114 protein-coding genes and 1 other RNA gene (2 of these 115 only partly in view) are annotated in these 111340 nt (G+C 62.4%); 44 read left to right on the forward strand and 71 right to left on the reverse strand.

What is annotated here, in order from left to right:
- The 4 genes from hflX to trkA all read right to left on the reverse strand — a co-directional run.
- Window positions 1–1240: the 5' portion of a GTPase HflX gene (gene hflX, locus AB3N21_RS16985; RefSeq protein ID WP_367936337.1), read on the reverse strand. It extends 32 nt beyond the left edge of the window; the window shows 1240 of its 1272 coding nt (coding positions 1–1240); the start codon lies at window positions 1238–1240; its stop codon lies beyond the left edge, outside the window.
- On the reverse strand, window positions 1240–1479 hold the full coding sequence (gene hfq, locus AB3N21_RS16990; RefSeq protein WP_027260655.1) for an RNA chaperone Hfq: 240 nt from the start codon (window positions 1477–1479) through the stop codon (window positions 1240–1242). Before hfq ends, hflX begins: the two co-directional genes overlap by 1 nt.
- A gap of 134 nt (window positions 1480–1613) precedes the next feature.
- A complete protein-coding gene (locus tag AB3N21_RS16995) occupies window positions 1614–3152 on the reverse strand; it encodes a TrkH family potassium uptake protein (protein WP_367936338.1) in 1539 nt (512 codons plus the stop codon).
- Window positions 3152–4528, reverse strand: coding sequence for a Trk system potassium transporter TrkA (trkA, locus tag AB3N21_RS17000; protein ID WP_171176370.1), 1377 nt, complete (start codon window positions 4526–4528; stop codon window positions 3152–3154). The genes AB3N21_RS16995 and trkA overlap by 1 nt, the downstream gene beginning before the upstream one ends.
- 97 nt (window positions 4529–4625) lie before the next feature.
- Here trkA and AB3N21_RS17005 point away from each other — a divergent pair, with 97 nt between their 5' ends.
- A complete protein-coding gene (locus tag AB3N21_RS17005) occupies window positions 4626–5105 on the forward strand; it encodes a hypothetical protein (protein WP_367936339.1) in 480 nt (159 codons plus the stop codon).
- Between the two features lie 48 nt (window positions 5106–5153).
- Here the strand turns inward: AB3N21_RS17005 and AB3N21_RS17010 are convergent, their stop codons facing one another.
- From AB3N21_RS17010 to dusB, 7 genes are all read right to left on the reverse strand, one after another.
- Complete coding sequence (locus AB3N21_RS17010) at window positions 5154–6329, reverse strand: MFS transporter (RefSeq protein WP_367936340.1); 1176 nt, start codon at window positions 6327–6329, stop codon at window positions 5154–5156.
- A 43-nt stretch (window positions 6330–6372) separates the two neighbouring features.
- Window positions 6373–6939: a helix-turn-helix domain-containing protein gene (locus AB3N21_RS17015; RefSeq protein WP_367936341.1), complete on the reverse strand. Its 567-nt coding sequence runs from the start codon at window positions 6937–6939 to the stop codon at window positions 6373–6375.
- A gap of 94 nt (window positions 6940–7033) precedes the next feature.
- Window positions 7034–8443 carry a sigma-54-dependent transcriptional regulator gene (locus AB3N21_RS17020; protein WP_367936342.1) on the reverse strand — a complete coding sequence of 470 codons (1410 nt, stop codon included), beginning with the start codon at window positions 8441–8443 and terminating at the stop codon, window positions 7034–7036.
- Entirely contained in the window at window positions 8440–10695 is a 2256-nt protein-coding gene (locus tag AB3N21_RS17025; protein ID WP_367936459.1) for an ATP-binding protein, read from the reverse strand. The genes AB3N21_RS17020 and AB3N21_RS17025 overlap by 4 nt, the downstream gene beginning before the upstream one ends.
- Before the next feature lie 132 nt (window positions 10696–10827).
- A complete protein-coding gene (locus AB3N21_RS17030) occupies window positions 10828–12195 on the reverse strand; it encodes a response regulator (protein ID WP_367936343.1) in 1368 nt (455 codons plus the stop codon).
- Complete coding sequence (locus tag AB3N21_RS17035) at window positions 12195–13277, reverse strand: nitrogen regulation protein NR(II) (RefSeq protein WP_367936344.1); 1083 nt, start codon at window positions 13275–13277, stop codon at window positions 12195–12197. Before AB3N21_RS17035 ends, AB3N21_RS17030 begins: the two co-directional genes overlap by 1 nt.
- On the reverse strand, window positions 13274–14257 hold the full coding sequence (gene dusB, locus AB3N21_RS17040) for a tRNA dihydrouridine synthase DusB (protein ID WP_367936345.1): 984 nt from the start codon (window positions 14255–14257) through the stop codon (window positions 13274–13276). The genes AB3N21_RS17035 and dusB overlap by 4 nt, the downstream gene beginning before the upstream one ends.
- 186 nt (window positions 14258–14443) lie before the next feature.
- Here dusB and AB3N21_RS17045 point away from each other — a divergent pair, with 186 nt between their 5' ends.
- The 4 genes from AB3N21_RS17045 (at window position 14444) to AB3N21_RS17060 (ending at window position 17892) form a co-directional block, all read left to right on the forward strand.
- Window positions 14444–15577 (forward strand): bifunctional 2-C-methyl-D-erythritol 4-phosphate cytidylyltransferase/2-C-methyl-D-erythritol 2,4-cyclodiphosphate synthase, encoded by a 1134-nt coding sequence (locus AB3N21_RS17045; RefSeq protein ID WP_367936346.1) that lies wholly within the window; start codon window positions 14444–14446, stop codon window positions 15575–15577.
- Entirely contained in the window at window positions 15574–16071 is a 498-nt protein-coding gene (locus AB3N21_RS17050; RefSeq protein WP_367936347.1) for a phosphatidylglycerophosphatase A, read from the forward strand. Before AB3N21_RS17045 ends, AB3N21_RS17050 begins: the two co-directional genes overlap by 4 nt.
- Complete coding sequence (locus tag AB3N21_RS17055) at window positions 16068–16550, forward strand: CinA family protein (RefSeq protein ID WP_367936348.1); 483 nt, start codon at window positions 16068–16070, stop codon at window positions 16548–16550. The genes AB3N21_RS17050 and AB3N21_RS17055 overlap by 4 nt, the downstream gene beginning before the upstream one ends.
- 160 nt (window positions 16551–16710) lie before the next feature.
- Complete coding sequence (locus tag AB3N21_RS17060) at window positions 16711–17892, forward strand: ammonium transporter (RefSeq protein WP_367936349.1); 1182 nt, start codon at window positions 16711–16713, stop codon at window positions 17890–17892.
- A gap of 76 nt (window positions 17893–17968) precedes the next feature.
- On the opposite strand, the gene AB3N21_RS17065 is transcribed toward AB3N21_RS17060, so the two are convergent.
- From AB3N21_RS17065 to AB3N21_RS17075, 3 genes are read right to left on the reverse strand one after another with little or no spacing between them, the layout of a single operon-like run.
- Window positions 17969–19324, reverse strand: coding sequence for an MmgE/PrpD family protein (locus AB3N21_RS17065; RefSeq protein ID WP_367936350.1), 1356 nt, complete (start codon window positions 19322–19324; stop codon window positions 17969–17971).
- An 8-nt stretch (window positions 19325–19332) separates the two neighbouring features.
- Window positions 19333–20637, reverse strand: a complete 1305-nt coding sequence (locus tag AB3N21_RS17070) for an MmgE/PrpD family protein (RefSeq protein WP_367936351.1) — start codon at window positions 20635–20637, stop codon at window positions 19333–19335.
- Window positions 20638–20674: 37 nt separating this feature from the next.
- The gene (locus tag AB3N21_RS17075; RefSeq protein WP_367936352.1) at window positions 20675–21121 is read right to left on the reverse strand and encodes a type II toxin-antitoxin system RatA family toxin; all 447 of its coding nucleotides are present in this window, start codon (window positions 21119–21121) and stop codon (window positions 20675–20677) included.
- Window positions 21122–21193: 72 nt separating this feature from the next.
- On the opposite strand from AB3N21_RS17075, the gene hpt reads away from it, so the two are divergent.
- Window positions 21194–21739: a hypoxanthine phosphoribosyltransferase gene (hpt, locus tag AB3N21_RS17080; protein ID WP_367936353.1), complete on the forward strand. Its 546-nt coding sequence runs from the start codon at window positions 21194–21196 to the stop codon at window positions 21737–21739.
- A 7-nt stretch (window positions 21740–21746) separates the two neighbouring features.
- Here hpt and AB3N21_RS17085 read toward each other — a convergent pair whose 3' ends face one another.
- Window positions 21747–22589 carry a LysR family transcriptional regulator gene (locus tag AB3N21_RS17085; RefSeq protein ID WP_367936354.1) on the reverse strand — a complete coding sequence of 281 codons (843 nt, stop codon included), beginning with the start codon at window positions 22587–22589 and terminating at the stop codon, window positions 21747–21749.
- Between the two features lie 125 nt (window positions 22590–22714).
- Between AB3N21_RS17085 and AB3N21_RS17090 the strand changes: the two genes are divergently transcribed.
- Both AB3N21_RS17090 and AB3N21_RS17095 read left to right on the forward strand, forming a co-directional pair.
- Window positions 22715–23185 (forward strand): cytochrome c, encoded by a 471-nt coding sequence (locus AB3N21_RS17090; RefSeq protein WP_367936355.1) that lies wholly within the window; start codon window positions 22715–22717, stop codon window positions 23183–23185.
- Window positions 23186–23255: 70 nt separating this feature from the next.
- Window positions 23256–24155, forward strand: a complete 900-nt coding sequence (locus tag AB3N21_RS17095; RefSeq protein ID WP_367936356.1) for a c-type cytochrome — start codon at window positions 23256–23258, stop codon at window positions 24153–24155.
- Here the strand turns inward: AB3N21_RS17095 and AB3N21_RS17100 are convergent.
- Together AB3N21_RS17100 and lipA are read right to left on the reverse strand one after the other, a co-directional pair.
- Window positions 24141–25283 carry an amidohydrolase gene (locus tag AB3N21_RS17100; RefSeq protein ID WP_367936357.1) on the reverse strand — a complete coding sequence of 381 codons (1143 nt, stop codon included), beginning with the start codon at window positions 25281–25283 and terminating at the stop codon, window positions 24141–24143. The two genes, AB3N21_RS17095 and AB3N21_RS17100, sit on opposite strands and share 15 nt — an antisense overlap.
- Complete coding sequence (lipA, locus tag AB3N21_RS17105; RefSeq protein ID WP_367936358.1) at window positions 25280–26230, reverse strand: lipoyl synthase; 951 nt, start codon at window positions 26228–26230, stop codon at window positions 25280–25282. Before lipA ends, AB3N21_RS17100 begins: the two co-directional genes overlap by 4 nt.
- A gap of 267 nt (window positions 26231–26497) precedes the next feature.
- Here lipA and AB3N21_RS17110 point away from each other — a divergent pair, with 267 nt between their 5' ends.
- Together AB3N21_RS17110 and AB3N21_RS17115 are read left to right on the forward strand one after the other, a co-directional pair.
- Window positions 26498–27046, forward strand: coding sequence for a peroxiredoxin (locus AB3N21_RS17110; protein ID WP_367936359.1), 549 nt, complete (start codon window positions 26498–26500; stop codon window positions 27044–27046).
- 167 nt (window positions 27047–27213) lie between these two features.
- A complete protein-coding gene (locus AB3N21_RS17115; RefSeq protein WP_367936360.1) occupies window positions 27214–27849 on the forward strand; it encodes an aquaporin in 636 nt (211 codons plus the stop codon).
- 38 nt (window positions 27850–27887) lie between these two features.
- On the opposite strand, the gene AB3N21_RS17120 is transcribed toward AB3N21_RS17115, so the two are convergent.
- Together AB3N21_RS17120 and AB3N21_RS17125 are read right to left on the reverse strand one after the other, a co-directional pair.
- The gene (locus AB3N21_RS17120) at window positions 27888–28814 is read right to left on the reverse strand and encodes a LysR substrate-binding domain-containing protein (protein ID WP_367936361.1); all 927 of its coding nucleotides are present in this window, start codon (window positions 28812–28814) and stop codon (window positions 27888–27890) included.
- A 104-nt stretch (window positions 28815–28918) separates the two neighbouring features.
- Window positions 28919–30019 (reverse strand): DUF6456 domain-containing protein, encoded by a 1101-nt coding sequence (locus AB3N21_RS17125; RefSeq protein ID WP_367936362.1) that lies wholly within the window; start codon window positions 30017–30019, stop codon window positions 28919–28921.
- Between the two features lie 240 nt (window positions 30020–30259).
- On the opposite strand from AB3N21_RS17125, the gene AB3N21_RS17130 reads away from it, so the two are divergent.
- Complete coding sequence (locus AB3N21_RS17130) at window positions 30260–30559, forward strand: DUF6477 family protein (protein ID WP_367936363.1); 300 nt, start codon at window positions 30260–30262, stop codon at window positions 30557–30559.
- 103 nt (window positions 30560–30662) lie between these two features.
- Here AB3N21_RS17130 and AB3N21_RS17135 read toward each other — a convergent pair whose 3' ends face one another.
- Complete coding sequence (locus AB3N21_RS17135) at window positions 30663–32207, reverse strand: trimethylamine methyltransferase family protein (protein ID WP_367936364.1); 1545 nt, start codon at window positions 32205–32207, stop codon at window positions 30663–30665.
- Between the two features lie 181 nt (window positions 32208–32388).
- Between AB3N21_RS17135 and AB3N21_RS17140 the strand changes: the two genes are divergently transcribed.
- Window positions 32389–33069, forward strand: coding sequence for a DUF2270 domain-containing protein (locus tag AB3N21_RS17140; protein ID WP_367936460.1), 681 nt, complete (start codon window positions 32389–32391; stop codon window positions 33067–33069).
- Between the two features lie 7 nt (window positions 33070–33076).
- Here AB3N21_RS17140 and AB3N21_RS17145 read toward each other — a convergent pair whose 3' ends face one another.
- The gene (locus AB3N21_RS17145; RefSeq protein ID WP_367936365.1) at window positions 33077–33514 is read right to left on the reverse strand and encodes a GNAT family N-acetyltransferase; all 438 of its coding nucleotides are present in this window, start codon (window positions 33512–33514) and stop codon (window positions 33077–33079) included.
- A gap of 93 nt (window positions 33515–33607) precedes the next feature.
- Between AB3N21_RS17145 and guaA the strand changes: the two genes are divergently transcribed.
- From guaA to AB3N21_RS17195, 10 genes are all read left to right on the forward strand, one after another.
- Entirely contained in the window at window positions 33608–35167 is a 1560-nt protein-coding gene (gene guaA, locus AB3N21_RS17150) for a glutamine-hydrolyzing GMP synthase (RefSeq protein ID WP_367936366.1), read from the forward strand.
- 132 nt (window positions 35168–35299) lie between these two features.
- Window positions 35300–36208, forward strand: coding sequence for a DMT family transporter (locus tag AB3N21_RS17155; protein WP_367936367.1), 909 nt, complete (start codon window positions 35300–35302; stop codon window positions 36206–36208).
- 119 nt (window positions 36209–36327) lie between these two features.
- Window positions 36328–37476 carry an OmpP1/FadL family transporter gene (locus AB3N21_RS17160; protein ID WP_171176320.1) on the forward strand — a complete coding sequence of 383 codons (1149 nt, stop codon included), beginning with the start codon at window positions 36328–36330 and terminating at the stop codon, window positions 37474–37476.
- Window positions 37477–37685: 209 nt separating this feature from the next.
- The gene (locus AB3N21_RS17165; RefSeq protein ID WP_367936368.1) at window positions 37686–38585 is read left to right on the forward strand and encodes a DMT family transporter; all 900 of its coding nucleotides are present in this window, start codon (window positions 37686–37688) and stop codon (window positions 38583–38585) included.
- Window positions 38586–38636: 51 nt separating this feature from the next.
- Complete coding sequence (locus AB3N21_RS17170; RefSeq protein WP_367936369.1) at window positions 38637–39509, forward strand: ATPase; 873 nt, start codon at window positions 38637–38639, stop codon at window positions 39507–39509.
- 39 nt (window positions 39510–39548) lie between these two features.
- A complete protein-coding gene (gene metA, locus AB3N21_RS17175) occupies window positions 39549–40487 on the forward strand; it encodes a homoserine O-succinyltransferase (protein WP_367936370.1) in 939 nt (312 codons plus the stop codon).
- A gap of 9 nt (window positions 40488–40496) precedes the next feature.
- Window positions 40497–41444: an alpha/beta fold hydrolase gene (locus AB3N21_RS17180; protein ID WP_367936371.1), complete on the forward strand. Its 948-nt coding sequence runs from the start codon at window positions 40497–40499 to the stop codon at window positions 41442–41444.
- 49 nt (window positions 41445–41493) lie between these two features.
- Window positions 41494–42363: a polyphosphate kinase 2 gene (gene ppk2 / locus AB3N21_RS17185; RefSeq protein WP_367936372.1), complete on the forward strand. Its 870-nt coding sequence runs from the start codon at window positions 41494–41496 to the stop codon at window positions 42361–42363.
- Window positions 42356–42967: a TetR/AcrR family transcriptional regulator gene (locus AB3N21_RS17190; protein ID WP_367936373.1), complete on the forward strand. Its 612-nt coding sequence runs from the start codon at window positions 42356–42358 to the stop codon at window positions 42965–42967. Before ppk2 ends, AB3N21_RS17190 begins: the two co-directional genes overlap by 8 nt.
- 167 nt (window positions 42968–43134) lie before the next feature.
- Complete coding sequence (locus AB3N21_RS17195) at window positions 43135–43998, forward strand: glycosyltransferase (RefSeq protein ID WP_367936374.1); 864 nt, start codon at window positions 43135–43137, stop codon at window positions 43996–43998.
- Here the strand turns inward: AB3N21_RS17195 and AB3N21_RS17200 are convergent.
- The 4 genes from AB3N21_RS17200 to AB3N21_RS17215 all read right to left on the reverse strand — a co-directional run bounded on the left by AB3N21_RS17200 (window position 43977) and on the right by AB3N21_RS17215 (window position 47457).
- Complete coding sequence (locus AB3N21_RS17200) at window positions 43977–44795, reverse strand: glycosyltransferase family 25 protein (protein ID WP_367936375.1); 819 nt, start codon at window positions 44793–44795, stop codon at window positions 43977–43979. The two genes, AB3N21_RS17195 and AB3N21_RS17200, sit on opposite strands and share 22 nt — an antisense overlap.
- 139 nt (window positions 44796–44934) lie before the next feature.
- A complete protein-coding gene (rpsI, locus tag AB3N21_RS17205) occupies window positions 44935–45420 on the reverse strand; it encodes a 30S ribosomal protein S9 (RefSeq protein WP_010440030.1) in 486 nt (161 codons plus the stop codon).
- 6 nt (window positions 45421–45426) lie between these two features.
- Complete coding sequence (gene rplM / locus AB3N21_RS17210) at window positions 45427–45885, reverse strand: 50S ribosomal protein L13 (RefSeq protein ID WP_010440027.1); 459 nt, start codon at window positions 45883–45885, stop codon at window positions 45427–45429.
- 168 nt (window positions 45886–46053) lie between these two features.
- Window positions 46054–47457: a PLP-dependent aminotransferase family protein gene (locus AB3N21_RS17215; protein WP_367936376.1), complete on the reverse strand. Its 1404-nt coding sequence runs from the start codon at window positions 47455–47457 to the stop codon at window positions 46054–46056.
- 98 nt (window positions 47458–47555) lie between these two features.
- Between AB3N21_RS17215 and AB3N21_RS17220 the strand changes: the two genes are divergently transcribed.
- On the forward strand, window positions 47556–47783 hold the full coding sequence (locus tag AB3N21_RS17220) for a DUF1127 domain-containing protein (RefSeq protein WP_367936377.1): 228 nt from the start codon (window positions 47556–47558) through the stop codon (window positions 47781–47783).
- A gap of 63 nt (window positions 47784–47846) precedes the next feature.
- On the opposite strand, the gene AB3N21_RS17225 is transcribed toward AB3N21_RS17220, so the two are convergent.
- The gene (locus AB3N21_RS17225) at window positions 47847–48290 is read right to left on the reverse strand and encodes a PaaI family thioesterase (RefSeq protein ID WP_367936378.1); all 444 of its coding nucleotides are present in this window, start codon (window positions 48288–48290) and stop codon (window positions 47847–47849) included.
- A gap of 58 nt (window positions 48291–48348) precedes the next feature.
- Between AB3N21_RS17225 and AB3N21_RS17230 the strand changes: the two genes are divergently transcribed.
- The 4 genes from AB3N21_RS17230 (at window position 48349) to gluQRS (ending at window position 52234) form a co-directional block, all read left to right on the forward strand.
- Window positions 48349–49134, forward strand: coding sequence for an enoyl-CoA hydratase (locus AB3N21_RS17230; RefSeq protein WP_367936379.1), 786 nt, complete (start codon window positions 48349–48351; stop codon window positions 49132–49134).
- Between the two features lie 265 nt (window positions 49135–49399).
- A complete protein-coding gene (gene trmFO / locus AB3N21_RS17235) occupies window positions 49400–50740 on the forward strand; it encodes a methylenetetrahydrofolate--tRNA-(uracil(54)-C(5))-methyltransferase (FADH(2)-oxidizing) TrmFO (RefSeq protein WP_367936380.1) in 1341 nt (446 codons plus the stop codon).
- 37 nt (window positions 50741–50777) lie between these two features.
- Window positions 50778–51392: a class I SAM-dependent methyltransferase gene (locus tag AB3N21_RS17240; protein ID WP_171176288.1), complete on the forward strand. Its 615-nt coding sequence runs from the start codon at window positions 50778–50780 to the stop codon at window positions 51390–51392.
- The gene (gene gluQRS / locus AB3N21_RS17245; RefSeq protein ID WP_367936381.1) at window positions 51389–52234 is read left to right on the forward strand and encodes a tRNA glutamyl-Q(34) synthetase GluQRS; all 846 of its coding nucleotides are present in this window, start codon (window positions 51389–51391) and stop codon (window positions 52232–52234) included. The genes AB3N21_RS17240 and gluQRS overlap by 4 nt, the downstream gene beginning before the upstream one ends.
- Before the next feature lie 57 nt (window positions 52235–52291).
- On the opposite strand, the gene hisI is transcribed toward gluQRS, so the two are convergent.
- Entirely contained in the window at window positions 52292–52663 is a 372-nt protein-coding gene (gene hisI, locus AB3N21_RS17250; protein ID WP_367936382.1) for a phosphoribosyl-AMP cyclohydrolase, read from the reverse strand.
- 67 nt (window positions 52664–52730) lie between these two features.
- On the opposite strand from hisI, the gene AB3N21_RS17255 reads away from it, so the two are divergent.
- Complete coding sequence (locus tag AB3N21_RS17255; RefSeq protein WP_367936383.1) at window positions 52731–53183, forward strand: iron-sulfur cluster assembly scaffold protein; 453 nt, start codon at window positions 52731–52733, stop codon at window positions 53181–53183.
- Window positions 53184–53389: 206 nt separating this feature from the next.
- Here AB3N21_RS17255 and AB3N21_RS17260 read toward each other — a convergent pair whose 3' ends face one another.
- The 5 genes from AB3N21_RS17260 to AB3N21_RS17280 all read right to left on the reverse strand — a co-directional run bounded on the left by AB3N21_RS17260 (window position 53390) and on the right by AB3N21_RS17280 (window position 59563).
- Window positions 53390–53512 (reverse strand): hypothetical protein, encoded by a 123-nt coding sequence (locus AB3N21_RS17260; RefSeq protein WP_256415868.1) that lies wholly within the window; start codon window positions 53510–53512, stop codon window positions 53390–53392.
- A 497-nt stretch (window positions 53513–54009) separates the two neighbouring features.
- Complete coding sequence (gene recG, locus AB3N21_RS17265; protein ID WP_367936384.1) at window positions 54010–56100, reverse strand: ATP-dependent DNA helicase RecG; 2091 nt, start codon at window positions 56098–56100, stop codon at window positions 54010–54012.
- Entirely contained in the window at window positions 56097–58349 is a 2253-nt protein-coding gene (ligA, locus tag AB3N21_RS17270) for an NAD-dependent DNA ligase LigA (protein ID WP_367936385.1), read from the reverse strand. Before ligA ends, recG begins: the two co-directional genes overlap by 4 nt.
- Window positions 58350–58469: 120 nt before the next feature.
- Complete coding sequence (gene ctrA, locus AB3N21_RS17275; RefSeq protein WP_171176270.1) at window positions 58470–59186, reverse strand: response regulator transcription factor CtrA; 717 nt, start codon at window positions 59184–59186, stop codon at window positions 58470–58472.
- Between the two features lie 98 nt (window positions 59187–59284).
- Window positions 59285–59563, reverse strand: a complete 279-nt coding sequence (locus AB3N21_RS17280) for a DUF1153 domain-containing protein (protein WP_367936461.1) — start codon at window positions 59561–59563, stop codon at window positions 59285–59287.
- Between the two features lie 133 nt (window positions 59564–59696).
- On the opposite strand from AB3N21_RS17280, the gene mnmA reads away from it, so the two are divergent.
- Entirely contained in the window at window positions 59697–60842 is a 1146-nt protein-coding gene (gene mnmA / locus AB3N21_RS17285) for a tRNA 2-thiouridine(34) synthase MnmA (protein WP_367936386.1), read from the forward strand.
- 69 nt (window positions 60843–60911) lie between these two features.
- Here the strand turns inward: mnmA and AB3N21_RS17290 are convergent, their stop codons facing one another.
- From AB3N21_RS17290 to AB3N21_RS17370, 17 genes are all read right to left on the reverse strand, one after another.
- Window positions 60912–61499, reverse strand: coding sequence for a hypothetical protein (locus AB3N21_RS17290; RefSeq protein WP_367936387.1), 588 nt, complete (start codon window positions 61497–61499; stop codon window positions 60912–60914).
- 1 nt (window position 61500) lies between these two features.
- Window positions 61501–62658 (reverse strand): lipid-A-disaccharide synthase, encoded by a 1158-nt coding sequence (lpxB, locus tag AB3N21_RS17295; protein WP_367936388.1) that lies wholly within the window; start codon window positions 62656–62658, stop codon window positions 61501–61503.
- Window positions 62658–63452, reverse strand: coding sequence for an LpxI family protein (locus AB3N21_RS17300; protein WP_367936389.1), 795 nt, complete (start codon window positions 63450–63452; stop codon window positions 62658–62660). Before AB3N21_RS17300 ends, lpxB begins: the two co-directional genes overlap by 1 nt.
- Window positions 63453–63456: 4 nt before the next feature.
- The gene (gene lpxA / locus AB3N21_RS17305; RefSeq protein ID WP_367936390.1) at window positions 63457–64242 is read right to left on the reverse strand and encodes an acyl-ACP--UDP-N-acetylglucosamine O-acyltransferase; all 786 of its coding nucleotides are present in this window, start codon (window positions 64240–64242) and stop codon (window positions 63457–63459) included.
- Entirely contained in the window at window positions 64239–64712 is a 474-nt protein-coding gene (fabZ, locus tag AB3N21_RS17310) for a 3-hydroxyacyl-ACP dehydratase FabZ (protein WP_367936391.1), read from the reverse strand. Before fabZ ends, lpxA begins: the two co-directional genes overlap by 4 nt.
- A gap of 71 nt (window positions 64713–64783) precedes the next feature.
- Window positions 64784–65371, reverse strand: coding sequence for an OmpH family outer membrane protein (locus tag AB3N21_RS17315; RefSeq protein ID WP_367936392.1), 588 nt, complete (start codon window positions 65369–65371; stop codon window positions 64784–64786).
- A 6-nt stretch (window positions 65372–65377) separates the two neighbouring features.
- A complete protein-coding gene (gene bamA, locus AB3N21_RS17320; protein WP_367936393.1) occupies window positions 65378–67738 on the reverse strand; it encodes an outer membrane protein assembly factor BamA in 2361 nt (786 codons plus the stop codon).
- 373 nt (window positions 67739–68111) lie between these two features.
- Window positions 68112–69464 carry an RIP metalloprotease RseP gene (gene rseP / locus AB3N21_RS17325; RefSeq protein ID WP_367936394.1) on the reverse strand — a complete coding sequence of 451 codons (1353 nt, stop codon included), beginning with the start codon at window positions 69462–69464 and terminating at the stop codon, window positions 68112–68114.
- 4 nt (window positions 69465–69468) lie between these two features.
- A complete protein-coding gene (dxr, locus tag AB3N21_RS17330) occupies window positions 69469–70641 on the reverse strand; it encodes a 1-deoxy-D-xylulose-5-phosphate reductoisomerase (protein ID WP_367936395.1) in 1173 nt (390 codons plus the stop codon).
- A complete protein-coding gene (locus AB3N21_RS17335; RefSeq protein WP_367936396.1) occupies window positions 70641–71423 on the reverse strand; it encodes a phosphatidate cytidylyltransferase in 783 nt (260 codons plus the stop codon). The genes dxr and AB3N21_RS17335 overlap by 1 nt, the downstream gene beginning before the upstream one ends.
- Entirely contained in the window at window positions 71420–72151 is a 732-nt protein-coding gene (locus tag AB3N21_RS17340; protein ID WP_171176249.1) for an isoprenyl transferase, read from the reverse strand. The genes AB3N21_RS17335 and AB3N21_RS17340 overlap by 4 nt, the downstream gene beginning before the upstream one ends.
- A gap of 9 nt (window positions 72152–72160) precedes the next feature.
- On the reverse strand, window positions 72161–72727 hold the full coding sequence (gene frr, locus AB3N21_RS17345; RefSeq protein WP_367936397.1) for a ribosome recycling factor: 567 nt from the start codon (window positions 72725–72727) through the stop codon (window positions 72161–72163).
- 177 nt (window positions 72728–72904) lie between these two features.
- Entirely contained in the window at window positions 72905–73900 is a 996-nt protein-coding gene (acuI, locus tag AB3N21_RS17350) for an acryloyl-CoA reductase (RefSeq protein WP_367936398.1), read from the reverse strand.
- Between the two features lie 87 nt (window positions 73901–73987).
- Window positions 73988–75091, reverse strand: a complete 1104-nt coding sequence (locus AB3N21_RS17355; RefSeq protein WP_367936399.1) for a dimethylsulfoniopropionate demethylase — start codon at window positions 75089–75091, stop codon at window positions 73988–73990.
- 1 nt (window position 75092) lies between these two features.
- Entirely contained in the window at window positions 75093–75599 is a 507-nt protein-coding gene (locus AB3N21_RS17360; RefSeq protein ID WP_367936400.1) for a DinB family protein, read from the reverse strand.
- The gene (locus AB3N21_RS17365) at window positions 75599–76285 is read right to left on the reverse strand and encodes a DUF1326 domain-containing protein (protein ID WP_367936401.1); all 687 of its coding nucleotides are present in this window, start codon (window positions 76283–76285) and stop codon (window positions 75599–75601) included. Before AB3N21_RS17365 ends, AB3N21_RS17360 begins: the two co-directional genes overlap by 1 nt.
- A 14-nt stretch (window positions 76286–76299) precedes the next feature.
- On the reverse strand, window positions 76300–77061 hold the full coding sequence (locus tag AB3N21_RS17370; RefSeq protein WP_367936402.1) for a DUF2182 domain-containing protein: 762 nt from the start codon (window positions 77059–77061) through the stop codon (window positions 76300–76302).
- 87 nt (window positions 77062–77148) lie between these two features.
- Between AB3N21_RS17370 and AB3N21_RS17375 the strand changes: the two genes are divergently transcribed.
- The 8 genes from AB3N21_RS17375 to AB3N21_RS17410 all read left to right on the forward strand — a co-directional run bounded on the left by AB3N21_RS17375 (window position 77149) and on the right by AB3N21_RS17410 (window position 82659).
- The gene (locus AB3N21_RS17375) at window positions 77149–77886 is read left to right on the forward strand and encodes a FadR/GntR family transcriptional regulator (RefSeq protein WP_367936403.1); all 738 of its coding nucleotides are present in this window, start codon (window positions 77149–77151) and stop codon (window positions 77884–77886) included.
- A gap of 59 nt (window positions 77887–77945) precedes the next feature.
- The gene (locus tag AB3N21_RS17380) at window positions 77946–78593 is read left to right on the forward strand and encodes a TenA family protein (RefSeq protein WP_367936404.1); all 648 of its coding nucleotides are present in this window, start codon (window positions 77946–77948) and stop codon (window positions 78591–78593) included.
- Between the two features lie 46 nt (window positions 78594–78639).
- Window positions 78640–79002, forward strand: coding sequence for a DUF4345 family protein (locus AB3N21_RS17385; RefSeq protein ID WP_367936405.1), 363 nt, complete (start codon window positions 78640–78642; stop codon window positions 79000–79002).
- Window positions 79003–79037: 35 nt separating this feature from the next.
- Window positions 79038–79384, forward strand: a transfer-messenger RNA (tmRNA) gene (gene ssrA, locus AB3N21_RS17390).
- A gap of 99 nt (window positions 79385–79483) precedes the next feature.
- Window positions 79484–79915, forward strand: coding sequence for an ester cyclase (locus tag AB3N21_RS17395; RefSeq protein ID WP_367936406.1), 432 nt, complete (start codon window positions 79484–79486; stop codon window positions 79913–79915).
- A gap of 139 nt (window positions 79916–80054) precedes the next feature.
- On the forward strand, window positions 80055–80870 hold the full coding sequence (locus AB3N21_RS17400; RefSeq protein ID WP_367936407.1) for a chromate resistance protein ChrB domain-containing protein: 816 nt from the start codon (window positions 80055–80057) through the stop codon (window positions 80868–80870).
- Window positions 80867–82114, forward strand: a complete 1248-nt coding sequence (chrA, locus tag AB3N21_RS17405) for a chromate efflux transporter (RefSeq protein WP_367936408.1) — start codon at window positions 80867–80869, stop codon at window positions 82112–82114. The genes AB3N21_RS17400 and chrA overlap by 4 nt, the downstream gene beginning before the upstream one ends.
- 77 nt (window positions 82115–82191) lie before the next feature.
- Entirely contained in the window at window positions 82192–82659 is a 468-nt protein-coding gene (locus AB3N21_RS17410; RefSeq protein ID WP_367936409.1) for an SspB family protein, read from the forward strand.
- 144 nt (window positions 82660–82803) lie between these two features.
- Here AB3N21_RS17410 and AB3N21_RS17415 read toward each other — a convergent pair whose 3' ends face one another.
- Window positions 82804–83361 carry a hypothetical protein gene (locus AB3N21_RS17415; RefSeq protein ID WP_367936410.1) on the reverse strand — a complete coding sequence of 186 codons (558 nt, stop codon included), beginning with the start codon at window positions 83359–83361 and terminating at the stop codon, window positions 82804–82806.
- A gap of 208 nt (window positions 83362–83569) precedes the next feature.
- Here AB3N21_RS17415 and fumC point away from each other — a divergent pair, with 208 nt between their 5' ends.
- The 4 genes from fumC to AB3N21_RS17435 are packed head-to-tail and all read left to right on the forward strand — an operon-like array spanning window position 83570 to window position 86039.
- Window positions 83570–84964 (forward strand): class II fumarate hydratase, encoded by a 1395-nt coding sequence (gene fumC / locus AB3N21_RS17420; protein WP_367936411.1) that lies wholly within the window; start codon window positions 83570–83572, stop codon window positions 84962–84964.
- A complete protein-coding gene (locus tag AB3N21_RS17425) occupies window positions 84964–85152 on the forward strand; it encodes a DUF4169 family protein (RefSeq protein WP_367936412.1) in 189 nt (62 codons plus the stop codon). Before fumC ends, AB3N21_RS17425 begins: the two co-directional genes overlap by 1 nt.
- Window positions 85149–85370, forward strand: coding sequence for a ribbon-helix-helix domain-containing protein (locus tag AB3N21_RS17430; protein WP_367936413.1), 222 nt, complete (start codon window positions 85149–85151; stop codon window positions 85368–85370). The genes AB3N21_RS17425 and AB3N21_RS17430 overlap by 4 nt, the downstream gene beginning before the upstream one ends.
- 60 nt (window positions 85371–85430) lie before the next feature.
- Window positions 85431–86039 (forward strand): DNA-3-methyladenine glycosylase I, encoded by a 609-nt coding sequence (locus AB3N21_RS17435; protein WP_367936414.1) that lies wholly within the window; start codon window positions 85431–85433, stop codon window positions 86037–86039.
- A 134-nt stretch (window positions 86040–86173) separates the two neighbouring features.
- Here the strand turns inward: AB3N21_RS17435 and AB3N21_RS17440 are convergent, their stop codons facing one another.
- The 4 genes from AB3N21_RS17440 to AB3N21_RS17455 form a co-directional block, all read right to left on the reverse strand.
- On the reverse strand, window positions 86174–87061 hold the full coding sequence (locus AB3N21_RS17440) for a fructose bisphosphate aldolase (protein ID WP_367936415.1): 888 nt from the start codon (window positions 87059–87061) through the stop codon (window positions 86174–86176).
- Between the two features lie 71 nt (window positions 87062–87132).
- The gene (locus AB3N21_RS17445; protein ID WP_367936416.1) at window positions 87133–88482 is read right to left on the reverse strand and encodes a cytochrome P450; all 1350 of its coding nucleotides are present in this window, start codon (window positions 88480–88482) and stop codon (window positions 87133–87135) included.
- Window positions 88479–89720 carry a hypothetical protein gene (locus AB3N21_RS17450; protein ID WP_367936417.1) on the reverse strand — a complete coding sequence of 414 codons (1242 nt, stop codon included), beginning with the start codon at window positions 89718–89720 and terminating at the stop codon, window positions 88479–88481. Before AB3N21_RS17450 ends, AB3N21_RS17445 begins: the two co-directional genes overlap by 4 nt.
- A gap of 130 nt (window positions 89721–89850) precedes the next feature.
- On the reverse strand, window positions 89851–90603 hold the full coding sequence (locus AB3N21_RS17455; RefSeq protein ID WP_367936418.1) for a cytochrome c biogenesis CcdA family protein: 753 nt from the start codon (window positions 90601–90603) through the stop codon (window positions 89851–89853).
- Window positions 90604–90719: 116 nt separating this feature from the next.
- Between AB3N21_RS17455 and AB3N21_RS17460 the strand changes: the two genes are divergently transcribed.
- Window positions 90720–90953, forward strand: a complete 234-nt coding sequence (locus AB3N21_RS17460; RefSeq protein ID WP_171180208.1) for a sulfurtransferase TusA family protein — start codon at window positions 90720–90722, stop codon at window positions 90951–90953.
- Window positions 90954–90993: 40 nt separating this feature from the next.
- On the opposite strand, the gene AB3N21_RS17465 is transcribed toward AB3N21_RS17460, so the two are convergent.
- From AB3N21_RS17465 to purC, 6 genes are all read right to left on the reverse strand, one after another.
- A complete protein-coding gene (locus AB3N21_RS17465; RefSeq protein WP_367936419.1) occupies window positions 90994–93792 on the reverse strand; it encodes an Rne/Rng family ribonuclease in 2799 nt (932 codons plus the stop codon).
- Between the two features lie 553 nt (window positions 93793–94345).
- Entirely contained in the window at window positions 94346–95680 is a 1335-nt protein-coding gene (locus tag AB3N21_RS17470; RefSeq protein ID WP_171180212.1) for a sigma-54 dependent transcriptional regulator, read from the reverse strand.
- Between the two features lie 15 nt (window positions 95681–95695).
- Window positions 95696–97474: an ATP-binding protein gene (locus AB3N21_RS17475; protein WP_367936420.1), complete on the reverse strand. Its 1779-nt coding sequence runs from the start codon at window positions 97472–97474 to the stop codon at window positions 95696–95698.
- Window positions 97475–97510: 36 nt separating this feature from the next.
- Window positions 97511–98179, reverse strand: coding sequence for a phosphoribosylformylglycinamidine synthase subunit PurQ (purQ, locus tag AB3N21_RS17480; RefSeq protein WP_367936421.1), 669 nt, complete (start codon window positions 98177–98179; stop codon window positions 97511–97513).
- Window positions 98180–98232: 53 nt separating this feature from the next.
- Complete coding sequence (gene purS / locus AB3N21_RS17485; RefSeq protein ID WP_170430345.1) at window positions 98233–98463, reverse strand: phosphoribosylformylglycinamidine synthase subunit PurS; 231 nt, start codon at window positions 98461–98463, stop codon at window positions 98233–98235.
- A 92-nt stretch (window positions 98464–98555) separates the two neighbouring features.
- A complete protein-coding gene (gene purC, locus AB3N21_RS17490; protein WP_171180222.1) occupies window positions 98556–99311 on the reverse strand; it encodes a phosphoribosylaminoimidazolesuccinocarboxamide synthase in 756 nt (251 codons plus the stop codon).
- 187 nt (window positions 99312–99498) lie between these two features.
- On the opposite strand from purC, the gene AB3N21_RS17495 reads away from it, so the two are divergent.
- Window positions 99499–99819 (forward strand): DUF1476 domain-containing protein, encoded by a 321-nt coding sequence (locus AB3N21_RS17495; RefSeq protein WP_171180224.1) that lies wholly within the window; start codon window positions 99499–99501, stop codon window positions 99817–99819.
- A gap of 124 nt (window positions 99820–99943) precedes the next feature.
- Window positions 99944–100960 (forward strand): betaine--homocysteine S-methyltransferase, encoded by a 1017-nt coding sequence (gene bmt, locus AB3N21_RS17500; protein ID WP_367936422.1) that lies wholly within the window; start codon window positions 99944–99946, stop codon window positions 100958–100960.
- A 108-nt stretch (window positions 100961–101068) separates the two neighbouring features.
- On the opposite strand, the gene AB3N21_RS17505 is transcribed toward bmt, so the two are convergent.
- From AB3N21_RS17505 to AB3N21_RS17555, 11 genes are all read right to left on the reverse strand, one after another.
- Entirely contained in the window at window positions 101069–102628 is a 1560-nt protein-coding gene (locus AB3N21_RS17505; protein WP_367936423.1) for a trypsin-like peptidase domain-containing protein, read from the reverse strand.
- A gap of 42 nt (window positions 102629–102670) precedes the next feature.
- Window positions 102671–103447, reverse strand: coding sequence for an enoyl-CoA hydratase-related protein (locus AB3N21_RS17510; RefSeq protein WP_367936424.1), 777 nt, complete (start codon window positions 103445–103447; stop codon window positions 102671–102673).
- 76 nt (window positions 103448–103523) lie between these two features.
- Window positions 103524–103979: a cytochrome c-type biogenesis protein CcmH gene (locus AB3N21_RS17515; protein WP_367936425.1), complete on the reverse strand. Its 456-nt coding sequence runs from the start codon at window positions 103977–103979 to the stop codon at window positions 103524–103526.
- Complete coding sequence (locus AB3N21_RS17520) at window positions 103976–105940, reverse strand: heme lyase CcmF/NrfE family subunit (RefSeq protein WP_367936426.1); 1965 nt, start codon at window positions 105938–105940, stop codon at window positions 103976–103978. The genes AB3N21_RS17515 and AB3N21_RS17520 overlap by 4 nt, the downstream gene beginning before the upstream one ends.
- Before the next feature lie 76 nt (window positions 105941–106016).
- Entirely contained in the window at window positions 106017–106595 is a 579-nt protein-coding gene (locus AB3N21_RS17525) for a holin family protein (RefSeq protein ID WP_367936427.1), read from the reverse strand.
- Complete coding sequence (locus AB3N21_RS17530; RefSeq protein WP_367936428.1) at window positions 106586–107197, reverse strand: holin-associated N-acetylmuramidase; 612 nt, start codon at window positions 107195–107197, stop codon at window positions 106586–106588. Before AB3N21_RS17530 ends, AB3N21_RS17525 begins: the two co-directional genes overlap by 10 nt.
- 139 nt (window positions 107198–107336) lie before the next feature.
- Window positions 107337–107783, reverse strand: coding sequence for a cytochrome c maturation protein CcmE (gene ccmE / locus AB3N21_RS17535; protein WP_367936429.1), 447 nt, complete (start codon window positions 107781–107783; stop codon window positions 107337–107339).
- A 7-nt stretch (window positions 107784–107790) separates the two neighbouring features.
- Window positions 107791–108819, reverse strand: a complete 1029-nt coding sequence (gene argC, locus AB3N21_RS17540) for an N-acetyl-gamma-glutamyl-phosphate reductase (RefSeq protein ID WP_367936430.1) — start codon at window positions 108817–108819, stop codon at window positions 107791–107793.
- Between the two features lie 93 nt (window positions 108820–108912).
- Window positions 108913–109722 (reverse strand): glutamate racemase, encoded by an 810-nt coding sequence (locus AB3N21_RS17545; protein WP_367936431.1) that lies wholly within the window; start codon window positions 109720–109722, stop codon window positions 108913–108915.
- A gap of 8 nt (window positions 109723–109730) precedes the next feature.
- A complete protein-coding gene (locus tag AB3N21_RS17550; RefSeq protein ID WP_367936432.1) occupies window positions 109731–110609 on the reverse strand; it encodes a lysophospholipid acyltransferase family protein in 879 nt (292 codons plus the stop codon).
- 78 nt (window positions 110610–110687) lie between these two features.
- Window positions 110688–111340: the 3' end of an indolepyruvate ferredoxin oxidoreductase family protein gene (locus AB3N21_RS17555; protein ID WP_367936433.1), read on the reverse strand. 2767 nt of this gene lie beyond the right edge of the window; only the last 653 of its 3420 coding nucleotides appear in the window; its start codon lies beyond the right edge, outside the window; it ends in the stop codon at window positions 110688–110690.

Raw genomic sequence — 111340 nt, forward strand, 5'->3', positions numbered from 1 at the left:
CGGTCCACAGAACGGTGATTTCGAACCCTTGCTCGGTCTGCTCTTCGCTCTTCACAACATCCTGACGGAACAGCCACGCGCGGCGGCGGCCGTCGGAAAACCCGAGTTGCAGCACGCTTTGGTGCCGCACGCCCTGCAATTTCTCGGCAATCGCCGCCAATAGCGCGTCCAGCCCCTCGCCCGTCACGGCCGAAATCGCATGAATCGCTGGATCGCGCCCGGCGCGGGCGTCGATGGCGGCGCGTTCGTCGCCATCGAGTTGGTCGATCTTGTTCCAGACCTCTAGCCGGGCGCGATCCTCATCGACCCCCAGCGAAGTGAGGATCGTCTCAACATCTTGCGCCTGTGCCTCTGTTTCCTCGTGGCTGATATCACGCACATGTACGATCAGATCAGCGTCCAGAACCTCTTCCAGCGTGGCGCGAAACGCGGCCACCAGTTCGGTCGGCAGGCTTGAGATGAAACCCACCGTGTCCGACAGGATCACCTCGGGCCCGTCCGGCAGCTCCACCCGCCGCATGGTCGGATCGAGCGTAGCAAAGAGCATGTCCTTGGCCATCACCTCGGCTCCGGTCAGTCGGTTGAACAGGGTCGATTTCCCAGTATTCGTATAGCCCACCAGCGCCACGATCGGATAAGGCACCTTTGCACGCGCCTTGCGGTGCAGCTCGCGCGTCTTGATCACCTTCTGCAACTGACGGCGCAGGCGGACGAGTTGGTCGTCGATGGCGCGGCGGTCGGCCTCGATCTGGGTTTCGCCCGGACCACCAACAAACCCCAAGCCACCGCGCTGACGCTCAAGGTGGGTCCAGGCGCGCACCAGCCTGGTGCGTTGATAGCTCAGCGCGGCCATCTCGACCTGCAGCACGCCTTCGCGGGTCCGGGCGCGGTCCGAGAAGATCTCGAGGATCAACCCGGTTCGGTCTAGGATCTTGACCTTCCACGCCTTTTCCAGATTGCGCTGCTGCACCGGGGTCACCGGCCCGTCGATCAGCACCAGTTCGACATCGGCTTCGCGGAACCGCGCGCCCAATTCCTCGATCTTGCCGCTGCCGAACAAAAGCCCCGGCTGCGCCCGTTGCAGGCGCACAATTTCTGACCCGACCACATCCAGATCGGGCAACGCCGCCGCCAGTGCCACGGCTTCTTCGAGCGCCGGTCCGGGAACGCGGCGCTCGTCATCTGATTTTATCTCGGGATGCAGCACCCAGGCCCGGGTGCGCACCCTGTCATGTTCCATCAAGTGGCGTCTTCGCCCTCATATAGGCTGATCGGCTGAGCCGGCATGATGGTCGAGATCGCGTGCTTGTACACCAGCTGCGACTGTCCGTCGCGGCGCAGGAGCACACAGAAATTGTCGAACCAGGTGATCACACCTTGCAACTTCACGCCGTTGATCAGGAAAATCGTTACCGGAACCTTAGTCTTCCGTACATGATTCAGGAACGCGTCCTGAAGATTCTGTCTGTCCGAAGCCATATTGTTATAATCTCGCCGTTGTTCTTGCTACGCGCTGCGGACCAACGCGCTCCCTCCGGTGGAGTATGGAGTGGCGCGAACGGATATGCCAGACGAAAAAAGCGTTACGCTGACGCTACGTTAACCAGAGTGGGTCAACCGCGCCACAGGGTCGGAGTTATCAGCGCGATGATGGCAAGCGTTTCCAGCCGACCGATCACCATCGCGGCGCAAAGCACCGCCTTTGCTCCGCCATCCAGATCGGTCAGGCGGATAGAAAGATCGGTTGCACTGTCAATGAGCGGACCGGTGGTGGTGAGCGTCGCGATGCTGAGAACCAGCGCCTGTTCAAAGCCCGAGCCAAGCGCGGCGAGGGTCACGCTGATGGCGGCCAGCGACAGCGCAAAGAGCATGAAGAACACCCAGGCAATGAACGCCCCATCACGCTGGATGCGGCGGTTGCCAACGCCCTGACCGCTGATCGACGAGGGGTGGATCAGCCGCTCCATCTCGCGCAGGCCATTGAGATAGAGTGCAAAGACCCGCAACAGCTTGACCCCCCCGGCCGTGGTCGCCACACCGCCGCCAATCACCGCCAGCCCCATCAGGATAAGACCCGGCGTGCCCAGTCCCGACCACTGTCGTGCCTCGCCCCAATTGGCGCTTTCGAACCCGGTGGTGGTCAGAAAGGACAGGACCGTGAAGATGCCGCCCCAAAGCGAGCGCAACCCCTGTTCAGCCGTCACATCCGAGCCGACATCCAGCGCCGCGCCCCAGTTGCGTAAAAGCAGCATCAGCGGCAGGGCGAAGACGATCATCAGGCCGATGCGAAACTCGGGGTCCCGGTCGAGCCGCGCATAGCCGCTGGTGACCGTGTCCGAGGAAAAGGTCAGGCGCGATAGGGCAAAGAACAGGAACAGGAACAGGATCGCCTCGCCGGTGACCCCGGCGGTCGAACCCTCCATTCCTCCCACCGGTGAGATGCCCGAGGTCGCCATCACCGACATCGCGTGGCAGATCGCCGTCAGCCCCTGCTCACCCGCCATCAGCAAGAGTATCCAGATCACCCCGGTCAGCGCTGCATAGATCGGGGCCAGCGTGCGGGTAATGCGCAAAAGCCGTCCGCGCGGGTCGGCCTTTTCGCTCTGCGCGGCGCCCGAGACCGCCCGGCCCGGCTCGCCCTTCGCGGTCACTTCGAACCCGCCCAGCGACAGCGGCGCCAGAATCGCCGAGGCCGCAATCCACATCAGCAGACCGCCCATCCAGCCCACCTGCGCGCGCCACAGATGCAGCGGTGCCGACAGGCGCTCGGGGTCCGGGAACATGTCGGCCCCGGTGGTGGTGATGGCGCTGACCATATCGAAATAGGCGTTGAGAAAACTGGTGGTTCCCAGCGCATCATGAAACGGGATCGCCAGAAAGGCCGGCAAAACCGAATAGGCCGCCATCAGCGCCGCCAGCTGCCCCAGGGTGCCGCGTTTCGGAAACCGGTTCTGCATCGCCAGCGCGATCATGGTGACGATGGTCAGCCCGACGATGCCGGAGTAGAAGAACGACCGCGAGGTCGCATGATCGTCCAGCGCCAGCGCATAGCCGGCAGGCACCCACATGACGATGGACGCGATCCCCCAGAGCAGCAGAAACAGCGGCAGGCGCCGCAACGGTCCGATCTGCTGTCCAGCCTGCCGCGCCATCAGAAAAAGTCGATCGAAACCTGCATGAGCCGCTCGACCTCGGGCACGTCATCGGCCATGGCAAAGATCGCCACCACGTCCTTTTCCTCGATCCGCAGGCTGCCTGTGGGGCGCAGCACTTCATCGCCCTTGCGGACGGCGCCGACAAGAACGCCTTCGGGAAAATCGATGTCGCGCAGCTTCTGCCCGGCCATGGGCGAGGTCGACAACACCTCGGCCTCGATCACCTCGGCCTCGGCATCGCCGATTGAGTAGACCTGCCGCACCCGCCCGTGCCGGATATGGCGCAGGATCGAGCTGACGGTGGTGGCGCGCGGGTTGATGTAGGCGTCGATGCCCAACGGCCCCATCAGCGGCACCATGGTTGGATCGTTGATCAGGGCAATGGCCAGCGGGCAGCCCTCGGACTTGGCGCGCACGGCGGCCAGCATGTTGGTCTTGTCGTCATCGGTCACCGCCAGCATCGCATCCGCCCGGTCGATCCCGGCCTCGTTCAGCAGCGACGAATCCAGCCCGTCGCCATTCAATACGATGGTCCGCTCAAGCGCCTCGGCAGCCCGCTCAGCACAGCGCCGGTCCCGTTCGATGATCTTGGCGCGAATACGCCCTTCTCGCTCTTCCAGCGTCTTTGCGACCTCAAGCCCCACATTACCGCCGCCCACGACGACCACGCGGTCCTGCTTTTTCTGGGTTTTGCCGAAGACCTCCATCGTGCGGTCCACATCCTCGACATTGGCAAAGACATAGCATTCGTCGCCGACAAACAGCTGATCCCCCGGCTCGGGCGCAAACAGCGTCCCCTCGCGCCGGACTCCCACCACGATGGAGCTGAGGGTCGAGAACAGATCGGTGAGCTGCCGCAGGGGCGTGTTCACGATCGGGCAATCCTCCTGCACGCGGATACCCAGCAGCTGCGCCCGGCCTTCCATGAACACTTCGGTGTCAAAGGCGGCAGGCGCCGACAGGCGGCGCATGGCGGCGGCGGCAACCTCGCGCTCGGGGCTGATCACTACGTCGATGGGCAGGTGGTCGCGGCGGTAGAGGTCGGAATGGATCGCTTCGAGATAGGATTTCGCGCGCAGCCGCGCAATCTTGCGCTGGATTGAGAACACCGAATGCGCCATCTGGCAGGTGACCATGTTCACCTCGTCCGAATGGGTGGCGGCAATGATCATATCCGCGTCGTTTGCACCGGCCCGCTCCAGCACATCCGGATAGCTGGCAAAACCCGCGATCCCCTGCACGTCCAGCGTCTCGGTCGCGCGCCGGACCAGGTCCGGATTGTTGTCGACCACCGTCACATCGTTCAACTCACCCGACAGGTGCCGCGCGATCTGCCAGCCCACCTGCCCGGCGCCGCAAATGATGACCTTCATGCCTCTGGCCTTTCTGCCCTGAGGGTTTTGAATGACAGATGCCCCCCAGTCGGTCAATTCAATTGTCAACCGGACACCGCTGGGGCAAGCTGGCAGAATGAAAACCGCATTAGGAATGAGTGCCTTGGCGTTCTGCCTGTCCGCCTGCGCGCCCCTCTCGATCTACTATCGCGAGGGAGAGTCGGTATCGCGGATGCAAACCGAAACCACTCAATGTCAGGTGAAGGCGCTGAAGGATGCGCCGGTGGCCACTCAGATACGTCAGAGCCCGCCGATTTATTATCCCCCGCGCACTTACTGCCACGGACCCGGTCAGTGTTACACGAGACCCGGTTGGTGGGAACCGGGCCGAGTTTATTCGGTCGACGCAAACGCCGGGTTGCGAAAGCGGGTCGAGGCACAGTGCATGGCCCAAAAGGGCTTTCGCCCGGTCAGCCTGCCGCCCTGCCGTCAGAACGTGAAATCACAGGTCACGGCCCAACGCACCACCCGGCTGCCAGCGCTTGCAGGCAATTCGTGTTTCGTCAAATTCGATGATGGGTCGTTTCAGATCATCACACCGACACAGGCTGGCTAGGAGTTTGCGAATAGGGGCATCCAAAGGTTCTGAGGCCACTTTTGACCGCTACGACGCGATTTCGAGCCTCCGCCTGCGCCCCAACCAAACATGCGCTGCAATGGCAGCGAGATAGACCAAAACCACGAAGCCAAACATTCCGGCCTCGCCAGTGCGCCACAATACCGCCAGCAGGATCGGTGTTCCAAGAAGATTGCCAGTGTTGCCCATCTGGGCCATCGCGCCATAGCTCAGCGCCTGCGCCTCGGGCGTGAGGTTAAGCTCGGGAACCGCAGCAAAACTTCCCCCCTGCACCAGTCCCAAAGCCGAGAAAAGCGCGACACACACAAAGGGTAACGGCATGCCCAACAGGAGTAATCCGATCGTCACTATGCTCAAGCCAAATCCGAGGCTAACAACGGTGATACCTGCGGTGACACTCAACAACAGCGGCACGGCAAGCCACGATACAATGATGCCCGCCAAAGGCATGATGCCCGCGATGAGGCCGCGTATGTCCTCGGGCAGCCTGTCCGGCAGGATCGCCAGCAATGAGACAAAAGTCAGCGTGTAAAACAGCCACCCAATGGGCGGGGTCGCAATGAACGGAGATCTATAGGTCTGGCGATGTACGTCGATGAACACGTCCAGACCGAACACGCGCGCGGCCGGGGTTTCGAAATGGATGTTGAGGCGGCATGCGGCCAGCGCGCCTGCAATCAGCAACATCAAGACGCCATGGAGCGTAAAATAGGCCGGCAATCCCAGCACCCTGATGAGGGGCAGTCCGAACCAGGCGTTCAGGGCGAACGCTACGCCAAAGAACGTGCTCCAGAGCACCATCGCCATGTTGCGGCCCCTGCCCCGAGTGATCTGAGACATCAGGGTCGGAGCGGCCACGACGATGGCGAGATGTGACAGGCCTTCGATCACGCGGCTCACCAGCATCATGGGAAAACCGGGAATGGTCGCCTGCCAGAGGGAAATGCCCCCTCCAAGAACAAGACCAGTCAGCAGAAGCCTCATCGGCCCCACCCGGCTTGCAATCGCGCCCGAGAGGGTTCCCAAAATCGCGCCGGTCAGACTGATGATCGACAGCAGCCAACCAAGCGCATCCGCATTACCGGGGTAAAGCCGCCCAACTTCGGCAAACGGAACGGCGATCTTCGCGAACTGGGTTGCGGCGCCGAGACCGGCGAACCAAAGCAGCAAGACCAGGAAAACGGTGCGAAGGGGTTGAGACATAGGCCCAGACTAGCGGGGCAGAGCTGGCTCAAGAACGCATAAATTATGCGCCGACCCGGGTGCCGCTGACCAGTCGCACAGGTGTGCCATCCGCAAGGTACAGGCGTTCCCAGATGATCTCACCCGCGCTGATGCGAATTCGGTCATGGACCGCCTCGGAGGTGAGGAATGATTTGGGCCTGGGCATTTGCTGATCCCACCACCCCTCATCCTGCAGTTCCGCCTCGGCTTGACGGATTTCGTCCGTTGCGAATTGCCAGAGGGACACACCGAGCAATGCATTTTGGCTTGTCTTCCAATCCCTTGCGCGGCTGGCTGAGTAAGCAAGGCAGATATGGCTGGCCTCCTCGACCAGATGAATACATTCAGTGGAGTTCACAACCAGCCTCTTGAGCGCGGAATCGTTTGGACCAACAGGGGCAAGGGTCTTGAAAACCGATCTCTGAAGATCGGGGGCGGGCCTTTGAACGCCGTTTTCCCATCTGGAGACCGTTGTCTGATCGACACTCAATAGATCGGCCAAAGCCGACTGTTTGAGGCCGACGGACCGGCGCAACCGCCTAAGCCGTTTGCCAAACGCCGGATAGCCATGAACCTGTTTCAGTTCCATGCCGGAACTCTATCACATCGCAATGAGAACATGCACGCTAGCCTGCCGTTCACGGCATGCCTAGCAGGTCATTTCAGCGAAGCGTCACAAGGCGCTACTCTGCCGGTTCCGGCTCGTCTACATGCGCCACCCGGGCACCCGACTTGTTCGAGGTCACAACCCCCAGCGATTTTAGCTTGCGGTGCAGCGCGCTGCGCTCCATGCCGACAAAGCTGGCGGTCCGGCTGATATTGCCGCCGAAGCGATTGATCTGGGTGAGAAGGTATTCCCGCTCGAACGCCTCACGCGCCTCGCGCAAGGGCAACGTCGCCAGCGCCCCGGACAGAACCACCCGGCCCTCCTCCTCGGCCTTGTCCTCGTCACTGGGCAGTTCCTTCGCCTCGATGGGACCCGCGCTGTCGCCCAGGATCAGCACCCGCTCGACGAGGTTCTTGAGTTGGCGCACATTGCCCGGCCAGACCATGGTCTGCATCAGCGCCACCGCCTCATCGCTCAACTCACGCACCGGCAGGCCCTGACTTTCGTTGCACATCCCGATGAAATGCTGGGCCAGCACCGGAATGTCCTCGCGCCGCTCCTCCAACGAAGGTACCGCGATCGGCACCACGTTCAGCCGGTGATAGAGCTCCTCGCGGAAGCGGTCCGCCTGAATCTCGGCCTCGAGATCCTTGTTGGTGGATGAAATCACCCGCAGATCGACTCGCACCTTGTCGGACCCGCCGACCCGCTGGAACTGCTGATCGACCAGCACGCGCAGGATCTTGGACTGGGTGCCCAGCGGCATATCCGCGACCTCGTCGAAATAGATCACGCCGCCATGGGCTTCTTCCAGCAGACCGGATTCGATGCCGCGTTCCGGCGTCTCACGACCAAACAGCACCTCTTCCATCCGCTCCGGCTCCATGCCTGCGCAGTTCACGGTGACAAAGGGGCCGTTGGCGCGGTTCGAATGGGCATGGATATAGCGAGCGGCAATCTCCTTGCCGGAACCGGCGGGCCCGCGCAGCATCACCCGACCGTTCGACTTGGTGACCTTGTCAAGCTGGCCCAGCATTGACCGGAACGCAGCCGATTTGCCGATCATGTCTGAACAACTTACCTCGCGCCGTTTAAGCGCAGCGTTCTCGCGGCGCAGGCGCGAGGTTTCCATGGCGCGGCGGATCACCACCATAAGCTGGTCGATGTTGAAGGGTTTTTCGATGAAGTCGTAAGCGCCCTGTTTGATCGCAGCCACCGCGATCTCGATATTGCCGTGGCCGGAAATGATCACCACCGGCACATCCGGGTTGTCGCGCTTGACGGCCTTGAGGATGTCGATGCCGTCCATCCGGCTGTCCTTGAGCCAGATGTCGAGGATCAGCAGCCCCGGCGGCTCGGAATTGATCTCGGCCATGCAATCGTCGGAATTGCCCGCCAGCCGGGTGGAATAGCCTTCATCCTCCAGAATATCGGAAACCAGTTCGCGAATATCGCGTTCGTCATCTACGATCAGAATGTCACTCATGATTGGCCTGCTTTCACTTTGGTTGTAATCGCCTGCTTTGGCGGCGCTTCCGCAGGGGCGGTTTCAGCCCCCGGCAAACGGATCACGGCCATCGCGCCGAAATGGTCCTGTCCGTCGAATATCGGTGCATCCTCAAGCGCGAGGGTGCCGCCATGTTCCTCGATGATCTTCTTGACGATGGGCAGGCCAAGGCCGGTGCCCTCGTCGCGGGTTGTGACATATGGCTCAAACAGCCGTGCCCGGTCTTCGGGCAGGCCGATGCCATTGTCGGCAATGGTGATGCGGGTGCCGTTGGCCTCATGTGACAGCCGGACGTAAATCTGTGGTGAGAGATTGTCGGGTGCGCCTTTTTTCTTCAGCGTCTCAATGGCTTCGCCCGCGTTCTTGATCAAGTTGGTAAGCGCCTGGCTCAGCATCGTGGCGTCTACATCAGCCAGCGCCGGATCATCGGGCAACTCCGCCTCGATCCGCACATCGGGCTGACCGGACTGCTGCAACAGCACCGCCTCTCGTACCAGTTCGACAATGTCTTCCTGACGCCGCTCCGGCTCGGGCATGCGGGCGAATTTCGAGAACTCGTCTACGATCCGCCGCAGGTCGTTGGTCTGGCGCACGATCACGTCGGTCATCGATTCCAGGCTGTCGCAGTCAGCCTCGTCCAACTTGCGAGAGAACTTGCGCTTGATCCTTTCGGCGCTGAGTTGAATCGGGGTGAGCGGGTTCTTGATCTCATGCGCGATGCGGCGGGCCACGTCGCCCCAAGCCGCCATCCGCTGGGCGCTGACCAGATCGGTGACATCGTCAAAGGCCACCACATAGCCCTCAAGCCCGCCATCTTCGCCTCGCCGCGTGGCCATGCGCACCAGCAGGTTTTCAAGCTGACCCTTGCGGGTGACCTTGAGCGCGCCCTGCACGGTTTCCTGCGCACCATCCTTGAGTTCCTTGAAGAGGGGCTGGAACTCGGGCACGGCGATGGCCAGCGCCAGGTTGTGCTGCTCCTCTCCGGTCCAGCCCAGCAGACGTTGTGCCGAGCGGTTGACGAAGGTCACCCGCCCCTCGGGGTCCAGCCCCACAACACCCGAGGTTACCGAACTCAGCACCGAATCGAACAGTCTGCGGCGACGCTCAATGTGCCGGGTGTTCACCAGCAGAGCGTCGCGCTGCCCTTTGAGCTGCCTAGTCATTTGGTTGAAGTAGCGGCCCAGCATGGCGATCTCGTCATCGCTGTCCTCTTCCACCACCTGCACGCTCAGATCACCACCGCCGACGCGCTGCGCCGCAGTGGTCAGACGGCCCACGGGGCGCGACAGCCGTTCGGCAAACCACATGCCCAGCGATACCGCTGCCAGGATCATGATCACCGCAAAGCCCAGGTAAAGCAGACCAAACTCGAACAGGACCCGGCCCCGCTCGCTTTCCAATTGCTGGTAGAATCGCGCGGTTTCCTTGGTGTCGTCGAGCAGGTTCAGGATGTTGCCGTCCACCTCGCGGCTGACATACAGATAACGGTCCAGATAGGCCTGCAGCGGCACGATGGCGCGGAACTCGTTGTTGCTCCAGTCCTCGATGATCAGCAGGCCCTTATCTTCGGCCTCGGCAATCTGTTCGATCTCCGGCTGTTCGAAGTCGAATAGGTACGAGCGATCGCCCCGCGCGCGGATCTCGCCGGTGCCGTCGATCACGTAGGCCTCGCGCAGACCACGCTGGATCTGCGCCTGTCCCTGTGCCAGAATCTCCCGCAGTTCCGCGTCGGTGACGTAGAAATTCAGCGACCGGGCCTTGTCGAGGAACCGCCCCAGAACGGTGGCATCCTGCCCAAGCCCCTGCCGGTGTTCGCGTTCATAAGCCTCGGCCGCCGAAAGGGACGAGCCCACCACCTGCCGCACCCGGTCCGAGAACCAGCCTTCAAGCCCGATGTTCACCGTCAGGCCAGCGAAGATCGCCACCGTGACGGTCGGGACCAGAGCGAGGAAGGTAAATACGCCGATCAGGCGCAAATGCAGGCGAGAACCCGCTGATTTGGCCCGCCTCGCTGCAATCAAGCGGCCCATTTGGGCCAGCACCAAAGCGGCAAGCACCAGCACATAAACGAGGTCGGCCAGCAATACGAGGCGAAGGGTCGGAGCCGAAGTGCCCAGATCGAAAGGACCAATGACAAGATAGGTGGCCAGCGCCAGAACAGGCCCCAGAAGAACCAGTCCCAAAGTCCCGATATTACGGGCTTTTCGGGTTTTGCGCCACCGGCTGACCATCGCGATCGGCCCGTGCTGTGACCGGGTTGCCACTTGCTGCCCTCATTCTGATGTGCCGCCGAAGCGACTTACCGCCATATGTCGTGGTCCTTGCCGGGATGGCACCCGGATGCCACGGTTTGTGTGGCGATATTACATCAGTTTTCGGCGGCGTGTCACCTGAATATCGAGATCGGTGATTTTTTTACGCAGCGTATTCCGGTTGATCCCCAGCAAATCGGCACATTTCGCCTGATTACCACCGGTCGCATCGAGCGCGATTTCGATCAGCGGCGCCTCGACCTCGCGCAGGATGCGCTGATATAGGCCCGGTGGGGGCAGCATGTTGCCGTGCAGGTCGAAATAGCGCCGCAAATGCCGTTCGACCGAGGCCGAAAGCTTTTCGGTATCTCCCCCGCCCAAAACCGGCTCCACCTCTGGCTGGCTGCCCAGCACGGTCTCAACCTCGGCCCGGGTGATCTCATCTGCGCGGCTGGTCAGGCCGAGGCGACGCACCGCGTTTTCCAACTGCCGCACATTGCCGGGCCAGGAATAGCGGCGAATGAGTTCGACCGCCTCGGCGCTCAGCCATCGCTTCGGCGCCCCGTCATGCTCGGCCCGTGCAAGAAAGTGATCGGCCAGCAGCGGGATGTCGTCCACCCGTTCCCGCAGCGCGGGCACCTGGACCACGGCGCCGCAAAGACGGTAGTAAAGGTCCTGCCGCACCTTCCCTTTTTCCATCGCCGCCGCCAGATCGGTCTGGCTGGTGGCCATGAAGCGGGGCACGTGATCGCCCGGCGCGTCCATCATCCGCACGATGCGCGCCTGAATCTCATCCTCGACATTGGCGATCTCATCGATCAGCAGCGTGCCACCCCGGACCCGGGCCAGCACCCGAACCGGTCCCTCAAGATCCTGCAAATCCGCCGCCGTCACCGTGACGAAGGGCAAGGTGCGCCGGTCCGAGAAATCGTGGATAGCCCGCGCGATTAGCGACTTGCCAGTACCGCTTTCGCCCGAGATCATCACCGGCAGATCGGTGTTCATCACCCGCGCCACAAGCCGGTAAAGCGCCTGCATCGCTGGTGTGCGCCCCACCAGCGGCAACTCGTCGGGCCGCTCGCCGCCGTCGGCGCGGGGATCGGAAGGCGCGCGGCGTTTTTGTTCCAGCGCCCGCGCGGTGCGCTTCATCAGATCCGGCAGATCGAAGGGTTTGGGTAGGTAATCATAGGCCTCGGCCTCGGCGGCCTGAATGGCGGTCATGATGGTGTTCTGGGCAGAAATCACGATCACCGGTAGGCCGGGCCGGTCCTCGGCGATCTTGGGCAGCATTTCCAGCCCGTTGCCGTCGGGCATGACCACGTCCGAGATCACCACGTCCCCCTTGCCCTCGCCCACCCAGCGCATCAGCGTGGTCAGCGAACTGGTGGCATGCACTTTGCAACCCGCCCGCGTCAGCGCCTGCGTCAGCACGGTGCGGATCGTACGGTCATCATCAGCAACCAGAACTGTGCCATCCATCAGGAGGTCTCCTCTTGTTCATAATCGCGCGGCACCCGCCGCAGCGACAGGCGGAACACGGTGCGGCCCGGCACCGAGTCCACCGAAATCCAACCGTCATGGTCCGAGACGATCTTGCTGACCAGCGCCAGCCCCAGCCCGGTGCCGTTCTCCCGCCCCGAAACGAACGGGTCGAAGATGTCGGCGCTGATCTCTTCGGGCAGGCCGGGGCCGTCGTCGATGATCTCGACCTGCAGCGGCAGCGAATGCCCCGACCCGTCACTGCGGCGCAGGCGGAAGGAATGTTCGAAATAGGTGCGCAGGCGGATGGTGCCGCCATCGGCCTGCGCCGCCTCGGACGCATTGCGGAGCAGATTCAACACCACCTGCAACAGCTGGTCCGGATCGCCAAAGGCGAGCGGCAGCGACGGGTCATAATCCTCGATGATCGTCATATGCGCGCCAAAGCCCAACAGCGCCGAGCGCCGGGCGCGGTCCAGCACATCGTGGATATTGACCGGCCTGAAGTCGGGTAGTGACAGGTTTCCGAACTGCTCAACCTGTTCCAGCAACTTCACGATCCGGCGGCTTTCCTCGACGATAAGGTCCGTGAGTTCAATATCTTGTGGCGCGATATTCATACTCAGAAGCTGCGCCGCCCCGGTGATGCCCGCCAGCGGATTCTTGATCTCATGCGCCAGCATCTCTGCCATGCCGATAGCCGACTGCGCCGCCGATTTCACCGTGTGGCTCTGGGTCATCCGCCCGGCCAGTTCACGCGGCGAAATGATCATGATCATCGACCCGGGCTGTCCAAGCAAGGGCGCGATCTGCAACGCGCATTGCAGCGGTGCGCGCTGGCCCGAGCCCACATCCACATCGTTGACAAACAGCGGCGTGCCGTTGCTGCGCGCGCGGTCGAACGCCTCTTCAATAGGCGCATCGGCGGCGATCTGGTCCCAGACCGGATGGCCCAGCACCGCCTTGCGCGAGACGTTCAGAAACCCCTCGCCTGCCGAGTTCACATCCGCGATCCGGTCCTGCGGGTCGATGATGAAGGCAGGAACCGGCAGCGACGCCCATATGGCCTGATCCGGGGTCATGCGGCCTGTTCTTTTCTTGGTGTCAGCGCATCCGCCAGCAGACGGATGACCTCCGCCGGATCGCGTGAGGTCAGAACGGCGCGCCGCAGCGGCCCGGGCGTGTCCGCCGCGTCCATGTACCAGCCCAGATGCTTGCGGGCGACGCGCAGGCCCAGATCGGTGCCGTAAAAACCAAGCATGGACTGATAATGCGCGATCACCATGTCGATCAGCGCTTGCCCCTCGGGGATTTCAGGCGCGGGCGCGCCGTGCAGCGCATGCGCGATTTCGGCCAGCAACCAAGGCCGCCCCTGCGCGCCACGCCCGACCATCACGCCATCCGCACCGGAGTGCTCCAGCGCCGTGCGTGCCGTGTCCAGACTGACGATATCGCCATTCGCAATGACAGGGACGCCAACAGAGTCCTTCACAGCCCGGATCGCCTGCCAATCGGCGCGACCCTTGTAGAACTGGCAGCGGGTGCGCCCGTGGATGGTAACCATCTGCACCCCCGCCCCTTCGGCCCGGCGCGCCACGTCGGCAGCATTGAGCAGCGTGTCGTCCCAGCCCAGACGGGTCTTAAGCGTCACCGGCACATCGACCGCAGCAACCACCGCCTCAATCAGTTTCAGCGCGTGATCCGGGGTCTTGAGCAACGCCGAGCCGGAATAGCCATTGGTCACCTTCTTGGCCGGGCAGCCCATGTTGATGTCGATGATCTGCGCGCCGCGGTCGGCGACCTGACGGGCGGCCTCGGCCATCCAGTGCGCTTCACGCCCGGCGAGTTGCACGGCGGTGTTTTCCACATCCGCCGACAGCTCGGCCCGCTCGCGCACGCCGGGCTTGGCCTGCACCATCTCCTGACTGGCCACCATCTCGCTCACCACCAGCCCGGCGCCGAAGCGCGTCACCAGATCGCGGAACGGGCGGTCGGTGATTCCAGCCATGGGGGCCAGAACCACGGGCGGGGTCAGCGTTTTATCTCCGAGACGCAGGGTCACGTCTGCCTAATCCTTGTGCAATTGCCTCTTTCCTAGCGAGAGGCCCGGATTTGCACAATGAAACGTGGCGTTTCAAGGGGACATCCATAAGTATTTGCCTATTTTTTAGGCAGGCACTTACGGGTGATTGCCTCCGATTGCGCCAGACCATAAACATCGGGCGCAGCAATCCGGAGTTTCGCCTTCATGACCACAGCCGCCATCATCGTCGCCGCCGGGCGTGGCTTGCGCGCCGGGGGTGGTGTGCCGAAACAATGGCGCCCGCTGGCCGGGCGACGGGTGGCGGACTGGACGTTGGAGCGGTTCCATGCGGCACAGATCGACCATATCGTGCTGGTGCTGAGTGGGGAGGACCGCGCGGCGTGGGCGGAGTTCGAAACCTCGGGCCTGATCCTTGCCGAAGGCGGCGCGGATCGCGCAACTTCGGTTCGCAATGGATTGAAGGCGCTGGGTAATCTTGGCATCGACAAGGTTCTGATCCATGACGTCGCGCGCCCATGTGTCAGCGCCCAGATCATCGCGGATGTGCTGGCCGCGCTGGACGACCACCAAGCTGCCGCACCGGGTCTGGCGGTTACGGACGCGCTCTGGTCTGGGGAAGACGGCAAGGTCACCGGCACCAGCGACCGAAGTGGCCTCTATGCGGCGCAGACGCCGCAGGGGTTTCTCTATGACGCCATAGTGGCCGCCCATGCCGCCAATCCCGGCGCCGCAGCCGATGACGTCGAGGTGGCACGGGCAGCCGGGATCGACGTGGCCATCGTGCCTGGAGATGCAGACAATCTGAAGATAACACGACCCGAGGATTTCGACCGGGCCGAAAGAATATTGGGGACAGCAATGGATATCAGGCTGGGCAACGGTTATGACGTGCACCGGTTCGGTCCGGGCGACTACGTTATTTTATGCGGCGTGTCAGTGCCTTACGAGCGGGGACTACAGGGCCATTCCGACGCGGATGTGGGCATGCACGCAGTGACCGACGCGATCTATGGCGCGCTGGCGCAGGGCGATATCGGCCAGCACTTCCCGCCTTCGGACCCGCAATGGAAAGGGGCCGCCAGCGAGATCTTCCTGCGCCACGCAGTCGATCTGGCCGCTGAGATGGGATACCGCATCTCGAACATCGACTGCACGCTGGTCTGCGAATATCCCAAGATCGGCCCCCACACGGCCGCCATGCGGCAGGAGATGGCGCGGATCATGGGATTGAATGCGGATCAGGTCTCGGTCAAGGCCACCACCTCCGAGAAACTTGGCTTTACCGGTCGCGGTGAAGGCATCGCTGCGCTCGCCACCGCCTGTCTGGTGCACGCATGAGGGCCGCACAGCTGATCGGCACCGTCTGCGGCGTGGGCTATCTGCGCCCTGGCCCCGGAACATGGGGCTCAGCGGCGGCGCTGCCGCTGGCCTGGGGGCTGCACGTGCTGGGCGGGTTTCCCCTGCTGGCATTGGCGACATTGGCCGTGTTTTTGGGCGGGCTCTGGGCCACAAAGGTCATGACTGCCGGGCAAGAGGATCACGACCCTTCGGAGATCGTCATCGACGAGGTTGCCGGGCAGTTCATCGCGATCTGGGCGGTCTCCTACCCCGCCTGGGTGTATGGGATCGAGGTCACAGCTCTCTGGCCCGGCTGGGTGGCAGGGTTCGTGCTGTTCCGGCTGTTCGACATCTTCAAACCCGGTCCTGTCGGCTGGGCCGACCGGCGCGGCGACGCGCTGGGTGTGATGCTGGACGACGTGATCGCCGGAGTGTTCGCCGCTGTTGGCGTCCTGATCCTGGCCGGGATTTCGCACGGGGTACTGGGCCTATGACCGTCACCGAGTTGCTGGACCGCGCCAAGGCGCTGAACGTGATGGTGGCCACTGCCGAAAGCTGCACCGGTGGCATGGTTGCCGCCGCGCTGACCAACATTCCCGGCAGCTCGGCGGTGGTGGATCGGGGCTTTGTCACCTATACCAACGCCGCCAAAGAGCAGATGCTGGGCGTGCGGGCCGAGACGCTGGCGGCGGTTGGTGCCGTGTCGGAAGAGGTGGCAAAAGAAATGGCCGAGGGCGCGCTGCGGCACTCCGGCTCGCAGCTTGCGGTCTCGATCACCGGCATCGCGGGGCCGGGTGGGTCGGAGTTAAAGCCCGAGGGGCGGGTGTGTTTCGGCCTGGCCGGAGACGGCCTGATCACGCTTACCGAAACCGTCGAATTCGGCGCCCTTGGCCGCGACAAGGTGCGGCTGGCCGCCCGGGATCACGCACTTGACCTGCTCGCCACCGGGCTTTTGCGCATCGGTCAGAAATAAGGCGCCTGCCGCGTCAACCCGCCCAATAATTCAGCACTGAACAAAAAGCGTCAAAAACAGGCGTGTTTGAGGCAGGTTGCCTCTTTTTTCCTCATGCCACATCGGTTCAACCGCTCTCACACAAGGGGATTGCATCAGAAAACCGAAAGGAGAGCGGCCCATGAACGGAGCCGATACAGCCTGGATCATCGTGGCCACAGCCCTGGTCCTATTCATGACCCTTCCGGGTCTTGCCCTGTTCTATGGCGGGCTCGTGCGCGCCCGAAATGTACTCAGCGTGTTCATGCATTGCTTTGCGATCGCCTGTCTGATGAGCATCCTGTGGCTGGTCGCAGGGTATTCGATTGCCTTCGGCAGCGGCGGCTCGGGCGTCTGGGGCGGGCTCGACAAGCTGTTCCTGAACGGGGTCACAGCAGACAGCCTGTCGGGCACCCTGCCCGAGATCCTGTTCTTTGCCTTCCAGATGACATTCGCCATCATCACCCCTGCCCTGATCGTCGGCGCATACGTGGAACGCGTGGGCTTCGGCTTTGTCCTGACCTTCTCAGGCCTCTGGATGCTGATCTGCTATGCACCGGTAGTGCACTGGATCTGGGGCGGCGGCTTTCTGGCCGATGGCGGCATCTTTGGCGAGACCGGAGTGAAGGACTTCGCCGGCGGCATCGTGGTGCATGAGACCGCAGGTCTGGCGGCCCTGATCGTCGCGATCTTCCTTGGTCCCCGCCGCAACCGCACCACCCCGCCGCATAACCCCGGCTTCGTGATGATCGGTGCGGCGATGCTGTGGGTCGGTTGGTTCGGCTTCAACGGCGGCTCGCAGCTGGCGGCCGATGGCGGTGCCGCGATGGCGCTGACGGTGACTCATATCTCGGCCGCCACCGCTTCGCTCAGCTGGGCGCTGTGGGAGAAGGTCAAATATGGCAAGGCCTCACTGGTGGGTCTGGTAACCGGCACGATTGCGGGTCTGGCCTCGATCACTCCGGCGAGCGGTTTTGTCGGTCCGGTGCAGGCTCTGATCATCGGCGGAGTGGCGGGCATCCTGTGTCAGGAGGCGGTGAATGTGGTGCGCAACGTCGCCAAGATCGACGACACGCTGGACGTCTTCGCCGTGCATGGTGTTGGCGGTGTCTTCGGCACGCTTATGATCGCCCTCTTCGGCCTGGGCAGCTGGGCCGCGCAGGCAGGCGGACTGATCATCGTGGGTGTCTTTACGGCAGTTGTCACGATTGTGTTGGTCAAGGTGGTTGCGCTTGTCACGCCGCTGCGGGTAGATGCCGAGACCGAGACAAACGGGCTCGACCTCTCCACCCATGGCGAGCGGGCCTATGACATGAGCAGCTGAGCCCACCTTGGCCTGCTCTGCCGCCCGCAAGGGCAACCCGAAAGCGGACCTCTTGGGAGGTCCGCTTTCATCTTTTTCAGGCGGTCCGATTTGCCGGATCGGTGCACAATGTCAGCAGGCGGGACAGGTCCGGGGCGGACAGGCTGTCGAAACTGGCGGACAGCGCCTCAATTTCATCCGCGCGCGTCTGCCCGATCACCGGGTCGGCCAGCATGTGGAACTTGTCTGAGATCTGCGCATCGCTCAGCGGCATGTCGGCATCGCCGCGCGGGGTGCGGGGCGCATCCTCGATCCGGCGACCATCTTTCAGAACCAGCGTCACCTGCGCCCAGCGTTTGTCGGTGCTGATACGGGTCATCTCGGCATCGTCAATCAGTGTCGTTGCGCGACTGAGACGCAGGATGTCCGGATCGCGCAGCGCCGCGTCGGTCAGTTCCTCAACGCCCACCTGCCCCCGCACGATCATCGCCGCCACCGGGAAGGCGATGGCATATGCGAACTCGTCCTGCGTCTGCGGCTCTTGCCCAGCCAGCCGGGTGGCGTAGTGAAAGGTGCGGATCTCGACGCTTGCGACCTGTTCGTAATGCAGCCCGTTATCGCGCATCATGTCGTGGACGGCATCCAGCGACGGATGTGCCCAGCGGCAGCAGGGATAGGCCTTGTAATGTGTGTGATCGACAAGCCGCCAGCCCCCGCCCAGATCGGCCCAGAATTCGGCGCTCTCTTCCCCCTCGCAGGTCAGCGCCGGGGCGCCGGTGAACCCCTCCATCGACAGATAAGCCGCGGTCACGCCCGACGGCGCGCCCCAGCCCACACCGTCGCGTACCATCGACGGGTGGTCGATGCAGCGCATCATCTGGCTGCGGGGGCCGTGATACTCGCCGATGCCCGCCGCCTGCCGGATCAGCTCCGCATCGCCGCCCAGCAGCTTGGCTCCGGCAGCGGCGACGCCAATTGCGGTCCACGCACCTGAGGTGTGATAGTCGGCACAGGTGGCGTGCTGGGCTAGCCCGGCGCGATACGCGACCTCGTAGCCCGTAGCCAGAACCTCGGCAAAACGCTCGCCGTCCAGAGGTTGCTCGGAGGCTTGCGCCATCGAGATCAGGGCCGGAAACAGCGCCGAGCCGCCGTGCCCCTTGCAGGGCGTAGTGCCGTCATGGGCGTCGATGCTGTCCACCGTGAAGGCCCCGGCCATCGCCGCGCCCACCGGGCTGACCGGGCGCCCGTCCATCAGAATGCGCGCTGTGCCCGCCCCTCCGGCGCCGAAAATCATCGGCGCGGTGCGGCGCACGATGGCCGACAAAGGCGTGGTCGAGCCCACCGCCGCCACGCCCATCGTGTCGGTGAAGCTGCGTCGCAGGGTCCAAAGCACCGCCTCTGGCAGATCCTCGTACCGAAGCTCTGCCGCGAACTTGTCGAATGGAACTGTCACCTGCGCCCTCACTCTTCCCCGGTGTGCAACCGCGCCGCAAAATCCGCCGCCTGCCCGCCGGTGCGGAGCATGGACCAGACCTCTTCCGCCAACTGATGCCCGATCAGCTTGGCGGCCTTGGCCCGGACCCGTTCCTCACGCGTGCTGAGCGACATGGGCGCCTGCAGGTCATGATCGGCCTCGCGGCGGGCCCCGTCGCGCCTGAGCAACGACAAATGAGCCTGCGTTTCCGACAGGCTGTCATCCGCCTCGACCGAGATCCGGTTTCGCAGGGATTTCAGGCGCGGATCGGCGCAGATCGCGCCCGTATAGCTGTCGAGCCGCGCGGTATCGTGCCCCAGCGCCTGCATTGCCAACACAGTGCGATAGGAGAATTTGGCGCCCAAGCCGGTCTCGGGTGCCAATTGATTGCACACGCTCATCCAACGCGGGTGGGTTCTGACCTTGAGTTCGGCCACCTCAGGTTCGGCAATGTCCAGCGACCGCGCGGCTTCAAGCGCCGCATGTAGGCCATGGCAGCAGGCGTGGAACTTGTGACTGACTCTTTCCAACAGCCACTCCTCACCCAGCCCGTCCAGGGCCGCAGCCGCATCCTGCGCGCCGTGATGCGTCGCGCCAAAGCCGAACGGCCCCTCCAGCGCGTCCGGATTGGCCACGAAGCCGCGCTGGACCAGTTGCACTGCCTCGACCCCGGCAGCGGCGGCGATGCCGGCGTTGTAGGGCTTGCCCATGGTGCCGAACTGCGCCTTGAGCCCTGCCGCGCGGGTCGCGGTCAGTCCCAATGCCATGCGCATCTGATCCGTGCTCAAACCCGCCAGCCGCCCCGCTGCCGCCGCCGCGCCAAAAGCACCTGCGGTGGCGGTCTGATGAAACCCCGTCTGATAGTGTCCCCGCCCAAGCCAGAGGCCGACACGGATCGACAGCTCCATCCCCGCCAGCGCGGCCTCGAGCAGATCAACCAAAGGGTGTTGATGCCACTCGGCCATCGCCAAAGCCGACGGTAACACCGCCACCGAAGGATGACCGATATGGGCGAAATGGGTGTCATCATAGTCAAGCGCGTGCGACACCGTGCCGTTGACCAACGCCGCCGCCCGCAAGGGCCCCGCACCATGGCCAAAGAGGTGCGCCTGGCCTTGGCCACCCTCCTCCAGCACCATGTCCCGCAGGATGCGCGCCACCGGTTCCTGCGCGCCCGCGCGACCGACGGCGAGCCAGTCGAGCGCCGAGAGAGAGGCGACGATACGCACCTGTTCGGTGGTGGATAGCGGGCCGGTGGCGAAGGCCGCCAATACGGATGTCAGATCGGTCATGGGCGCAGTCTAGCGCCGGATCGGAGCGGGTAAAGCCTCAGCCGTAGAGCTCGGCGGCGCGCGCCTCGAAGGCGCGCACGATGCGGTGCATGGCATCGTTGAACACGACCCCGATGATGCCTTGCAGGACCGCGTTCTTGAACTCGAAGTCCACATGGAAGGACACGTTGCAGCCGCCATCCGGCGCCTCTTCGAATAGCCAGTCAGACTTCATGTATTTGAACGGACCATCGAGATATTCGGTGTCGATCTTCTTGTCGGCAGGAAACAGCGTCACCCGGCTGCCGAAGCGCTCGCGGAAAACCTTGAACGAGATCACCAGATCGGCCTCGAGCACCTGCGCCTCGCCCACCGCATAGCTCTGCCGCAGCCGCGCCGCGGCGCACCACGGCAGGAATTTCGGATACTGCGCCACATCCGCGACCAGATCGTACATCTGCTGCGCGGTGTAAGGGAGGTGACGGGTTTCCGAATGGATGGGCATGGCGGCCTGTATTACCGGGTGACAATGGCGCGTCATGTCGTATGTTGCGCGCGAAAGATCAAGGGGGCAGCGATGAGCGACCGCGCATATGTGATAGATACGATGATCTCGGCCAAGGCCATCGCGGCCCGGATCGAGGAGTTGTGTCGCGAAATCACAGGCGAATTTGAAGGCACCGATAAGCTGGTCGTGGTGGGGCTCTTGCGCGGTAGTTTCGTCTTTATCGCCGATCTGGTGCGCGAGTTGGATCTGCCCATCGAAGTGGATTTCCTCGAGGCCTCTTCTTACGGTGACTCGATGGAAAGCAGCCGGGAAGTCCGCATTCTCAAGGACTTGCGCGGCGCAATTGAAGGTCGCGACGTGCTGGTGGTCGAAGATATCGTGGACACCGGCCATACCCTGAACCATGTCACCAAGCTGCTGCAGAGCCGCAAACCCAAGCGGCTGAAATCCATCGCGCTTTTGGATAAACCCAGCCGCCGCGAGGTGGATTTCCGGTCCGACTGGATCGGGTTTGAGATCCCGGACGAGTTCGTCGTGGGCTATGGCATCGATTACGCGCAACGCAACCGCAACCTGCCCTATATCGGCAAGGTCCGGTTCGTGGACGGCGAGTGAGCGGCAGCTAGATCTGGCCGGCCAACAGGTCCTCGGATCGCGAAAGTGCATCGTACAGCAAGCGCCGCACTCGGTGAAGCCGCGGTACGGTTGCCAATTCCTCATGACAGGCCACCCAGAGTGGGACCATCAGATCATCCGGCTGATCGCTCTGGACCAGACGCAGGCGCGGGTCGCTCTGCGCGATGAAACAGGGCAGTACCGCCTTTCCGATCCCCTTGGCCGCCAGTTCGCGATGCACCAGAAAGCTGTCGGCCGAGACCGTCATCCCCTGTTTGCCCACATTCCGCTCCAGCCAGAAATTCGGGCGCGACCGGCGCAGCGTCCCGTCCAGACCCAGCCAGCCCGCCGGCTCGGAACCGATAGCGCAATAGGTTGCAAAACGCATGTTGACCGGGGTTTCCCCGGTCAGCGCTTCCGGGAGTTCCAGCGCCGGACGCAGGGTAATTTCGGCCTCGAGCCGGGCGAGGTCGAGATGCGCGTTCGAGGCGATCAGCGACAGTTTGAGATCGGGCGCCTGATGCCTTAGATCAAGCAGAATGTCCGGCAGCAGACACTGACACAGGGTGTCGGTCGACGTGATCCGGACCCGCCCGGACAACGGCGCCTCAAGCCCGCGCGCCAGTTGCTCGACCGAGGCCATCGCATGCCCCACCTCATGCATCGCCGCAATCAGGCGGAGCCGGTCGGGCCGCACCGCATATCCTTGCGGTGAGCGTTGAAAAACCTGCGTACCCACACGCTTTTCGAACGCGGCGATGCGGCGCAGAACCGTAGCGTGATTGACACCCAATCTCCGGGCGGCCCCCGCCACGCTTTGCGCATCGACCACGGCAAGCACGAATTGCAAATCATCCCAGTTCGACCTGTGCAAATTCTAAGACCCCTATCGCAAAGATGCAGACTGTTCCCGCATATTATCACAGCTACACTGATTTTGCCGGGTGATGTTCAGACAATGGAAAGGTCGATGTGATGAAACACAAAACACTTCTTTCAGCCGCCGTAATCTGTGCGATAGGCGGGTTGGCTTTGGCGGATAGCCATTCCGAGGGCGAATTTGCCAAACAAATCAAGGCGCGTCAGGCACAGATGACGATCTATTCCTACAACCTCGGCATTCTGGGCGGCATGGCCAAAGGAGAGGCCGAGTATGACAGCGAAGCGGCTGCCCTGGCGGCAAACAACCTTGCGGTAGCCACGACGATCTGGATGCCGTCCACCTGGCCACAAGGGTCGGACAATGCGGCCACGAAAGGGACACGCGCCTTGCCAGCGATCTGGGAGAAGTTTGAAGACGTGGGCGCCAAGTCTCAGAATTTAGCCACTGCGGTGGCAAAGCTGCAAGAGTCAGCTGGGACCGATCTGGATTCACTCAAAGCCGCCATTGGCCCGGTTGGCGAGGCTTGCGGAGCCTGTCACAAACCGTACCGCGCCGAGAAGTGAGCGCCGCGCCAAACCGAGCTATCAGCGATCGGGATCCCGCTACCGGGTTGCGGCAAGCGGAGTGAGTTGAATGCGGCGTCTTGCACAGGTTGCAGTGGCTGTGGCGCTGATCGCATTGTTGGCGGGCTGGTTTTTAACCCGCCCCCAGGCCGCTGACCTGACCGGCCTCGACGCATTGAGCGGCGATGCCGATCAAGGGGCGTGGGTGTTTGACGCGGCAGGTTGCGCGTCATGCCATTCCGCCCCCGAAGCGCAAGGCGATGCGCTGCGCGTTCTGTCTGGGGGGCGTGGCTTTCCAAGCCCGTTCGGCACGTTCTACGCCCCCAATATCTCGCCTTCACCCGATCATGGCATCGGAGGCTGGACCGTTGCAGATCTGGCCAACGCCATGCTGGCCGGGATTTCTCCCGACGGTGCACACTATTACCCGGCCTTCCCCTATATCTCGTACTCAAATGCCAGATTGCAGGACATTGCTGACCTGCACGCTTTCATGATGACGCTGCCGGTATCGGAACAACCGAACCGGAGCCACGATGTCGGGTTTCCGTTTTCGATCCGCCGCGGCCTCGGGCTGTGGAAGGTATTGAATGCCGGAAAGAGATGGGTGATCGAACAACCCGAAGACGATCAGATCGAGCGGGGACGGTATCTGGTCGAGGCGCTGGGGCATTGCGCCGAATGCCACACGCCGCGCGATGCTCTGGGCGGGCTGGATCGGAATCGCTGGATGCAGGGCGGTCCTGTGCCCGTCGGCAAAGGGAGTTTTCCGCCCTTGGTTCCGTCGCAACTAAAGTGGAGTGCCGAAGATATCGCTTACTACCTCGAAACCGGCTTCACGCCTGATTTCGACAGTGCCGGAGGTGCCATGGTCGAGGTCATCCAGAACACTTCGCGCCTGCCACCCGAGGATCGGGCCGCTATCGCCGCTTATCTCAAGGCTCTGCCGGACGGGTCAGCCAACGAGTGACCGCACGGCGGACAGGAAGATCCCGGTTCCCACGGGGATCACGTCGTCGGGAAAATCGTAGTCCGGGTTGTGCAGTTGTGGGTGGTCCTCTCCGGCGCCCAGCCAGAACATCGCCGCTTTCGCGCCCTTGCCAAACTGGCCGAAATCCTCGGAAAAGCGTTGGGGCAGATCGGTGCGGTGCAACGGTGCGGCTGCCTCGGTGGCAGCGTGAGCCAGGATGTTGACGGCGTCCTCATGGTTGGTGCAGGCCTCGAACACATCGTCATAGGTGATCTCGACCTCCAGCCTTTCGTCCTCGGCCACCTCACGCACCAGCGCCTCGGCATCGTTCACAAGCTGCGCCATGCGGGCATCCGACACGGTGCGCAGGGTTACCCACAACTCCCCGCGACCGGGGGCAATGCCAAACGTGGCCTCACCCAGCTCGGCATGGGTCAGCGTGGTCAAAGCATAGTCGGCGTCCAATGCCCGGCCCTGCCCCAGCCCGGTCAGAGCTGGCATCAGCCGGGCCATGGCCGCCGCCGGGGACAGCCCGTCCTGTGGGGCCGCGGCGTGCGAGGTCTTGCCTGCCAACCGCACCCGCATCCCGCGCGAGGCGCAATTGGCAGGGCCATTGCACAGCTCGACCGCGCCACGCGCCAGCCCCGGCAGGTTGTGCAGAGAAAAGACATAATCCGGTGCGATCCGCGCAAATGCCGGGTCGGCGCGATAGGCGGGCCCGCCCTTGCCGGTTTCCTCGGCCGGTTGAAAGATCAGCACCACCCGGCCCCGCTTCGGGCGCTCTGCTGCCAGCGCCTCGGCCACACCCAGAACCATGGTCATGTGACCGTCATGGCCACAGAGATGCCCCTTACCAAGAACTTGCGAGGCATAAGCCGCACCCGTCAGTTCCTCGATGGGCAGCGCATCCAGCTCGCAGCGAATACCAACGGTCGGCCCTTCGACGCCGCTGTCATAAATCGCGGCCACCCCGTGACCGCCGATGCCGGTCAGAACCTCATCCGCCTGATAGTCTTGCAACAAACCCGCGACACGCGCCGCCGTCTGTACCTCTTCCCCGGATATCTCGGGATGCTGGTGAAGCTCATGCCGCAGCGCGGTCAGCCGCGCCAGGGTTTCAGGCGTCATGCCAGCCCGAGTTTCTTCTGCCGTGCCGCGCGCAGCCGGGCGAAATCATCACCCGCATGGTAGGACGACCGCGTCAGCGGCGTCGCTGAAACCATCAGGAAACCCTTGCCATAGGCCGCCTTTTCGTAAGACGCGAACTCCTCTGGCGTCACGAACCGGTCCACCCGGTGATGCTTTGGCGTCGGTTGCAGATACTGGCCGATGGTCAGGAAATCCACATCCGCCGCGCGCATGTCATCCATCACCTGCCGGACCTGCTGTTCCTCTTCGCCCAAGCCAACCATGATGCCGGATTTGGTGAAAATAGTCGGGTCCATCTCCTTCACCCGCTGCAGCAAGCGCAGCGAGTGGAAATAGCGCGCACCGGGCCGCACCTCGGGGTAGAGCCCCGGTACGGTTTCCAGATTGTGGTTGAACACGTCCGGCTTGGCCTGAACCACCACTTCCAGCACGTCCGCGTCGCATTTCAGAAAATCCGGCGTCAGGATCTCGATCGTGGTCTTGGGTGAGCGGTGGCGGACGGCGCGGATGGTCTGAGCGAAATGCTCGGCCCCGCCATCGGCCAGATCGTCGCGGTCAACCGATGTGATCACCACATGGTTCAACCCCAGTTTCTCCACCGCGTGAGCAACTCGGCCCGGCTCGAACGCGTCCAGCGTGTCAGGTTTGCCGGTGGCGATGTTGCAAAAGGTGCAGCCTCGGGTACAGATCTCGCCCATGATCATCATCGTGGCGTGACCCTGGCTCCAGCACTCGCCCACATTTGGGCATCCGGCCTCTTCACAGACAGTGACCAGATTGTTGTCACGCATGATCTTATGAGTTTCGGCATAGCCCTTGCCGCCGGGCGCCTTGACACGGATCCAGCTTGGCTTTTTCGGCTGCGCATTGTCGGGGCGATGCGCCTTTTCCGGATGTCGTTGCTCGGGGATTTTCAGGTCACGCACGGGGGCTATTTCCCTTGATTTGGGTCAGCATTGGTTCCCGATAACATAACGCGGGGCGAATAGTAACGCCAGCGACGCATGGCCGCTATGCGCGGATGTTGTGCTGGTGCAGAAACTTCTGGCAGGATACCGCCATTTAAGCACGTCATATATATGATTTGAAGCCGTAATTCGCCTGCATGCGCGCGCAGAATTTCAGGCGTTGAAGCGAGATTAGAATCGTTTTAACTCTCGCAGCAATAACATCCGATTCACAGGAGCTTTAAGATGAAAGCAGGCGCAAAACTGCCCGACGTGACCTTCCACACCCGGGTGCGGGACGAGGCGGTCGAAGGCCCCAACCCCTTCCGTTGGGAAGACAAGACCACCGCCGATTACTTTGCCGGCAAGCGCGTGGTCCTGTTCTCGTTGCCCGGCGCCTTCACCCCCACCTGCTCGACCTATCAGTTGCCGGGTTTCGAGAAAGGCTTCGAAGATTTCAAGGCGCAGGGCATCGACGCGATCTACTGCCTGTCGGTGAACGACAGCTTCGTGATGAACAAATGGGCCGAGGCGCAGCAGCTGGAAAACGTCAAGGTCATCCCCGATGGCTCGGGCGAGTTCACCCGCAAGATGGGCATGCTGGTCGACAAGGACAATCTGGGTTTCGGCATGCGCTCGTGGCGCTACGCAGCCATCGTCAATGATGGCGTAGTCGAGGCATGGTTCGAAGAGCCGGGTCTTGCCGACAACCACCCCGAGGATCCCTATGGCGTCTCCTCGCCCGAGACCGTGCTGAAGTATCTGGTCGAGGCAAAGGCAGAAGTCGCGGCCTGATCCTGCTTCGATTCAATCCAGAAAACCCGCGGTGTCTCCGCGGGTTTTTTTGTGTCTCGGGCAAAGCACTTTGACGCCCCGTGACGTCACTTCCGCATCATTCCCCTGTTTTTTTATCGCTTCCTAACGCAGCAATTCCGGCACAAACGCAGCTTTAAGGAGCAGACATGAAGAAGAATATCGCAGAGGTCATCGGCACATTCACCCTGGTCTTCATGGCCTTTTCGACGATCCTGTTCATGAAACCCGAGGTTGGGTTGATTGGGATCAGCCTGTCTTTCGGTCTGGCCGTGGTGGCCATGGCCTATGGGGTCGGTCCCATTTCAGGCGCACACCTGAACCCGGCGGTCAGTCTGGGTGTCTTCCTTGCGGGGCGCATGAGCGCGGGTGAGATGCTTGGCTATTGGATCAGTCAGGTGATCGGCGGCGTTCTCGCCTCGCTCGTCTTGATTGCGATGACGGCGGACCCGGCCGGCGCGGCAACAGCGGTCGGCCCCTGGGGCGTTACGGCGGCGCTGATTTTTGAGGTTGTGGCGACCTTCATCTTCGTCACCGTGATCCTCGGCGCTACACAGGAAGGGCACGCAACCCCGGTTGCGGGCCTTGCCATCGGGCTGACCCTGACGATGATCCATCTGGCGGGCATCACGGTGACCGGCGTTTCGGTCAACCCGGCCCGGGCCATCGCCAGCAACATCTTTGACGCAGGCGCGGCCTCACAATTGTGGCTCTACATCATTGCGCCGCTGATCGGCGGTGGATTGGCCGGAGTGCTGCACAAATCCGGCCTGACCTCCGCCTGACACTCCGGGTTCTGCGGGCTCTCGGTGAGCCTGCAGAATCACGCCGCACGGGTGGCGGTAACGATGTCCTGACCCACTTCGCGGATCACCTGCGCGAGATCGGTGAACCAACCCTCGTCCCGCGTCGCCTCCCGCCGGATCAAGCCAACGGTACGCGCCGGTTCCGGCTCGGAAAACCGCAGCAACTTTAGGTCGGGGATCATCGTGCATTCCGAGCGCAGCGCCAGTTCGGGCATCAGCGTCAGGCCAAAGCCCTCGGCCACCAACCGCGTCAACGTGCCCAGCGACGAAGCCCCCATGTTGATGCCGCTGCTGTGCCGATCCTGCCCGCAGACCTCAAGCGCCTGATCGGTCAGGCAATGGCCATCCTCAAGCAGCATCAGATGCGCCCGACCCAGATCGGTGGGCCTTAGAACATCCGGCCCCGAGGACAGCCGCGCCAGCCGGGTTTCCGATCCGGCCAGCAGGAACCGGTCCTGAAACAGCGGCTCTTCGACAAAGCCGCTGCCACCGCTGGGCAATGCCAGCACGGCGACATCAATCTCCCCTGCCCGGAGCGAAGCCAGCAACCGTTCGGTCCGCGCCTCGCGCACCTGCACACGCAGCGACAGATCGCGCGCGCGCAGCGCCGCCAGCACTCCCGGCAGTAGATACGGCGCCATGGTTGGGATCAGGCCCAGCGACAAAGAGCGGTACCCACGGCTCTGATCCCGCGCCAGCCGATCCAGCCGATCCGCCGCAGACAGAACGTCATGCGCCAGTGCGAGAACGTCACGACCCAACGGCGTCAGCACCACGTCGCGCGCCTGCCGCTCGACCAATGGCCCACCCATCAGATCTTCCAGCGCGCGGATCTGCACCGACAGCGCCGGCTGCGAAACATGACAGACCTGCGCGGCCCGCCCGAAATTCCGCTGCTCGGCCAGCGCCTTGAAGTAGTGAAGTTGCCTGAGAGTGAAATTCATAACCCCTACTTATCAAAGACAGGAGAAACCGCAACCAACCCTTATCTCCCCAGCTTCCGCTTGCTCCAAATATCCCCGCCAGAGGCAGACGCGGCAGGCGTCCATCACCCGATCATTCGATCCCGATCCGCCGCCTCGTCGTAATGCCGTTTGAGCCGCTGCAAGGCGATCCGCAAGACAATCTTGCCCGACCGCGCCGACCATCCCATGCGCTTTTCCGCCAGTTCCAACCCCTCCAGGTAGCAACAGCACCGTAGGGCCACGTCGCTCAGCCCCGGCCCCAAATCGGCCAATGCCCCCGCCACCCGATTGCGCGCATCCGATGGACCCTCGCCCACACGCGCGTCCGGAGCGAAACCGCCGCGCCCGCCGCCGGTCAGGAACCGGTCCCAGTTCTGCGTCACATGCGGACCCATCTGCGCCAGTTCGAAATCCTCGCGCAGCCGTTCGCCCGCGCGCACCAGCGCCTCGTCCAGAAACGGTTTGCCATCCCGGTCCCGGCGCCGCGCCAAGGCGATCAGCGGGCTCTCCGCTGCGTTGTAGCGCACCCGGCGCGGACGCTCGCCCGGACCAGCCTCGACCGTTTTCTCCGCCATCGCCCGATGTTGGGCGGCAAACGGAGTCTGCGCCTCGGCAAACCCCCGGTCATTGTCGGCACGCGCCCGGTTTTCGGCTTCGGCCAGCAGACGGCTGAAGGCACTGCGCCCGGCAGCAGTGATGTGATAGCGGCTGATCCGCCCCGGCTTGTCACAGGAAATCCAGTCCTTTAGCGCCAGCGCCTGTGCGATGTCGCAGTCCACAACCGCCGTGCGGGTGCTGCCGCCCGGGCCGCCGTCGCGTACCACCACCGCCTTGTCCATATCCTCGGCCACCGCCAGCACCGCACCGCTTTCGCAAAGCCGCCGCAACACACGCAAGGCCTCACCATCGAAACCATCGGCATCGGACACATCTTCGGTCAAAGTCGAGGGCTGGGCCTCGATCGGCGGAAAATGCGCCTCAGCCAGGGATTGCAGGGCCGCGTCCACCAGCGGATCGTCGCGCCGCATCTCGATCCGCCGGATCTGGCGCAGGATGGTGGAGGCGTGACAGCCCGCCCCCCGTGCCAGATCCCGGATCGACCGTCCGGCCTCGGTATGGGCCAGATAGCGCTGCGCGCCTTCGGGAACCCATGCCGGTACGGTGTAAGCGATGCTGTTTTCCATGGTTTTACGCCCTCATCGACAATGAAACTACCTAATTTGCTCAGCGGATATTTCGTTAACCAAACTCTACCTAGAGTTGATGGTGTTACTTGTTGGTTAAAGCTCACTGGCGTGAAGCAGAATTGATTCAAAAAGATAAACAGTCGTGAAACCATCGCACGGTTGCATTTGATCGCAAGCAACACCCGTAAAAGTTGTGGGATGAATAGGGCAACGCAAAACCCGCCATGAGGACACACCATGCAAGACCTGATGACCATGCTTTCGACCCTGCGCCGCCCGCGACTGCTGATCCGGGCCGCCCGGTTCGGCGCGCAGGATTACAATCGCGACAGACACTTGCAACGTCTGCTGGGATACGGCTCGCTCCCGCGATCCGGGGCTGCGCTGATGCGTCTGATGGAAATGGAGCGGGGCGTGGATGAGCAGCGGCGCAACGACGACGCCGGGTATTCGCTGGTCCTGCATCTAGATCTGCTGATCGCGATGGTGGGTGAGGCGCAATTGTATCAGTCCAGCCGCGCCCCACAGGGTCAGTGATTGCAGGGATTCGCGAAACACCTGAATCGCCTGACGCAGCCTGAAATCAAAGATTCCAACGCGTCAGGCGATGCTGGAGGTATCACTGTTTCCGCAAAGCGCCTTACATGAACGCGTCGGGCATCGATGCCTTTTTCTCGGCCACATATGCCGCCAGCGCCGCCGCAACATCCGGGTCCATTCCGGGTTGCTGATAGTTGGCCAGCAGAGTCTCAACCCGCGCCGAGGCAAGTGTCCGCGTATCGCGGGCGCCTTCCTCTTCCCAGGTCTCGAACGGCTTGTAGTCCAGCAGCTCGGTCTTCCAGAAAGCATCCTTGAAATTGGCCTGGGTGTGCGCGCAGCCCAGATAGTGGCCGCCGGGGCCAACCTCGCGGATCGCATCCATCGCCTGCGCATTGTCGTCATAGGCCACGCCCCGGGCCAGCCCGTGCAGCACGCCCAGCTGGTCGGCGTCCATGACGAATTTCTCGAAATCCGCCACCAAACCGCCTTCGAGCCAGCCGCAGGAATGCAGCATGAAGTTCACGCCTGCCATCAGCCCCATGTTCAGCGAGTTCGCGGTTTCATACGCCGCCTGCGCATCGGGCAGTTTCGAGCCGCAAAACGACCCCGCCGAACGATACGGCACGCCCAGACGGCGGGCCAGCTGACCGGCGCCATAAGTGATGTGCGCGGCCTCGGGTGTGCCAAAGGTCGGCGCGCCCGAGTTCATGTCGATCGAGGTCACGAAGGCACCAAAGATCACCGGCGCGCAGGGGCGGACGAGCTGGCTGTAGGCGATGCCGGCCAGAACCTCGGCCAGAACCTGCGTCAGCGTGCCCGCGACCGAAACCGGCGCCATCGCGCCGCCGACGATGAAGGGCGATACGATGCAGGCCTGGTTGTTCTTCGCATAGACCTCCAGTGCGCCCATCATCACGTCGTCGAAAGTCATCGGCGAGTTGATGTTGGTGAGCGAGGTCATCACCGTGTTTTCCTGAACGAACTCCTTGCCGAACAGGATCTCGCACATCTCGACCGAATCTTGCGCACGGGATGGATCGGTGACCGAGCCCATGAAGGGTTTGTCCGACAGAGTCATATGTGCCATCAACATGTCGAGGTGACGCTTGTTCACCGGCACGTCCGTCGGCTCGCACACGGTACCGCCCGAATGGTGCAGCCATTTGGACATGTAGGCGAGTTTCACGAATTTGTTGAAATCGTCCATGGTCGCATAGCGGCGGCCACCTTGCGCATCACGCACGAAGGGCGGGCCGTAGACCGGGGCCAGAACCAGATTGCGCCCACCGATCACCACCGATTTCTCGGGGTTGCGGGCGTGCTGGGTGAACTGACTGGGCGCGGTCGAACACAGTTTGCGGGCCAGACCGCGCGGGATGCGCACACGCTCGCCGTCGATATCGGCCCCGGCCTCGCGCCAGCGCTCCAAGGCCGCCGGGTTGTCGACGAAGTTGACGCCAACCTCTTCCAGTATGGTTTCCGCATTGGCCTCAATGATTTCGAGCGCCTCGTCGTTCAGGATCTCGAAATTGGGGATGTTGCGTTCGATGTATTTCGCGGTCTCGATGCGGACCGCGGTGCGCTCGGCCCGCCGGGCGGCGCCGCCGCCTCCACGTCCTCTGCGCCGGGTGGTTGCCTCTGCCATGAGATGATCCCCTGGATAAGATGGTTCTGCTTTGCCGATCTAGTTACAGGACTCTGCCCGCCAGCCGAACATGGATTACGGCGCCTGAGGGGGAAAAGCGACATGGGTGACGCATCGCTTATGTTTTGACCCCGCTTGGGCGCCCGGGCATGATGGGCGGACCGACAAGGAGACCAAGACAATCCCGCAGTCCGAGACCGAACGCAAGACGCTCAACGCCGCCGAAATCGGTGCAGTGGCCCATCTTTATCGCGGCGAGGTCTATCGCAGCACCATCTGGCGCACCCGGCTGGACACCACCACCAACTGGGCCGTTGCGACCCTGGGCGTGGCATTGTCGATCTCCTTCGCCACGCCCGACGCCTCACCCCTGCCGTTGGTGCTGGTTGGCGTACTAATCATCCTGTTCTTGATGCTTGAGGCGCGGCGCTATCGCTATTTCAACGTCTGGCGCGCCCGGGCCCGGTGGCTCGAGACGCATTTCTACGCCCCGCTTCTCTATGACGGCGATCTGCATATGGAGGAGAACTGGCAGAAGGTGCTGGCCAAGGATTACCTGCGCCCGCGCTATCACGTGGGTTTTCTGATCGCCATCGGCCGTCGCATCCGCCGCAACTACTTGTGGATATTGCTGATCCAGTCGCTTGCCTTTGCGGGCAAACTTGCGGTTCACCCCACCGCGGTCGAAAGCCTCGGACAAGCCATCGACCGCGCCGATGTAGGCCCCCTACCCGGAGAGGTGATAATCGGCATCGGGATCGTCTATGTCGTTTCGTGGACATCCATCGCGATCTGGAGCTACCGCGTCGACCAGCGCCGCTCGGCGCAGCGCGGCACTGAAAGCTCTCACTCGATGGGCTGAGCCGCAGTCATAGCGCCTTCATCATCGACACCGTGTTGCCCGAGGTTTCGGTCTCGCGCCAGCCCAGATGCGTGTACATCGCCCGCGTGCCCTCCATCAGCCGATGGGTGCGTAATTCCATCTGCGTGCAGCCTGATGCCCGCGCTTCTTCCTCGGCCCGCGCCATCAACCGGCCCGCGATCCCCTGCCCTTGAGCATCCGGCGATACGGCGAGGTTGACGATCTTCATCGCATCCCCCCGCCTGATGAACACGATCACCCCAGCCAGCCCGATATCGGCCTCGGCCAGAACAACACGGCTCACCTCAATCTCTTCCTCAATCCCGGCGGTCACATCCGGCAGATCGGGAATGCTTTCACGCGCCTCGGCGTAAGCCGCGGCGATGCAAGTGGTGATCGCCTCGGCATCTGCCTGCTCGGCCTCTCTGAATTGAACGGTACCCATGGATTTTTCAAACTCCCCATATCTGACCGCAGCATAACCGAAATCGGCCTCATAACGCTTGCACATAGTAGCCGCGCGACCTAAGAGCCAGTCATGAGCCAGACATCCCATGACCGCCTTCTGATCATCGACTTCGGCAGCCAGGTGACGCAACTGATCGCCCGCCGTCTGCGTGAGCTGAACGTCTATTGCGAAATCCACCCCTACCAGAACGTCACCATGAACTTCGTGCGGGAAATGGCGCCGAAAGCCGTGATTTTCTCAGGCGGTCCGGACAGCGTGACGCGTGAGGGCTCGCCCCGCGCCCCGCAGGAGATTTTCGACTATGGCGTGCCGATTCTCGGAATTTGCTACGGCCAGCAGGTGATGATGCACCAGCTTGGGGGCCATGTGGAAAGCGGCCATGGCACCGCCGAGTTTGGCCGGGCCTACGTGACGCCCAAAAGCGACCTCGATATCCTCGAGGGCTGGTTCGCGGACGGCGATGAACAGGTCTGGATGAGCCACGGTGACCACGTGAGCAAGATCGCCCCCGGCTTCGAAGTCTACGGCACGTCGCCCAACGCACCCTTTGCGATCACCGCAGATGCAAGCCGCCATTTCTACGCAGTGCAGTTCCACCCGGAGGTGCACCACACCCCCAAAGGCGCAAGGCTCTACGAGAATTTCGTGCGGCTGGCGGGCTTTACCGGCGACTGGACCATGGGGGCCTATCGCGATGAGATGATCCGCAAGATCCGCGAACAGGTCGGCGACAAGAAGGTGATCTGCGGCCTGTCGGGCGGCGTCGACAGCTCGGTCGCCGCGATCCTGATCCACGAGGCGATCGGCGACCAGTTGACCTGTGTCTTTGTCGATCATGGCCTCTTGCGTAAGAACGAGGCGCAGGAAGTCGTCGCGATGTTCCGGGACAACTACAATATTCAGTTGATCCACGCGGATGAAAGCGAGCTGTTTCTGGGCGAACTGGACGGCCAGTCCGACCCCGAGACCAAGCGCAAGATCATCGGCAAACTGTTCATCGACGTGTTCCAGAAACACGCCGATACCATCGAAGGGGCCGAGTTTCTGGCCCAAGGCACACTCTATCCAGATGTGATCGAATCGGTCTCGTTCTCGGGCGGCCCCTCGGTCACCATCAAATCGCACCACAATGTGGGCGGCCTGCCCGAAAAGATGGGCCTGAAACTTGTCGAACCGCTGCGCGAACTGTTCAAGGATGAGGTCCGCGCGCTGGGTCGTGAACTCGGCCTGCCACAGAGCTTTATCGGCCGCCACCCCTTCCCCGGCCCCGGCCTCGCGATCCGCTGCCCCGGTGAGATTACCCGCGAAAAGCTCGACATCCTGCGCGAGGCCGATGCGATCTATATCGACCAAATCCGCAAGCACGGGCTGTACGACGAAATCTGGCAGGCCTTTGTTGCCATTCTGCCCGTCCGCACCGTGGGCGTAATGGGCGACGGACGGACTTATGACTATGCCTGCGCCATGCGGGCAGTGACCTCGGTCGATGGCATGACCGCCGATTATTACCCGTTCACCCACGAATTCCTTGGCGAGACCGCCACGCGGATCATCAATGAGGTCAAGGGCATCAACCGATGCACCTATGACATCACCTCGAAACCTCCGGGAACCATTGAGTGGGAGTAGGGTCCGCCTGATTCGCCAAGCGGGATGAAGCCGGGTCCTCGCGGCCCGGTTTTTCTGTATCGGATACATCCTCTGCACCTTACACCTTGACCTTGCAGCATTTCCCGGGCCTCGTTCCCGCGGGAGTTCGCGATGCAACAGGACAAGGTTCAGATCGGCAGGGCCGCGCTGTGGATGACAGGCGCGATTGCGTCCTTTTCCTCGATGGCGATCGCGGGGCGAGAGCTGAGCGCGGTTCACGACACGTTCGAGATCATGATGTACCGCAGTTTCGTGGGTATCTTGATCGTCTCGCTGGTTCTGACCGCCACCAACAAATGGGCGCAGGTCTCAACCCGCAACCTTGGCCTGCACGCGTTGCGGAATGCGGTGCATTTCACAGGTCAGAACCTGTGGTTCTACGCCGTCACTGCCATTCCGCTGGCGCAAGTCTTTGCGCTGGAATTCACCCAGCCGCTCTGGGTGATCGTGTTGTCCCCCCTGCTTTTGGGAGAGCGGATGACCCCGGTTCGGGTGATAGCCGCAATCATCGGTTTCATCGGTATTCTGATCGTGGCTCGCCCCGGCACCACCCCGATCAGCCTGGGTGTTGCGACCGCCGCCGCGTCGGCCATTTTCTTCGCACTTACAACGATTTCCACCAAGAGGCTCACGCAAACCGCAAGCATCGGCTGCATCATGTTCTGGCTGACGGTGATGCAGGCGGTTCTCGGGCTTGTGGCCTCGGGATTTGATGGTCAGATCACCTTACCGAGTATGCAGACGGCCCCCTATCTGATCCTTGTCGGGTTGGCGGGGCTTCTGGCGCATTTCTGCATCACAAATGCGCTGGCTATTGCTCCCGCAACGGTTGTGGTCCCAATCGACTTTGTGCGCCTGCCCACCATCGCGGTTCTGGGGATGCTGATCTATCACGAACCACTTGATCTTTGGGTTTTCGTCGGCGCTTTCGTGATTCTTGCCGGAAATTACCTGAATATTTACACTGAGACCGTACGAATCTTGCCTGAACGCAACACTTCACCGACTCAACCCATGTGACGTCTGGTCACGGCTTGATTACTGACGCGGCCCTCCGCACAGTTCTTGGCATCAAAACGCACCCGGCGACGCACAACAGGACCAAGAAAGTTGCCGCAACAACTATAGGGAGGGATTACATGCGTTTTCTTACAGGCGGAGTATCAGCGCTTGCACTCAGCGCGACTGCCGCGGCCGCGGGCGGTCTGGACCGGACCGGTCAGCCGATCGGCATCATCTTTGAAGAGGGCAACTATGCCGAGTTTTCCATCGGCCACGCGAATCCGGATGTGACCGGCACAGACCTGACAACTCTCAACCCGGCTGGCACACCCTCGGGCAACATCGCGCAGTCCTTCAATCAGGTTGCCGCCGGTGTGAAATATCAGTTCAACGAGCAGCTGTCCTTCTCGGTCATCTACGACCAGCCGTGGGGATCGGATGTCAGCTATCCGGCAGCCGACGCAGATTTCACGACCCCTGGTTCGGTTCTGCTTGGCGGGACCGAAGCGTTCGCCGATTCTGACACGATAACCGGCATCCTGCGCTATGCATTCAATGAAAACTGGAGTGTCCACGGTGGCCTCCGTTATCAGCAGATCGATGGTCGAATCCGGCTGAGCGGCGCCGCGTATGGTCCCTTCAGCGGCTATGAGATCAATGTTGATCGCGACGGTGGCGTTGGATGGCTGATCGGTGGTGCCTATGAAATCCCGGATATCGCTCTGCGGGTCGCGCTGACATATCAGTCCGAAATCGATCACAATTTCGCCTCGACCGAGACCCTGACCAGCGCGCCTGGCTTTGCACTTCAGGGCAGCAAGGAAACCACGACACCGCAGTCGGTCAATCTGGATTTCCAGACCGGCATTGCACAGGACACCCTGCTGTTCGGCAGCATCCGCTGGGCAGATCACAGCGTCACCAGCCTTGAAACGACCCCGATTGGCGCGCTGCCGAGTGTCGAACTTATCGATATCGAGGACACGGTGACCTTCAATCTCGGCGTCGGGCGGCGGTTCAACGAAAATTGGTCAGGCTCGATCAGCTTCGGTTATGAAGACCCCAGCAGCGACGATCTGGTCTCTCCGCTGTCGCCGACCAACGGCTTCAAAAGCGTGTCTTTGGGTCTGCAATACACCCAGGGCAACATGAAAGTTTCGGGTGGCGTGCGGTACACCGATCTGGGCGATGCCTTTGCCGAAACCGGCACACCGGACGTTGCGCGGGCCGAATTCACCGACAACGACGCTGTCAGCTTCGGGTTGAGAGTCGGGTTCTACTTCTGATCCAACACCCGCAATCACAAGATAACACCCCGCGCTTGCCGCGGGGTGTTTTCGTTTCAACACTTCGCAAATGGCTTCGCACAGTCAGAATCGCCCAATGCTTTGAAAGCTTTGGCGTCAGGCACCTTTAGGCGATTCAGGTAACTTGCAAAGTGCAATAGCGCAAGATTCGGATCGCCATCCTTTACCCAACCAGCTAGCCCAACATCATGAATACACAAAAATCACTGTCCCCACGCGCGTGGGCCGAATTGATCCTGCTGGGCACCATCTGGGGCGCCTCCTTTCTGGCGATCCGGGTAGCATTGGACGAAGTTCCGGTGATCACATCGGTATTGCACCGTACCTTCTGGGCCATGCTATTGCTGTGGCTTGTGGTTTTCGCCGCCCGCCTCCCCGTGCCCCGCGAGCCGCGCATCTGGGGCGCGTTTCTGGTAATGGGATTGCTCAACAACGCCATTCCCTTCGGTCTGATGGCCTGGGGCCAGCTCTATATCGAGACCGGGCTGACCTCGATCCTGAATGCCGCCACCGCGATCTTCGGGGTGATCGTGGCGGCAATAGTCTTTCCAGACGAGCGACTGACGCCGCGCCGTGCCATCGGTGTTGGGCTCGGTTTCTTCGGCGTGGCAACCGCCATCGGGCTCAGCAACTTTGTCAGCTTCGATCTGCGCAGCATCGCGCAACTGGCCATTCTGGGCGGCACTGTTTCTTACGCTCTGGCCGGCGCCTGGGCGCGCCTCAAACTGTCGCATCTGCCGCCACAGGTGGCAGCGGCGGGTATGCTGACCGGGTCAACCCTCATCGCGTTACCGCTGGCCCTGCTGATCGACGGGGCGCCATCCCTCGACCTGCAGCCCGAGACCTGGATTGCCATAGCTTATTATTCGCTGATCGCCACCGCCGGTGCCTATCTGCTCTATTACCGGGTGCTGGCCATGGCGGGCAGCGGCAACCTGATGCTGGTTACCCTGCTGATCCCGCCCGTGGCGATCCTGCTGGGCGCATGGGTCCGGGATGAAGCGCTAAGCCCGAACGCATTCGCGGGTTTCGCCCTTCTGGCCCTTGGCCTGATGATCCTGAACGGAACGGGGCGCCGCCGCGATTGACCCCGCCTGCCCCGCCCATTAGCAAGGGCAAAAACAGGATGACGGTGGGACATGATCTACGGCTCGGCAAGCGACTGGCGCAACGCGGCACGCAAAAAGGTGCTGTTCTTTGGCATGTCAGGGCTGGGCAAGACCTATTTGTCGAACACCCTGCGCGATTCCGGCGATTGGTTTCACTATTCGATCGATTACCGCATCGGCACCCGCTACATGGGCGAATACATTACCGACAACGCGAAGGCCGAGGCGATGAAAGTGCCGTTTCTGCGCGACCTGCTGATGTCGGATTCGATCTATATCGGCTCGAACATTTCGTTCGATAACCTCACGCCGGTAGCCGCGTATCTGGGCAAACCGGGCAACCCGGCGCTGGGTGGGCTTGAGATCGAGGAATACCGCCGCCGGCAGGAGCAGTTCCGCATGGCCGAGATTCACGCCCTGCTTGACACCGATTACTTCATCGACCGCGCACAGCGGCTTTATGGCTATCCACATTTCATCTGCGACACCGGCGGCTCAATCTGCGAGTGGGTCGATCCCGAAGATGTCAAGGACCCGCTGCTGAGCGAGTTGTCAAAACAGACGCTGATGATCTGGATCAAGGGCGATGCGGCCCATACCGAGGAACTGGTGCGCCGCTTCGACCGAGCGCCGAAACCGATGTCCTATCAGCCCGAATTCCTGACCCGCGTCTGGGATGCGTACCTGTCCGAACAGGGCTGCTCGGGCGATCAGGTCGACCCCAACGCCTTCATCCGCTGGACCTACGCCCAGGCGCTGGCCCACCGCCAGCCGCGGTATGAAGCGATGGCGCGGAACTGGGGGCTCACCATCACCGCCGACGAGATCGGCGTGGTGCGCGATACCAACGATTTCGATGAGTTGATCGAGCGCACCCTTGAGGCCCGCGCCAACCGCCCCTAGTTTCCTGATTTCATTCACAACGATAAACAGTCCAAGCCGATGCCCATCAAGATCCCCGCCGACCTGCCCGCCTATGACGTCCTCACCCGCGAGGGCGTCATGGTCATGTCTGAAGATCAGGCCGCCCGGCAGGACATCCGCCCGCTGCGCATCGGGCTGCTCAATCTGATGCCCAAGAAGATCCAGACCGAGAACCAGTTCGCGCGTCTGATCGGGGCCACGCCGCTGCAGATCGAGCTGAACCTCATCCGCATGTCCGAGCATCGCACCAAAAACACAGCCGCCGAGCACATGGCCGAGTTTTACCGCCCCTTTCAGGAGGTCAAGGACGAGAAGTTCGACGGCCTGATCATCACCGGCGCCCCGATCGAGCATCTGGAGTTCGGTGACGTCACTTATTGGGACGAGATCAGTGAGGTTTTCGACTGGACCCAGACCAACGTGCATTCCACCTTCGGGGTCTGCTGGGGTGGGATGGCGATGATCAACCATTTCCACGGGGTGAAGAAACACATGCTGGATGCCAAGGCGTTCGGCTGTTTCCGGCATCAGAACCTCGCCGCGGCCTCGCCATTTTTGCGCGGGTTTTCGGACGATTGCGTGATCCCCGTCAGCCGCTGGACCGAGATGAAGCAAAACGAGATCAACGCCGCCCCCGGCCTGCGCACCCTGCTGGGCAGTGACGAGGTCGGCCCCTGTCTGGTCGAGGATCGAGGCCATCGCGCGCTCTATATCTTCAACCACTTCGAATATGACAGCGACACGCTGAAACAGGAGTATGACCGGGACGTGGCCAACGGAACACCGATCAACGTGCCGATGAACTACTATCCTGATGATGATCCGTCACAACCGCCGCAGAACCGCTGGCGCAGCCACGCGCATCTGCTTTACGGCAACTGGATCAGTGAAATCTACGAAACGACCCCCTACGACATCAGCCGGATCGGGGTGGACGTGACCGACCTGCGGGCTTGAGGACGGGTGATGCGCATTGCCATCATCCTTCTGATTTTGGTGGCCCTGTTCTGGGGCGTTGTCCTGTGGCGGGCGGCCCGGCATGAGGCGCGGGCCGAGGCCGCATTTCCGCCGGTCGGGCAGCTTCTGGATGTGGACGGGACGCAGGTTCATGCGCTCGTCATCGGCAGCGGCCCGGATGTAGTGCTGATCCATGGGTCCAACGGCAATACGCGCGACATGACCTTTGCGCTGGCACCGGCACTGGCCGACCGGTACCGCGTCATCATCTTCGACCGGCCTGGCCTTGGGTTTTCCGACAGTTTCGACCCGGACGGAGAAAGTATCCGCGAGCAGGCTGACCTGCTGAAACGCGCAGCCGATCAATTGGGGGCCTCTGCACCCATTCTGGTCGGTCATAGCTACGGGGGTGCCGTTGCGCTGGCCTGGGCCGTGCACCATCCTGACAGCTTGTCGGCTCTGGTTCCGGTCTCAGCAGCCTCAAACCCCTGGACCACCCCGTTGGACCCGCTCTATCGCGTGACGTCGCATCCGTTGGGCTCGGCAATTGCAGTGCCGCTGATCACCGCGTTTGTCCCGGACACATATGTCACCCAGGCCCTCGGCCCGGTGTTCGAACCGCAGACGGTGCCCGAAGGGTACTCCGCCCATTTTGGCTCCGGCCTGACCCTCCGACGCGGCTCGCTCCGCGCAAATGCGCTCCAGCGCCGGAACCTGCTGGATGAGATCAAGGCGCTGCAACCACGCTATGGCGAGATCAAAGTACCCACCGAAATCCTGCACGGCACCGCCGACGACACCGTCAACGCAGACCTGCACTCGGTCAATCTGTCACGTCAAATCCCCGGCGCGGCGCTGACGTTGCTCGACGGGATCGGACATATGCCACAGCACGTCGCCGCACCCGATGTCGCGGCCGCAATCGACCGCGCAGCCGCGCGGGCGGGTTTGCGTTAATCCAATTAACATTACATAGTAAGACACCGGATTCATTGAGAGGCACCGGATGGCAAAGCCAAAAAAGGGCGCAATCGCCACCTACCATGACGACAAGGCCCCTGACGAGATTCGCAAGGCCATCGCCAAAGCCGGCAAGGATGAAATCCTGTCCTCTTCCTATCCTTATCCCGAGCAGATGCGGCGCAAGGATTACGAGAAAGAAATGAAGGCGCTGCAGATCGAGTTGGTCAAGATGCTGGCCTGGGTCAAAGCCTCGGGCCAACGCGTCGCGGTCGTGTTCGAAGGGCGCGATGCCGCCGGCAAGGGCGGCACCATCAAACGGTTCCGCGAAAACCTCAACCCCCGTGGCGCGCGGGTGGTGGCGCTGGCCAAGCCCTCGGAAGCGGAGCGCAGCCAGTGGTATTTCCAGCGGTATGTGCAGCATCTGCCATCAGCGGGCGAAATCGTGTTCTTCGACCGAAGCTGGTACAATCGCGGCGTGGTCGAGCATGTGTTCGGCTTCTGCGACGATGATCAGCGCGAGCGGTTCTTCCGTCAGGTGCAGCCTCTGGAACAGGGTCTGGTCAATGACGGCATCCACCTTTTCAAGTTATGGCTGAACGTGGGACGTGCCGAGCAATTGCGCCGGTTTCTGGCGCGTGAGAACGATCCGCTCAAACAGTGGAAGCTCAGCCCCATCGACATCAAGGGCCTTGAGAAATGGAACGATTACACGGCCGCTATTTCGGAAACCCTGACCCGGACCCATTCCGAAAGCTGCCCCTGGACCATCGTGCGCTCGGACGACAAGAAACGCGCGCGTCTTGCGGCGATCCGCACGGTGCTGAGCGGGCTTGACTATGACGGTAAGGATAAGGACGCGCTGGACAAGATCGACCACAGCATTTGCGGAGGCCCCGAGATCTGGGATGCCTAAACGCGGCTATCATCACGGCAATCTACGGCAGGCTCTCATCGACGCCGCCCTGCGGCTGATCGAGGAAAAGGGCCCGACCGGCTTTACCCTGTCCGAGGCGGCAAAACAGGCAGGTGTGACCCCCGCCGCGGTCTATCGCCATTTTCACGGCCGCGAAGACCTGATTGCCGAAGCCGCCCGGCAGGGCTTCGAGATGTTCGCGGACCTGATGCAATTCGCCCATGACAAGGGCCAACCCTCGGCGCTCGCAGCATTCGAGGCGACCGGCCGCGCCTATCTGGCCTTTGCCCGCAAGCATCCCGGCCATTATATCGCGATGTTCGAAAGCGGAATTTCGGTCAACCGCACGCCCGAGCTTGCCGCCGCCGCAAATCGGGCCAAGGGTGTGCTTGAAAAAGCCGCTGCCGCGCTCAGCGAGCACATCCCGCCGGACAAACGCCCCCCCGCCTCGATGTTCAGCGCGCATATCTGGGCGATGAGCCACGGCGTGGTCGAGCTTTTCGCCCGCAACACCGGCGCCGCCTCGCCTTTCCCGCCCGAGGACCTGCTCGAGTCCGGTATCGGCATATACCTGCGCGGGCTGGGTTTGATCGAGCCGGACTAACGCCTCAGAGTCGGGGTGGCATTTCAAGGTCTGGTCTCCACCTTCGGTCTTGGTTAGAGGATGCAAAGCAGACGATCGCCCACGCGCCCGCGTCAAAAACATCCGATTGGCGGAGTTCCTCATTGACCTTGCCCCATTCACCTTTCGAGGCAAACAAAGACAAACCGGTGATCTCTATCATCACCGCCACGTACAATCTGATCGAAGCCGGACGCCGCGAGAGCTTTTTGCGGGCTGTGAAATGCGTTCAGGATCAGACTGGCGATACATTCGAACATGTCATTCAGGATGGCGCCTCAACGGACGGCACCGCGTCCCTGATTGCTTCGGCAACGGAGGGTGCACGCAACACTCATGTTTTCAGCCAGCCGGACCGCAACCTGTTTGAAGGCATGAACAATGGCGCCAAAAACGCGCGCGGTGAATACTTGTTGTTTCTCAATTCGGACGATTCACTTGCCGCGCCCGATGTGTTGGAACGCGCCGCGACCATCTTGGCAGATCAAAACCCTGATTTCGCCTATGGCACGTTGGTTCACGAGGATTACCGGGGACAGCGCAAGGAAATCACCAAAACCAATCTCAACGCGATCCTGCAGCGCATGCCGTTCGGGCACAACTCGTTGTTCCTGCGCCGGTCGCTGTTCCTGGAACTCGGCGGTCATGACATGGCGTTCCCGATTTCGGGCGATTACGACATGATGCTGAAAATGCTGACAAGGAAATCCGTGCACGGCCTGAAACTGGACTTTCCGATTTCGCTTTACTGGAGCCGGGGTGTCTCCGCCGAGATCGACAAAGTGTCCCAAGACCACGGAAACATCTGGGCGCAGTTCTTTGCTGAAGTTGCTCCATCAGTCCGCTACACGCCGGAAGAATACAGCAAGTTCTACCTTCGCGGCCACCTGCCCGCGCGTCTGCTGCTGGCTGTTCTGAAGTCGCCCGAGGCCTCGCCAACGCTGCGCTCGGCCGCAAGGCATTCCTTACTCAAGACCGTAAAAAGAGGCCTTCAACCCTGGCGCAAGTTCTGATCACTACGATCGGCGCTCGGAGCTTTTATGTCCGCAAGACTGATCGTCTGCGCCGAAAGAAATCGCCTGTGCACTGACAGCCGCAACTCGCGCAGCGCGCGTTTCAGTTCCTTTTTCAACCGATACAGGGCGGGCCCCTTGTCCTTGGACCGGCGATCATCGGCCTCGCGCACGCTGACCAGCTTTCCCTGCGCCTTCCAGGCCGCCATCAGATCCGCGTCGTGGATGACCTGTCCTGCCACCGGTGGATCGAGTTGGTAGATCTGCAGCCCGCGCTCTGGTGAAAAAACAAAATCGTCCAGATGGTCGCAAAACGACTGCGACTGCGCCAGCAGCTGCAGGCAGGCCTGCCGCGACACCAGATAACACCCTGCATCACCCATTTCCTGAAGGATGCGGCGCAGGTGGACCGAAGAATCTACCCTGCAGAGAGGCCCCATGGTTCGATGCTGGATGAACGTGCAGAGCCGCACAAGATCGAACGGAACATCCCCCTCGACAAGCGAAGCAATCTTTGACGCGAAATCCGGTGCGAAGACCAGATCATCCTCCATGACAATGGCAAAGGGTTCTCCGCTTTCGATGATCTTTTCCCAAGCCTGGCGGTGGCTGAGAAAGACGGCGACCTCCAACGGGCGCAGATGCCAACGGCTATGGCGGTACCGATGCGGTTGATACTGGGCGACCTGCGCCAGATCGAGCTGGGCCGCCGCCACTGCCGGAACACGGCAGAATTCCAGACCGGTAATCCGGGACTGCTCCTGCATATGTTCCAACCGGTCAGTATCCCGGTCCATATTGATGTAAAAGGCTCGCACTCTACCCATTTCCACCCGTCTACCGGCGGCTATGTCCGCACAGCGGAGATTTACCCATTCGCAAAAGAAAGGCCACGAGAAACCTCGTGGCCCAACTTTGGATTGTGTCCAGAGCGATTTAGCGCTTCGAGAACTGGAACGAACGGCGGGCTTTGCGCTTACCGTATTTCTTACGTTCCACAACGCGGCTGTCGCGGGTCAGGAAGCCAGCGGCTTTCAGCGCGCCACGCAGGTTGGGATCATAGAGTTGCAGCGCTTTCGAGATGCCGTGCTTGACCGCACCGGCCTGACCGGTCAGGCCACCGCCCTTGACGGTTGCAACAACGTCGAATTCACCTTCGACACCAGCAACCTGGAACGGCTGGCGCAGGATCAGCTGCAAAACGGGACGTGCAAAATACTTGTCCTGATCTTTGCCGTTCACGGTGACCTTGCCAGAACCCGGCTTGATCCAAACGCGCGCAACAGCGTCTTTACGCTTGCCGGTGGCGTAGGAACGACCCAGTTCGTCACGTACGGGTTCACGCACGATGACTTCTTCGGCCACGGTTTCAACGCCTGCGACGGCGCTCAGCTCTTCGAGAGTATTGATCTGATCAGCCATCGGTCATTAGCTCCGGGTGTTTTTCTTGTTCATGGATGCAACATCCAGAACTTCGGGCGCTTGCGCCTCATGGGGATGCTCGGCACCGGCGTATACGCGCAGGTTGGTCATCTGCTGGCGCGCCAGACGGTTACCCGGCAACATGCGCTTGACCGCCTGGGTCACGACGCGCTCGGGGTGTGCACCCTCGAGGATCTGCTGCTTGGTGCGCGACTTGATGCCGCCCGGGTGACCAGTGTGCCAGTAGAAGTTCTCTTCGCGCTTCTTGCCGGTCATCTGGATTTTGTCAGCGTTGATCACGATGACGTTGTCGCCCATGTCCATGTTCGGGGTGAACGACGCTTTGTGCTTGCCACGCAGGCGCATGGCGACGATCGAAGCAAGACGGCCCAGAACAACGCCTTCTGCGTCGATCAGGATCCATTTCTTGTCGATGTCTGCAGGTGTTGCAGAAAAGGTTTTCATGGCAGGATAGTCCTGTTTGATGTGAAAGACCGACCCAATCGGGCCGGTCCGAATTCGATGGATGGGTTTTATGGGGGAGTTGCGCGCAGGTCAAGCGCACTAAATCTGTTTTACATAAGCAATTTCAATGCCTTATAAAATAGGTATTATTTTACCCCACAAAACCGCTTACACACTGATCTGTTCCGGCGGGTTGTCCAGCAATGCGCGCAGCCGCTGCATCGCCGCCTCGAAGTCCGACAGCGGCACATGGCCATTCATGGCGATGCGCACCGCGTTGGGCGCGCGGCCGTCGCGCAGAGCAAACTCATCGGCCGAGCGCACCTGCACGCCTTCGCGTTCCGCCGCCCGGCTGAAGGCCGAGGCGCGCCAGCCCGAGGGCAGCCGCAGCCAGACAAAGGGGATCTCGGAATCCCAGACCAGATCGAACCCGCCCAGCACATTGACCGTCACCCGCACATAATCCGCCATGCGCTTGCGTACCGCGCCTGCCAGGTCCTTGGCACGCGGGTCGCTGAGCACCAGTTGCACCAGCGCCGCCAGCGGTTGCGCCAGACCGAAATACCCATATTCCGCGGCGCGCCGCAGATCCGCCCCCCGCCCCACGGGCGGCAGTGCAAAGCCGACGCGCAGTGCTGGGGTCAAGGTCTTTGAGATCGACGACACATGCCAGCCCCGGTCTGGCGCCAGCGCTCGGAAGCTGGGTGCACGAGCGTCGCCCATGCGATAACAGTCGTCCTCGATGATCTGCAGATCGTGTTTCTTCGCCACCTCGACGATTTCCTTGCGGCGCTCCAGCGGCATGTGGCAGCCGGTGGGGTTCTGCACTTCGGGCGAGACGCAGATGGCCTGCGCACGGGTCTGACGCAGGACATGTTCGAGCGCCTCGGCGCTGAGGCCCCATTTGTCCATCTTGACCCCCACCACCTCGGCGCGCATCAACTCGCCAGCCCGACGGAACCCGGCGTAGGACAGATCCTCGACCAGAACCACGGGCTTTGGCCCCCTTAGGATCGCCTGAAACACCACGCACAACCCATTCTGGCCGCCATGGGTCAGCACCACATCGTCCGGGTCCAATTTCCCCAGCGGCAGGTCCGAGAGCCAGTCCACCACCGCCTGCCGCACCGGCAGATAGGCATCGCGGGTCGGGTAGTTGAGAAACAGCCACGGATCGGCCTGCGCCACCTTCTGCAGGCATTCGCGGATCAGCGCCACCTGCCCCACATCCGCCAGCCGAGGGCTGAACAGGCTGACATGGTTCGGATCCCGGGCCTCCAGCAGGTGCAACTGGCGCGACCAGACATCATCGAGGATCGGAGATTTGGGCGGCGCCACGAAGGTGCCCCGCCCCACCTCGGCCTGCAACAGCCCCTCATCCGTCAGGATCGTATAGGCCCGCGCCACGGTGCCGGGGGTGATGCCCAGCCGATAGGCCAGTTCGCGCACAGGTGGCAGCTTGGCACCGACCTCCAGGCTCTTGTTTTCAACTGCGGTCCGGATCGTGTCGGCAACCACCTTGTATTTCGGACCCTTCGCTTGGGGCAGTTCCTCGGGCCAAATTGTACCCATTACAATCTTTCCTTTGATTTCGACACAATTCGGAATGTATCAAACACTTGTATCAGGACGATACGAATTGTGTCAATACAATTGAAAGGAATCCAGTCATGACACGCGCGATGCCTGCCCGCTCCCTTATGCTGCTGAACGCCAGCCCCCGGCTGCCGCTGATCGCGGCATTGGCGGTACGCTTCGCAGCCACCGTCACGACATGGGAGCAACGCCGCAGAACCCGGGTCAACCTGAGCCGCCTTGACGATCATTTGCTTGCGGATGTCGGCCTGACCCGAGGCCAGGCCCGCCACGAGGCGCGCCGCCGGTTCTGGCAGCTTTAAGAGCAATCCCCAGTCCCTTTCATAGGGACCTCTTCCTGGGCCGGGGTCTGACCCCGGCCTTTTTTACCCGGCCGCCGCTGCGGCCGAGCCCGCAGGTGGAATCGAATAGGTCATCGTGGCGCGGGCCACCGGCTTGTCCGAGCCCTCCGAGAACATCAGTATATCGCCCACGGCCAGCGACTTGCCCAGCTTGAGCAACCGGCACTGCGCCACCATCTGCGCCGATCCGTCCGGCTTGCGTATGAAATCCATCGAACAGCTTGTGGTCACCGCCAGCGCCTGACGGCCCAAACGGGCCAGCACCATGGCATAGACGCAGACATCGGCCAGCGCGAACATCGACGGCCCCGAGATGGTGCCGCCCGGACGCAGATGCCGTTCGGCGGTCAGCAGGCGCATGGTCACGCTGTCCTCGGTCAGCTCATCGATGGCAAAATCCTCGCGCACCTGCGGGAACACTGTCGCCATGTACTCCGCCAGTTCCTCCTTACCCATCGCCAGCGCCATGCTTTCCCTCCTCGCCGCTTGCCCCTAGAGTTGCCCCGAGTCTCGCGGGGAGGGCAAGATGGCAATTCTGGAACGTCACGACACGGGCGCAGTAGCCCATCTGCAGATGAACGCGCCCGAGCGGCTGAATGCGCTCAGCGACGAGATGCTTGCGGCGCTGCAGGCGGAATTTGATGCGCTGAAGGACGACCGCTCGGTCCGTGCAGTGATCCTGTCAGGGGCGGGCAAGGCGTTCTGCGCGGGTCATGATCTGAAACAGATGACCGCCGGGCGCCAGGCCGAGGATGGTGGCAAGGCCTATTTTCAGGACCTCTTCGACCGCTGCGCGCGGATGATGATGTCGATCCAATCGCTGCCGCAACCAGTGATCGCGCAAGTCCACGGTATCGCCACCGCCGCCGGGTGCCAGTTGGTCGCCTCCTGCGATCTGGCGGTGGCTGCCGAGGGCACACGGTTCGGGGTCAACGGAGTGAATATCGGCCTCTTCTGCTCGACTCCCATGGTGGCGCTCAGCCGCAACATCCCGCGCAAACATGCGTTCGAGATGCTGACCACCGGCCAGTTCTTTCCCGCCACACGCGCCGAAGAACTAGGGCTGGTGAACCGGATCGTGACGCCCGAGGCGCTGGAGGCCGAAACCCGGGCGCTTGCCGACACGCTTGCCGCCAAGCTGGGCGCGGCGGTGAAGATCGGCAAACAGGCCTTTTACCAACAGATGCAGATGCCGCTGGATCAGGCCTATTCCTATACCCGGGACGTAATGGTCGAAAATATGCTGTACCGCGACACCGAAGAGGGAATTGCCGCATTTATTGAGAAAAGAGACCCGGATTGGCGCCAGTAACGCAATTGTTTCAACATAATTCCGAGATTGTGTTCATTTAGCGCTTTTCAAAACGGCAACACTGTGGCAAGGATTTGGCAAGGCTTATGCCGTTTACTTACTTTTGGGTCGCCGTGGGCGGAAGGTCCCTCCTGACCGGTCTCTCTCACCGGTATAGACATCCCCGCAGCGGCGACCCCAAGATTTCCACACATACGACCGCCTTCCGGCAGCACATCACGCTTGGGCGTTGCGCATGGTCCACCCCTGCCTTAAGTGGCTGCTCATGACCGAGACATTGCATATCGTTGGCGGCGGCATGGCCGGCTCCGAAGCCGCCTGGCAGGCCGCCGAAATGGGCGTGGACGTGGTGATCCACGAGATGCGTCCCAAGGTGGGAACCTTCGCACACCAGACCGGCAATCTGGGTGAGATGGTGTGCTCGAACTCCTTCCGCTCGGATGATGACGAGCAGAACGCGGTTGGCCTGCTGCATTGGGAGATGCGGGCGGCAAACGGCCTGATCATGACCACCGCCGATGCCCACCGCCTGCCCGCAGGTGGCGCGCTGGCCGTGGACCGCGAGCCCTTTGCCGAAACCGTCACAGCCAAACTGCGCGCCCATCCGCGCGTGAGCGTTACAGGCGAAGAGGTCACCGACCTGCCCGCTGACGGCCACTGGATCTTTGCCACCGGCCCCCTGACCTCGCCTGCGCTGGGTGACGCGATCCGCACCGAAACCGGCGCCGAATCGCTGGCCTTTTTCGACGCCATCGCCCCCATCGTCTACGCCGACACGATCGACATGAGCCAGGCCTGGATGCAGTCGCGCTACGACAAGGGCGAGACCGAGGAAGAGCGCACCGCCTATCTCAACTGCCCGATGAACCGCGATCAATACGAGGCCTTCATCGACGCGCTGCTCGCCGCCGACAAGACCGAGTTCCGCGAGGGCGAGACCGCCGGCTATTTCGACGGCTGCCTGCCCATCGAGGTAATGGCCGAACGTGGCCGCGAAACCCTGCGCCATGGGCCGATGAAACCGGTGGGCCTGACCAACCCGCACAAACCGCAGGAAAAGGCCCATGCGGTGGTGCAACTGCGCCGCGACAACGCGCTGGGAACGCTGTTCAACATCGTGGGCTTTCAGACCAAGATGAAATATGGCGCGCAGACAGAGGTATTTCGCATGATCCCGGGGTTGGAGAATGCCGGATTTGCCCGTCTGGGCGGCATTCACCGCAACACCTTCATCAACTCGCCCACCTTGCTGGACGCACAGATGCGGCTGAAATCGCGGCCTCATATCCGTTTTGCCGGGCAGATCACCGGTGTCGAGGGCTATGTGGAAAGCTCCGCCATGGGCCTGCTGGCGGGCCGCATGGCCGCCGCCGAAATCCTCGGGCGGCCCTTGCCGGAGGTACCGCAGGACAGCGCCATGGGCGCACTGATCCACCACATCACCGGCGGCGCCGAGGCCAAAACCTTCCAGCCGATGAACGTCAATTTTGGCCTGTTCCGCCCGGTTGAGGGGCTGAAAGGCGGGCGCCGGGGCCGCAAGGATCGCTACAAGGCCTATACCGACCGCGCCAAGGCGGCCTGGACCGACTGGCTCGCGCATTCCTGACTGGACGAGGCTGCGGCCCCGCGCCTAACATGGGGATATGAGCGAGAAATTCCTGAAAGACACCTACAGCCTCGACAGCCCCGAAGAGACCAAGGCCCATTACGAGAAATGGGCCGCCTCCTATGACGATGAGGTGGGTGAACACGGCTATGCCACCCCGGGCCGGGTGGCCGAGGCGCTCTGGTCGAAACTGCCCGAACCACAGACCCCCATTCTAGACTATGGCTGCGGCACCGGCCTGTCCGGCCTCGCCCTGCGCCGGGCCGGGTTTGAGGTGATTGACGGCGTCGATCCCACGCCTCAGATGCTCGAAGGCGCCCGCGCCAAGGGGGTCTACCGCAACCTCTCCAGCTTCGAGATCACCGATCCCGACCCGCTGGAACAGGGCGCCTACAAGGCAATCACTGCCATCGGCGTCATTGGCGTCGGCGCTGCCCCACCGCAGACCTTCGACCTGCTGATGAAGGCGCTACCCAAGGGCGGATTGCTGGCGTTCTCCTTCAACGATCACGCGCTGGCCGACCCGTCCTATTCGGGCCGCCTGAACGATTGGCTGGACATGGGAGCGGCGCGTCTTCTCTTCAAAGAGTACGGCCCACATCTGCCCGGTATGGACTTGAAATCTGACGTTTATATCGTTGAGAAAATGTGACTTTCACCACTCGCTTTGCGCCATCCCCAACCGGTCCTCTGCATCTCGGCCACGCCTATTCGGCGCTGCTGGCCCATGACATGGCACGTGCGGTGGGCGGGACCTTCCTGCTGCGCATCGAGGATGTCGACCAGTCTCGCGCCCGCCCTCAATGGGAGACGCAGATCTACGACGATCTCCGCTGGCTGGGCCTCGACTGGCCCGAACCGGTGCTGCGCCAATCCGACCGGCTGCCGCGTTATGTACAAACACTGGAACGGCTCCGGACCATGGGCCTCGTCTATCCCTGCCGGTGCAACCGCGCCGATATCGAGGCCGCCGCCGGAGCCCCGCAGGAAGGCGTTCCGCAATTCGGCCCCGACGGCCGCATCTATTCCGGCACCTGCCGCAATCGCCCCCTGTCCGAGGCAGGCGCAACGGACGTCCTCCGCCTCGACATGGCCAAGGCGCTGGCGGCCCTGCCCCCGCGCAGCTTCACCGAAACCGGCCCCACGCGCACAGGCGCCCACCGTCTCGACCCCGACGCCTTGATCCACGCGGTCGGTGACATCATCCTCGTGCGCCGCAACATGGGTAGTTCCTACCACCTGTCCGTCGTGGTCGACGATGCCGACCAGCAGATCACCCAGGTGATCCGCGGCGCCGACCTGTTCGACGCCACCCAGATCCACGTTTTGCTGCAAGCCCTGCTGGACCTACCCACCCCCACCTATCACCACCACCGCCTGATCCGCGACGAAGCGGGCAAACGTCTGGCCAAACGCGACGACGCCCGCGCTATCGCAAAATATCGTCAAGACGGCGCCACGCCCCAGGACATCCGCACCATGGTCGGGCTCTGACTCCACTTCATCTTTTCAAAAATACTCTCGCCGAAGGCATGGCCCGGCACGGGCCATTCACCCCTCGGGTGTCATCAGCTCGACCTCGCCCCCATCGCGCACCGCCGTATAAAAACAGCTCCGCCGGTTGGTGTGACAGGCCGGCCCGATCTGCCGCACCAGAACCAGCAGGCAATCCCGGTCGCAGTCGAAGCGGAAATCCACCAGCTCCTGCACATGGCCCGAGCTTTCGCCCTTGACCCAGAACGCCTGCCGCGAGCGCGACCAATAGGTCACCCGCCCCGTCTCCAGCGTCCGCGCCACAGCTTCGGCATTCATCCAGGCCATCATCAGCACCTCGCCCGAACCCTCGTCCTGGGCAATCGCCGGGATCAGCCCGGCCGCGTTATAGGTCAGCGATGACGGGTTGAAAGTCGTGTTTGAAGACATGGGTAAAAACCTTTTGCATCCCCGGGTTCGCCCACTATGTATGGGGAACAGTCAACGAGGGAAAGCCATGTCCGGCGAGACCGATCTGATCAAACTCTATTCCGCCCGCATCCTGGCGCTGGCGGCGGATATCCCGCATCTCGACCGGCTCGAAGTCCCTCATGCCACGGTCAAGAAACGCTCGCCGCTTTGCGGCTCGACCGTCACGGTGGACGTGAAGGTGGCGGATGGCCGGATCACCGATTTCGGTCAGGACGTGAAAGCCTGCGCTCTGGGTCAGGCGTCGGCCTCAGTCGTGGGCGATGCCATCATCGGCGCGAACCGGGCCCAAGTGGAAACCGCGCGCGATCAGCTCAAGGCGATGCTGAAACAGGACGGCCCCGCGCCCGAGGCCCCGTTCGACGAGCTTGAGGTGCTGATCCCCGCCCGTGACTACAAGAACCGCCACGCCTCGATCATGCTGGCGCTTGAGGCCACTGCCGAGGCGATGGAGCAGGCCGAACAGGCCGACTGCGCCTGATCCTCACACCGTCTTCCAATTAAAAAGCCGCCGCACCTCCCGGGCGGAGAGGGCGGCGGCAGGCATTGCGGGTCTCGTGTGGGCTCCGGATCACCACGCAGGGCCGAGGCACGGCTCTTCAAGGGCATGGGACAGGCAGGTCACCCTTACATCAGATGGGGACGGTAGATGCGGGTTCACCGGCACGAGATCGCAGGCAGATTCGGTCAGAACCCTCCGGGCAAGTGCAGTGCGACCATCAGCATCACCGCCAGCGACGCCGCCCCCGCAGCATCCTGCAGCAGCGTGGTCTGAGAACGGCTCAGCGCGGTCTTGATCTGAGTCAGCATGTCACTCCTCCGGGTCAGGTCTTTAAGCCTTTGTTGACCTTTTGTTCTCATTTTTGAGTGAGTCTGTAAAGAACTTTTTAAGAACATTTGTGAACTTACGGAGACTTCAATTGCCAACCCCTTGAAATCCAACGCAACTTTTCGAGGCACGTTTGGCAAGACGTACCGAGATCCGGAAGGAGCTGATTTTCGACCCCGACCACTTCTCAAGCACAGAGCGGAGTCCGAACGCGGGTGGGCACTCCCGCCCTCAATGGTCTGCGGTTGATTGTGCCGTCATAGCAGACATCAATGCAGGTCACAGATGTCCACATACGCCCGCCAATGGGGCCGGTGTCGCCAACGGCGCCCGCACCAATGGCGCGACAACGGCACCCGCTGCCCGGCGACACTACGTGCCTTTATTCCGGGCTGGTACTCGACGGTCATCTCAGTTCTCAATGAGCTTTTTTTGATCAGCGGCTGGAAGAATTTGGCTGCCCGCCTAGGCCACAGGCTCACCCCACAGAAATCAGCCGAATCGCCTGATCCTGTTTCATCAACCACAGAAGAACACGCGCCGCCTGGCCTCTCTCCGAGGTCAGTTCCGGGTCCGCCGCCAGAAGCGCGCGGGCATCCGATTGCGCCACCGCCATCAACCCGGCCTGCCGCTCCAGATCGGCGATTCGGAATTTCGGCAGGCCCGACTGCGCCGTGCCGATCAGATCGCCTGCGCCGCGCATTTCAAGATCGGTTTCGGAGATGCGAAACCCATCTTCGGTCTCGCGCAGCACCTCCAGCCTGCGGCGCGCGCCCTCGCTGAGCGGTGGCTGATACATCAGCAGACAGGTGGATTCGGCCTCGCCCCGCCCTACCCGGCCGCGTAGCTGATGCAATTGCGCCAGCCCAAAGATCTCGGCCCGTTCGATCACCATGATCGTAGCGTTGGGCACATTCAACCCAACCTCGATCACTGTGGTCGCGACTAGCACCTTGGTCTCGCCTGCCTGAAACGCTGCCATCGCCGCGTCCTTTTCGGGCGGCGGCATCTGGCCATGAACCAGCCCAACGACCCCCTCGCCCAATACCGCGCGCAGGCGTTTGAACCGCTCTTCGGCCGCGGTCAGATTGCTGACTTCGGATTCGTCCACCAGCGGGCAGACCCAATAACACTGCCGCCCTTCGTCAATCGCCGCGCGCAGATGTGCAACCACGTCGTCCATCCGCTGCGTGCCAATCACCGCCGTCTTGATCGGCTTGCGCCCGGGCGGCTTCTCATCCAGCACCGACACGTCCATATCGCCATATTGCGCCAGCGCCAGACTGCGGGGGATCGGCGTGGCGGTCATCACCAGCACGTCCGCGCCCATGCCTTTTTCCGCCAGTTCCATCCGCTGGCGCACACCGAACCGATGCTGTTCATCGACAATGGCCAGACGCAGATCGCGGAACTCCACATCACTTTGAAACACAGCATGGGTGCCGACCAGCACCTGAATATCGCCGCGCTTCAGTGCCTCTAGCTTGGCGCGGCGCTCGGCGCCCTTGTCGCGGCCTGTCAGAATCTCCAGCACAACGCCCGCGTCCTCGGCCAGTGGACGCAGCCCCTCCAGATGCTGGCGTGCGAGGATTTCCGTCGGTGCCATCATCACGCCCTGCCCGCCCGCCTCGACCGCGACCAGCAGCGCCATGAATGCCACCAGTGTCTTGCCCGCGCCCACATCGCCCTGCAACAGCCGGTTCATCCGGCTTTCCGAGGCCATGTCCGAGGCTATTTCCTCGATCGCCCGGGTCTGCGCGGCGGTGGGCCGGTACGGAAGACTGGCCAGCACCTTCGACTGCAAGGCCCCGGTGCCGACGCTCACCACCCCGCGCGCCTTGCGCTCGCGCCGCCGGGCCAGCGCCAGTGTCAACTGATGCGCGAACAGTTCGTCATAGGCCAGCCGTGCTCGCGCCGGAGCGATCGGCAGCATGTCATCCAACCCGCGCGGAGCATGGGCTGCGTGAACCGCCGCAGACCAAGCGGGCCAGTTTTCCTTGGTCAGTTGCGCCGGATCGATCCACTCCGCCAACTCCGGCGCCCGAGCCAGCGCACTTTGCGCCGCCTTGTAGGCTGTCTTTAGCGTCACGCCCTGCGTCAGGTGGTAAACCGGCTCGAATTCAGGGATATCGCCCGCCTCCTCTACCGGCAGCATATGGTCGGGATGCACCATGTTGGCCATGCCGTCGAACAGTTCCATCTTGCCCGACACCACCCGGCGCGCGCCCTCGGGCAGCACCCGTTTCAGGTAGTCCCCGCGCGCGTGAAAGAACACAAGCTGAAAGTCGGTCTGTGCATCCTCGACGAAGACCCGATACGCCCCGCCCTTGTTGCGTGGCGGGCGGTGGGCGCCCACCGTCACCTCGACCGTCAGTGTGGCAGGCAGATCGGCGCCCCGTATCGTGTCGCGGCGGCGGCGGTCGACCACCGCGTAGGGCAGTGAGAACAGAACGTCCCGGGGCGATTCGATATCGAGCTGCGCCAATAGCTGCGCAGTCTTTGGCCCCACGCCCTCAAGCGTCTCAAGTCCCGCAAACAGCGGGAAAAGCTGTTCGGGCCGCCCGCTCATGCGTCCCCGATCAGGGCCAGCCAGCTATCTTCGTCCAGCGTCTCGATCCCCAACTCGGCGGCCTTCTTGGCCTTCGAGCCCGCGCCGGGCCCGGCCACCAGCAGATCGGTTTTCTTGCTGACCGAGCCCGAGACCTTGGCCCCCAGCGCCTCGGCCCGCGCTTTGGCCTCGGCCCGGGTCATCTTTTCCAGCGTGCCGGTAAAGACCACCGTCTTGCCCGCAACCGGGCTTTCCGCTGCCGGAGCCTCGGGCGGTACGATGATCAGATGCGCGCGTAGGGCGTCGAACGCGGCGCGTTCCTCGGCATTGGCAAAGGCGTCCGACAGGGACAGGCCCAGCGTCGCGCCGATGCCGTCGATGCCGGTCAGGTCGGCCCATGCGCTGCTAGCCATTTCCGGCACATCGCAGGCGGCCGTGGCGGCATCGCGCGCCTCCTTGATTTTCGCGCGCCGCCCTTCGCCTGCCGCCGCCATCCGCTCGGCCTCTTCCGCCTCGTCGGCGGCGCGATGTGCCAGCGCTGCCGGGCGAGCCGCGTCGACGGCATTGGCCATGGCGTCCCAGTCGCGGTAGTGCAGCGCAAGGTCCCGCGCGCCCACCTCGCCCACGTGGCGAATGCCGAGGGCAAAGATCAGCCGTGCCAGTGGGATCGTCCGCTTTTCCTCGATGGCGGCAAACAGATTGCTGGTCGAAGTGTCGCCCCACCCGTCTCGGTTCTTCAGCTTGGCCAGGTTCTGCGCATCGCGTTCCCGCAAGGTGAAGATGTCTGCCGGAGTGTTGATCGGCAGAACCTCATCGGCATGAAACATCTCGATCTGCTTTGCCCCCAGCCCTTCGATGTCGAACGCCTTGCGTGAGACGAAATGCTTCAGCTTTTCAACCGCCTGCGCCGGGCAGATCAGACCACCGGTACACCGGCGCACGGCGTCGCCCTCTTCCCGGATCGCGGCACTATCGCACTCGGGGCATCGCGCGGGAAAAGCGTAAGGTGCAGCATCTTCGGGCCGCTTCGACAGGTCCACATCGGCCACTTTCGGGATCACATCACCAGCGCGATAAACCTGCACCCAATCGCCCACGCGGATATCCTTGCCGCCCCGGATCTCGCCGCCCTTGGCATCCCGACCGGCGATATAATCCTCGTTGTGCAGCGTGGCATTCGAGACCACGACCCCGCCAACCGTCACCGGCGCCAGCCGCGCCACGGGGCTAAGGGCACCGGTGCGGCCCACTTGAATGTCGATCGCCTCCAGCCGGGTCCAAGCCAACTCCGCGGGGAATTTGTGGGCAACTGCCCAACGCGGCGTGGTCGAGCGGAACCCGAGGCGGCCCTGCAATGTCAGGTCATCGACCTTGTAGACCACGCCGTCGATATCATAGCCCAGCGTGGCGCGTTGCGCCTCGATATCGCGATAGTGGGCGATCATCTCTTGTGGCGAGGCGCAACGAAGGGTGAGCGGGTTGGTCTGGAAACCGAACGCCTGCAGCCGTTCGATGGCCGCCATCTGCGTCTCGGCCAGTGGCGCTGAAACCTGGCCCCAGGAATACGCAAAAAAGCGCAGCGGGCGGGCGCGGGTTATTTCCGAATCGAGCTGCCGCAAGGACCCCGCCGCCGCGTTACGCGGATTGGCGAACAACTTGCCACCGGTCTCGGCCTGCCTTGCGTTCAGCGCTTCAAAATCCGCGTGGGACATATAGACCTCGCCGCGCACCTCCAGCACCTCTGGCGCACCTTCGATCTTCTGCGGGATGTCGGCGATGGTACGGGCATTGGCGGTGACATTCTCACCCACCTCGCCATCGCCCCGCGTAGCCGCTTGCGCCAGCGCACCGTTTTCATAGCGCAGCGACAGGGACAACCCATCAATCTTGGGCTCGGCCGTATAGGCCAGAGGGGCCGCATCCGGAAGACCCAGGTATTTGCGAATCGAGCGGTCGAAATCCGCCACATCCTCATCGTCAAAGGCATTCCCAAGAGACAGCATGCGAACGGTGTGGGTGACCTTGGCAAACCCCTCAGCCGGACGCGCGCCGACCTGTTCTGACGGGCTGTCGGCGCGCTTCAGATCGGGAAATTGTGCCTCGATCTCGGCATTGCGACGCTTGAGCGCGTCGTAGTCTGCATCGGAAATCTCGGGCGCATCAGCCGCGTGATAGGCCTCATTGGCGCGCAGCAAGGCCGCGGCCAGACGCTCCAATTCCGCGCGCGCCTGCGCCTCGGTCAATGCATCGACGGCAATCAGATCGTTCATGGCCCCGCCCTAAAGCTCAAAGTTCGGCATCAGTGATAGGGCGAGGCCATGTGCAGGTCCAGATGTCGTTTTCGCGAGTGGTGGCTCCGCCCTGGACCCATGGCGGCTGAAAATTCTGGGTCAGGCCCCGACGGCCATGCGAGATTCCGCCATAGAGCCGGGCTGTGGATCACGCAGCACATAGCCGCGGCCCCAAACCGTCTCGATATAGTTTTCTCCGCCCGTGGCGTTGCTGAGCTTTTTGCGAAGCTTGCAGATAAACACGTCAATGATCTTGAGTTCCGGCTCGTCCATGCCGCCGTAAAGATGGTTGAGGAACATCTCTTTCGTCAGGGTCGTCCCTTTGCGTAGGCTCAGCAGTTCAAGCATCTGGTACTCCTTGCCGGTCAGATGCACGGGCTGGCCTTCGACATCGACGGTCTTGGCGTCCAGATTGACCGCAACGCGGCCGGTATGGATCACGGATTGCGAATGCCCCTTCGAGCGGCGGATGATCGCGTGAATGCGCGCCACCAGCTCCTCCCGATGGAACGGCTTGGTCAGATAATCGTCGGCGCCAAAGCCAAACCCCTTGATCTTGTTCTCGGTATCGTCCGCCCCCGACAGGATCAGGATCGGCGTCTCGACCCGCGACATCCGCAGCTGGCGCAGAACTTCATGCCCGTTCATGTCCGGCAGGTTCAGATCCAGCAGGATCAGGTCGTAGTCATACAGCTTTGCCAGGTCGATCCCTTCCTCGCCCAAATCGGTCGCGTAGACGTTCAGGTTGGCATGGGTCAGCATCAGTTCGATGCTCTTGGACGTGGTTGGATCATCCTCGACAAGTAGTATGCGCATATTAATTCTCCGCCTCAGGAATAGTTTCGATTTCGAATTGAGCCTGAACAATAATAGTTAATCCGACGTTACCGATAATTGGTTTATGGAGTATCAACCTAAAGTTGTCGATATTTTTTTATTGCAGTCACCTTTAACGCGTCTTCACCGTGTTCGGCGACGGCGGATACCCAACTATTGAACTCTTCTTCGCTTAAGCCATATCTCTCTTTCGCCTCGGACAATGAAAGCAGGCCGTAGAGAACACCACGCACCACGGTGACCTTTCGAGATGCAACCCAGCGTTGTGTATTCTCAGGCGGCAAATCAGCACGTGTCAGGATCGATCCATCCGGCAGGGTTACCGATCGGGGGCCTTCAACCTTGCGCAAAAACATCATTTGTCCCTTCTCTCGTGGCAAAGCGACTCTGTCCCAGCCTACTTAATGGCAGATGAAACCGCCCCTTGAGAGTGTCTAGGATTTTCCTATATTCTGCCGGTCTTCCTTAACCCTGATCGGAACCGCTGCCATGGCCCTTGATGCCGACACCCCGCTGAACTCGCTTGGCTTTGCCAAGCGGCCCGCCGAAACGCGGGTTGTCGTTGCCATGTCGGGCGGCGTCGACAGCTCGGTCGTGGCCGCCTATCTGGCCGATCAGGGATATGACGTGGTTGGCGTGACGCTGCAGCTTTACGACCATGGTGCGGCGCTGGCCAAAAAGGGCGCCTGCTGCGCCGGGATCGACATTCACGACGCCCGCCGCGTGGCCGAGGAACGCGGCTTTCCCCACTACGTTCTGGACTATGAGAACATCTTCAAGGATGCGGTGATCGACGAGTTCGCCGACAGCTATCTGGCGGGCGCCACGCCGGTGCCCTGTATCCGCTGCAACGAACGGGTGAAATTCAAGGACCTGCTGGAAACCGCCAAGGATCTTGAGGCCGACTGCATGGCGACCGGCCATTACATCCAGCGCAAAATGGGGCCAAACGGGGCGGAACTGCACTGTGCCGAGGACGCCAACCGCGACCAGTCCTATTTCCTGTTCTCGACCACGCCAGAGCAGCTCGACTACCTGCGCTTTCCGCTGGGCCATCTGCCGTCGAAGGACGCCACCCGCGAGATGGCGGCGCAGTATGGGCTCGCGGTGGCCGATAAGCCCGACAGTCAGGACATCTGTTTCGTGCCCAACGGCAACTATGCCAGCGTGATCGAAAAGCTGCGCCCCGGCGCTGCCGAACCCGGCGAGATCGTGCATGCCGATGGCCGGGTGCTGGGCACGCATCATGGCGTCATCCACTATACGATCGGCCAGCGCCGCGGTCTGGGTATCGGCGGTCTCAGCGAGCCGCTCTACGTGGTGAAACTCGACGTGGACGCCAAACAGGTCGTGGTCGGACCCAAGGAGTTGCTGGCCACCCGCACCGTGCCGGTGCGTGAGGTCAACTGGCTGGGGGACGAACCCTTCACCAGCCGCGACGAATGGCACCTGTCGGTCAAGGTTCGCTCGACACGCCCCCCGCGTGATGCAATCCTAAGGCCCCTGTCCAAGACCGCCGCCGAGGTGGACCTGCTGACGCCCGAGGAAGGCATCTCACCCGGACAGGCTTGCGTGTTCTACGAAACCGGCGGCAGCCGCATCTATGGCGGTGGCTGGATCTGGCGCGGATACTGAGGCGCGGACCCAGCCACCCGTCGCCCCCTCTCCCCTCGGGGGAGAGGGCCGGGGTGAGGGGGAAAGCGCTCACGGCACCATGTCGGTACCGGAATCGCTCAGAATGTAAAACCCGACCAGCAACATCACAAACGGACCCAGCTTTTCCAGGCGCCGGGTCCATCCCTCTACCGGTCCCGCCGCCCGCGATCCAACAACCAAAGCCAATACCCCCAAACCTAGCACGGCCAGCGCCGCGCCGATCACCCCGGCGATCCGGTAACTCGGCAGTGAATCCGCCAGCAGCGGCGCCATGACCACGAAACTGTCCATTGACAGGCTCAGGAACAGAAGCGTCGTCACCAACAGCGAAGCGCCCGAGGACAGTGAGGCCCCCTTCCCGGCCCCACCGCCGGAAAACTGTCGCCAGAGCCCGACAAGCCCCAATCCTAGCGGAATCACCCCCAGATAGCCGGTCCAGCCGGGCACGGTGCCGCTCATCCCCAAGGCCACAGCCATAGCACCCGCCAGCACGATGCCCTGTGCGACCACGTAACCTGCCACCGCCTTGGCCGCGCCCAGCACCAGAATCAGCGCGATAAGGGCGGCCAGATTGTCGAGATTGGTCAACACCTGCGCCAGCGCCGCAGAAAGCGCAAAGATCGCGTGGTCGGGCATCCTACCCCGGCATCCGGTCCAGAACCGCCCGCGCGGCGCGCAGGCCCGGTGCCTCCCCACCCCGGCCCAGACGCTCCATGGTCAGCCGCATCGCCTCGGCCTGCGCCTGCGGGTCGGCCTGTACCTCGGCCAGCCGGGCGGCGATCCGGTCCGGCTGGCAGACAGGCCCGAGACATTCCGGCACCGCGCGGGTGTCACTGACCAGATTGACCAGCGTCACGGTGTCGAGCTTCACCATCCGTTCGGCGATCTTCTGGGTCAGCCAGCTGACCTTGTAGGCAATCACCATCGGCGTCGCCTGTGCCGCCAGTTCCAGCGACACGGTGCCCGAGGCCGCCAGTGCCAGATCGGCGGCGGCAAAGGCGGCGCGCTTGTGGCTTGCGGCCTCATCCGCACTCATACCGCGCGGATCGACCACCACCGGATCACCCGGCCAGTCGCGCACATGCTCCAGCACCTGCTCCGCCACATGCGCCACGGAGGGCACCACCACCCGCATATCCGAATGCGCGGCTAGATGCAGGCGAAGCGCCTCCCCAAAGACCGGCGCCAAACGATCTACCTCCCCCCGGCGCGAACCCGGCAGCGCCAGCAACACGGGCGCTTCGCCCAGCCCATGCGCCTGCCGGACGCCAGCGATCTCGGCCTCCGTCGCGACCGGTTCGCTCACCACCGGATGGCCGACGAAATCGCACTCCATCCCGGCGCGTTCCATGTAAGGCGGCTCGAACGGCAGCAGCGCCAGCACGTGGTCGATGACCTTGGCCATCTTGTCCGCCCGCCCCGGACGCCAGGCCCAGACGCTGGGGGCCACGTAATGCACGGTGCGAATGTTGCTTTCGGCCTTGACCAGCTTGGCCACGCGCAGGCTGAAGTCCGGGCTGTCGATGGTAATCATCACATCCGGCTTCGTCTCCAGCACCGCCTGAGCGGTCTCGGCAATACGGCGCTTGAGGTGGAAATACTTTGGCAAGACCTCGACCAGTCCCATGACGCTGAGTTCGGCCATCGGAAAGCGGCTTACCAGCCCCTGCGCCTGCATCAGCGGGCCGCCGATGCCGTCGAACTCCACATCGGGAACGAGGGTTTTCAGCCCCTCCATCAGTGCCCCGCCCAGCCGATCGCCCGACGGCTCACCGGCCAGCAAGAACACCCGCATCAGACCGCCCGCTCACGCACCAGAAGGAACAGGCCGAGACGGTCGCATTCCTCAATGACCCGGTCCCGCTCCAATACGATAACGCCGCCTTTTTCGATGACGATACCCGACAGCCCCGCTGCAACGGCACTGGTCACTGTGTCCGGGCCAATGGCCGGCAGATCGGCGCGACGATCCTGATCCGGTTTCGGCGCTTTGAACAGCACCCCGCCACCGGCATCGGGTCGCCGGGTCAGCGATTGCAGCATCCAGGCAGTGCCATAGATCCCTTCGATGGCCAGCGCCTGCCCGCGCGAGATCACGCAGGCCTGGCCGACATCGGCAGCACTCATCGCACGCACGATGCCTGCTCCACGGTCGGCATCGGCCAGATCCGCGTCAGAGGGCTGCGCCTCGGTCAGACAGCCCAGCGGCGGCAGAATATCCGGCGCCAGCTCATGCGCGGCGTGGACTGTCAGCCCGGCCTCTTCGAAGATACCGATCACCGCGCGCAGGGCGCCGTCATCGCCCGACAGGATCGCTTGTTGCAGAATCGGCACCAATGGCATCGTGGCCGCATCTATCCGTCCCGGGTCGATGGCCGGACGCCCCACGGCACCGGCCATGCAGATCCCGGAGATCCCGCGCTTCTTCAGATCGGCAATGAACCCACCCAGTTGTTCCAGCGGAAAGGTACGGTCCACGCTCAGGTTGTCCGGCTCGAACCCCTCCATCGCACAGACCAGCGGGCGTTCGGGCAGCCGCGCCACTAGTTCGTCGGGCAATGCCCCGGTTCCGGCGATCAGGGCAAGCATGACGTCATTTCCCCGGTGTCAGGAACGACCGGTCGGTTTCGCCGGTGACGAAATCGACGATCTGGCGCACATATTCGCTCTCGGCATCCTCACCCAGCCGCTTCGCACGCTCCATGAACGTACCTTCGCCCGAGGACAGCTCGCGAAACGCCGCCCGCAGCGCCGAGATATCGGCCCGCGACGCACCGCGACGCTTGAGACCCACCAGGTTCAGCCCGTCCAACTCGCCGCGCGGCGCCTGTACGAGGCCGTACGGAATCACATCCTTGGCCACCATGGTCAGCGCGCCGATGATGGCACCCCGACCGACGCGCACCCACTGGTGCAGGCCCGAGATGCCACCCACGATCACGTCGTCCTCGATGATGCAGTGCCCAGCGGCACCGGCATGGTTGACCATGATCACCCGGTCACCGATCTGTACGTCGTGGGCCACATGACACCCCGCCATCAGCAGGCAGTCGTCGCCGATCCGGGTGACGCCGCCACCGCCCTCGGTGCCCGTGTTGACGGTCACATGCTCGCGGATACGGTTGCGCTTGCCGATTTCCAGCCGCGTGTCCTCGCCGCCGAATTTCAGGTCCTGCGGAATTTCACCGATCACCGAGAAATTGAAAATTACGGTGTCGTCGCCAACCGATGTGTCACCCGTCACGACCACATGCGACTTCAGCTCAACCCGGTCGCCCAGACGAACACGCGCCCCAACATAACAGAACGGACCGATGACACAGCCCTCACCGATCTGCGCCCCTTCTTCGATGATTGCGCTGGGGTGAACTTGGCTCATGTCGTCTTTTCCATGTCCCAATCCACATAGGCCGAGAACTCCGCCTCGGCGGCCACTTCGCCTTCTACCGTAGCACGGCCGCTGAACTTGAAGATCTTGCCGCCCTTCTTGCCCCGAACTGTCTCAACATGCATCTGCAGCACATCGCCGGGGATTACCTTGCGGCGGAATTTGCACTTGTCGATGTTCATGAAATAGATCAGTAACTCGCTGTCGATGACATCCATGCCGACGCCCAGCATGACGCCGGCGGTCTGCGCCATCGCCTCGACGATGGTGACGCCCGGCATGATCGGGGTTCCGGGGAAATGGCCTTGGAAATGCGGCTCATTCATGGTCACGTTCTTGATGCCGACCGCCGATTGATAGCCGTTGATGTCGACCACCTTGTCGACCAGCAGAAACGGATAGCGGTGCGGCAGGATCCGCTGGATCAGCTGAATGTCGGCACTCTTGGTTTCCGAGGTCATCGTGCAGTTTTCCCGTTCTGGATGATGTTTCGTGGTGGATTAACAATCCCGCCCCGTCAGGGCAAGCATGGCTATTCCGTATCGCGGTTTTCCAGGCCCTTCCCATCGCCGATGGCAGCATCGATACGGGAAATGGCAAGATCCGTGATATCGGTCGCGTTGGCGCTGAAAAACACGTTTGAGCGTTCCAGAATGACGCCAGCGCCGGTTTCCTGCATCAGCCGGGCCAGCACCGGCTGAACCATTTCGAGAAACGCGCCGCGCGCCTCGTCCGTGCGGGCGGCCAGCGCATCCAGCTTTGCCTTCTGGCTCTCGCGGTGGGACTGCACCTTGGCGTCGAAGGCATCGGCCAGCGCGCGAAACGCAGCGGGTTCCATCTCGGCGCGGCGCGCAGTCAACTCGCGTTCTTCTTTGCTCAGTTGGGTGATGATACGTTCGTTTTCGGCGGCCAACACCGCGCCATCGGCCTCAATCTCGTCTATTACACGGCGGCCAAAGGCGGATTCGGAAAACAGCCTATCGCTAGAGATAGTCAGGATCGCCCGCTGCGGTACGCCCAGTTGCTGCGACAGCGCTTGCAGCGGCGCAAGCAGCGCCAGAATCACACACAGGGCCCGAAAGGGGCCCTGTGCGAACAGAAGGCATAATGCAGAGTTCATCCGGTATCAGAACCTGGCCTGAATCGTCAGGTCAAAGTTCTGCTCCTGGTCGAACTCCTCTTTCTTGAGCGCCTTGGAGAAGTTGAAACGCAGGGGACCAAAACCGGTGGTCCAGAGCAGCGAAAATCCGATGACATGGCGCAGTGAGCCATCTTCGCCAAGGATAGTCCCTCCCGCGGTGTTTACGTTCGACAGATCGTAGAGATTACCCACATCGTAGAACAGGCCACCGCGCAACCCTAATTCTTCGGGCAGGCCCAAAGGGAACTCTGCCTCTAACCGCGCAACATAGTAGTAGTTGCCTCCTATCGCGTCGTCCCGACCGCCCGAGCGGTCACGCGGACCGATGCCCGCCGGTTCGAACCCTCGGAACGTGTTCGGCCCCAACACAAAGCGGTCGATGGTGCGGCTGAAATCATTGCCGGTCCAGGACAGAGCACCCAGTTCCAATGACGCGCGCAGCGTCACTTCTTCGTTCCAGACACGGGTCTGCGCAATTGAACGCGCAGTCGTCTTGATGAACTCGTTGTCGCCACCAAGCCCGGCCGCATCCACTCCGATCTCAAACAGCACACCCGCATTAGGGTTTAGGCCGCTGCGGCGGCTGTCGAACGTGTAGGACAGGCCCAGTGAACTGGTCGAGCGCTTACCCTGTGCGATCTCGGAAGAAATGACGGCACCACTGGTGCTGTTGTCCCGCGCCTCCATCTCGCTGTCTTCCCAATTGTAACGCAGTTGGATCGAAGACTGCTCGCCAATGGCGTAGGTCAACGACGGGCTGAAGAACGCGCGCTTAACATCATAGGTAGCAAAGCTCGAATTCTGGTTCGACAGGCCCAGATCCAGGTCAAAGCGCAGGTCGCGCCCCAGCAGGTGCGGCTCCCCGAAAGACAGCACATATTGCTCGGAATCCTGCGCAGTCGACAGTGTCAGACCAAGACTCTGACCGCGTCCCAGAAAGTTCCTTTCCTGAAGCCCGATGGCGATACCGAACCCGTCCGAGACCGAGTAGCTGCCGCCAAGGCTGAGCGAGCCGGTGGGCTGCTCCTCGACATCTACATCGACGATGACCTGGCTGGGAGAAGACCCCTCGCGGGTTTGCACATCAGCGGTCGAGAAGAAGCCCAATGCGCGGATGCGTTCCGCGCTTTGGCGGATTTCGCGCGGGTTGAAAGGATCGCCTTCCACCGTCGTGAACTGGCGTCGGATCACCTGGTCCAATGTGGTGGTGTTGCCCTCGATGTCGATCCGCTCGACAAAGATGCGTGGTCCTTTTACCAGGGCGAATTCGACATCCAGCGTCAAATCCCGGTCATTTCGGGTGACCCGCGGCTCGACCCGCAGAAAATCGATGCCCTGCTTGATACCCAGCCGCTCCTGACGGGCGATCGAGTTCTCGACAAGCGAGGGCGAATACACCACGCCCCGCTTGATTTTGAGCGCTTCCTGGAACGGAGCCGGATCGACTCCGGGAATTTCACTGACGGTAGTGATATTTCCAAACGAGAATTGCTGCCCTTCAGTCACGTCCATGACCAGAAAGAACGCATCTCGCTCACGGGTAAATTCCACATTGGCACTGTTGACGCGAAAGTCGATATATCCACGGGACAGGTAAAAGTCGCGCAGCACCTGCTTGTCGAACTCGATCCGGTCGGCAATGAACGTGTCAGAACGCACGAAAGCGCGCAGGAGGCCGGCTTGCTTGGTGTCCAGAATACGGCGCAAGCGACGGTCGGAATAAACTCGGTTGCCGACGAAACTGATCCGTTCGATTTCAATAGTATCGCCCTCGGCGATCTCGAATATCAGATCCACGCGATTGTCGTTGCGCCGAATGATGCGAGGCACCACGGTGGCTGCCACACGCCCCTGCGCAGAGTAGATCTCGGCAATCAGATTGGCGTCTTTTTCAGCCTGCTCAGGTGTGAAGACCCGCCGCGACTCCGAACCGATAGCATCCTGCAGCACGTCGTCCTTGACCCGGCGGTTTCCTTCGAAGCTGATCCGGCTGATCGTCGGATACTCAGTCACCGAGATCACCAGCGTTCCGCCGCGCGGCGTCAGTTCGACTGTCTCAAAAACACCACTGTCAAGCAGGCGCTGGTAAGCGTCGTTTAGTTGTCCGGCAGTCACTTGTTGGCCGCGCACGATTCCCGTCCGCGCAATGATTGTTGAGCTTTCGATCCGCTGGTTGCCCTCGACCTGCACCGAGTTGAAAGTGTAGGTCTGCGCCTGTGCCGCAGCGGGGACAATCAGGAATACCGTTGCAAAGAAAAGGAAAAAAATTGCCGCCGCGCGCCACAAAATATGGCCATGCAAGGTGTTTCCACCGCAGGATGTGCCCGCGCCTCTCCTGTCAGTCATTTTATTTTCTACCCAGATTTTCAACAGACTTACTAGGCTGAGTAGCGGGATTACAGGAGCTTGTCAAAAGCACAAAACGCAGCACGGCCCCTAGGGCCGTGCGCGTTCAAACAGGAGGGATCAGTGGGAATCAGAAGCCGAAAACATAAGTCCATGCGGCCAGGGCCAGAGCGATGGTTCCCACACTCAATAGACGGTCCCAGTTCAACCGCAGAATAAGGCTCAGGCCGGAATAAGAATGTTGCAAGGTTTGCAGCATGTTATACTCGTTCGTAGGTCCAATTCACACATTCATGATTAAGGCAAATTTACCCATCGATTGTGGCAAGACTTTGGCGGGATCTTGGCAACTCCCTGTGGGAATTGCCAAATTTCAGCAGAAAAGATCGTTACTGAGCGAGAAGATCATCAGCGAGAGAATCAAGGTGATCCCCACCGCCATCAGCACCTTCAGGGCTCCGTCGCTCGGCGGTTTCCCGGTGACCGCCTCGTACGCGTAAAACACCAGGTGCCCCCCATCCAGCGCCGGAATCGGAAACAGGTTGAGCATGCCGACGGCCGTTGACAGCACGGCAATGAACCAGATGAAATTCTGCGCCCCCTGACTGGCCATTGCACCTGAGGTCTCGGCAATGCCGATAGGCCCCGAAATATTGCAGGTGCTGATCGCACCGGTGATCATGTGCCAGATGCCCGACAGCGACCCTTCGATGATCCGCAGGGTTTGCGCCGCACCTCCGGACAGCGCAGTGCCCAGCCCGGTGCGTTCGGTCGCGGGGTCCAGCGCCATGCCGCCAACGATGCCGATGCGCCAATGGGTCACGAACCCGCCCTCAGCGCGCGGCTCATCCGTGCGGCGCGGTGCCAGCGCGAAATCGAGGGTCTGTCCGTCGCGCCAGACCTCCAGCAAGAGGGCACGCCCGTCCGAGGACTCCACCTTGTCCTTGAGTTGCGCGAAGGCATAGATCGGCTCTTCGTCGATCGAGGTGATCACGTCGCCCGGGGCAAGCTGGATGTCCATCGCGGCGCTACGCGGGGCAACCTGCTGGATCAGCGGCGGAAACAGCCAAGGACCCTGCACCTGCATCTCTTGCCCATCGCGCAACACGGTAAAGTCGAGCACCGGTTGCTCGGGCAGCGCGCGTACGAAATCGGACCAGTTCGAACCCTCATCGAAATCCGGTGTGACAACGCCCTCAATGGCGAGGATCTGATCGCCTTCTCGCAGTTCCTGCACGTCGCCCGGCAACGGATGCAGCTTGCCGACGGTCAGCGGATCGCGCGCCTCGCCTTCGACCATGAAGATCATGGCAAAGACCAGAATCGACAGGACGAAATTGAACACCGGCCCCGCCGCCACCGTCGCCGTCCGCGCCCAGAGCGGCGCGCCGTGCATGGTCCGGCGCAGGGCCTTGGGGTCGACTTCTTCGATCTCGGCCATGGCGTCCTCGTCCTTGCCGGAGGCCGCATTGGCATCGCCCAGAAACTTGACATAGCCGCCAAAGGGCAGCGCCGCGACCTGCCAACGAGTGCCGTACTTGTCCACGCGGCTCCACATCACCGGGCCGAAACCCAGCGAAAAGACCTCGGCATGAATGCCCGACCAGCGGCCCACGATGTAGTGGCCGTATTCATGCACGGCCACGATCACTGACAACGCCACCACGAAGGCCAGAATCGTATAGATGAGGCCGCCAAATTGAGGGATCAGAGAAACGATATCCAAATTTTTATCCTGCTCGCTTGATCATGGCTTCATCCGCCCACTTACGTGCCAGATGGTCCGTTTCCGACACGTTATCAAGGGTCATCGTGGCATCAAGAAGGCCGGAAGCGCCTTCAAACCGGTCGAGGACCGTTTCCACGATAGCCACCATATCCAGGAATCCGGCCTTGCGCGCGATGAAGAGGTCCAGCGCTCGCTCCTTGGCGGCGTTGAAAACCGCTCCAGCAAGACCGCCCCGCGCCATCACCTGACGCGCCAGCATGAGCGCCGGGTAGCGTGCCTCGTCCGGGGCGCGGAAATGCAGCTGTCCGAGCTGGGCCAAGTCCAGCCGCTCGACCGGCAGATCGCGGCGGTCGGGCCAGTGCAGCGCGTAACCGATGGCGTGGCGCATATCGGGCGCGCCCAGATGCGCCATCAACGCCCCGTCGCGGAATCCCACCAGCGCATGCACCATGGATTCGGGATGCACCAGCACCTCGATCTGCTCTGGCGAGACGCCGAAATATTCCCGAGTTTCAATGACCTCCAGCGCCTTGTTGAACATGGATGCGCTGTCGATGGTGATCCGCTGACCCATGTTCCAGTTGGGATGGCACGAGGCTTGTTCGACCGTCGCGTTGGCCAGATCCTCCAGCGGCCAGTCGCGAAAAGCACCGCCACTGGCGGTGATGACGATGCGCTCGACCGCCGCGATCTCTTCACCGACCAATGCCTGAAACACAGCCGAATGCTCACTGTCGACCGGTAGCAGCCGCGCTCCATGGGCCTCAGCGGTTTCAAGCACCAGCCTGCCCGCACAGACTAGCGTCTCCTTATTGGCCAGCGCCAGTGTCGCCCCTTGTTCCAGAGCCTCGAGCCCCGGGGCCAGCCCGGCAGCACCGACAATGGCCGACATGACCCAGTCGGCGGGACGCGATGCCGCCTCGGTCAGGGCCGCCTGCCCCGCCGCCACCTCGACCCCCGATCCGTCCAGCGCCGCGCGCAGCTCATCCAGCCGGTCCTCATAGGCGGTGACGGCCAGATCGGCCCCCAACCGCCGCGCATCCACCGCCAGTTGCGCGATATTCGCACCGCCGGTCAGTGCCACCACGTCATAGGCATCGGGATCGCGGGCAATCAGGTCGATCGTGTTCTGACCGATCGACCCGGTCGCGCCAAAAATCGAGACTTTGCGCATCACATCTCTCCGGGCGCGTAGATCAGTCCCGCGATCAGGACAAAGACCGCCGCCCCCATCATGCCGTCGAACCGGTCCAGAAATCCGCCATGGCCCGGGATCAGGTTCGAACTGTCCTTGACGCCCAGCTTGCGCTTGACCGCGCTCTCGGCGATGTCACCCGCCTGGCTGGCCATCGAGGCCAAGACCGATACTACCACGAACGGCACGCCGAATCCGGCCTGTATCGCAAATGCCGCGCCCACCAGCGCCGCAGCCACCCAGCCGCCCGCAGTACCGGCCCAAGTCTTCTTGGGACTGACCCGAGGCCAAAACTTGGGCCCGCCGATGGCTTTGCCGGCAAAATACCCTGCCACATCCGTCGCCACCACCACCGAGATCAACCACAGCATCCAGCCGAACCCCATGGTCTCACGGATCGCGATAAAACCCAGCCCCGCCGCAGCGATCCAGAGCGCAAAAACGCCGTAAAGCACTCTGTGGCGGCTGACTTGACCCGCGCCGACCAGCGCCGGGGCCACCAGGATCGGCAACCGGAAGACCGGCGGCACGTGAAAGCTCAGCAGCACGGCGCACCCGGTCACCAGACCAAGCTGGACGGCAACACCCCGGAGGGAAGGGTCGATCATCCGTACCAGTTCCCAGATCATCAGGGCACAGGCGATGGCGATGAAGGTTTCGAACCACAGCCCGCCAAGCCAGACCTCGACCGCGCCGATGGCAATCAGCACGACAGCCGAGAGCATCCGCGCTGCAAGATCCGACCAACGGCCTTCGCTCATGCCTTGACCGCTCCGAACCGCCGGTCACGCGCGCCGAAATTCTTGCACAGCCGCTCCAGTTCAGCAGCGGTGAAGTCGGGCCAGAGCGTGTCGATGAACTCGTACTCCGCATAGGCCGACTGCCACAGCAAAAAGTTCGAGATTCGCGCCTCGCCGCTGGTGCGGATCACCAGATCCGGATCCGGCAGAACCCGGGTGTCGAGGTATTTCGGCAGCGTTTCCTCATCGACATCTTCCGGCTTGAGCTTGCCCTCGGCCACGTCGCGCGCCAGCCGCTTTGTGGCCCGCGCCACCTCGTCCCGGGCGCCATAATTCAGCGCGATGGTCAGGTTGACGCCGATGTTGTCCTTGGTCTGGTCTTCCAACGTGTCCATCAGCGAGACCAGCTTGTGATCCAGCCGCACCCGATCGCCAATGAAACGCACCCGGACACCCTTGGCGTGCAAGGCGCGGGTTTCCTTGGCGATATAGCGGCGGAACAGGCTCATCAACCCGGCCACCTCGACCTGAGTGCGTTTCCAGTTCTCGGTCGAAAAGGCGAATATTGTCAGATATTTGACCCCTAGGTCCGGGCAGGCCTCGACCACTTCGCGGACGCGCCTGGCCCCGGCATGATGGCCGAACAGGCGCGGCCGCCCGCGGGCCTGCGCCCAACGGCCATTGCCATCCATGATGATGGCGACATGACGCGGGCCGACGGGCGGTTCCGTATTGGGGTCCTTTGGCATCCCTGCCGCTCAGACCTGCATGATTTCGGCTTGCTTGGTCTCAAGCGCCTCGTCCACGGAATGGATCATGGCATCGGTCAGGTCCTGCACCTCGGTTTCCCAGAGCTTCTGGTCATCCTCGGACATGGCGCCGTCATTCTTGCCCTTCTTGATCTGGTCCATCCCATCGCGGCGCACGTTGCGGATCGCCACCCGGGCGTGTTCGGCATATTGCCCGGCCACCTTGGTCAGCTCGCGGCGGCGCTCTTCGTTCAGCTCGGGGATCGGCAGCATGATGATGGTGCCGTTGGTCTGCGGGTTGATGCCCAGCCCGCTTTCGCGGATCGCCTTTTCCACCTTGCCCACCAGGGACTTGTCCCAGACGTTGACCGTGACCATGCGCGGCTCGGGCACATTAACGGTGCCGACCTGGTTGATCGGTGTCATCGCGCCATAAGCATCGACCATCACCGGCTCGAGCATCGAGGCCGAGGCACGGCCCGTGCGCAAGGACGCGAATTCGGTTCTGAGGTTTGCCATTGCGCCGTCCATCCGGCGCTGGAGATCATCTGTGTCCAGGTCGAAATCGTCAGACATTCTGCTCACTCCCCGTAGTCAGGTGCTGTTCGGATGGGTCATAAGCCATCGGAAATGGGATGTATAGCAATCTTGGCGGGGATTTGCCGCAAAGGCGAGGCCCGTTCTGCACAACGTCATGATTTTCTTTCACTTGGGCCCGCCGTGCTGGGCGAGCCCCGTCGTAGGTCAACCCTGTCAGGCGTTCACATCCACCACCACACGGCCCTTGACCTGACCCTGCAGAATGTCGGCGCCCAGTCGCGGCAGATCGCTGAGCGTCGCGGGCTGGATCATCGCCTCCAGCTTGTCCATCGGCAGGTCTTTCGCGATGCGCTGCCAGGCGCGCACCCGGTTGTCATAGGGCTGCATCACGCTGTCTATGCCCAGCAAGTTCACGCCCCGCAGCAGGAACGGGATGACGGTGGCCGGCAGCGCCGCGCCGCCAGCCAGCCCCACGGCAGCAACGGAGCAGCCGTATTTCATCTGCCCCAGCACCCGCGCCAGCATCGCGCCTCCCACGGCGTCAACACAACCCGCCCAGTTTTCGCTTTCCAGCGGACGCTTGGTGGTTTCGTTCAGCTCTTCCCGCGCCACGATCTGGGTTGCCCCGAGCGAGGTGAGGTAATCCGCAGTCTCGGGTCGCCCGGTGACCGCCGCCACCTGATAGCCCCGCTTGCCCAGAATTGCGGTCGCAACGGACCCGACGCCGCCCGCGGCACCGGTGACGAGAACCGGGCCGTGATCGGGCGCCAGCCCGTGATCCTCCAGCGCCATGACCGCCAGCATGGCGGTCAGTCCGGCAGTGCCCACCGCCATCGCCTGCCGCGTGCTCAGCCCCTCGGGCAAAGGCACCAGCCAGTCCGTCAGCACATTGGCCTTTTGCGAATAGCCACCCCAGTGGGCCTCGCCCACACGCCAACCGGTCAGCACCACCTTGTCGCCGGGCTTGTAGCGCGCGTCCGAGGACGCCTCGACCGTGCCCGCGAAGTCGATCCCCGGCACATGCGGATACTTGCGCACCAACCCGCCACCGCTGGAACTCAGGCACAGCCCGTCCTTGTAGTTCACGGTCGAATACTCGACCGCAACGGTCACCTCACCATTGGGCAGCGCATCCTCGCCGATCTGCTGCACCGAGGCACTGGCCTTACCACTTTCTTCATCTTTTTCAATAACCAACGCGCTGAACATAATGTCTCTCCTTCACTGCGGGCAATTGGCCCGGCCTCTTCATCTTTTTCCAAATACTCCCGCCGGAGGCGTCCCGACGGCACCGCATCACCGCCAGAAACTCTCCTGCACTACGGCCCGCCGCATGCCATGCTCCGTCTCGATCTCGATCCGCGTGCCGGGCGCCCAATGTGACCGCTCCACCATGCCGATGGCCACATTCACACCGAACTCGGGCGAGAACGCGGCCGAGGCCACCCGCCCGACCTCTCTTCCCTCGGACAGCAAAGGCCAGGATCCTGTACACGGACCAATCTCTCCTTCGATTACGATGGGCCGGATCTGACGCTCCGGGCCACCGGCCTCGATCTGCTCGCGTAGCGCCCGTCCGCCAAAGCAATGACCCAGCTGATTTGCGCTGACATAACGGTCCAGCCCGCATTCCAGCGGCGTGTTGTCCCGCGTCATGTCCGAGCCATAGCTCAGCAACCCACTCTCGATCCGCTCGATATTGTTCGGACAGCCCGCGCGCACGTTCAGATCCTCACCGGCGGCAAACAGCGCCAACCACAGTTCCATCCCGTGCTCACTGCCTTCCACGTATATCTCGAACCCGCCCTGCTTCGACCAGCCTGAGCGCGCCACGATCCAGTTTTGCCCGCCAAAGGTCAGGCGTTTGCAGCCGAAGAACCGGATCTCACGCACCGTGTCGCCGAACACCCGCGCCATCAGATCCTCGGCCTTGGGCCCCTGCACTGCCAGCGGTGAGACATCCGGCTCACACACCTCGACATCAAACCCGCCGGTCCCGGCAATCGCCAGAACCCACAGCAACAGATCGCTGTCCGCAATCGACACCCAATAGGTATCCGGTCCCGCCTGCAACGCCACAGGATCGTTGATCATCCCGCCACCCTGATCGGTGATCGGGACATAGAGGCACCGATCCGGCGACAGCCGGGCCAAATCGCGCGGCGTCAGAATCTGCAACAGCCGCCGTGCATCCGGCCCCTTGATTTGCACCTGCCTCTCGCAGGACACATCCCAGACCTGCACATGTTGCTTCAGATGCGCGCAGTCCGCCTCGACGCTTTCAAAAAAGGTGGGCAGCAGCATGTGGTTATAGACCGTATACCCACCGATCCCGGCCGCGTCTACGCCAGCTGAAAACGGCGTCTTGCGCACACGGCGGTTGGGAGAGATGACGGCCATCTCACACATCCTCGGGCATGAAGAACAGATCGCTTACCGGCGCTTTCGATCCGGTTTCGGTCAGCATCTTGTGGATCTGCCCCCGGTGATGGGTCTGGTGGTTGAACATTTGCACCACCAGCATCGCCACAGGCTTGCTGACCTCACGCCCCGCCGCGCCCGAGAACCAGGTCATGTCTCCGACCAGCGCCGCGTCGCTCAAACCGTCTGCCCAGCGGGTGATCCGGTCATCCATCTCACGCCGCGCTGGCAACCACGCCGCCAGATCGGTGTGCAGCGCGGCGCTGTGGGGAATGCCACCCTCAGGGCCCGCCCCGCCGTCAAAGCGCGACATCCAGATGGCGTCGCCCCACAGCAGATGGTTCGCCGTTCCGAGGATCGAGCCGAAGAACGCGCCCCTGTCGCGGGTCAGTTCCTCTGCACTCAACGCCTCAAGAAAGCCCGTCAACTGACTGTTTTGCCAGCGGTTATAGCGGGCCATCTGCTGTGCATAGACCACAGTGATCATCAGCGTGGACCATGCCAGTCGATCTGACAAATCTCGGCGGACCGGCCATCGAAATCCCAGACCCGACCAAAGGCGCGCACCCGGCCCTTGCTGGCGGTGGCCACGGTGATATCCGGCCCCATCCAGTATTCGGTGTTCGAGATCACGATATCGCTGTCCTTATCCTTGCCCTCGACCGGGAACACCGTGCCTTGGATCTTGCGGCCGACGGTGATGTGGCGGTTCTTGCCGTCGTTGACATAAGTGACCGGCTGCCGCTCGGCGCCCAGAAACTCTCCAACCAGAACCGAGAACAGCCCCGTGGTCCCCCGCGCCTGACCCGAAAAGATCTTGACCAGCCCCTCATAAGCCGCATGGCCGGCGCGGTCATCGATGAAAACCGCCGCCTTCCAGTTGCCGCGCGACATCATGCCGGGGATCTCGATCAGCAGGCCGATATTGAGGCCCGACAGGTCCTCGTCACCATAATGCCCGCTGTCGATGCGCACCCCGCCCCAGGTTTGGCAGTGCCCCTCGGTCGGCGGGTGCTTACCCAGCGAAACCACACAGGGGCAGAACACCGTGCAGTTGCAGTTCAGAACCAGTTCACCCTTGATCGCCCAGGGCGTCAGGCCCGGGTCCTTGTGCTCGGCTGCCGGGTGGCGGCTGTCGAGTTTTTCGGCCACTTCCAGACGGTCGCTTGCCATGTCTCAAATCCTCCTCAGATCAGTCCGAACCCGACCAGCGCCGAGGCCGCAATCAGCAGCCCCCCAAGCGGTCGGGTAATGTATCGCCCCAGATCGGGCAGTTTCTCGAAAACCATTATGGCGGTGGCCAGCCCCATGAAGGCCAGGTTCATCACGCCACCCACAAAGGCCAGCAGCATCAGCGCCCAGCAGCAGCCCAGACAGACCAGCCCCAGCCGCACGCCGTTGCGCCACGCGCCCTCGTCCCAGTGGGACAGGAAGAACATCATCGGTGAGCGGCATTTATCCAGGCACGCATCCTTGAGTGCCGAAAACTGATACAGCCCCGCCCCCGCCAGCAGCAACGCCGACAGCCAATCCACACCGCTCTGCCCCAACGGATCGAGCAGACCAGCCTGAAACAGCGCCAACTGCATCAGTGCAGCCATCACCGAAAAACCCAGCCAGACCGCCATGTAGCCGCCCAGAAGCCGCCCCATGCTGGTGACGGCTCCGGTCTGGCCCAGCTCTTCGTATGTCGCCAGCGCGGGCAGCACCGTCGGTGCCATCATCGCCCCCGACATCAGCACCCACATCAGGGTCATGCGTGCCAGTCCGGCGGCATCCGGCGTCACGACGCACAGGCTGGCCCAGAACTCGGCCCCGTACACCGCCCCGAACTGGCGCAGCTCAGCCGGAACCGCCATCAAATAAAGTGCGCCCCAAGCCGCAGCGATCCCTGCGAACAGGGTCAGCCAATGCGGCGCCGACATGGCTCTGATGCGGTCCGACAGCATGGCTCTCCTCTTCCTCGCCCTCGACTCATCTCTTGCTTTTCAAATGTCAGACTTTTAAATGTCAGACAAATAAAAAATGACGCGCTTATGAAAATCGATCCCAAAAGCTCCGCCGACCTGTCGGCCCAGATCGCGCAGGCGATCAAGGACGCCATCGTCGAGGGCCGCCTGATCGTCGACGAACGCCTGCCCTCCGAGGCCGAACTGGCCGATCAGTTTCAGGTTTCCCGCCCCACCGTGCGCGAGGCGCTGAAACGGCTGGCGGCGCAATCGTTGATCCGCACCCAGCGCGGCGCCTTTGGCGGCGCCTTCGTCAATCGGCTGAGCTTCGAGGACGCCTATTCCCAGCAGATTACCACATCCACCCTGCTGCTTTCGATGAACGCGGTCAGCTTCGACACCGCCTGCGAAGCACGGTTCGCACTGGAGCGCGCCTGTGCGCCACTGTCAGCCGAACGCCGGACACCCGACCACCTCGCCACCATGCGGGCCGAGATTGTGCGCCAGAACCAGCCGGGCCTGACCGATGAGGCGTTCTGCGCGTCGGACGTCGCCTTTCACCGCGCGCTGGTCGATGGCGCGGGCAACCCGGTGCTTTCCTATCAGCTTGCGGGCGCGGTCGAGGCGATGCAACCGCTGATGAACATGATCACCTTCACCGCCCGTTCGCGTGAGGCCATCGTAGCCTTGCACACCCGCATCGCCGACGCCATCGAGGCAGGCGACGCCACCGCCGCCGATGCAGCGCTGGCAGAACTGACCGCCTACACGATGACGCTCAAGGACGACGTGATGGCCGCACGCGCCGCGCGCGACAAAAGCTGACCTTGCGCCCGGCGCGCGCTTCAGGCTCTCTGCACCCAAAACCCGACAAGGAGCCCCCGATGCGCCCCACCGATCACCTGCGCGCGCTGGCCGCCGAGGACTGGCACGCCGCGACCACCCATGCCTTCTGCACTGAACTGGCAGAGGGCGTCCTGCCGCTTGACAAGATGCGCTGGTATCTGGCGCAGGACTACCAATTCATCGACGGTTTCGTCCGCTTGCTGGCCAGCGCCATCGCCCATGCGCCCTCACTGGCCGACAGCGTCCCGGCAGCGCAGTTTCTGGCGGTGATCACCGGCCCCGAGAACACCTATTTCCTGCGCTCCTTCGACGCGCTGGACATGGACGAGGCGGCGCAAAACCCGGATCCCGCCCCTGCGACCCGGGATTTTCAGGAGTTGATGGCCGAGGCCGCCGCCTCGGGCCGGTACGAGTTGATGCTGGCGGTGCTGGTGGTGGCCGAATGGACCTATCTCAGTTGGGCTACTCCGGTGCACCCGCCGCGCGGCGATCTGCCGTTTTACTTCGCCGAATGGATCACCCTGCATGCGGGCGAGGGTTTCGAAGGCGTGGTTGAATACCTGCGCAGCCAACTCGACAAACTCTGGCCGGCGCTCAGCCCGGACGCGCATAAAGAAGTCGAAACCCTGTTCCTACGCGCCGTCGCTTTGGAACGGGCCTTTTTCGATGCGGCCTATGGTGCGTGACTTGAGACAACCCTGCCCTAACTGACAGCGGCAGAAGGAGACCCGCATGACCCCAACCCTGAACATGATCGCCGCGCTGCTTACCATCGGCTTCGGCCTCTTCGGCTTTCTCGCACCAGCGTTCACCGCAACAGCTCTTGATCTGGCACCCACCAACAGCACGATGGGCTACAGCGAGATGCGGGCCTCGGTCGGCGGGCTCTTCGTAGTCACCGGGTTAGCAGTGCTGATACTTGGCCACCCGATGGCCTATGCAATGCTGGGCTTTGCCTATGGCGGCGCGGCGCTTGGGCGGGCGGTGTCGCTTGCGCTCGACTCGCCGCCCCTGACCAAAGTGTTGGTCTTCGGCGGGATCGAGGCCGCGCTGGCCCTGTGGCTCATCCTCGCCAACCTGCCCCGCAACGCCTGACCGCCCGCTTCTTCTTGCCAAAAATACGCATTCGCCCCTTTGCAAGCCGCACCGCGCAAGATTATATAGAACCTGTCCTTCGGGACTATGGACATAAACGCGCTCGTAATAAACGGATCGGACCCGGGGGCGGTACCCGGCGGCTCCACCAACCATCCTTCGTTTGGGGATCATGGGGCCGAAACAGGATCGACGGACGTCTAAAGGGGTTAGCTTTGTCTCGGCGGGGTGCCACCGTATCGGCCCGAACAGTACAATTGCAAACGACAATCGTGCTCCGGTTGCAGTTGCTGCGTAAGCAGTAACAAGACCGAAATCTAAGCCCTTGCGCCTAGCCGCGTAAGGCGGGGTCCGCAGGTACCTGGCAACAGAAACCTGCATTTTCCCAATATGTACATGTTTTTTACCTACCCTGTGCACGCGTTCAGGATTCGTTCACCCTTGTGAGTCATCCTCCGCTCAACAAGGACGGAGACCTGACATGACGAAAATCGAAGTGTTGAAGGAATGGTATGCCCAGGTCTGGGAACAGGGGAATACCGAGGCGATCGACCAGTATTTCGATCCCGATACGATGGCCGAGGGGCTGATCCCCGAAATGCAGGTGGGCCCGGACGATTTTCGCGATCTGGTGACCGCATTCCGATTTATTCTCGGCGAGATCCGGGTCGAACTGCCCAAGATCATCGAAGATGGGGACTGGCTGTCGGCCATTCTGCATGTCCATACCTCGCGCGCCGACAATGGCGCCCCGATCGAGGTCAGCGGACAGGTCATGGCCCGGTTCCGAGACGGCAAGATGGTCGAGGCCTACAATCAGTTCGATTTCATCTCGTTCTTTGAACAACTGGGACAACTGCCGCAAGATACCCTGCCTGTCTGCATGACCGGCCAGCGGCTGAACTGGGCCTGACGGGAATCGCCCAAAACCCCCGGCACATTGACCCTCTGTGCCCTTCCACGCTATTTAATTCGCAGGGGGTCATTCTGCGAACACCCCGTGAGGCGTCAGCCCAAGTTTCGCATGTATCCAGATTTGAAGGACACATGCCATGGCTGCACCCAACGCGATTACCGTACCGCAACTGCTCCGCCTGATCGGCACGCCGCAGGCGCCGGTCATCGTCGATATCTGCATCGACCCGGATTTCGAAGCGGACCCCCATCTGATCCCCGGATCTTTCCGGCATCCCCATACAGATATCGGCGGGCTGCACCGCCGCGTGGGCGACGGGGCCTGCGTCATCGTCTGCCAGAAAGGGCTAAAGCTGAGCCAGGGCGTAACCGCCTGGCTGCGCAGTGACCGGGTTCGGGCGGAATACCTGGAAGGCGGCATGTTTGCCTGGCGCGATCATCCGGGCGCGCCGCGCGTCCCTTTTGCGGCCCTCCCGAAACCCATCGAGGGTCACACACTCTGGGTTACGCGCCACCGCCCCAAGATCGACCGCATCGCCTGCCCCTGGCTGATCCGCCGCTTCGTCGATCCAGGCGCCCGGTTCCTGTTCGTTTCTCCTTCGGAGGTCATGGACGTCGCCGACCGGTTCGACGCCACCCCCTTCGATGTCGAGGACACATTCTGGAGCCATCGCGGCCCGCTTTGCACCTTCGACATCATGCTGGACGAGTTCGGCCTGAGAACCGAGGCGCTGGATCGCCTTTCACACGTCGTGCGCGGTGCCGATACCAACCGGCACGACCTTGCGCCCGAGGCGGCGGGCCTGCTGGCGGTTTCGGCGGGCCTGTCGCGCCAATACCGCGACGATCACCAGCAGCTGGAGGCCGGACTGCATCTCTATGATGCCTTCTACCGCTGGGCGCGGGACGGGTTCGGAGAAGGTCATGACTGGCCGGCGGACAGACGCAAATGACCCCATCTTATTCCGACCTGTCCCGCGTCTTCGGACGCATCGGCGTGATGTCCTTCGGCGGCCCCGCGGCCCAGATCTCGCTGATGCACCGCGAGCTGGTGGACGAGCGCCCATGGTTGGACGAGCAAACCTATCTGCGCGCTCTGTCGCTCTGCATGCTGCTGCCGGGGCCCGAAGCGATGCAACTGGCCACCTATGCCGGATGGCGCCTGCGCGGCGTGCCCGGCGGGCTGATCGCCGGCGGGCTGTTCGTACTGCCCGGCGCGCTGATCATCGCCGTTCTGGTCGGCCTCTATGCCAGTTTCGGCACCCTGCCGCTGGTGCAATCGGCCTTTCTGGGCGTCAAGGCCACCGTAATCGTCATCGTTCTGTTGGCGCTGCGCAACTTGTCACGCAAGGCGCTGACAGGTAGCAGCGCGTTGATCATCGCAGGGCTGGCATTCCTGGCGATCTTTGCCCTGAACCTACCCTTTCCGCTGATCATCGCCGCAGCGGCCGCCTGGGGATATCTCACCTCGGACAAAACCGCCGCCGGGGCCCCGGCCCGCTCCACAAAGAACCGCCCCCTGCGCACGGCGGCCCTGTGGCTCAGTCTGTGGCTGGCGCCGCTGGCCACTCTGACGCTCACCGGGCAGCAATTGCTGAGCGATCTTGGCTGGTTCTTCGCCCGCCTTGCCGTGGTGACCTTTGGCGGTGCTTATGCGGTGCTGGCCTACATGACCCAGACCGTGGTCGGGCAATACCAGTGGATCACCACGGATCAGATGATCGATGCTCTGGGTCTGGCCGAAACCACGCCGGGGCCGCTGATTCTGGTTACCCAGTTCGTGGCCATGCTGAGCGGCCAGATCTCCGGCGGCATCCCACTGGCGCTGGCGGCGGGGGCGGTGGCACTCTGGGCCACTTTCGTGCCCTGCTTTCTGTGGATTTTCCTCGCCGCCCCCTATCTGGAGCAGATCGCCGCCCGCCCCCGTCTTGCCGCCGCTCTGCGCGCCATCACCGCAGCTGTGGTGGGCGTGATCCTGAACCTGTCGATCTGGTTCGCTCTCAACGTCCTGTTCCGAGGAATTTCCGTCTGGGCATCCGGTCCGGTCCGAATTCCTCTGCCCGATTTAACCACCCTGCACGTGCAGGCCTTTGCCCTCACTCTGCTTGCCGCAGCGCTCATGCTGGGTGCCAAATTCGGTTTCGCAGCAACTTTGATCCTGATGGCGCTGGCCGGAACACTCAGCTATCTTGTCTGAGCGAATTAAACCACAGGTGGTCTTTTGTTTCCGGTCGAATCCCTTATGCTGAGGGCAAGAATTTTCGAGGAACTGCAATGTCGCGAGACATCGATTACGGAAACCTCATGCACACCGCGATGCGGGGGTTGATCAAGACCGTTCTGGCGGATGTGGCCGCGAACGGCTTGCCGGGTGCGCACCATTTCTTCATCACCTTCGACACCCGCCAGCCCGGTGTGCAGATGGCCGACTGGCTGACTGACCGGTATCCGGGCGAGATGACCATCGTGATGCAGCACTGGTTCGAAAACCTGATCGTGGGCGAGGATGGCTTCTCGATCACCCTGAATTTCGGCGACGCACCCGAGCCGCTTTATATCCCTTACGCGGCAATTCTGACCTTCGTGGATCCGTCGGTCGAGTTCGGCCTGCGGTTCGAGACCGCCGAAGACGAGGACGACGACGAAATCGGCCATATCCCCGCCGAGCCGGAGCCGGAAGAAGAGCCGGAGGTGACACAGCACGACGCCGACGTGGTCTCGCTGGACAGTTTCCGCAAGTAAACACGGTCGAAACGACCGGATCAGAACCTGCTTTGCGCGGGTTCTGCGGCACTTCGCAAAACAACTGAATCACTTGACGCTGCCTGAAATCATAGATTTCAACGCGTTAAGTGATGCTCGGCGGGCAGAGTTTCGCAAAGTGCTTTATTGCCTTTGCAGGAAGGTCTCGACAGACCGCGCTTTGTCCCCGTTGCGCAGCCGGGAAAAGGACAGGTTCAGCCCGTTCTCGGCCAGCGTCCGGTCGAACTGCTGCAACTCATAGCCGCCGTGATCATCGACGAACAGCGAATAGACCGTGAGAACGTCTCCGTCGATACGGCCCCAGACAAAGGGTTCGCCTTTCATCGGGTCCAGTTGCACCGCATGCCCGAACACGTTGCGCCGCATTGCCGCAGAAAAGATGCCGGTCCGGTCGGTGGGCAGGAAATCGACCGTATACTTGCTTTCTTTCACCCGTCCGTCGGCCTTGTAGGTGATGGTGGCCCAGCTGACATTGAAGCCATCCTTGGTCTCTGAGATCGAAACGCTCATATCCCGAGGCGTGGCCGTACCGTCGGCATCCACGACCTCGGCCGATCCCAGATAGTCACCGATGAAGGGTGCGATATCCCCCGCCTGCACCGGGATGGCAAAGCCCAGCAATAGGCCCAAGGTCAGAAACCATCGGGTCAGGCCCGTCCGGATCAGGGTCAATGCACGCATCAGGACCTCCATCGCCGTTGCACAGAATATCTTACAGGGGTCGGGTCCGGGCACAATGACAACTCGGCGTGAGGCCAACGAAAAATTGACGCGCCTCCTTGCCTATACCTTGGCCGCGCTTGCGCATAAGGTGCGCGCAACTGGCCGATTGCGCGATGGCCGCGCTGCGGTTAAACGGCATACGACTGCATACCAGACGGAGTGACAGATGTCCCAGACCCGCACCGAAACCGACAGCTTTGGCCCGCTAGAGGTTCCGTCCGACAAGTATTGGGGCGCGCAGACCCAGCGCTCGATCATGAACTTCCCCATCGGGTGGGAAAAGCAGCCTGTGGCCATCGTGCGTGCGCTGGGCGTGATCAAGAAAGCCTGCGCCATGGCCAACAAGGACAGCGACAAGCTGGATGCGAAACTGGCCGATGCGATCATTCAGGCCGCGGGCGAAGTGATCGAGGGCAAGTTCGACGACAACTTCCCGCTGGTGGTGTGGCAGACCGGGTCGGGCACCCAGTCGAACATGAACTCAAACGAGGTGATCGCCAACCGCGCCATCGAAATCCTTGGTGGCGTGATCGGTTCCAAGGAGCCAGTACACCCAAACGATCACTGCAACATGGGGCAGTCCTCGAACGACACCTTCCCCACCGCCATGCATATCGCCACCGCGATGAGCGTGCGCGACGTGCTGCTGCCGGGGCTGGATAAACTGGCCGCGGGACTGGAGCAGAAGGCCGAAGAGTTCAAGGACATCATCAAGATCGGCCGCACCCACACGCAGGATGCCACACCGCTGACGCTGGGCCAGGAATTTGGCGGTTACGCACATCAGATCCGCCAGGGCATCGCCCGCGTGAACGCCTGCCTGCCGGGCATCTACGAGCTGGCACAGGGCGGCACCGCCGTGGGCACTGGGCTGAATACCCAGAAAGGCTGGGGCGAAACGGTCGCCGCCAACATGGCCGAAATCACCGGCCTGCCCTTTGTCACCGCGCCCAACAAGTTCGAGGCGCTGGCCGCCCATGACGCCATGGTCTTCCTGTCTGGCGCTTTGGCCACCATTGCGGGCAGTTGCTACAAGGTCGCCAACGACATCCGCTTTCTGGGGTCTGGTCCCCGCTCGGGACTGGGCGAGTTGATCCTGCCTGAGAATGAACCGGGCTCGTCGATCATGCCGGGCAAGGTTAACCCGACGCAAGCCGAGGCGCTGACACAGGTCGCGGCCCATGTGATGGGCAATGACGCGGCGATCAAGTTCGCAGGCAGCCAGGGTCATTTCGAGCTGAACGTCTACAACCCGATGATGTCCTACAACCTGTTGCAATCCATCCAGCTTCTGGGCGATGCCGCCGACAGCTTTACCGAGCGGATGCTGCTCGGCATCAAGGCCAATGAACCGCGCATCGACAAACTGATGAAGGAATCGCTGATGCTGGTCACGGCGCTGGCCCCCACCATCGGCTACGACAACGCCACCACGGTTGCCAAGACCGCGCACAAAAACGGCACGACGCTCAAGGAAGAGGCCATCGCGCTTGGTTTTGTGGATGAGGCAACCTTCGACGCCGTTGTCCGCCCCGAACAGATGATCGGGCCCAAGGACTGATGGCCGTGTCTGGTTCAGGGCCGGTCAACCTGAACCGGTATCGGAAAGAAAAAGCGCGGGCCGAAAAAAAGGCCCGCGCGGATCAAAATTCAATCGCTTTCGGGCGCAGCAAAGCCGAAAAGGACCTCGACAAGGCCCGGGCCGCCAAGGAACGTCGGAATCACGACGGGCATGAGTTGGACAAATGAGCGGACCTCCGGTGAAACGCTCTCTGACGCTCAAGGGGCACAGAACCTCAGTCTCGCTTGAGGATGAATTCTGGCAGGCGTTTCGCGATATCGCCAAAGAAAAAGATCTTCCTATCAACGTATTGGCGTCTGAAATTGATGTAGACCGAGGCCCCGAAACCGGTCTCGCCTCGGCCATCCGCGTCTTTGTTCTGGACTGGTACCGGAGCCGGGAATGATTTCTTGCAAATCTCTCGGTTTCATGGCCCTATCAAACAAGAACAAAACGGGAATATACCATGAGTGCGACAGTGACCGGCCCGGACGGGTGCCCACGGTGCAGTTGGTGTCAAGCCGCGCCCGAGTTTTTCGACTATCACGACAATGAATGGGGTTATCCGGTCGGCAACGATCAGCGCCTGTTCGAAAAGCTGTGTCTTGAGAGCTTTCAGTCTGGCCTCAGCTGGCGCACCATCCTGGCCAAGCGCGAGAACTTTCGCGCGGCCTTTCACGACTTCGACTACGAGAAGGTTGCCGAATTCACCGAAACGGATGTCGAGCGCCTGCTGCAGGACGCGGGCATCATCCGTCATCGCGGCAAGATCGAGGCTGTAATCAACAACGCCGCCCGCGCTCAGGAACTGGTGGCACAAGAGGGCTCAATCGCAGCCTATGCCTGGCGCTATGAGGCACGGCCCGAGTATCTGCCCGAACCACAGACCGCCTCGACCTCACCCGAGTCGGTGGCGATGTCGAAGGACCTCAAAAAACGTGGCTGGAAATTCGTGGGACCCACGACAGTCTTTGCGTTCATGCAGGCGATGGGGCTGGTGAACGACCATGCGACGGGCTGCGTCATGCGCGAGAAGGCAGCACAGATGCGACGGGAGTTTACGAAGCCTGAATAAAGCGGGGTGGGTTCCGCAGCGCCCAAGCCGCTTGCAAGCGGCTTAAGCGGTTTTCAAACCGCTTGTTTCAAGGCGTTTGCAAACGCCTTGGCCCCCGCCCGCGCCACGGCGCGAACGGGGTTGACATACCAAAATCAGACTGAGGCCTGATAGATCTTGTCGATATTGCTGCCAAGCGCTGCGTTGAACTCTGCATCCGACTGCTGTTTCGACAGCCCCTCGGTCAGCGCGCGCGAGAACGACGCGATCATCTTGCCGTTCTGGCCCAACAGATCACAGGCCTCATCGGTCGAATACCCACCCGAAAGCGCCACCACACGCAGCACGCGGGGATGGTCGGCCACCTCGTCGAACAGGTTGGCCTTGCTGGGCAGGGTCAGCTTCAGCATCACGTCCTGCCCCTCTTCCAGCGCATCGAGGTTCTTCAGCAGCTCTGCCTTCAGGATATCCTCGGCCTCGGCCTTGGTTTCCGAGTGAATGTTCACCTCGGGTTCCACGATCGGCACCATGCCCGCCGCCACAACCTCACGCGCCACGTCGAACTGCTGCGCCACTACGGCGGCGATGCCCTCGGCGTTCGCTTCGTGGATCACCGAGCGCTCCTTGGTACCGAACACACCCAGCGGGGCCGCCTTGGCCAGCGTCTCGGCCAGGCCCGGGATCGGCTTCATCATCTGCACGCCATTGGCCTGCTCTTCCAGACCCTTGTCGATCTTCAGGAACGGCACCACGCCTTTGACGGACCACAGATAATCGGCCACCTTGCGGCCCTCGATCTCTTCGCCCAGCGTCCGCTCGAACAGGATCGCACCGATCACCTTCTGCTTGGTGAAATCATCCGCCAGAATGATCCGCGCGCGCATGTTCTGAATCTCGGCAAACATCTCCTCATCCGAGCTGTACTGCGCCGCGTCCACGCCATAAAGCGCCAGCGCCTTGGGGGTCGATCCACCACTCTGGTCCAGAGCGGCGATGAAACCCGCACCATTCGTCATCTGTTCGCGCTGATCTGCTTTGGACATATTGCTTTCCCGTTCAATTGATTCCGCTTTTGAAACCCGCATACAGCATGGTTTCCGCCGATGGTAGTTTGTTAGCGCTCAACCACGCGCAACCAGATACCGTCCCGCGCCCTGACGGTCAGATGCGCCACCGGCATTGGATCCCGCCCCTCGACCCTTTCGAACCGGAAGTGTCGCAGCAGCATGGACAGGATCAGCGGTCCCTCGACCATGGCAAACCCGGCACCCGTACAGACCCGGGGACCGGCAGAAAACGGGATATAGGCCGTGCGCTGACATTGTTTGCCATTCTCGGTCTGCCATCGGGACGGGTCGAACTCATCCGGACGTTCCCAGAGTCGCTCATGCCGGTGCAGGTGCCAGGGGCTGAGCACGATCTGCGCGCCCCTTGGCACCTCGCGATCCCGAAAGCGTTCCGGGCATGTCGCCTCGCGCACCATCATGGGCACCGGCGGATAGAGCCGCAGCGCCTCGCGAAACACATCTCGGCTCAGGCGTAGTTTCGACATCACCGCAAACGAGCTGTCATCCAGCGCCTTCGCCTCCTCTGCCAGCCTGTCCTGCCACTCGGGGTATAGCGCCATCAGATAGAGCGTCCACGCCAGGGCTGACGCGCTGGTTTCGTGCCCGGCAAGGAAAAAGATCGCAACCTGATCGACCATCTCATCGGTATCGAAACGGTCACCGGTCTGCGGATCGGCCGTGGTCATGATCTTGGTAGCCAGATCGTCCGGAGCAGTGCCATCTTCGATCAGCGCCATGCGTTCAGCTGTGAGCTGCCGGATCAAATCGCGAATTTCGGCGGCGTTGTCCTTCGTCCCACGCGAATGCAACCGGGGCACCCAGCGCGGCACCGGGATGAAGGCGGCGAGGTTCAACAGCGGCTGCTCTCGCTGGTAAGCGCGGAAGCGGGTGAACACACGGGCCGCCACTTCATGTTCGATGGGGATCGAGAACAGCGTGCGAAAGATCACATCCGCCGCCGCGTGGCTGGTGACCTCTTCGATTTCGGTCACCTGCCCCGCCTGTCCCCGCAGCCGCGCCACACAGGCCTCGGACGCCGCCCGCATGGCCGGGAATGTATCCTTGAGTCGCCCGCCCTCGAAGGCCGGGTCGATGATGCGGCGCTGGCGCTTCCAGGTCTCGCCATTGGTCAGAAACACCGACTCGCCTAAAAGCGGGCGCAACCCTTCGCGGATGCGGTCGGATTTGGGGAAATCGTCGGGGCGGGTCTTCAGCACCGTCTCGACCAGTTCCGGCTGGTTCATCAGGTACGAGCGGAAGAACGGCGTGCGAAACTCGGCCATCCACGCCCGGTAGAGTCGCGCGGGCTGCGCCGACAGGATGTCCTGCCGGAACAGTTTCAGATACCGCCAGAGCGAGACCTTGTCCGGGCGAGAAGGCGGCTTGGGCGGCCTCATACGGGCGCCATCGAGGTATATTTGCTGACCGCAACGTCGATCCGCGACTTCGACGGCGCGCGGTTTTCGTAGCGCTCGGCCAGTGTCAGTGGCCCGGCGGTGATGCGGAAATAATCGTAATCCCCGGGTTGGTCGAAAGCGCAGAGATACTGAAAATGCAGCCGGAAAAAGCGCCAGCGCAACTCGGCCCAGCGATCCGGCGACAGCGTCTGTGTGAAGGCCGCGGAAAAGACCAGCGGCCAGCGTTTGCCGTCTGCCGCCACGCCGGTCACCGTCACAGGATCGCAGAGCGCAAAGGCGCAGCCGTCGCCGGGGGCCGACACATCGACCCAAGCCAACTCCTCACGGGTGCACAGGTAATGCAGATCGGCACGCAGGCGATGCGCCCGTGGCAGGAACGACACCATCGGCACCACCTGCCCCAGCGACAAGAAACCCAGCGTCGGGCCATCTGCTGGCACCCGTCCCGCGCGGATCAGGTCGGCCAGCACCGATACACCAAGATGCGCGCCTGAGCTGTGGCCCACCACCAGCACCTCATCCGCATCCCCAGCCAACGCCCCAGCAATCAGATCGCCGAACTCGGCCATCCGCGCCTCCAGTTCCGGCGGATTGGCCCCGCCCGATTGCGCCGAATAGGCATAGTCATGCATCAGGTAGTAAGCGAACAACTTGCCGTCCCGCGCCCGGAACCAGCGCAGGATCAGCACCGCCACACCCAGCCCCGCCATTAGCCCGATCACACGTGACGGAGCCTTCGGCAGCCATAGCTCGGCCAGCATCACAATCGCCGCCACGGCCCAGCCCGCCAGCACCGCCAGAGCCAATTGCAGCAGCAACATCCCAACCGGATACAGCGCCGCGATCACCGGCCCCTTGCGCAACCGCATCAGCCGCCACAACGCGCCCGACACCACATAAATCCAAGCCGTCCGTGCCAGTTGCAGATAGGTCGCGGGGATTGAGTTCGACATGCTCTGACGCACGATATCCGACCAGACCAGCGCCTCGATATCGGTCTCGGTTGTCACCCCATCCTGCGTGGACGTCACATGCCAGCCATAAGGCCCCTGCCCGCTTTTCGATTTCAGATCAATTTCATAGCCCGAAATCTTCGCCTGCGCCGCGCCCTCACTCCGATAGAGTTCGCGATACCGGCGCGGATGAATCGGATCGTAGCCGGGAATGTAGAACACCCGGCGGCGGCGCACCTGTTTCTGCGGCGTCTGACTGCTCATGGCCTTGTCCTCTGCCGCGCAGCCTAGCGCAACAGTCGGACAGGTTTAAACCCATGATCTTCTTCTGTTTCCAAATATCCTCGAGGGGATTGGGCACAGCCCAATGGGGGGCAGACGCCCCCCTGCAACGTCAGCCAAGTGTCGCGAGGCCGGGGAAAGTCTCCAGCAGCCACCAGCTGAACTCGGTGAAGAGACCCGAAATCAGCATGACGCCGACAAACAAAAGCAGCGCCCCCATCGCCTTTTCGATCTTGCCCATATGCGGCTTGATCCGGTTCATCACGGACATCGAGCGGTTGAGGAACATCGCCGCCAGCAGGAACGGAATGCCCAGCCCCGCCGCATACACCCCTAGCAACAGCGTTCCCCGCGCCACCGAGGCCTCGGACGCCGCCAGCGACAGAATCGCACCCAGCTGTGGGCCGATACACGGAGTCCAGCCAAACGCAAAGGCCAGCCCCAACAGATAGGCGCCAAAGACCGAGCCCCCGGCATCCCCGGTTTCTATCCGCGCCTCACGGTCCAGCAACGGAATGCGGAAAACACCCAGAAAGTGCAGCCCAAAAACGATCACCACGGCACCTGAGATCTTGGCGAAAAGCACCTGATTTGACAGCACAAAGGCGCCAAAAGCCGAGGCGGTGAACCCCAGCAACAGGAACACCGTCGACAATCCCAATACGAAAAACAGCGCCGTCAGTGTCGCCTTGCGCCGTGCCCGGGCCTGATCCTGCATCTCGTTGATCGTCACCCCGCTCATATAAGCGAGATAGGGCGGTACGATCGGAAGAACGCACGGACTGAGAAAGCTGATAACCCCGCCGAGCATCGCGATGAACATGGCGGGCAGCAGCCCCGCGTCGATGATGTCTATTCCGAACATGTCTTTGCACATATGTCATCCGCGCAGCCGCGTCACGATGCCATGCGGTCACATCCTCGTGGTCCGCGAGGGGCCACCCGCTGGACAGCGACGGCGCGGACGAATATCTGCGGGATATGAGTGACGTGACCGAAACACTGGACGCGCTGGGCCTCTTGTGCCCCCTGCCCGTCCTCAAGGCCCGCAAACGGTTGAAATCCCTGCCGCAAGGGGCGCTGCTGCGCGTGCTGGCCGATGACCCGGCGGCAATCGTGGATGTGCCCCATTTCTGCGCCGAGGCAGGTCACGCACTGGTCTCGCAGGGTGAGGAAAACGGCCACCAGACCTACCTGATCCGCAAGGGCGGATAAGGAAAAGGCGGGCTTCCAGACCCGCCTTTCATTCGCTCGCCTAGTTTCCCAGCGACCACCATCCGCGCCGTTTCGGCTTGGGCGGTTCCGCCGGTTGCGCAGGCTCTTCAGCCACGGTTTCCAGCACCGGCTCGGCCTCCTGCGGGACTTCGGCCGCTTCGGGCTCTGCAACCTCTTCCTGAGGCTCCGCCGCCGGTTCGGACGGCTCATCCTCGGGCGCGGCTTCCGATTGCTCAGCTGCGGCCGCAGGCTCTTCGCTGGCTTCAGCTGCCGGTTCTTCCTCGACGACGGCCTCTGCAGCCTGAGCCTCCTCAACCGGCGCCTCCGCCATCTCTGGCTCGGTCACGCTTTCCGCATCAGGCTCCTCAGCAGGTGCAGCGGAGTCCTCGGCCTCAACAGCAACCTCTTCTTTCTTCGCCTTGCTCTTGCCGCGCGACGAACGGCGCCTCTTGGGCTTGGGCTTCTCAACCGGCTCATCCTTATCCGTCGCAGCGTCGGCGTTGGCCTCTTCGCCCGCTTCATCCTCGGCAGTCGCACTTTCGTCCTGCGCTTCGGTCACCTCGGGCGTATCTGCTCCGCCACCACCTTTCTTGCGGCGACGGCGGCGGCGCTTGCGCTTGGGCTTGGGCTCCTCCTCGGACGGAACCACTTCTTCCTCGACCTCGTCGGCAGCATCGACCTGATCCATGATCGAGGCATCCACCGACACCACCGGCGCGCTGGCCACCGGCACCACCCGGCTGGCGGTCTTGAACTTCTCCATCGAGAAATCGGGGCTCACCAGATGGATATCGCCCTCGATCCGCACCGAGAGGCCATAACGCGCCTCGATCTGCGCGATATGCTCGCGCTTCTGGTTCATTAGGAAGTTGGCGATACCGACCGGACAACGCACCAGCACCTCACGGCTCCGGCGGCGGGTGCCCTCTTCCTCGATCTGGCGCAGGATGGTCAGCGCCATGTTGTCGTCCGAGCGGATCAAGCCGGTGCCATGGCAGGACGGGCACGGCTGCGTCGTCGCCTCGATCATGCCGGGGCGCAGACGCTGGCGGCTCATCTCCATCAGGCCAAAGCCCGAGATCCGGCCCACCTGGATGCGGGCACGGTCGGTCTTGAGCTTTTCCTTCATCCGCTTTTCGACCGCCGAGTTGTTCTTGCGCTCGTCCATGTCGATGAAGTCGATGACGATCAGACCGGCAAGGTCGCGCAAACGCAGCTGGCGCGCCACTTCCTCGGCAGCCTCCAGGTTGGTCTTGAGCGCGGTTTCCTCGATCGAGCCTTCCTTAGTGGCCCGTCCAGAGTTCACGTCGATCGCCACCAGCGCCTCGGTCACGCCGATCACAATGTATCCGCCGGATTTCAGCTGCACGGTCGGGTTGAACATCGAGCTCAGGTAGCTTTCCACCTGATAGCGCGCGAACAGCGGCAGAGCCTCTTCGTACCGCTGCACGTTCTTGGCGTGCGACGGCATGATCATCTTCATGAAGTCCTTGGCGATGCGATAGCCCGCCTCGCCCTCGACCAGAACCTCGTCGATATCGCGATTATAGAGGTCGCGGATCGAGCGTTTGATCAGGTCGCCCTCTTCATAGATTTTCGCAGGCGCGATGGATTTCAGGGTCAGCTCGCGGATCTGCTCCCACAGCCGCTGGAGGTATTCGTAGTCGCGCTTGATCTCAGCCTTGGTCCGCTTGGCTCCAGCCGTGCGGACAATCAGGCCCGCGCCGCTGGGCACGTCGATCTCGGACGCGATTTCCTTGAGCTTCTTGCGGTCGGCCACATTGGTGATCTTGCGGCTGATGCCGCCGCCGCGGGCGGTGTTGGGCATCAGCACGCAGTAGCGGCCCGCAAGCGACAGATAGGTGGTCAGCGCCGCGCCCTTGTTGCCGCGCTCTTCCTTGACCACCTGCACCAGCAGCACCTGGCGGACCTTGATGACTTCCTGAATCTTGTAGCGGCGCGGGCGCGGCTTGCGCGGCGGCCGGATATCCTCGCTGTCGTCTTCGTCCGCAACGGATTCGATGCTGTCATCCTTGGACGAGGCATCGGCGCGAGCCTTGTCCTTGTCGTCCTCGCCATCATCGTCATCGTCGTCGCCTTCGTCGGCGTCGCCGTCGCTCTGGTCGGTGGTGTCGGTCCCGGCATCTTCGCCTGCAGCTTCCGCTTCGGCTTCTTCTCCCGAAGCAACCTCGTCACTCTCTGAGGTTGCGTTTTCTGCGGCTTCCGTTTCGCCGCCCTCATCCGATGCGGTTTCGGTAGTTTCTGAGCTTTCCTCTGAAGAGGCATCCGCTTCAGCGGCGTCAACCGGTTCCTCGACCGGCGTTTCCGCCACCAGTTCCATCGGCGATGTGCCCTCGGGCACATCATGATCTTCGGCCTCGTCACCATCGGCCAGATCAATGGTTTCCATGCCGCTGGGTTCCGACGAAACATCCTTAGTCTCGACCGGATCGTCGGTTTTCACATCGGCCGCCTTGGTCCGCGAACGCGACCGGCGTTTGGATTTCGGCTTGGGCTCGTCCGCCTCGTCGCGCGCCTTCATCGCCTCGGCGTAGGCACGCTCCTCCTCCATCAGCGCTTCACGGTCGGCGACGGGGATCTGGTAGTAATCCGGATGGATTTCTGAAAAGGCGAGGAACCCGTGGCGGTTGCCGCCATAGTCCACAAAGGCCGCCTGAAGCGAGGGCTCGACCCGTGTTACCTTTGCGAGATAGATATTTCCAGCAAGCTGGCGCTTGTTTTCGGATTCAAAGTCGAATTCCTCGACCTTGTTGCCGTCCACCACCACAACGCGGGTTTCCTCCGCGTGGGTGGCATCGATGAGCATTTTCTTTGCCATGTGTCCTTGGTGCACCGCGCCAAATGCGCTGACCTGCCCGGTCCGGGTGGACCGAGTGTTTTGGGAATGTCGCGTTCGGGACGGTGTCTTGTCTGGGCGATATCGGACGGCGCGCGGCAGGGTCTGGCACTCTGGCCCCCTGCTCGTTCACTCAATGGTTGCGCGCGCGTCATCGCGGTTCTTCTCCGACAGGCGCGGAAGATGCCAGCGCCTGCCCATTTATTCCTCTCACCCGGAACTCCGGGAGAAGGCACACTATTGCCCCGAAACCGGGGCACAATCGGTCCGCTTTGCCGTCTCAACGGTCATCGCCAACTGCGGCAGAGCAGCGAAACTCAAGAACGGGGCTTATGGGACATCAATCGGGCCCGGCCCGTCGGTACACAATAAGGGGAGAGTTGTGGAAAAGACAATGGCCAAATCCCGCCTTACGCGATTCCACTGACGGCGGCGCGCGCCTACCTCTTCCTCTTGCCAGAAACATTCCGGGTGTATTGGCCCAAGGGGCCAGGAGGGGCTGGCTCCCTCCTCCACCCTGACGGTCTACCCGCCGTCAAAGGTAATCCGACCGCTGCAGGCCGTATTTGGCCATCTTTTCGTTCAGCGTCCGGCGCGGCAGGCACAGCTCCTCCATAACGGACGCGATTGAGCCCTTGTGACGGCGCATGGTGTTGTCGATCAGCATCCGTTCGAACGCCTCGACATATTCCTTCAGCGGCTTGCCTTCGGTGGTCATCACCGGCTGCATCTCTTCATGATCCGACATCAGGAGCGAGGCGATGGTGCCCGATCCGCGCCGCGCCTGCAGCACCGCACGTTCGGCGATATTGATCAGCTGACGCACATTGCCCGGCCAGGGCGCCTGTAGCAGTTGCGCCGCCTCTTGCGCGGAAACCTGCGGCGCGTCACAGCCATATTCCTCAGCGAACTGCTCGCTGAGCCGGGTGAACAGCGTCAGGATATCCTCGCCCCGCTGACGCAGCGGCGGCATGGTGATGCGCAGCGCGGCCAGACGGTAGAAGAGGTCCGGGCGCAGCGCGTCCTCGCAGGTCTTGCCTGCCTCCTGCAGGTTCGAGATCGCCACGATCCGGGTCTCGGCAGGCGTGCCCTGCTCGTTCATCACGCTCAAAAGCCGCGCCTGCAAGGTGTCGCTTAGCGCCTCGATATCCTCCAGCACCAGCGTGCCACCGCGTGCCTCTTCGATGGCGGGCAGTTGCGCGTCTTCGGGTAGCATCGGACCGAAAAGGCGTTTGGACAGCGTCTCTTCCTCAAGTGCCGCGCAGGAGATCAACACGAACTTCTTGCCCGCCCGGCTGCCCACTGCGTGCAGCGCATGGGCCACCAGCGTCTTGCCGGTGCCGGTCTCGCCGTCGATCAGTACGTGACCGTCGGCCTGGCCCAGATCCAAAATGTCCTCGCGCAGACGCTCCATCACCGGGCTGGCGCCGATCAGCTTGTTCATGATCTGCGCCCCGCCCGACAGCTCGCGGCGCAGGGCGCGGTTGTCCAGCGTCAGGCGGCGGGCGTTGCTGGCGCGTTTGGCCAGTTCCGACATCCGGTCCGGGTTGAAGGGTTTTTCAAGGAAATCGAACGCACCCACGCGCATCGCCTCGACCGCCATCGGCACATCGCCATGGCCGGTGATCATGATCACCGGCAGGGTGCTGTCGGCGCCCATCAGCTTTTTGAGGAACTGCATCCCGTCCATGCCCGGCATCTTGATGTCCGAGATTACGATGCCCGGATATTCCGGCCCCAGCACCTTGAGCGCCTCTTCCGCACTGGCAAAGGTCTCGGTGTCGTAGCCGGACAGGGCGAGCCATTGGCTGATCGACTGGCGCATGTCCTGTTCGTCGTCAACAATGGCGATCTTCATGGCCTGTGCCATAGTCATTCCTCGTCTTTATTCAGCGGCCTCAAGGCCATCTTTCTCAAGTATCGGCAGCTGCATCTCGAACACCGCGCCCCCATGTTGCGCGTTCCGGGCCGTCAGCCGCCCTCCGTGGTCGTTCACGATCCCGGAGGAGATGGCAAGCCCCAGCCCGACCCCGTCCCCCGGCTGCTTGGTGGTGTAGAAGGGCTCGAACAGGCTCTCGATATCCTCGATGCCATGGCCGTTGTCGCGCACCGTCAGGATCGCGGTTTCGCCCGCCGCCAGGATGATTTCGACATCCGGGTCCGCCACCGATTTGGTGGCATCAAGCGCATTGCGCAGCAGGTTGACCATGACCTGTTCGATCCGCATCCGGTCGCCCATCACCAGCACCGGTTCCTCGGGCAGGATTTGGGTGATCTTGACCTGCCGCTGGCGCAGCTGCGGCTCCATCATCGACAGGGACGAGGCCAGCGCATCGCCAAGATTCACGGGGCTGAACGCATCCGCCCCCTTGCGCGCATAGGACTTGAGCTGCCGTGTAATCGCCCCCATCCGCTCGATCAGTCCGTCGATGCGGCCAAAGCTCGCCAACGCCTCTTCGGGGCGGTTGCGGCGCAGCAGCAGGCGCGCACCTGCCAGGTAGGTCTTCATCGCCGCCAGAGGTTGATTCAACTCGTGGCTGACCGCCGCCGACATCTCGCCCAGAGCGGCCAGTTTCGAGCTTTGGGCAAGGGTTTGCTCGGCAACTTCCAGCGTCTTTTCAACCCGTTCCCGCTCAGCAATTTCCCGCTGTAGCCTGGCATTAAGTGCGCGAAGCTCCGCCGACTCGCGCTGGAACAACGCCATTCGCAACGCCGTTCGGCGGCTGAGCGCATAGAAGGCCAGCGCCAACAGAATCGCAAAGCCCATGATTTCCAGCGCCAGCACCCCGTTTACCCGCTCGCGGATCGACGCGTAGGTGGTGAATGAGGTCATCTGCCAGCCGCGGAACGGAATGCGGGTTTCCATCCGCATCACTGCCTCGCCCTGCAGGTAGGCATCCGCGGGAACCGCCGTCCAGTCGGTAGTGGCCCGGATCGCGCGCTGGATGGCGCTCTGTGCCGGCTGTCTGAGAAGAGCCGCGTTTTCCTCCAGTCCCCGCCATTGCGGCTCGGTCGACAGAATGATCGTGCCGGTACTGTCGGTGACCATCACCGCATCCGAGATACCGGCCCAGGCGCGCTCGAACTTGTGCAGGTCCACCTCCACCACGATGACGCCCAGCACCCCCGCACCAGCCTCGAGCCTGCGGGCATAGGTAAAGCTGTACCCGCCCGCCTCGCGCGGGATTACCGAGAAAATCGTGGCATTTGAGCGTACGGACTCGACGAAATAGGGTGCACCGCGATGCATCTCGCCCAGCCGGTTGCGATCCGTTGCGGCCACACTCCGCCCATCCCGGTCCAGCAGCATCAGCGAGGCGGCGCCGATCTCTTCGACAAAAGAGATCAGCCGCTGGGTCGACAGCGAGAAATTGTTCGATTGCAGCGCCGAAATCAGCGTGGGATCGCGCGCCAGAAGCTGCGGAACGATGGCATTGCGCCGAAGTTCGCTCAGCAGGTTGCCGGAATAGAGCGCCAGCCGCAGCTCTGCCCGGTTGCGGGTGCTTTCGGTAAATCTGTTCGTCAGCAGACGATTGGTGATCCAGACGGTCGCGGCAGTCGCCACCAGCAGCACCGCAACCACCGTCCGCAGCCGCCAGCCAATAGACCCGGCCTGCAGCCAGGACCAGCGCGACGGGCGCGCAAGATGTTCGTCTGCACTCATGGCCCGAAGCTAAGCTGCCGGGGCCCGCTACTCAAGTCACGCGGGCGTCAGAACACCCGCCAATGCGCGGAAGAGCGCCGCCCCGTCGGTGCCGCCATGGCCCGGATCAGCGGCGCGCTCTGGATGCGGCATCATCCCAAGAACGCGTCGGTTTTCAGACAGGATACCGGCAATATCGCTGCACGACCCGTTCGGATTCTCGGTATAGGTGAACGCAATCCGGTCCTGATCGTGCAATGCGGACAATGTCGCCTCATCAGCGAAATAGTTTCCGTCGTGATGGGCAATCGGAATGCCAATCACGTCGCCCGCATTGTAGCCTTCGGTAAAGGCGCTGGCCGAGGTCTCGACCTTCAGGCCCACGGTGCGGCAGATGTACTTAAGACCCGCATTGCGCAGCAAAGCGCCGGGCAGGATACCGGTCTCGGTCAGGATCTGAAAGCCGTTGCAGATACCCATGGCATAGCCTCCGCGCTCAGTATGCTCGACCACCGCCTTGCAGATCGGCGATTGCGCCGCAATGGCGCCGCAGCGCAGGTAGTCACCATAAGAAAACCCGCCCGGCACCCCGACGATGTCCACGCCCGCGGGCAGTGCCGCATCCTTGTGCCAGACCATCTCGACCTGAAACCCGGCCTGCTCAAAGGCCACGGCCAGATCACGATCGCAGTTAGATCCGGGGAATACGACAACGGCTGCACGCATGGCAGAACCTCCTGGGTCTCAAATTCGGGGATGACGGAGATGCCGCCCGGGCATCAGACCAGCTCGATCTCGTAGCGCTCGATCACGGTGTTAGCGAGCAGCTTTTCACACATCTCGGTCACATCCGCCTCGGTCGCACCCTCAGCCAGTTCCAGGTCGATCACCTTGCCCTGACGCACGCCTTCGACCTTGTCGAACCCCATGGCCCCCAGCGCATGGCGCACCGCCTCGCCCTGCGGGTCCAGCACTCCGTTTTTGAGCATCACATGCACCCGTGCCTTCATCTCGTCTCGTCCCTCAAGTCTGCAAAGAAGCCCATGCCGCTTCTTCTTGCCAAAAATACGCAAAACCCGCGCCCGCCACCGGGCGCGCGGCCTCAGTTGATCAGCGTGGGCTTGGCTACCGCGCTTTTAGGCATCACGCCCAGACGCCGCGCCACCTCGGAATAGGCGTCGGTCAGATTGCCCAGATCGCGGCGGAACACATCCTTGTCCAGCTTCTGCCCGGTCTCGATGTCCCACAGGCGGCAGCTGTCGGGGCTGATCTCGTCGGCCACCACCAGACGCTGAAAATCGCCGTCATAGATGCGGCCGATCTCGATCTTGAAATCCACCAACCGGATGCCAACGGCCAGCATCACCCCGCTGAGAAAGTCGTTGACCCGCAGCGCCAGGCTCAGGATGTCGTCCATGTCCTGCTGTCCGGCCCAGCCGAAGGCGGCGATATGTTCCTCGGTCACCAGCGGATCGCCAAGGCTGTCATCCTTGTAGCAGTATTCCACAATCGGGCGCGGCAGCTGGGTGCCCTCGGCAATGCCCAGACGCTTGCTCATCGAGCCGGCGGCATAGTTGCGCACGATCACCTCAAGCGGGATGATCTCGCAATTGCGCACCAGTTGCTCGCGCATGTTCAGGCGGCGGATGAAATGGGTCGGCACACCGATCTGGTTGAGACCGGTCATGAAGAACTCGCTCAAGCGGTTGTTGAGCACACCCTTGCCCTCGATCACGTCCTTCTTTTCCGCGTTAAAGGCGGTGGCGTCGTCCTTGAAATACTGCACTATGGTGCCCGGCTCGGGGCCTTCATACAGGATCTTGGCCTTGCCTTCGTAAATCTTCTTGCGACGCGCCATGAGCGACCTTTCCAGTCTGAGGTGAGGGAATGAGTCCCTCTCCGTGGGGCCCTCATAGTCCAAGCCCCCCTGTCTCGCAAGTTCATGCGACCCGAGGGGCTTTGACGCAGCGCAAATCCCTTGCACCGGGCGTCCCGTACAGTCATATCATCAGGAAAGAAGTTGTAACCCACGAGGTCCCCAACCAATGACCACATTCGACGAACGTGAAGCCGCGTTTGAAAACAAGTTCGCGCATGACGAAAAGATGCAGTTCATTGCACGGATGCGCCGAAACCGCTTTATGGCCGTATGGGCCTCGACCCTCAAAGGCGAACCTGTTGAAAAAGCTCGGGATTATGGTCAGGAACTGGTCCGCGCCGACCTGCAGAACGTCAGCGAAGACGATGTCGTGGAGGCCGTGAAGGGTTACCTGGGTGACCTCGCCGATGAAGCGAAGATTCGCGAGAAGATGGCCGAGCTGCTGGTCGAAGCCAAAGAGCAGGTCATGTCAGAGGCCGAGATCTAAGGTTTCCTCTGCCCTCCTCATGATCTTCATGAGATTTATGAATTTGCTTTGACACCCCGTCCGTGAGAGACGGGGTGTCTCACATTTGGCACCCTACGGGTGCCGTGCATCGGGATTCAGAAAAATGACCAACGCCTTTGCATCCATGCTCGACAGCCATGATGTCATCCTCGCCGATGGCGCAACCGGAACCAACCTGTTCCAGATGGGGTTGCAGTCGGGCGATGCACCCGAGCTTTGGAACACCGACGAGCCGGACAAGATCATCGCACTCTATCGGGGCTCGGTCGATGCGGGCAGCGATCTGTTTCTGACCAACACCTTCGGCGGCACCGCCGCCCGGCTCAAGCTGCACGACGCACAAGACCGGGTGCGCGAGTTGAACCGCGCCGGGGCCGAGCTGGGCCGCGCCGTGGCCGACAAGGCCGGGCGCAAGGTGATCGTGGCGGGTTCGGTCGGCCCGACTGGCGAGATCATGGAGCCGGTGGGCGCCCTGACCCACGCCACCGCCGTCGAGATGTTCCATGAACAGGCCGAGGGGCTGAAAGAGGGCGGCGTCGACGTTCTGTGGCTCGAAACCATCTCAGCACCGGAAGAATTCCGCGCTGCCGCCGAGGCGTTTGCCCTGGCCGACATGCCCTGGTGCGGCACCATGAGTTTCGACACCGCAGGCCGCACCATGATGGGCGTGACCTCGTCGGATCTGGCGCAGTTGGTTGAGACCCTGCCCAACCCGCCGCTGGCCTTCGGCGCCAATTGCGGTACCGGCGCGTCGGACATCCTGCGCACGGTGTTGGGCTTTGCAGCGCAAGGCACCAAGCGCCCGATCATCTCCAAGGGCAATGCGGGCATTCCGAAATATGTCGATGGCCACATCCACTATGACGGCACACCCGAACTGATGGGGCACTACGCCTCCATGGCGCGGGATGCGGGCGCCACGATCATCGGCGGCTGCTGCGGCACCATGCCGGACCATCTGCGCAAGATGCGCGAGGCGCTGGACACTACCGCGCGCGGCGAACGCCCGACACTGGATCAGATCACCTCGGCGCTGGGGCCGTTCACCTCGGCCTCAGACGGCACCGGTGATGAGGCCGCAGTCCCCGAACGGCGAGGCCGCCGTCGCCGCCGGGCCTGAGGCGCCACATTCGACACCGGGCACCAAGGCGTTTGCAAACGCCTTGAAGCGGTTTCGAAACCGCTTAAGCCGCTTCCAAGCGGCTTCCTGGCCCTGAATTCAACGGACTTACTGACTTTCGACCGCAGCGCCTAGCAGGGCCCGGACCTGTGCCACCGGCACTCCGAGGTTCGAGCCGCCGAATTCCGGGATGATCGCCGCGTTCACCGCCACCACCTCTCCCCGCAGGTTCAGGACCGGTCCGCCGCTGCCGCCGTGAGTGGTTTCGGCGTCATAGACCACCGCCGCCCCGGTCGCCTGTCCGACGATGCCCCGGCTGGACAGGGGCGACATCCGTCCCGCCTCGGATAGACGCGCGGCCACCTGCCAGAACCCGGTCTCACCCTTCTCACGCAGCGCCTCGACAAAGGCCTCACCCGATTGCGCCAAGAGCGACATGAGCCCCGTCGGATAGCCCATCACCAGCACCTCCTGCCCGGGCAAGGGCACCTGTCCGGCCAGAGACAACCCCTCGGGCAACACCTCCTCGCCCACCGGCACCAGCAGCGCCAGATCGGCGGTGTCGCTCAATGCCCTGACCGACAATTCCATCGGGCCGACACGGTCCGGGAAATAGGCGACAAAGCGGATCATCACCGGCTCCATCGCCGCACCGCCCATGCGCACCCCGGGCTCATCATCCCAGGGCCGCGCCACATGACGGTTGGTGACGATCACGCCTTTGTCGCGCAGCACAAAGCCGGTGCCGTTGAACTGCACCTCGGCCACAGGTCCGTTGCCTTCGACCGACAGCATCGGCCGGCCGTTGGGCAACCGCATCGGCACTCCATCTCCGTCCACGACCTGCCGCAGCATTTGCTCGCTTTCGCGATGGCGCAGCCCGTATCCGCCCTGCAGGAACGCCACCGAGTTCGCTGCCCCACCGATCACCCGCATCTCGGCACCCGACCGTGCCTCAAGCGTTTCCAGCCGCTCGGCATTGACCAGTAGCCGTGCGCGCAACTCCTCTTGCAAGGCTGTCAGATCGCCGGGCCGGATCGTGTCGCGCTGGGTCTCGGAGAGCGCCGCCGCCACCGCGTCGACCTGAAACTGGCCGCTTTCGATCTGCGCACGCAGGCTCCGATCGGTCCGGAATTGCAGCGCCACCGCGATGGCCAGCGCCACCAGAGCCGCTAGCACCCCCACCCGAAACAGCAGGGCGCCATCCGAGGTCACCCGCCCGGCCAACCCAGCGCAGGCCCCCATGGCACGGCGCGGCAGCGACCGGCGGCTGCTGCGCAGGTAGGACACGGTATCGCCCAGAATTTCTCCAATGGTTGGCTTTGGCCGGGTCTGATCGTCGTAGACCCGGAACCGGGACAGCGGGCCGGTCTCGCCAAATTCAATCATGTCGCCCCGCGCCAACGGCGCCTGCATCACCTGCTGGCGGTTGACCCACAGTTCGGCCCCCTCGGCGGCATCGACCGAGAATCGCTCTCCATCGCGCAGGACCCGCGCCATATGTCGCCCCTCGGGCAGTTGCGCACCGGGCAGCAGAACGCGCAGGCCGCCATCGCCGTCCAGCCAGATGTCCATGGCATCGGAGGTGATCCAGGAATAATGGCCGCGATTGCGTCCGGTCAGATGTTCCAGAACGGCGGCGCAGGGGCTGGGCGTCGGGGCGGTCATGTCGTCCACATGACGGCCCCTCGGCCCGCGTTTGTCAACGTCTCAACGACCTTCGAATTTCGCGGGCCGCTTTTCGAGGAAGGCCACCACGCCCTCGGAAAAATCACGCGTGCGGCCGCACTCGCCCTGCAAATGCGCCTCGGCCGCGAGTTGGTCCGGCAAGTTCCGGTCATACGTCCCCCGGATCGCCTTTTTGATTGCTGCGAATCCGGCGGTGGGGCCGTTCGCCAGGTAGGCGGCCCGCTTGCGCCAATGGGCGTCGAAATCTTTATCGGCCACCGCCTCCCAGATCAGGCCCCAATTGTCGGCCTGCCGGGCGCTGATCTTGTCGGCAAAGAGCGCGGCGCCCATTGCCTTGGCCATGCCCATCTGGCGCGGCATGAACCAGGTGCCGCCCGCATCGGGCATCAGACCGATCCGCGCGAAGGCCTGCAGGAAATAGGCGCTTTCGGTGGCGATCACCACATCGGCACATAGCGCCAGATTGGCCCCCGCCCCCGCTGCCGGGCCGTTCACCGCCGCAATCGTCGGCACTGGGCAGTCGTAAACGGCTTCGAGCATCGGCTCATATTCATCCCGCAGCGACCGCTCCAGATCGATCTTGCCGGTGCTCGAAGCATCGCCCAGATCCTGACCGGTGCAGAAGGCGCTCCCGGCTCCGATCAATACGACGGCGCGGGCATCCTGCGCGGCGGCATGCATGGCGTGAGTGATCTCGGCCCGCATCTGCGCAGTCAGCGCGTTCATCTTGTCCGGACGGTTCAGCGTCAGGACGGCCAGAGCGCCGTTGATGTCGAGCCTGATGGTGTCATACTGCATGGGAAGCCCCCTCGCCTGCATTCCGTTTGGCGGCAAACTGGCGCAAGTTGACGTCCGGGGAAAGTGGAACCGCGCGTCACTCGTCGAGAATTTGGCGCAGACGCTCTTTCTCAGCCTCGCTCAGCGCGGCGTTCTCCTGCCCCGCAGGCGCCCGCGCCCGGGCGCGCAGATAGCCCCAACCCACACCTGCCGCGATCAGCAACATCACCGGACCCGCCAGCCACAGAAACCAGTTGGCACCCGATGTAGTGGGTTTCAGCAGCACATATTCGCCGTAACGGTCGACGATGAAGGCCATCGCCTCTTCGTCGCTGTCCCCGGCCACCAGTCTCTCGCGCACCAGCAGGCGCAGGTCACGGGCCAGATCGGCATTGCTTTCGTCAATGCTCTCATTACGGCAAACAAGACAACGCAGTTCCTTGCTCAGCTCGCGCGCGCGTTCCTCAAGCACCGGATCGTCCAGCACCTCGTCCGGCTGCACCGCCCAAAGTGGGCTGGCCAGCAGAAGAAGGATGACAAGCAGGCGTTTCATTCCGCAGGCACTCCCTTGGCGGGGGTCTTGCGTGCGCCCGCGGCTACGCGGAATCGCCGGTCGGACAGGCTGAGCGCGCCGCCAAGCGCCATCAGGATCGAACCGGCCCAGATCCAGTTCGCGAACGGTTTGATGTAGGTCCGCATGGTCCAGCTGCCGTCATTCTGCCGGTCGCCGATCACCACGTAGACATCGCGCAGGATGCGGTAGTCGATGGCCGCCTCGGTCGTGGGCATCCGGGCCACCGGATAGTCGCGTTTCTCAGGGTTCAGCGTAGCGATCTGGCGCCCGTTGCGTTCCAGCTTCACGAAGCCCATGGTCGAATAGTAATTCGGCCCCTGCACCCGCTGCACATCCTCGAGCGTCAGGGTAAACCCGCCCACTTCGAACGGCTCGCCCATGCGGGCAACACGGATATCCTCAACCTCCCAGGCCATCAGCCCGGCAATGGCGAACATGGTGACGCCCAACCCGGTATGGGCCACCGCCTTGCCCCAATCGGCGCGCGGCAGGCGCATCATGCGCCGCAGGCTGCCCTTGCGCCCGGTGCGGCTCCAAAGGTCGATCACGGCACCAAAGGTGATCCAGGCCCCCAGGAACAGCCCCACCGGCCCCAGCGCACTGCGTTCGGTCTGCATCGCCCAGACCAGCAGTGCCAGCGCCAGCGCCAGCCCGAAGGCGTAGCGCAGCGACCAAGTCACCCGGCCGAGCTTGCCCCGTTTCCACGGCAGCATCGAGCCCAGTGGCAGGATGATCCCCAGCGCCACCATGAAGGGCGTGAACGCCGAGTTGAAGAACGGCGCACCGACCGAGAGTTTCCGGCCAAACCCCATCTCGGCCACGATGGGCCAGAGGGTGCCGAAGAACACAACGAAACAGCTGACCGCCAGCAGGATGTTGTTCACCACCAGCGCGCTTTCCCGGCTGACCGTGCCAAACACGCCCTTGGCCTCCATCGCCTGCGCGCGTGCTGCAAACAGCGTCAGTGCGCCGCCGACAAAGATGGCGAGGATGACAAGGATGAAGATGCCGCGCTCAGGGTCGTTGGCGAACGCATGGACTGAGGTCAGCAGGCCCGAACGGACGATGAAGGTGCCGACCAGCGAAAAGCCGAAAGCGATGATCGCCAGCAGGATGGTCCAGCTTTTCAGCGCCTCACGTTTTTCTACCACAATGGCCGAGTGTAGCAGCGCCGCCGCCAGCAGCCAGGGCATGAACGAAGCGTTCTCGACCGGGTCCCAGAACCAGAACCCGCCCCAGCCGAGCTCATAATAGGCCCACCACGATCCCAGCGCGATACCGATGGTCAGAAACACCCAGGCCGCCAGTGTCCAGGGCCGCACCCAGCGGGCCCATGCGGCGTCCACGCGCCCCTCGATCAGGGCGGCCACTGCAAAGCTGAACGCCATGCTCAGACCAACATAGCCGAGATAGAGGAACGGCGGGTGGAACGCCAAACCGGGGTCCTGCAGCAACGGGTTCAGGTCCTGCCCGTCAAAGGGCGGCACCGCCACCCGCAGGAACGGGTTGGACGTAAAGAGAATGAAGGCGAAAAACGCCACGGCAATGGCCGATTGCACCGCCAGAACCCGCGCCTTCAGCGACGGCGGCAGCCCGCCCCCGAACCACGCCGCCATGGCGCCGAACAGGGTGACGATCAGCACCCAGAGCAGCATCGACCCCTCGTGGTTCCCCCACGCACCGCTGATCTTGTAGAGCATCGGCTTGGCCGAGTGGCTGTTCAGCACCACCAGCCGCAGCGAGAAATCCGAGGTGACAAAGGCCCAGACCAGCGCCCCAAAGGCAAACGCGGTCAGAAAGAACTGCGCATTGGCGGCTGGCTCGGCCACGGCCATCCAGCCGGACCAACGTTTATGGGCGCCAACCATGGGTACCACCATCTGCACGATGGCGACCATGAAGGCGAGGATAAGGGCGAAGTGACCAAGCTCTGTAACCATGGGCCGAGGTATAGTCCTCTGCCCTCGCGGGCGCCAATCACTTTCGCCACATTCCGGCGCACATAGTGTCGCGGTCTCAGGCGCGTTTCAGCTTGCGCCAATCCTCCAGCGCCTTGTTTTCATCCGGCTGCACCGCCGCCAGTTGCAAACCCGCATCCGGGCCGGGGTCGGCTACACCGGGGCTATCCGCGCGCATCTCGCGCAGGGCGGCGATATTGGCCATCACCTGCGGCGCCCGCGCCATGGTCGTGGCCAGATCGCGCTGCAAATCCTGCGCCTTGGCCTGATGCCGCGCGCCGAAATAAAAGGACACGATGACGCCCAGCAACCACCAGAGCGGCTCGGGCACCAGTGCGATGCCCTGCATCCTCTCAGCAAACCACAAGGGATCGACCATCGCCGCCACGAAAAGGCCCAGCGTCCCAAGCGCCAGCGCCGGGCGTGGCAGACGGTTGAGCCCGTCCATGAACCGGTCAAATCCTCCCTGCCTGGGCACCGCAAACTCGCGGCCCAGCTGCGCCATCGCCTGCCCCTGCATCTGTGCCGCCCGCTGCGCCCCGGCGTCGGCGTTCTCGCGGAACACCTCCGCCGTTTCGCGCACCACATTGCGCCCGCCGCCAAAGAGCAGCCCCAGAACGCCCGCAATCAGCCCCATGCTGACACCCTCCTCTGAAACTCGGCCTCGCTCATCCGGTAACGCTGTGACATGAACTCCTCGGCGCGCCTGATCCAGCCACCCTTGCCACCCGCCCGGGTGCGGGCATATTTGCGGCTGGCGGGCCGTCGGTCGGCCAACCGGAAATAATAGTTCCGCCGCGCCACCCCGTAAGCATCCCGTAGGGCCACCGCATCCGGTACTGCTGCCGCTCGCACGGCGCGCAGGGTCTGCGGCCCGATCACCCCGTCGACCGACAGCGCATAGCCCATCTCCCGCAACAACCGCTGCAGGATCTTCACCGCATAGCCCCCCGCATTCACATACATGTCAAAGAGCGACGCCTGCAGCGCGCCCGGCATCTCACCAATGCGCGGCCGCGCGAAATAGTGATCCAGAAAAATCTCCACCGCCTGCGCCCGGCTCAGCGACCGCACATCGGCCACATCCACGCGCCCGTCACCGGTCAGATCAAGCCCCAGCCGACGCATCGTGTGGATGGTCACACCGTATTTCGTCGCGCCGCCCGGATCGTCGGGGTCATTCACAAACCCGCCCTCCCGCGCCACGATCCCTTCCGCAATCTGCCGTACCGTCTGCATGAACCAATCTCCGCCACCTCACGGAAAACCGTCCAACAACATGATTACTTCGCCGCAAACGAAAAGGGCGCCGCTTGCGCAACGCCCTGACTTCATCTTTTTGAAATACTCCCGCCGGAGGTACGCGGCGCAGCCGCGTTCAGCTTCCCTCGGCCTCTTGATACACGCCCTGCTCCTTGAGCGCGTCCACGACCTCTTTCGGCATATAAGTCTCATCGTGTTTCGCAAGTATTTCAGTGGCTTCAAAGACACCATTCACGTAACTTCCGGTCCCGATCATACCCTGATTTTCGGCAAAGAGGTCCGGCAGAACACCGGTGAACACGACGGGCACGCTTTCGCCGCCATCAGTGACCGAGAACCGCACGGTCTCGCCCTCGCCGCGCACCAAAGTGCCTTCTTCCACCAGGCCACCGATCCGGAACACTTCGCTTGGCTGCGGCGGCTCGGCGATGATCTGGCTTGGTGCGCGAAAAAAGTTGATGCCGTCACGCATCGCATACCCAATCAAACCGGTCGCCAGCACAAGGGCCACCACGGCCAGCAAGATCACCTGTATGCGACGTCGTTTCTTGAGCGATTTCATGTCGTCCTCACGGGAATAGCGGGGCCATCATCAGACCCGTCGTTTCAGGCTCACCTAACATCAGGTTGGCGTTCTGCAAGGCCTGCCCGCTGCTACCTTTTGTCAGGTTATCCAGCGCGCCGATCACGATGGCGCGCCGCTCAATCCGGTCTGCGGCGACCCCGATATGGCAGAAATTCGAGCCCCGCACGTGGTGGGTCGAGGGCGTCTCGCCAAAGGGCAGCATCCGGATGAACGGCTCATCCTCATAGGCCGCGCACAGAGTTTCATAGACGCTCTGCGGATCGCCATGCACGTAAGTCGTCGCCAGAATGCCCCGGTTGGCCGGGACCAGATGCGGCGTGAACTGCACCTGCACGGTGCGGCCTGCGATCCTGGAGAACTCCTGATCGAATTCGCCCAGATGCCGGTGCCTGCCACCGACAGCATAGGCGCTGTAACCCTCGCTCAGTTCGGCATGCAGCAGGTTCTCCTTCAGGCTCCGCCCCGCCCCCGAGACCGCGCATTTCATGTCGAGGATGATGTCATCGAGATCAATCACTCCGGCCGCGATCAGAGGCCGCAGCACATATTGCCCGGTGGCCGCGTTGCATCCGGTGCCCGCGACCAACCGGGCACCTGTGATTTCCTCGCGATAGAACTCGGTCAGGCCATAAACCGCCTCTTCCTGCTGCTCCAGCGCCACATGGGGGTTGCCGTACCACTTCTGATATTCCGCCGGATCGCGCAGCCGGAAATCCGCTGATAAATCAACGATCTTCAGGGTGTTGGGCAACGCCCGGATCACCTCTTGCGAGGTCTTGTGCGGCAGCGCGCAAAAGCACAGATCGACCTGAGAAAAGTCGATCTCGGAGATTTTGCACAGTATCGGCAAGTCCAGATGCCGCAGATGCGGAAACACCTGCGCCATGCTCTGCCCTGCCTTGCGTTCGGCGGCGAGTGCCACGATGTCCATATTGGGGTGCTCGGCGATCAGCCGCATCAGTTCCGCGCCGGTATAGCCAGAGGCGCCAAGGATTGCGATTTTGTGGGTCATGTCAGACCTCTTCTTTGGGATGTCACATGTCTTGACCGCCGATGTGACGGTCACGGGAATAAAAAAAGGCTATGAGACCGTCCTTGACCGAAGTCAGGCGGCCTGGAATGTGATTTGTCGTCGGAGGAACTGCGTCGCCCGGTCGCTGACAAAGCCCGGTTTGCCGGTGGTCAGAAAACCGCATTCGCCCTCGCCGTTCATGTCCGGATGCCGCTGCAGGTAATCGGCCAGACTGTCCGCCACCAGCGATCCCTGACTGAACACCTTCACATCCGGGCCCAACGCCTCTTGAAAGCACTGCTCCATCAGCGGGTAGTGGGTGCAGCCCAGAATGGCCGCTTGCGGGTGCGGCATCTTGCGTTTGAGCGCATCCACATGCGAGCGCACCAGCGCCTCGGCTAGGATCAAGTCGCCCTCTTCGATGGCATCGACCACGCCGCCGCAGCTCTGCGCCTCGACATCGACCCCAATGGCACGAAACGCCAGTTCCCGCTGAAACGCCCGGCTTGCCACCGTCGCAGGCGTCGCAAATAGTGCCACGTGCTTGACCTCGACCTCGCGCGGAGGGGAATTGTCGCCCCATTGCCGCTCGGTCAGCGCCTCGATCAGCGGCACGAACACACCCAGCACCCGTTTGCCCGGCGGCACGCCCTCTTCCTGCATCCGGCGCAGGGCTGCCGCACTTGCGGTGTTGCAGGCGAGAATGACCAGATTGCAGCCCCGCTCCCACAGGTCCCGCACCGCCCTGCGGGTCAGCTGATAAATATCCTCGGCATCCCGCACGCCATAGGGTGCGTGATCGCTGTCGGCGAAATACAGGAAATCCACGTCCGGCAGACGTTTCTGCGCGGCGTTCAGGACGGTTAGCCCGCCCAGACCGGAATCAAAGATGCCTACTGCCATTTGCCCCTTCAGGCGCGATGCCGTTCCTCGAATTCATAGCCGTAGTCATACGACTCCAGCGGCTCCGGGGACAGCTCATACGTGGCTTTGCGCAGAAAATCCATCATCTTGCGCGTGTCCTTGCGCATAGGGTCCAGAATGTCGCGCCCGATGGGCTCTCCGATCACCACTTTGACGGGCGTATCGACCCGTTTTTTGAACTCCTTGATCAACAGCCCCATGCGCAGCGTGCTGTGCAAGTGGCTGGCGATCTGAAAAAGGCGCGAGGTGTGGCCGTCGAAGAACACGGGCACCACGGTGGCGTCGGATTTGGCCACCATGCGCGCGGTAAAACCCCGCCAACCCGGGTCCATCGGGTGGGCAAAGGGCGTCACGCCGGTACTGACCGTGCCCCCCGGAAAGATGCCGATGGCGCCGCTCTGACCCAGATAGTCCAGGGCGGTCCGGCGGGTCTCGATGTTCAGCTTCATCGCCTCTTTCGTCCCATCAAACGAGATCGGCAGGATGATGCGGTTGATATCCTCGGCCTTGCGGAACACCCGGTTGGCGAGGATGCGGAAATCACCCCGGGTTTTAGACAGGATATGGCCCATCATCAACCCGTCTAGGATGCCATAAGGATGATTGGCGATCAGGATCAGCGGTCCGTCCTTGGGAATGTTCGACAGCGCCCCGCCGATCACCTCCAGCGTCAGCCCGTAGCGCTCGGCCATCACCGACCAGAAATCGCGGCCCCTGGCCACCTCACGCTCATACCCGTCAGCGCGCTTTATCAGGCGCAGCCGCCCGGTGGTGTTTTCCATCAGCCGGATCACAGCCCGCCCGCCTTTGGTGGCCGCGGAATGGGCGTACGTGATATCGCGGGCGATATGGCGGCGCGAGGGCATGGCGGTCTCCGAATTGCTGCCCGATAGATAGGGACAGGCAGCAATTTTGCATAGCCTTCGTGACAGGGCTGTGACGGTTTATTCCGCCGCCTTCTTCATCTCAGGCCCGCCCTGCCGGATCAGCCCCAGCAATTCCTCGCGCCGTTTCGCTGCCTTGGCCTCGTTCGCCATCTTCACCGGGCCAAAGCCTTTTATGTCCAGCGGCAGTTGGGCCAGCGCAGTAATTGCGTCGCGGGTCTCAGACGCGAGCTTCGGCAGAACCTCTTTCATGTCCTTTTCATATTGCCGGATCAGCGCCCGCTCCATCCGGCGGTCGGCGGAATAGCCGAAAATGTCCAGCGGCGTGCCCCGCAATCCCTTCATCCGCGCCATCACCTTGAGCGGTCCCAGCATCCATTCGCCGAACGCGCGTTTCTTGGGCCGCCCATCCGGCCCCTTGCCACCCAGAATCGGAGGCGCAAGATGCATCGTCATCTTCAGATCACCGTCGAACTCGGCCCTGGCCTTGTCGCGACTGTCGAGCAGCAGGCGCGCGACCTCGTATTCGTCTTTATAGGCGAGCAGCTTGTGATAGCCTTTGGCGACCGCCTCCTTCACCCCGGCATCCTCGATCCCATCAAGCAGCTTGGTGTAGCGCTTAGCCAGCCGTTTGCCCTGATACACAAGCAGATGATCGACCCGGAACGCGATCTTTTCGTCCAGCGATTTCGGCAGTTCGACCACATTGGGTT

The organism is Ruegeria sp. (assembly GCF_040830605.1).
In the GTDB taxonomy this organism is placed as follows: Bacteria; Pseudomonadota; Alphaproteobacteria; order Rhodobacterales; family Rhodobacteraceae; genus Ruegeria.

Bases quoted from the DNA above. Each gene is read 5' to 3' on its own strand.
- AB3N21_RS17120 (WP_367936361.1), bottom strand. From the start codon at position 28,814: ATGAATTTCACTCTCAGGCAACTTCACTACTTCAAGGCGCTGGCCGAG.
- AB3N21_RS17015 (WP_367936341.1), bottom strand. From the start codon at position 6,939: ATGGAACTGAAACAGGTTCATGGCTATCCGGCGTTTGGCAAACGGCTT.
- AB3N21_RS17290 (WP_367936387.1), bottom strand. From the start codon at position 61,499: ATGCCCGACCACGCGATCTTTGCGCTTTCTGCGGCGCTGGCGCAGGTG.
- AB3N21_RS17135 (WP_367936364.1), bottom strand. From the start codon at position 32,207: ATGGCAGAGGCAACCACCCGGCGCAGAGGACGTGGAGGCGGCGGCGCC.
- AB3N21_RS17155 (WP_367936367.1), top strand. From the start codon at position 35,300: ATGCAACAGGACAAGGTTCAGATCGGCAGGGCCGCGCTGTGGATGACA.
- trmFO (WP_367936380.1), top strand. From the start codon at position 49,400: ATGACCGAGACATTGCATATCGTTGGCGGCGGCATGGCCGGCTCCGAA.
- AB3N21_RS17315 (WP_367936392.1), bottom strand. From the start codon at position 65,371: ATGAACTCTGCATTATGCCTTCTGTTCGCACAGGGCCCCTTTCGGGCC.
- AB3N21_RS17545 (WP_367936431.1), bottom strand. From the start codon at position 109,722: ATGGCAGTAGGCATCTTTGATTCCGGTCTGGGCGGGCTAACCGTCCTG.
- argC (WP_367936430.1), bottom strand. From the start codon at position 108,819: ATGACCCACAAAATCGCAATCCTTGGCGCCTCTGGCTATACCGGCGCG.
- AB3N21_RS17410 (WP_367936409.1), top strand. From the start codon at position 82,192: ATGTCGCGAGACATCGATTACGGAAACCTCATGCACACCGCGATGCGG.
- AB3N21_RS17355 (WP_367936399.1), bottom strand. From the start codon at position 75,091: ATGGCCGTCATCTCTCCCAACCGCCGTGTGCGCAAGACGCCGTTTTCA.
- AB3N21_RS17450 (WP_367936417.1), bottom strand. From the start codon at position 89,720: ATGAGCAGTCAGACGCCGCAGAAACAGGTGCGCCGCCGCCGGGTGTTC.
- AB3N21_RS17215 (WP_367936376.1), bottom strand. From the start codon at position 47,457: ATGGGTACAATTTGGCCCGAGGAACTGCCCCAAGCGAAGGGTCCGAAA.
- AB3N21_RS17435 (WP_367936414.1), top strand. From the start codon at position 85,431: ATGAGTGCGACAGTGACCGGCCCGGACGGGTGCCCACGGTGCAGTTGG.
- AB3N21_RS17400 (WP_367936407.1), top strand. From the start codon at position 80,055: ATGGCTGCACCCAACGCGATTACCGTACCGCAACTGCTCCGCCTGATC.
- AB3N21_RS17415 (WP_367936410.1), bottom strand. From the start codon at position 83,361: ATGCGTGCATTGACCCTGATCCGGACGGGCCTGACCCGATGGTTTCTG.
- AB3N21_RS17385 (WP_367936405.1), top strand. From the start codon at position 78,640: ATGACCCCAACCCTGAACATGATCGCCGCGCTGCTTACCATCGGCTTC.
- trkA (WP_171176370.1), bottom strand. From the start codon at position 4,528: ATGAAGGTCATCATTTGCGGCGCCGGGCAGGTGGGCTGGCAGATCGCG.
- AB3N21_RS17375 (WP_367936403.1), top strand. From the start codon at position 77,149: ATGAAAATCGATCCCAAAAGCTCCGCCGACCTGTCGGCCCAGATCGCG.
- AB3N21_RS17115 (WP_367936360.1), top strand. From the start codon at position 27,214: ATGAAGAAGAATATCGCAGAGGTCATCGGCACATTCACCCTGGTCTTC.
- AB3N21_RS17255 (WP_367936383.1), top strand. From the start codon at position 52,731: ATGTCCGGCGAGACCGATCTGATCAAACTCTATTCCGCCCGCATCCTG.
- AB3N21_RS17365 (WP_367936401.1), bottom strand. From the start codon at position 76,285: ATGGCAAGCGACCGTCTGGAAGTGGCCGAAAAACTCGACAGCCGCCAC.
- purC (WP_171180222.1), bottom strand. From the start codon at position 99,311: ATGGCGCGTCGCAAGAAGATTTACGAAGGCAAGGCCAAGATCCTGTAT.
- bamA (WP_367936393.1), bottom strand. From the start codon at position 67,738: ATGACTGACAGGAGAGGCGCGGGCACATCCTGCGGTGGAAACACCTTG.
- AB3N21_RS17380 (WP_367936404.1), top strand. From the start codon at position 77,946: ATGCGCCCCACCGATCACCTGCGCGCGCTGGCCGCCGAGGACTGGCAC.
- AB3N21_RS17045 (WP_367936346.1), top strand. From the start codon at position 14,444: ATGACCACAGCCGCCATCATCGTCGCCGCCGGGCGTGGCTTGCGCGCC.
- AB3N21_RS17075 (WP_367936352.1), bottom strand. From the start codon at position 21,121: ATGCCCATCCATTCGGAAACCCGTCACCTCCCTTACACCGCGCAGCAG.
- AB3N21_RS17370 (WP_367936402.1), bottom strand. From the start codon at position 77,061: ATGCTGTCGGACCGCATCAGAGCCATGTCGGCGCCGCATTGGCTGACC.
- AB3N21_RS17100 (WP_367936357.1), bottom strand. From the start codon at position 25,283: ATGACGCCTGAAACCCTGGCGCGGCTGACCGCGCTGCGGCATGAGCTT.
- AB3N21_RS17170 (WP_367936369.1), top strand. From the start codon at position 38,637: ATGATCTACGGCTCGGCAAGCGACTGGCGCAACGCGGCACGCAAAAAG.
- AB3N21_RS17090 (WP_367936355.1), top strand. From the start codon at position 22,715: ATGAAACACAAAACACTTCTTTCAGCCGCCGTAATCTGTGCGATAGGC.
- AB3N21_RS17340 (WP_171176249.1), bottom strand. From the start codon at position 72,151: ATGCCAAAGGACCCCAATACGGAACCGCCCGTCGGCCCGCGTCATGTC.
- AB3N21_RS17300 (WP_367936389.1), bottom strand. From the start codon at position 63,452: ATGCTTGCCCTGATCGCCGGAACCGGGGCATTGCCCGACGAACTAGTG.
- AB3N21_RS17095 (WP_367936356.1), top strand. From the start codon at position 23,256: ATGCGGCGTCTTGCACAGGTTGCAGTGGCTGTGGCGCTGATCGCATTG.
- guaA (WP_367936366.1), top strand. From the start codon at position 33,608: ATGAGCCAGACATCCCATGACCGCCTTCTGATCATCGACTTCGGCAGC.
- AB3N21_RS17165 (WP_367936368.1), top strand. From the start codon at position 37,686: ATGAATACACAAAAATCACTGTCCCCACGCGCGTGGGCCGAATTGATC.
- AB3N21_RS17050 (WP_367936347.1), top strand. From the start codon at position 15,574: ATGAGGGCCGCACAGCTGATCGGCACCGTCTGCGGCGTGGGCTATCTG.
- AB3N21_RS17160 (WP_171176320.1), top strand. From the start codon at position 36,328: ATGCGTTTTCTTACAGGCGGAGTATCAGCGCTTGCACTCAGCGCGACT.
- AB3N21_RS17035 (WP_367936344.1), bottom strand. From the start codon at position 13,277: ATGACCCCGGATCAGGCCATATGGGCGTCGCTGCCGGTTCCTGCCTTC.
- AB3N21_RS17510 (WP_367936424.1), bottom strand. From the start codon at position 103,447: ATGCAGTATGACACCATCAGGCTCGACATCAACGGCGCTCTGGCCGTC.
- AB3N21_RS17470 (WP_171180212.1), bottom strand. From the start codon at position 95,680: ATGGCACAGGCCATGAAGATCGCCATTGTTGACGACGAACAGGACATG.
- AB3N21_RS17260 (WP_256415868.1), bottom strand. From the start codon at position 53,512: ATGCTGACTCAGATCAAGACCGCGCTGAGCCGTTCTCAGACCACGCTG.
- AB3N21_RS17395 (WP_367936406.1), top strand. From the start codon at position 79,484: ATGACGAAAATCGAAGTGTTGAAGGAATGGTATGCCCAGGTCTGGGAA.
- AB3N21_RS17230 (WP_367936379.1), top strand. From the start codon at position 48,349: ATGGCAATTCTGGAACGTCACGACACGGGCGCAGTAGCCCATCTGCAG.
- mnmA (WP_367936386.1), top strand. From the start codon at position 59,697: ATGGCCCTTGATGCCGACACCCCGCTGAACTCGCTTGGCTTTGCCAAG.
- AB3N21_RS16995 (WP_367936338.1), bottom strand. From the start codon at position 3,152: ATGGCGCGGCAGGCTGGACAGCAGATCGGACCGTTGCGGCGCCTGCCG.
- AB3N21_RS17010 (WP_367936340.1), bottom strand. From the start codon at position 6,329: ATGTCTCAACCCCTTCGCACCGTTTTCCTGGTCTTGCTGCTTTGGTTC.
- lpxA (WP_367936390.1), bottom strand. From the start codon at position 64,242: ATGAGCCAAGTTCACCCCAGCGCAATCATCGAAGAAGGGGCGCAGATC.
- AB3N21_RS17025 (WP_367936459.1), bottom strand. From the start codon at position 10,695: ATGGTCAGCCGGTGGCGCAAAACCCGAAAAGCCCGTAATATCGGGACT.
- recG (WP_367936384.1), bottom strand. From the start codon at position 56,100: ATGAGCGGGCGGCCCGAACAGCTTTTCCCGCTGTTTGCGGGACTTGAG.
- AB3N21_RS17240 (WP_171176288.1), top strand. From the start codon at position 50,778: ATGAGCGAGAAATTCCTGAAAGACACCTACAGCCTCGACAGCCCCGAA.
- AB3N21_RS17055 (WP_367936348.1), top strand. From the start codon at position 16,068: ATGACCGTCACCGAGTTGCTGGACCGCGCCAAGGCGCTGAACGTGATG.
- AB3N21_RS17060 (WP_367936349.1), top strand. From the start codon at position 16,711: ATGAACGGAGCCGATACAGCCTGGATCATCGTGGCCACAGCCCTGGTC.
- dxr (WP_367936395.1), bottom strand. From the start codon at position 70,641: ATGCGCAAAGTCTCGATTTTTGGCGCGACCGGGTCGATCGGTCAGAAC.
- rplM (WP_010440027.1), bottom strand. From the start codon at position 45,885: ATGAAAACCTTTTCTGCAACACCTGCAGACATCGACAAGAAATGGATC.
- AB3N21_RS17495 (WP_171180224.1), top strand. From the start codon at position 99,499: ATGACCACATTCGACGAACGTGAAGCCGCGTTTGAAAACAAGTTCGCG.
- AB3N21_RS17505 (WP_367936423.1), bottom strand. From the start codon at position 102,628: ATGACCGCCCCGACGCCCAGCCCCTGCGCCGCCGTTCTGGAACATCTG.
- acuI (WP_367936398.1), bottom strand. From the start codon at position 73,900: ATGTTCAGCGCGTTGGTTATTGAAAAAGATGAAGAAAGTGGTAAGGCC.
- AB3N21_RS17440 (WP_367936415.1), bottom strand. From the start codon at position 87,061: ATGTCCAAAGCAGATCAGCGCGAACAGATGACGAATGGTGCGGGTTTC.
- AB3N21_RS17425 (WP_367936412.1), top strand. From the start codon at position 84,964: ATGGCCGTGTCTGGTTCAGGGCCGGTCAACCTGAACCGGTATCGGAAA.
- AB3N21_RS17125 (WP_367936362.1), bottom strand. From the start codon at position 30,019: ATGGAAAACAGCATCGCTTACACCGTACCGGCATGGGTTCCCGAAGGC.
- fabZ (WP_367936391.1), bottom strand. From the start codon at position 64,712: ATGACCTCGGAAACCAAGAGTGCCGACATTCAGCTGATCCAGCGGATC.
- AB3N21_RS17110 (WP_367936359.1), top strand. From the start codon at position 26,498: ATGAAAGCAGGCGCAAAACTGCCCGACGTGACCTTCCACACCCGGGTG.
- AB3N21_RS17005 (WP_367936339.1), top strand. From the start codon at position 4,626: ATGAAAACCGCATTAGGAATGAGTGCCTTGGCGTTCTGCCTGTCCGCC.
- purS (WP_170430345.1), bottom strand. From the start codon at position 98,463: ATGAAGGCACGGGTGCATGTGATGCTCAAAAACGGAGTGCTGGACCCG.
- purQ (WP_367936421.1), bottom strand. From the start codon at position 98,179: ATGCGTGCAGCCGTTGTCGTATTCCCCGGATCTAACTGCGATCGTGAT.
- chrA (WP_367936408.1), top strand. From the start codon at position 80,867: ATGACCCCATCTTATTCCGACCTGTCCCGCGTCTTCGGACGCATCGGC.
- AB3N21_RS17475 (WP_367936420.1), bottom strand. From the start codon at position 97,474: ATGAGTGCAGACGAACATCTTGCGCGCCCGTCGCGCTGGTCCTGGCTG.
- AB3N21_RS17520 (WP_367936426.1), bottom strand. From the start codon at position 105,940: ATGGTTACAGAGCTTGGTCACTTCGCCCTTATCCTCGCCTTCATGGTC.
- metA (WP_367936370.1), top strand. From the start codon at position 39,549: ATGCCCATCAAGATCCCCGCCGACCTGCCCGCCTATGACGTCCTCACC.
- ctrA (WP_171176270.1), bottom strand. From the start codon at position 59,186: ATGCGCATACTACTTGTCGAGGATGATCCAACCACGTCCAAGAGCATC.
- frr (WP_367936397.1), bottom strand. From the start codon at position 72,727: ATGTCTGACGATTTCGACCTGGACACAGATGATCTCCAGCGCCGGATG.
- lpxB (WP_367936388.1), bottom strand. From the start codon at position 62,658: ATGCGGGTGTTCTTGCTGGCCGGTGAGCCGTCGGGCGATCGGCTGGGC.
- AB3N21_RS17180 (WP_367936371.1), top strand. From the start codon at position 40,497: ATGCGCATTGCCATCATCCTTCTGATTTTGGTGGCCCTGTTCTGGGGC.
- bmt (WP_367936422.1), top strand. From the start codon at position 99,944: ATGACCAACGCCTTTGCATCCATGCTCGACAGCCATGATGTCATCCTC.
- AB3N21_RS17455 (WP_367936418.1), bottom strand. From the start codon at position 90,603: ATGTTCGGAATAGACATCATCGACGCGGGGCTGCTGCCCGCCATGTTC.
- AB3N21_RS17445 (WP_367936416.1), bottom strand. From the start codon at position 88,482: ATGAGGCCGCCCAAGCCGCCTTCTCGCCCGGACAAGGTCTCGCTCTGG.
- AB3N21_RS17430 (WP_367936413.1), top strand. From the start codon at position 85,149: ATGAGCGGACCTCCGGTGAAACGCTCTCTGACGCTCAAGGGGCACAGA.
- AB3N21_RS17360 (WP_367936400.1), bottom strand. From the start codon at position 75,599: ATGATCACTGTGGTCTATGCACAGCAGATGGCCCGCTATAACCGCTGG.
- hfq (WP_027260655.1), bottom strand. From the start codon at position 1,479: ATGGCTTCGGACAGACAGAATCTTCAGGACGCGTTCCTGAATCATGTA.
- AB3N21_RS17550 (WP_367936432.1), bottom strand. From the start codon at position 110,609: ATGCCCTCGCGCCGCCATATCGCCCGCGATATCACGTACGCCCATTCC.
- ppk2 (WP_367936372.1), top strand. From the start codon at position 41,494: ATGGCAAAGCCAAAAAAGGGCGCAATCGCCACCTACCATGACGACAAG.
- AB3N21_RS17200 (WP_367936375.1), bottom strand. From the start codon at position 44,795: ATGGACCGGGATACTGACCGGTTGGAACATATGCAGGAGCAGTCCCGG.
- rpsI (WP_010440030.1), bottom strand. From the start codon at position 45,420: ATGGCTGATCAGATCAATACTCTCGAAGAGCTGAGCGCCGTCGCAGGC.
- AB3N21_RS17460 (WP_171180208.1), top strand. From the start codon at position 90,720: ATGAGTGACGTGACCGAAACACTGGACGCGCTGGGCCTCTTGTGCCCC.
- AB3N21_RS17190 (WP_367936373.1), top strand. From the start codon at position 42,356: ATGCCTAAACGCGGCTATCATCACGGCAATCTACGGCAGGCTCTCATC.
- AB3N21_RS17070 (WP_367936351.1), bottom strand. From the start codon at position 20,637: ATGACCGATCTGACATCCGTATTGGCGGCCTTCGCCACCGGCCCGCTA.
- hisI (WP_367936382.1), bottom strand. From the start codon at position 52,663: ATGTCTTCAAACACGACTTTCAACCCGTCATCGCTGACCTATAACGCG.
- AB3N21_RS17020 (WP_367936342.1), bottom strand. From the start codon at position 8,443: ATGAGTGACATTCTGATCGTAGATGACGAACGCGATATTCGCGAACTG.
- AB3N21_RS17130 (WP_367936363.1), top strand. From the start codon at position 30,260: ATGCAAGACCTGATGACCATGCTTTCGACCCTGCGCCGCCCGCGACTG.
- AB3N21_RS17280 (WP_367936461.1), bottom strand. From the start codon at position 59,563: ATGTTTTTGCGCAAGGTTGAAGGCCCCCGATCGGTAACCCTGCCGGAT.
- fumC (WP_367936411.1), top strand. From the start codon at position 83,570: ATGTCCCAGACCCGCACCGAAACCGACAGCTTTGGCCCGCTAGAGGTT.
- AB3N21_RS17525 (WP_367936427.1), bottom strand. From the start codon at position 106,595: ATGGGGCTGATTGCGGGCGTTCTGGGGCTGCTCTTTGGCGGCGGGCGC.
- AB3N21_RS17220 (WP_367936377.1), top strand. From the start codon at position 47,556: ATGACACGCGCGATGCCTGCCCGCTCCCTTATGCTGCTGAACGCCAGC.
- AB3N21_RS17530 (WP_367936428.1), bottom strand. From the start codon at position 107,197: ATGCAGACGGTACGGCAGATTGCGGAAGGGATCGTGGCGCGGGAGGGC.
- hpt (WP_367936353.1), top strand. From the start codon at position 21,194: ATGAGCGACCGCGCATATGTGATAGATACGATGATCTCGGCCAAGGCC.
- AB3N21_RS17515 (WP_367936425.1), bottom strand. From the start codon at position 103,979: ATGAAACGCCTGCTTGTCATCCTTCTTCTGCTGGCCAGCCCACTTTGG.
- ccmE (WP_367936429.1), bottom strand. From the start codon at position 107,783: ATGAAATCGCTCAAGAAACGACGTCGCATACAGGTGATCTTGCTGGCC.
- AB3N21_RS17030 (WP_367936343.1), bottom strand. From the start codon at position 12,195: ATGGATGGCACAGTTCTGGTTGCTGATGATGACCGTACGATCCGCACC.
- AB3N21_RS17145 (WP_367936365.1), bottom strand. From the start codon at position 33,514: ATGGGTACCGTTCAATTCAGAGAGGCCGAGCAGGCAGATGCCGAGGCG.
- AB3N21_RS17465 (WP_367936419.1), bottom strand. From the start codon at position 93,792: ATGGCAAAGAAAATGCTCATCGATGCCACCCACGCGGAGGAAACCCGC.
- AB3N21_RS17225 (WP_367936378.1), bottom strand. From the start codon at position 48,290: ATGGCGCTGGCGATGGGTAAGGAGGAACTGGCGGAGTACATGGCGACA.
- ligA (WP_367936385.1), bottom strand. From the start codon at position 58,349: ATGAACGATCTGATTGCCGTCGATGCATTGACCGAGGCGCAGGCGCGC.
- AB3N21_RS17335 (WP_367936396.1), bottom strand. From the start codon at position 71,423: ATGAGCGAAGGCCGTTGGTCGGATCTTGCAGCGCGGATGCTCTCGGCT.